The 114799-nt window shown below is 69.0% G+C and carries 105 protein-coding genes (2 of these 105 only partly in view); 79 read left to right on the plus strand and 26 right to left on the minus strand.

Annotation, left to right across the window (positions count from 1 at the left end; all coding sequences use genetic code 11):
- A protein-coding gene (locus AC5Y5V_RS08005; protein ID WP_499932580.1) for a replication-associated recombination protein A crosses the window boundary here: on the plus strand, positions 1-284 show its 3' portion. Its footprint begins 1072 nt before the window's first position; 284 of the gene's 1356 nt are visible here — the last part of the coding sequence; the start codon falls outside the window, past its left edge; its stop codon occupies positions 282-284.
- Positions 285-554: 270 nt separating this feature from the next.
- Here the strand turns inward: AC5Y5V_RS08005 and AC5Y5V_RS08010 are convergent, their stop codons facing one another.
- Positions 555-1181, minus strand: coding sequence for an antibiotic biosynthesis monooxygenase (locus AC5Y5V_RS08010; RefSeq protein WP_499932582.1), 627 nt, complete (start codon positions 1179-1181; stop codon positions 555-557).
- A gap of 126 nt (positions 1182-1307) precedes the next feature.
- On the opposite strand from AC5Y5V_RS08010, the gene AC5Y5V_RS08015 reads away from it, so the two are divergent.
- The 6 genes from AC5Y5V_RS08015 to AC5Y5V_RS08040 all read left to right on the plus strand — a co-directional run bounded on the left by AC5Y5V_RS08015 (position 1308) and on the right by AC5Y5V_RS08040 (position 7522).
- Positions 1308-1697, plus strand: coding sequence for a secondary thiamine-phosphate synthase enzyme YjbQ (locus AC5Y5V_RS08015; protein ID WP_499932946.1), 390 nt, complete (start codon positions 1308-1310; stop codon positions 1695-1697).
- 113 nt (positions 1698-1810) lie between these two features.
- Positions 1811-4516, plus strand: a complete 2706-nt coding sequence (gene alaS, locus AC5Y5V_RS08020; protein ID WP_499932584.1) for an alanine--tRNA ligase — start codon at positions 1811-1813, stop codon at positions 4514-4516.
- Positions 4517-5002 (plus strand): Holliday junction resolvase RuvX, encoded by a 486-nt coding sequence (ruvX, locus tag AC5Y5V_RS08025; RefSeq protein WP_499932586.1) that lies wholly within the window; start codon positions 4517-4519, stop codon positions 5000-5002.
- Positions 4995-6236 carry an endolytic transglycosylase MltG gene (locus AC5Y5V_RS08030; protein ID WP_499932588.1) on the plus strand — a complete coding sequence of 414 codons (1242 nt, stop codon included), beginning with the start codon at positions 4995-4997 and terminating at the stop codon, positions 6234-6236. The genes ruvX and AC5Y5V_RS08030 overlap by 8 nt, the downstream gene beginning before the upstream one ends.
- 51 nt (positions 6237-6287) lie before the next feature.
- Positions 6288-7097, plus strand: coding sequence for a shikimate dehydrogenase (locus AC5Y5V_RS08035; RefSeq protein WP_499932590.1), 810 nt, complete (start codon positions 6288-6290; stop codon positions 7095-7097).
- Positions 7098-7108: 11 nt separating this feature from the next.
- The gene (locus AC5Y5V_RS08040; protein WP_499932592.1) at positions 7109-7522 is read left to right on the plus strand and encodes a prepilin peptidase; all 414 of its coding nucleotides are present in this window, start codon (positions 7109-7111) and stop codon (positions 7520-7522) included.
- A gap of 6 nt (positions 7523-7528) precedes the next feature.
- On the opposite strand, the gene AC5Y5V_RS08045 is transcribed toward AC5Y5V_RS08040, so the two are convergent.
- The gene (locus AC5Y5V_RS08045; RefSeq protein ID WP_499932595.1) at positions 7529-7933 is read right to left on the minus strand and encodes an ASCH domain-containing protein; all 405 of its coding nucleotides are present in this window, start codon (positions 7931-7933) and stop codon (positions 7529-7531) included.
- Positions 7934-8016: 83 nt separating this feature from the next.
- On the opposite strand from AC5Y5V_RS08045, the gene aroC reads away from it, so the two are divergent.
- Genes aroC through aroQ form a run of 4 tightly spaced genes read left to right on the plus strand, consistent with a single transcriptional unit; the run spans position 8017 to position 11278 of the window.
- Positions 8017-9225 carry a chorismate synthase gene (gene aroC / locus AC5Y5V_RS08050; RefSeq protein WP_499932949.1) on the plus strand — a complete coding sequence of 403 codons (1209 nt, stop codon included), beginning with the start codon at positions 8017-8019 and terminating at the stop codon, positions 9223-9225.
- A gap of 6 nt (positions 9226-9231) precedes the next feature.
- The gene (locus AC5Y5V_RS08055; RefSeq protein WP_499932597.1) at positions 9232-9771 is read left to right on the plus strand and encodes a shikimate kinase; all 540 of its coding nucleotides are present in this window, start codon (positions 9232-9234) and stop codon (positions 9769-9771) included.
- Complete coding sequence (aroB, locus tag AC5Y5V_RS08060) at positions 9768-10856, plus strand: 3-dehydroquinate synthase (RefSeq protein ID WP_499932599.1); 1089 nt, start codon at positions 9768-9770, stop codon at positions 10854-10856. Before AC5Y5V_RS08055 ends, aroB begins: the two co-directional genes overlap by 4 nt.
- Positions 10853-11278, plus strand: coding sequence for a type II 3-dehydroquinate dehydratase (gene aroQ, locus AC5Y5V_RS08065; RefSeq protein WP_499932601.1), 426 nt, complete (start codon positions 10853-10855; stop codon positions 11276-11278). The genes aroB and aroQ overlap by 4 nt, the downstream gene beginning before the upstream one ends.
- Before the next feature lie 766 nt (positions 11279-12044).
- Here aroQ and AC5Y5V_RS08070 read toward each other — a convergent pair.
- Positions 12045-12791, minus strand: a complete 747-nt coding sequence (locus AC5Y5V_RS08070; protein WP_499932603.1) for a B-4DMT family transporter — start codon at positions 12789-12791, stop codon at positions 12045-12047.
- A gap of 33 nt (positions 12792-12824) precedes the next feature.
- On the opposite strand from AC5Y5V_RS08070, the gene AC5Y5V_RS08075 reads away from it, so the two are divergent.
- From AC5Y5V_RS08075 to AC5Y5V_RS08120, 10 genes are all read left to right on the plus strand, one after another.
- Positions 12825-13922, plus strand: a complete 1098-nt coding sequence (locus AC5Y5V_RS08075; protein ID WP_499932605.1) for a M24 family metallopeptidase — start codon at positions 12825-12827, stop codon at positions 13920-13922.
- Positions 13923-14132: 210 nt separating this feature from the next.
- A complete protein-coding gene (gene efp / locus AC5Y5V_RS08080) occupies positions 14133-14696 on the plus strand; it encodes an elongation factor P (RefSeq protein WP_499932607.1) in 564 nt (187 codons plus the stop codon).
- Between the two features lie 3 nt (positions 14697-14699).
- Positions 14700-15218, plus strand: coding sequence for a transcription antitermination factor NusB (gene nusB, locus AC5Y5V_RS08085; RefSeq protein ID WP_499932609.1), 519 nt, complete (start codon positions 14700-14702; stop codon positions 15216-15218).
- Complete coding sequence (locus AC5Y5V_RS08090; protein ID WP_499932613.1) at positions 15215-15604, plus strand: antitermination protein NusB; 390 nt, start codon at positions 15215-15217, stop codon at positions 15602-15604. The genes nusB and AC5Y5V_RS08090 overlap by 4 nt, the downstream gene beginning before the upstream one ends.
- A gap of 40 nt (positions 15605-15644) precedes the next feature.
- Entirely contained in the window at positions 15645-17168 is a 1524-nt protein-coding gene (locus AC5Y5V_RS08095) for a PucR family transcriptional regulator (RefSeq protein ID WP_499932617.1), read from the plus strand.
- Positions 17169-17291: 123 nt separating this feature from the next.
- Positions 17292-17843: an Rv1733c family protein gene (locus AC5Y5V_RS08100; RefSeq protein ID WP_499932620.1), complete on the plus strand. Its 552-nt coding sequence runs from the start codon at positions 17292-17294 to the stop codon at positions 17841-17843.
- A 134-nt stretch (positions 17844-17977) separates the two neighbouring features.
- Entirely contained in the window at positions 17978-19252 is a 1275-nt protein-coding gene (locus AC5Y5V_RS08105) for an NAD(P)/FAD-dependent oxidoreductase (RefSeq protein ID WP_499932622.1), read from the plus strand.
- 117 nt (positions 19253-19369) lie between these two features.
- Positions 19370-19675 carry a GreA/GreB family elongation factor gene (locus AC5Y5V_RS08110; protein WP_499932624.1) on the plus strand — a complete coding sequence of 102 codons (306 nt, stop codon included), beginning with the start codon at positions 19370-19372 and terminating at the stop codon, positions 19673-19675.
- A 247-nt stretch (positions 19676-19922) separates the two neighbouring features.
- A complete protein-coding gene (locus tag AC5Y5V_RS08115; protein ID WP_499932626.1) occupies positions 19923-22757 on the plus strand; it encodes an aminotransferase class I/II-fold pyridoxal phosphate-dependent enzyme in 2835 nt (944 codons plus the stop codon).
- Positions 22758-22810: 53 nt separating this feature from the next.
- Positions 22811-23971: an AAA family ATPase gene (locus AC5Y5V_RS08120; RefSeq protein ID WP_499932628.1), complete on the plus strand. Its 1161-nt coding sequence runs from the start codon at positions 22811-22813 to the stop codon at positions 23969-23971.
- 65 nt (positions 23972-24036) lie between these two features.
- Here the strand turns inward: AC5Y5V_RS08120 and AC5Y5V_RS08125 are convergent, their stop codons facing one another.
- Positions 24037-24642, minus strand: coding sequence for a TetR/AcrR family transcriptional regulator (locus AC5Y5V_RS08125; protein ID WP_499932630.1), 606 nt, complete (start codon positions 24640-24642; stop codon positions 24037-24039).
- 83 nt (positions 24643-24725) lie between these two features.
- On the opposite strand from AC5Y5V_RS08125, the gene AC5Y5V_RS08130 reads away from it, so the two are divergent.
- The 7 genes from AC5Y5V_RS08130 to AC5Y5V_RS08160 all read left to right on the plus strand — a co-directional run bounded on the left by AC5Y5V_RS08130 (position 24726) and on the right by AC5Y5V_RS08160 (position 32983).
- Positions 24726-26183, plus strand: coding sequence for an FAD-dependent monooxygenase (locus tag AC5Y5V_RS08130; RefSeq protein WP_499932632.1), 1458 nt, complete (start codon positions 24726-24728; stop codon positions 26181-26183).
- A 233-nt stretch (positions 26184-26416) separates the two neighbouring features.
- Positions 26417-27103: a GntR family transcriptional regulator gene (locus tag AC5Y5V_RS08135; protein WP_499932952.1), complete on the plus strand. Its 687-nt coding sequence runs from the start codon at positions 26417-26419 to the stop codon at positions 27101-27103.
- Positions 27100-27327 carry a 4Fe-4S dicluster domain-containing protein gene (locus AC5Y5V_RS08140; RefSeq protein ID WP_499932634.1) on the plus strand — a complete coding sequence of 76 codons (228 nt, stop codon included), beginning with the start codon at positions 27100-27102 and terminating at the stop codon, positions 27325-27327. The genes AC5Y5V_RS08135 and AC5Y5V_RS08140 overlap by 4 nt, the downstream gene beginning before the upstream one ends.
- Before the next feature lie 10 nt (positions 27328-27337).
- Positions 27338-28702, plus strand: coding sequence for an ABC transporter substrate-binding protein (locus AC5Y5V_RS08145; RefSeq protein WP_499932636.1), 1365 nt, complete (start codon positions 27338-27340; stop codon positions 28700-28702).
- Positions 28699-29556, plus strand: coding sequence for an ABC transporter permease (locus AC5Y5V_RS08150; RefSeq protein ID WP_499932638.1), 858 nt, complete (start codon positions 28699-28701; stop codon positions 29554-29556). The genes AC5Y5V_RS08145 and AC5Y5V_RS08150 overlap by 4 nt, the downstream gene beginning before the upstream one ends.
- Positions 29553-30290, plus strand: a complete 738-nt coding sequence (locus AC5Y5V_RS08155; RefSeq protein ID WP_499932640.1) for an ABC transporter ATP-binding protein — start codon at positions 29553-29555, stop codon at positions 30288-30290. Before AC5Y5V_RS08150 ends, AC5Y5V_RS08155 begins: the two co-directional genes overlap by 4 nt.
- Positions 30290-32983: a fumarate reductase/succinate dehydrogenase flavoprotein subunit gene (locus AC5Y5V_RS08160; RefSeq protein ID WP_499932955.1), complete on the plus strand. Its 2694-nt coding sequence runs from the start codon at positions 30290-30292 to the stop codon at positions 32981-32983. Before AC5Y5V_RS08155 ends, AC5Y5V_RS08160 begins: the two co-directional genes overlap by 1 nt.
- On the opposite strand, the gene AC5Y5V_RS08165 is transcribed toward AC5Y5V_RS08160, so the two are convergent.
- From AC5Y5V_RS08165 to AC5Y5V_RS08175, 3 genes are read right to left on the minus strand one after another with little or no spacing between them, the layout of a single operon-like run.
- Entirely contained in the window at positions 32947-34179 is a 1233-nt protein-coding gene (locus AC5Y5V_RS08165) for an FAD-dependent monooxygenase (protein ID WP_499932642.1), read from the minus strand. The two genes, AC5Y5V_RS08160 and AC5Y5V_RS08165, sit on opposite strands and share 37 nt — an antisense overlap.
- A 45-nt stretch (positions 34180-34224) precedes the next feature.
- Complete coding sequence (locus AC5Y5V_RS08170) at positions 34225-34764, minus strand: GNAT family N-acetyltransferase (protein WP_499932644.1); 540 nt, start codon at positions 34762-34764, stop codon at positions 34225-34227.
- A 10-nt stretch (positions 34765-34774) separates the two neighbouring features.
- On the minus strand, positions 34775-35980 hold the full coding sequence (locus AC5Y5V_RS08175; RefSeq protein WP_499932646.1) for a serine hydrolase domain-containing protein: 1206 nt from the start codon (positions 35978-35980) through the stop codon (positions 34775-34777).
- A 337-nt stretch (positions 35981-36317) separates the two neighbouring features.
- Between AC5Y5V_RS08175 and AC5Y5V_RS08180 the strand changes: the two genes are divergently transcribed.
- From AC5Y5V_RS08180 to AC5Y5V_RS08200, 5 genes are all read left to right on the plus strand, one after another.
- Entirely contained in the window at positions 36318-37154 is an 837-nt protein-coding gene (locus AC5Y5V_RS08180) for an LppX_LprAFG lipoprotein (protein ID WP_499932648.1), read from the plus strand.
- 99 nt (positions 37155-37253) lie between these two features.
- Positions 37254-38738, plus strand: a complete 1485-nt coding sequence (locus tag AC5Y5V_RS08185; protein WP_499932650.1) for a cytochrome b5 domain-containing protein — start codon at positions 37254-37256, stop codon at positions 38736-38738.
- On the plus strand, positions 38735-39928 hold the full coding sequence (locus AC5Y5V_RS08190; protein ID WP_499932652.1) for a type III polyketide synthase: 1194 nt from the start codon (positions 38735-38737) through the stop codon (positions 39926-39928). Before AC5Y5V_RS08185 ends, AC5Y5V_RS08190 begins: the two co-directional genes overlap by 4 nt.
- Positions 39929-39978: 50 nt before the next feature.
- Positions 39979-40872, plus strand: a complete 894-nt coding sequence (locus AC5Y5V_RS08195; RefSeq protein WP_499932654.1) for a sulfotransferase domain-containing protein — start codon at positions 39979-39981, stop codon at positions 40870-40872.
- A complete protein-coding gene (locus tag AC5Y5V_RS08200) occupies positions 40869-41873 on the plus strand; it encodes a sulfotransferase domain-containing protein (protein WP_499932656.1) in 1005 nt (334 codons plus the stop codon). The genes AC5Y5V_RS08195 and AC5Y5V_RS08200 overlap by 4 nt, the downstream gene beginning before the upstream one ends.
- On the opposite strand, the gene AC5Y5V_RS08205 is transcribed toward AC5Y5V_RS08200, so the two are convergent.
- Positions 41870-42493, minus strand: a complete 624-nt coding sequence (locus AC5Y5V_RS08205; RefSeq protein WP_499932958.1) for a class I SAM-dependent methyltransferase — start codon at positions 42491-42493, stop codon at positions 41870-41872. The genes AC5Y5V_RS08200 and AC5Y5V_RS08205 overlap by 4 nt on opposite strands.
- Before the next feature lie 176 nt (positions 42494-42669).
- Between AC5Y5V_RS08205 and AC5Y5V_RS08210 the strand changes: the two genes are divergently transcribed.
- The 8 genes from AC5Y5V_RS08210 (at position 42670) to pyrF (ending at position 51962) form a co-directional block, all read left to right on the plus strand.
- A complete protein-coding gene (locus AC5Y5V_RS08210) occupies positions 42670-43095 on the plus strand; it encodes a cellulose-binding domain-containing protein (RefSeq protein ID WP_499932658.1) in 426 nt (141 codons plus the stop codon).
- 219 nt (positions 43096-43314) lie between these two features.
- Positions 43315-43869 (plus strand): bifunctional pyr operon transcriptional regulator/uracil phosphoribosyltransferase PyrR, encoded by a 555-nt coding sequence (pyrR, locus tag AC5Y5V_RS08215; RefSeq protein WP_499932660.1) that lies wholly within the window; start codon positions 43315-43317, stop codon positions 43867-43869.
- Complete coding sequence (locus AC5Y5V_RS08220; protein ID WP_499932662.1) at positions 43866-44822, plus strand: aspartate carbamoyltransferase catalytic subunit; 957 nt, start codon at positions 43866-43868, stop codon at positions 44820-44822. Before pyrR ends, AC5Y5V_RS08220 begins: the two co-directional genes overlap by 4 nt.
- The gene (locus AC5Y5V_RS08225; protein ID WP_499932665.1) at positions 44819-46123 is read left to right on the plus strand and encodes a dihydroorotase; all 1305 of its coding nucleotides are present in this window, start codon (positions 44819-44821) and stop codon (positions 46121-46123) included. Before AC5Y5V_RS08220 ends, AC5Y5V_RS08225 begins: the two co-directional genes overlap by 4 nt.
- On the plus strand, positions 46120-46629 hold the full coding sequence (locus AC5Y5V_RS08230) for a PH-like domain-containing protein (RefSeq protein ID WP_499932667.1): 510 nt from the start codon (positions 46120-46122) through the stop codon (positions 46627-46629). The genes AC5Y5V_RS08225 and AC5Y5V_RS08230 overlap by 4 nt, the downstream gene beginning before the upstream one ends.
- Complete coding sequence (carA, locus tag AC5Y5V_RS08235; RefSeq protein ID WP_499932669.1) at positions 46626-47744, plus strand: glutamine-hydrolyzing carbamoyl-phosphate synthase small subunit; 1119 nt, start codon at positions 46626-46628, stop codon at positions 47742-47744. Before AC5Y5V_RS08230 ends, carA begins: the two co-directional genes overlap by 4 nt.
- Positions 47745-47790: 46 nt before the next feature.
- The gene (gene carB, locus AC5Y5V_RS08240) at positions 47791-51141 is read left to right on the plus strand and encodes a carbamoyl-phosphate synthase large subunit (RefSeq protein WP_499932672.1); all 3351 of its coding nucleotides are present in this window, start codon (positions 47791-47793) and stop codon (positions 51139-51141) included.
- On the plus strand, positions 51138-51962 hold the full coding sequence (gene pyrF / locus AC5Y5V_RS08245) for an orotidine-5'-phosphate decarboxylase (RefSeq protein ID WP_499932674.1): 825 nt from the start codon (positions 51138-51140) through the stop codon (positions 51960-51962). Before carB ends, pyrF begins: the two co-directional genes overlap by 4 nt.
- A gap of 101 nt (positions 51963-52063) precedes the next feature.
- On the opposite strand, the gene AC5Y5V_RS08250 is transcribed toward pyrF, so the two are convergent.
- Positions 52064-52756 (minus strand): TOBE domain-containing protein, encoded by a 693-nt coding sequence (locus AC5Y5V_RS08250; protein WP_499932676.1) that lies wholly within the window; start codon positions 52754-52756, stop codon positions 52064-52066.
- A gap of 138 nt (positions 52757-52894) precedes the next feature.
- Here AC5Y5V_RS08250 and mihF point away from each other — a divergent pair, with 138 nt between their 5' ends.
- The 5 genes from mihF to metK all read left to right on the plus strand — a co-directional run bounded on the left by mihF (position 52895) and on the right by metK (position 56918).
- Positions 52895-53212, plus strand: a complete 318-nt coding sequence (gene mihF / locus AC5Y5V_RS08255; protein WP_003407240.1) for an integration host factor, actinobacterial type — start codon at positions 52895-52897, stop codon at positions 53210-53212.
- A gap of 150 nt (positions 53213-53362) precedes the next feature.
- Positions 53363-53917, plus strand: a complete 555-nt coding sequence (gene gmk / locus AC5Y5V_RS08260; protein ID WP_499932678.1) for a guanylate kinase — start codon at positions 53363-53365, stop codon at positions 53915-53917.
- Between the two features lie 76 nt (positions 53918-53993).
- Positions 53994-54326 carry a DNA-directed RNA polymerase subunit omega gene (gene rpoZ / locus AC5Y5V_RS08265; protein WP_499932680.1) on the plus strand — a complete coding sequence of 111 codons (333 nt, stop codon included), beginning with the start codon at positions 53994-53996 and terminating at the stop codon, positions 54324-54326.
- 20 nt (positions 54327-54346) lie between these two features.
- On the plus strand, positions 54347-55612 hold the full coding sequence (gene coaBC, locus AC5Y5V_RS08270) for a bifunctional phosphopantothenoylcysteine decarboxylase/phosphopantothenate--cysteine ligase CoaBC (protein ID WP_499932682.1): 1266 nt from the start codon (positions 54347-54349) through the stop codon (positions 55610-55612).
- Between the two features lie 94 nt (positions 55613-55706).
- Positions 55707-56918 (plus strand): methionine adenosyltransferase, encoded by a 1212-nt coding sequence (metK, locus tag AC5Y5V_RS08275; protein ID WP_499932684.1) that lies wholly within the window; start codon positions 55707-55709, stop codon positions 56916-56918.
- Positions 56919-56997: 79 nt separating this feature from the next.
- Here metK and AC5Y5V_RS08280 read toward each other — a convergent pair whose 3' ends face one another.
- Genes AC5Y5V_RS08280 through AC5Y5V_RS08290 form a run of 3 tightly spaced genes read right to left on the minus strand, consistent with a single transcriptional unit; the run spans position 56998 to position 60300 of the window.
- Positions 56998-57552 carry a hypothetical protein gene (locus AC5Y5V_RS08280; RefSeq protein ID WP_499932686.1) on the minus strand — a complete coding sequence of 185 codons (555 nt, stop codon included), beginning with the start codon at positions 57550-57552 and terminating at the stop codon, positions 56998-57000.
- Between the two features lie 14 nt (positions 57553-57566).
- Positions 57567-58151, minus strand: coding sequence for a pyridoxamine 5'-phosphate oxidase family protein (locus tag AC5Y5V_RS08285; RefSeq protein ID WP_499932688.1), 585 nt, complete (start codon positions 58149-58151; stop codon positions 57567-57569).
- A gap of 16 nt (positions 58152-58167) precedes the next feature.
- Entirely contained in the window at positions 58168-60300 is a 2133-nt protein-coding gene (locus AC5Y5V_RS08290; protein WP_499932690.1) for a PPE family protein, read from the minus strand.
- Between the two features lie 185 nt (positions 60301-60485).
- Here AC5Y5V_RS08290 and AC5Y5V_RS08295 point away from each other — a divergent pair, with 185 nt between their 5' ends.
- The gene (locus AC5Y5V_RS08295; RefSeq protein ID WP_499932692.1) at positions 60486-61847 is read left to right on the plus strand and encodes an alpha/beta fold hydrolase; all 1362 of its coding nucleotides are present in this window, start codon (positions 60486-60488) and stop codon (positions 61845-61847) included.
- Here the strand turns inward: AC5Y5V_RS08295 and AC5Y5V_RS08300 are convergent.
- Together AC5Y5V_RS08300 and AC5Y5V_RS08305 are read right to left on the minus strand one after the other, a co-directional pair.
- Positions 61794-63278, minus strand: coding sequence for a flavin-containing monooxygenase (locus AC5Y5V_RS08300; protein ID WP_499932694.1), 1485 nt, complete (start codon positions 63276-63278; stop codon positions 61794-61796). The two genes, AC5Y5V_RS08295 and AC5Y5V_RS08300, sit on opposite strands and share 54 nt — an antisense overlap.
- Positions 63279-64670 carry a cytochrome P450 gene (locus AC5Y5V_RS08305; protein WP_499932697.1) on the minus strand — a complete coding sequence of 464 codons (1392 nt, stop codon included), beginning with the start codon at positions 64668-64670 and terminating at the stop codon, positions 63279-63281.
- Positions 64671-64685: 15 nt separating this feature from the next.
- Between AC5Y5V_RS08305 and AC5Y5V_RS08310 the strand changes: the two genes are divergently transcribed.
- Positions 64686-65783, plus strand: coding sequence for a helix-turn-helix transcriptional regulator (locus AC5Y5V_RS08310; protein ID WP_499932700.1), 1098 nt, complete (start codon positions 64686-64688; stop codon positions 65781-65783).
- On the opposite strand, the gene AC5Y5V_RS08315 is transcribed toward AC5Y5V_RS08310, so the two are convergent.
- Together AC5Y5V_RS08315 and lipI are read right to left on the minus strand one after the other, a co-directional pair.
- Complete coding sequence (locus tag AC5Y5V_RS08315) at positions 65780-66754, minus strand: alpha/beta hydrolase (RefSeq protein WP_499932703.1); 975 nt, start codon at positions 66752-66754, stop codon at positions 65780-65782. The genes AC5Y5V_RS08310 and AC5Y5V_RS08315 overlap by 4 nt on opposite strands.
- 27 nt (positions 66755-66781) lie before the next feature.
- Complete coding sequence (gene lipI / locus AC5Y5V_RS08320; protein ID WP_499932705.1) at positions 66782-67741, minus strand: esterase LipI; 960 nt, start codon at positions 67739-67741, stop codon at positions 66782-66784.
- Between lipI and AC5Y5V_RS08325 the strand changes: the two genes are divergently transcribed.
- Positions 67740-68522 (plus strand): lysoplasmalogenase, encoded by a 783-nt coding sequence (locus AC5Y5V_RS08325; protein WP_499932707.1) that lies wholly within the window; start codon positions 67740-67742, stop codon positions 68520-68522. The genes lipI and AC5Y5V_RS08325 overlap by 2 nt on opposite strands.
- Before the next feature lie 74 nt (positions 68523-68596).
- A complete protein-coding gene (locus AC5Y5V_RS08330; RefSeq protein WP_499932960.1) occupies positions 68597-70537 on the plus strand; it encodes a primosomal protein N' in 1941 nt (646 codons plus the stop codon).
- A gap of 2 nt (positions 70538-70539) precedes the next feature.
- Here the strand turns inward: AC5Y5V_RS08330 and AC5Y5V_RS08335 are convergent, their stop codons facing one another.
- From AC5Y5V_RS08335 to AC5Y5V_RS08345, 3 genes are all read right to left on the minus strand, one after another.
- Positions 70540-72117, minus strand: coding sequence for a PE family protein (locus tag AC5Y5V_RS08335; RefSeq protein ID WP_499932709.1), 1578 nt, complete (start codon positions 72115-72117; stop codon positions 70540-70542).
- 219 nt (positions 72118-72336) lie between these two features.
- Positions 72337-73122, minus strand: coding sequence for a class I SAM-dependent methyltransferase (locus tag AC5Y5V_RS08340; protein ID WP_499932711.1), 786 nt, complete (start codon positions 73120-73122; stop codon positions 72337-72339).
- A 113-nt stretch (positions 73123-73235) separates the two neighbouring features.
- Positions 73236-74060, minus strand: a complete 825-nt coding sequence (locus AC5Y5V_RS08345) for a class I SAM-dependent methyltransferase (protein ID WP_499932713.1) — start codon at positions 74058-74060, stop codon at positions 73236-73238.
- A 183-nt stretch (positions 74061-74243) separates the two neighbouring features.
- Here AC5Y5V_RS08345 and AC5Y5V_RS08350 point away from each other — a divergent pair, with 183 nt between their 5' ends.
- From AC5Y5V_RS08350 to ribD, 5 genes are read left to right on the plus strand one after another with little or no spacing between them, the layout of a single operon-like run.
- Entirely contained in the window at positions 74244-74726 is a 483-nt protein-coding gene (locus AC5Y5V_RS08350; protein ID WP_499932715.1) for a MarR family winged helix-turn-helix transcriptional regulator, read from the plus strand.
- Between the two features lie 37 nt (positions 74727-74763).
- On the plus strand, positions 74764-75693 hold the full coding sequence (gene fmt / locus AC5Y5V_RS08355; protein ID WP_499932717.1) for a methionyl-tRNA formyltransferase: 930 nt from the start codon (positions 74764-74766) through the stop codon (positions 75691-75693).
- Positions 75690-77087, plus strand: a complete 1398-nt coding sequence (locus tag AC5Y5V_RS08360) for an RsmB/NOP family class I SAM-dependent RNA methyltransferase (RefSeq protein WP_499932719.1) — start codon at positions 75690-75692, stop codon at positions 77085-77087. Before fmt ends, AC5Y5V_RS08360 begins: the two co-directional genes overlap by 4 nt.
- A gap of 10 nt (positions 77088-77097) precedes the next feature.
- Positions 77098-77778 (plus strand): ribulose-phosphate 3-epimerase, encoded by a 681-nt coding sequence (gene rpe / locus AC5Y5V_RS08365; RefSeq protein ID WP_499932721.1) that lies wholly within the window; start codon positions 77098-77100, stop codon positions 77776-77778.
- Complete coding sequence (gene ribD / locus AC5Y5V_RS08370; protein WP_499932723.1) at positions 77775-78803, plus strand: bifunctional diaminohydroxyphosphoribosylaminopyrimidine deaminase/5-amino-6-(5-phosphoribosylamino)uracil reductase RibD; 1029 nt, start codon at positions 77775-77777, stop codon at positions 78801-78803. Before rpe ends, ribD begins: the two co-directional genes overlap by 4 nt.
- A 147-nt stretch (positions 78804-78950) precedes the next feature.
- Here ribD and AC5Y5V_RS08375 read toward each other — a convergent pair whose 3' ends face one another.
- Positions 78951-80561 (minus strand): MFS transporter, encoded by a 1611-nt coding sequence (locus AC5Y5V_RS08375; RefSeq protein WP_499932727.1) that lies wholly within the window; start codon positions 80559-80561, stop codon positions 78951-78953.
- Positions 80562-80566: 5 nt separating this feature from the next.
- On the minus strand, positions 80567-81277 hold the full coding sequence (locus AC5Y5V_RS08380) for an LppX_LprAFG lipoprotein (RefSeq protein WP_499932730.1): 711 nt from the start codon (positions 81275-81277) through the stop codon (positions 80567-80569).
- 84 nt (positions 81278-81361) lie between these two features.
- Between AC5Y5V_RS08380 and AC5Y5V_RS08385 the strand changes: the two genes are divergently transcribed.
- From AC5Y5V_RS08385 to AC5Y5V_RS08450, 14 genes are all read left to right on the plus strand, one after another.
- Positions 81362-81976: a riboflavin synthase gene (locus tag AC5Y5V_RS08385; RefSeq protein WP_499932732.1), complete on the plus strand. Its 615-nt coding sequence runs from the start codon at positions 81362-81364 to the stop codon at positions 81974-81976.
- Positions 81973-82236 carry a hypothetical protein gene (locus tag AC5Y5V_RS08390; RefSeq protein WP_499932734.1) on the plus strand — a complete coding sequence of 88 codons (264 nt, stop codon included), beginning with the start codon at positions 81973-81975 and terminating at the stop codon, positions 82234-82236. Before AC5Y5V_RS08385 ends, AC5Y5V_RS08390 begins: the two co-directional genes overlap by 4 nt.
- A gap of 137 nt (positions 82237-82373) precedes the next feature.
- Positions 82374-82907 carry a hypothetical protein gene (locus AC5Y5V_RS08395; RefSeq protein WP_499932737.1) on the plus strand — a complete coding sequence of 178 codons (534 nt, stop codon included), beginning with the start codon at positions 82374-82376 and terminating at the stop codon, positions 82905-82907.
- Between the two features lie 96 nt (positions 82908-83003).
- Positions 83004-84281 carry a bifunctional 3,4-dihydroxy-2-butanone-4-phosphate synthase/GTP cyclohydrolase II gene (locus AC5Y5V_RS08400; protein ID WP_499932741.1) on the plus strand — a complete coding sequence of 426 codons (1278 nt, stop codon included), beginning with the start codon at positions 83004-83006 and terminating at the stop codon, positions 84279-84281.
- A gap of 46 nt (positions 84282-84327) precedes the next feature.
- Entirely contained in the window at positions 84328-84810 is a 483-nt protein-coding gene (gene ribH / locus AC5Y5V_RS08405) for a 6,7-dimethyl-8-ribityllumazine synthase (RefSeq protein WP_499932743.1), read from the plus strand.
- Positions 84807-85265: a PH domain-containing protein gene (locus AC5Y5V_RS08410; RefSeq protein ID WP_499932746.1), complete on the plus strand. Its 459-nt coding sequence runs from the start codon at positions 84807-84809 to the stop codon at positions 85263-85265. Before ribH ends, AC5Y5V_RS08410 begins: the two co-directional genes overlap by 4 nt.
- 139 nt (positions 85266-85404) lie before the next feature.
- Entirely contained in the window at positions 85405-87453 is a 2049-nt protein-coding gene (locus AC5Y5V_RS08415) for a protein phosphatase 2C domain-containing protein (RefSeq protein WP_499932748.1), read from the plus strand.
- Positions 87454-87471: 18 nt separating this feature from the next.
- Positions 87472-88116, plus strand: coding sequence for a hypothetical protein (locus tag AC5Y5V_RS08420; RefSeq protein WP_499932749.1), 645 nt, complete (start codon positions 87472-87474; stop codon positions 88114-88116).
- A gap of 66 nt (positions 88117-88182) precedes the next feature.
- Positions 88183-90039 (plus strand): LppX_LprAFG lipoprotein, encoded by a 1857-nt coding sequence (locus tag AC5Y5V_RS08425; RefSeq protein ID WP_499932751.1) that lies wholly within the window; start codon positions 88183-88185, stop codon positions 90037-90039.
- A gap of 336 nt (positions 90040-90375) precedes the next feature.
- Positions 90376-92343, plus strand: a complete 1968-nt coding sequence (uvrC, locus tag AC5Y5V_RS08430; RefSeq protein WP_499932752.1) for an excinuclease ABC subunit UvrC — start codon at positions 90376-90378, stop codon at positions 92341-92343.
- Entirely contained in the window at positions 92340-93224 is an 885-nt protein-coding gene (rapZ, locus tag AC5Y5V_RS08435; RefSeq protein ID WP_499932754.1) for an RNase adapter RapZ, read from the plus strand. The genes uvrC and rapZ overlap by 4 nt, the downstream gene beginning before the upstream one ends.
- Positions 93221-94321, plus strand: coding sequence for a uridine diphosphate-N-acetylglucosamine-binding protein YvcK (gene yvcK, locus AC5Y5V_RS08440; protein ID WP_499932756.1), 1101 nt, complete (start codon positions 93221-93223; stop codon positions 94319-94321). Before rapZ ends, yvcK begins: the two co-directional genes overlap by 4 nt.
- The gene (gene whiA, locus AC5Y5V_RS08445; RefSeq protein ID WP_499932758.1) at positions 94318-95295 is read left to right on the plus strand and encodes a DNA-binding protein WhiA; all 978 of its coding nucleotides are present in this window, start codon (positions 94318-94320) and stop codon (positions 95293-95295) included. Before yvcK ends, whiA begins: the two co-directional genes overlap by 4 nt.
- 64 nt (positions 95296-95359) lie before the next feature.
- Entirely contained in the window at positions 95360-96760 is a 1401-nt protein-coding gene (locus tag AC5Y5V_RS08450; RefSeq protein WP_499932760.1) for a WS/DGAT/MGAT family O-acyltransferase, read from the plus strand.
- Here the strand turns inward: AC5Y5V_RS08450 and AC5Y5V_RS08455 are convergent.
- Genes AC5Y5V_RS08455 through AC5Y5V_RS08465 form a run of 3 tightly spaced genes read right to left on the minus strand, consistent with a single transcriptional unit; the run spans position 96753 to position 100432 of the window.
- The gene (locus tag AC5Y5V_RS08455) at positions 96753-98066 is read right to left on the minus strand and encodes an alpha/beta hydrolase fold domain-containing protein (RefSeq protein WP_499932762.1); all 1314 of its coding nucleotides are present in this window, start codon (positions 98064-98066) and stop codon (positions 96753-96755) included. The genes AC5Y5V_RS08450 and AC5Y5V_RS08455 overlap by 8 nt on opposite strands.
- A complete protein-coding gene (gene fadD12, locus AC5Y5V_RS08460; RefSeq protein ID WP_499932764.1) occupies positions 98063-99697 on the minus strand; it encodes an acyl-CoA ligase FadD12 in 1635 nt (544 codons plus the stop codon). The genes AC5Y5V_RS08455 and fadD12 overlap by 4 nt, the downstream gene beginning before the upstream one ends.
- Before the next feature lie 3 nt (positions 99698-99700).
- Entirely contained in the window at positions 99701-100432 is a 732-nt protein-coding gene (locus AC5Y5V_RS08465) for a lysophospholipid acyltransferase family protein (protein ID WP_499932962.1), read from the minus strand.
- Positions 100433-100636: 204 nt separating this feature from the next.
- Here AC5Y5V_RS08465 and AC5Y5V_RS08470 point away from each other — a divergent pair, with 204 nt between their 5' ends.
- The 8 genes from AC5Y5V_RS08470 to tpiA all read left to right on the plus strand — a co-directional run bounded on the left by AC5Y5V_RS08470 (position 100637) and on the right by tpiA (position 110079).
- Positions 100637-101899, plus strand: a complete 1263-nt coding sequence (locus tag AC5Y5V_RS08470; protein WP_499932766.1) for a PucR family transcriptional regulator — start codon at positions 100637-100639, stop codon at positions 101897-101899.
- A 120-nt stretch (positions 101900-102019) separates the two neighbouring features.
- Positions 102020-102307: a hypothetical protein gene (locus AC5Y5V_RS08475; protein ID WP_499932768.1), complete on the plus strand. Its 288-nt coding sequence runs from the start codon at positions 102020-102022 to the stop codon at positions 102305-102307.
- A gap of 268 nt (positions 102308-102575) precedes the next feature.
- Entirely contained in the window at positions 102576-103001 is a 426-nt protein-coding gene (locus AC5Y5V_RS08480; RefSeq protein ID WP_499932770.1) for a hypothetical protein, read from the plus strand.
- 181 nt (positions 103002-103182) lie between these two features.
- Complete coding sequence (locus AC5Y5V_RS08485) at positions 103183-104934, plus strand: DUF3556 domain-containing protein (protein WP_499932772.1); 1752 nt, start codon at positions 103183-103185, stop codon at positions 104932-104934.
- 128 nt (positions 104935-105062) lie between these two features.
- The gene (locus tag AC5Y5V_RS08490; RefSeq protein ID WP_499932774.1) at positions 105063-106916 is read left to right on the plus strand and encodes a PE family protein; all 1854 of its coding nucleotides are present in this window, start codon (positions 105063-105065) and stop codon (positions 106914-106916) included.
- Between the two features lie 120 nt (positions 106917-107036).
- Positions 107037-108056 (plus strand): type I glyceraldehyde-3-phosphate dehydrogenase, encoded by a 1020-nt coding sequence (gene gap, locus AC5Y5V_RS08495; RefSeq protein WP_499932777.1) that lies wholly within the window; start codon positions 107037-107039, stop codon positions 108054-108056.
- Between the two features lie 2 nt (positions 108057-108058).
- Positions 108059-109297 (plus strand): phosphoglycerate kinase, encoded by a 1239-nt coding sequence (locus tag AC5Y5V_RS08500; protein ID WP_499932780.1) that lies wholly within the window; start codon positions 108059-108061, stop codon positions 109295-109297.
- Positions 109294-110079: a triose-phosphate isomerase gene (gene tpiA / locus AC5Y5V_RS08505; protein ID WP_499932782.1), complete on the plus strand. Its 786-nt coding sequence runs from the start codon at positions 109294-109296 to the stop codon at positions 110077-110079. Before AC5Y5V_RS08500 ends, tpiA begins: the two co-directional genes overlap by 4 nt.
- A 179-nt stretch (positions 110080-110258) precedes the next feature.
- On the opposite strand, the gene AC5Y5V_RS08510 is transcribed toward tpiA, so the two are convergent.
- Positions 110259-110867, minus strand: coding sequence for a hypothetical protein (locus AC5Y5V_RS08510; protein ID WP_499932784.1), 609 nt, complete (start codon positions 110865-110867; stop codon positions 110259-110261).
- Positions 110868-110876: 9 nt separating this feature from the next.
- Positions 110877-111116 (minus strand): preprotein translocase subunit SecG, encoded by a 240-nt coding sequence (gene secG, locus AC5Y5V_RS08515; RefSeq protein ID WP_499932786.1) that lies wholly within the window; start codon positions 111114-111116, stop codon positions 110877-110879.
- Positions 111117-111337: 221 nt separating this feature from the next.
- On the opposite strand from secG, the gene ppc reads away from it, so the two are divergent.
- Positions 111338-114154, plus strand: a complete 2817-nt coding sequence (ppc, locus tag AC5Y5V_RS08520; RefSeq protein WP_499932788.1) for a phosphoenolpyruvate carboxylase — start codon at positions 111338-111340, stop codon at positions 114152-114154.
- 16 nt (positions 114155-114170) lie between these two features.
- Positions 114171-114799: the 5' portion of a DUF1206 domain-containing protein gene (locus AC5Y5V_RS08525; RefSeq protein WP_499932790.1), read on the plus strand. Its footprint extends 172 nt past the window's final position; 629 of the gene's 801 nt are visible here — the first part of the coding sequence; it begins with the start codon at positions 114171-114173; its stop codon lies beyond the right edge, outside the window.

The following is a 114799-nucleotide window of genomic DNA, read 5'->3' on the forward strand; positions in this document are numbered from 1 at the left end:
TCACCACCGCCCTCGGCGCGGCGATGGCTGACATCAAGGGGGGTCGCGCCGGCCTGGTGCCCGCTCATCTGCGCGACGGCCACTACTCCGGCGCGGCGGCACTGGGCAATGCGCAGGGCTACAAATATTCCCACGACGACCCGGATGGCGTTGTCGCCCAACAATATCCACCCGACGAGCTGGTCGGCGTGGACTACTATCGCCCCACCAACCACGGCGCCGAGCGGGATATCGCGGGCCGAGTCGACCGGCTGCGCGCGATCATTCGTCGCAAGCGCGGTTGACTCTGCGTCTACTGCGCAGGCCGCGGGTAGGGAGCGCGCCCGCCGCCGCGGTTGACTCTGCGTGTACTGCGCAGGCCGCGGGTAGGCCGCGGCCCGCCGCCGCGGTTGATTCTGCGTGTACTGCGCAGAAGTGCGGGTAGGGAGCGCGCTGGGCGCAGAGTCAGCGGCGGTGTGGCGGGTCGCGGCCCGCCGACGCGGTTGATTCTGCGTGTACTGCGCAGAAGTGCGAGTGGGGAGCGCGCTGGGCGCAGAGTCAGCGACGGGAGGCCGTCAGACCAGCTCCGGCACCCGCAGGTGTGCGACGGCGAGCTCGAACTCCTCGACGTCGTATTGGTCCACGCCCAGGTTGCGCAGCTGCGCGGTGCGCAGCGAACGGGACTGCTCCCGGTTGCGGTCCATCGCTTCCATGCTGTCGAAGGTCGTCGACACGACGGCGCGGGCGGATATCGAGTCGATCAGCATGCTGGTGCTGCAGAAGCCTTCGAGCTCCTCGATCTCCGGCACGATCACGAGGCGGTAGTAGTCGATCGCGTGATCGAACTGGTCGGGGCGCACTTTGACCCACGTCGCGCGCACACAGGCGTCGGGGCCCGAGCGGTGGTCGCGGTGCAGCACTGCGATCTCCCACTGGTCGACGGCGGTGCGGCCACCGAACGTCTCCGCAGCTTGCTTACGTACCGGCCACACCCGCTCGGCGCTGTCGCGCATGGCTTCGTGGGAATCCCAGGAGCTGGTCGCTATGCATCTACCGGTGTCCCGGTTGACCAACAGCGACAGGCCCAGACAGCCTTCGATCTCACTGAGGGCCGGCATCACCACGTCGCGCACGTGCGCGATGCCTGCGTCGATGGACCCTGGCTCGGCCTGGATGGTCGTAGAGCGTGCGAACGCGTACACAGTCGGCCCTCTCGGTGTCGGGCAGCGCCCCGACGCGCCACCGGTAAACCAATACGTTCCTCCGACGAATTAGTCATGGCAATAGGTTCCGACCGGGAACGTAGGGTGGAACGGATGAATACCGATGTGCTGGACGTGGACACCGCGCGGCACCGCATCGTCGATCTGACCGACGCGGTGCGCAGGTTCTGTTTCAGCTATGGCGACGGCCTGTGCAACGTGTTCGTCCCGCACGCGACGGCGGGGGTGGCGATCATCGAGACCGGGGCCGGGTCGGACGACGACTTGGTGGACACCCTGGAACGGCTGTTGCCGCGCGACGACCGCTACCGGCACGCACACGGCTCGGCGGGCCACGGCGCCGACCACGTGTTGCCGGCGATCGTCGCGCCGTCGATCTCGATCCCGGTATCCGGCGGCGAGCCGTTGCTGGGCACGTGGCAGAGCATCGTGCTCGTCGACCTCAACCGGGACAATCCGCGGCGTTCCGTGCGATTGAGCTTTCTGGAAGGGTAGGCGTCGGCTCACCGGTACTGTGGGCCATCAAAATGCCTCGTTGGACATTCCTCCAACAAGCCTGGCGAATAGGCTGGCAAGCAACCCCGAGCAGGAATTGAGAGAGAAGAACAGTGCAGACACACGAGATCAGGAAGCGGTTCCTTGATCATTTCGTGAAGGCGGGCCACACCGAGGTGCCGAGCGCATCGGTGATCCTCGACGACCCCAACCTGCTGTTCGTCAACGCCGGCATGGTCCAATTCGTCCCCTTCTTCCTGGGGCAGCGCACCCCGCCGTACGCGACGGCCACGAGCATCCAGAAGTGCATCCGCACGCCGGACATCGACGAGGTGGGCATCACCACCCGGCACAACACCTTCTTCCAGATGGCCGGCAACTTCAGCTTCGGCGACTACTTCAAGCGCGGGGCCATCGCGCTGGCCTGGGACCTGCTGACCAATTCGGTGTCCGAGGGGGGATACGGCCTGGACCCGGAAAAGCTATGGGCCACGGTGTATCTCGACGATGACGAGGCTGCCGGACTGTGGCAGGAGATCGCCGGACTGCCCGCCGAGCGGATCCAGCGCCGCGGCATGGCCGACAACTACTGGTCGATGGGCATCCCCGGACCGTGCGGGCCGTCGTCGGAGATCTACTACGACCGTGGGCCGGAGTTCGGCCCCGAGGGCGGGCCCGTCGTCAACGAGGACCGCTACCTCGAGGTCTGGAACCTCGTGTTCATGCAGAACGAGCGCGGGGAGGGCACCAGCAAGGAGGACTACGAGATCCTCGGGCCGCTGCCGCGCAAGAACATCGACACCGGCATGGGCGTCGAGCGGATCGCGCTGGTCCTGCAGAAAGTGGCCAACGTCTACGAGACCGACTTGCTGCGGCCGGTGATCGACTTGGTGGCCTCTCGGGCGCCGCGCCCCTACGACGTGGGTAATCACCCCGACGACGTGCGCTACCGCATCATCGCCGACCACAGCCGCACCGCCGCGATCCTGATCGGCGACGGCGTCAGCCCCGGCAACGACGGCCGCGGTTACGTCCTAAGGCGCCTGCTACGACGGGTGATCCGCTCCGCCAAGCTACTCGGTATCGACACCCCGATCGTCGGCGACCTGATGGCCACCGTCCGCGACGCGATGGGCCCGTCGTATCCCGAGCTGGTCAGCGACTTCGACCGGATCAACCGCATCGCCGTCGCCGAGGAGACCGCCTTCAACCGGACCCTCGCGTCGGGCTCGAGGCTGTTCGACGACGTCGCGGGCACCGCCAAATCATCCGGCACCACCGTGGTTTCCGGCTCGGACGCCTTCACCCTGCACGACACCCATGGCTTCCCGATCGAGCTCACCCTGGAGATGGCGGCCGAGGCCGGGCTGACAGTCGACGAGGCGGGCTTCCGCGAGCTGATGGCCGAGCAGCGGCAGCGCGCCAAGGCTGACGCCGCCGCCCGCAAGCACGCGCACGCCGACCTGACCGCGTACCGCGAGCTGGTTGACGCGGGCCCGACGGAGTTCACCGGGTTCGACCAGTTATCCTCCGAGGCAACGGTTCTGGGCATCTTCGTGGATGGCAAGCGGGTCCCGGTGGTGTCGCACGCCGACACCCTCGAGGCCGACCGGGTGGAGCTGGTGCTGGACCGCACCCCGCTGTACGCGGAGTCCGGCGGCCAGCTCGCCGACATCGGCGCGATCACCGGAACCGGCTCGGGCGAGAGCGCCCGCGCCGCGGTCACCGACGTGCAGAAGATCGCGAAAACCCTGCACGCGCACCGGGTCAACGTCGAGTCGGGGGAGTTCGTCGAGGGCGACACCGTGGTCGCGGCCGTCGACCCGGGCTGGCGCAAGGGTGCCACGCAGGGGCACTCGGGCACCCACATGGTGCACGCCGCACTGCGACAGGTGCTGGGCCCCAACGCCGTTCAGGCCGGCTCGCTGAACCGGCCGGGGTATCTGCGATTCGACTTCAACTGGCAGGGTCCGCTGAGCGAAGACCAGCGCACCCAGATAGAAGAGGTCACCAACGAGGCCGTCCAGGCCGACTTCGAGGTACACACCTTCACCGAGCAGTTGGAGAAGGCCAAGGCGATGGGCGCGATGGCGCTGTTCGGCGAGGCCTACCCCGACCGGGTGCGGGTGGTCGAGATGGGTGGGCCGTTCTCGCTGGAGCTGTGCGGCGGCACGCACGTGCACAACACCGCGCAGATCGGCCCGGTCACCATCCTGGGCGAATCGTCGATCGGGTCCGGGGTGCGACGGGTCGAGGCCTACGTCGGGCTGGAGTCGTTCCGGCATCTGGCGAAGGAGCGCGCGCTGATGGCCGGGCTGGCGTCGTCGCTGAAGGTGCCGTCCGACGAGGTGCCGGCGCGGGTGGCCAACCTGGTGGAGCGGCTGAAGGCCGCCGAGAAGGAACTCGAACGCGCCCGGCAGGCCGGCGCCAAGGCGGCCGCCACGAATGCGGCCGCGGGCGCCGAGCGCATCGGTAACGTGCGACTGGTGGCGCAGCGGATGTCGGGCGGTATGACGGCGGCCGACCTCCGTTCGCTGGTCGGTGACATCCGCGGCAAGCTCGGCGCCGATCCGGCGGTCGTCGCGCTGATCGCCGAGGGGGAGAGCTCGTCGGTCCCGTACGCGGTGGCGGCCAACCCGGCCGCTCAGGATCTCGGGATCCGCGCCAACGAGCTGGTCAAGCAGCTCGCCGTGGCCGTCGACGGCCGCGGCGGCGGCAAGGCCGACCTGGCGCAGGGCTCGGGCAAGAACCCGGGCGGCATCGACGCGGCGCTGGACGCGGTCCGCTCCGAGATCGCCGTGATAGCGCGGGTCGGCTGAGTGGTCTCGTCACAACACCGGCTGCCGGACCGGCCCGGCGATCTGGACCCGGGTCGGGGCCGCAGGCTCGGGATCGACGTGGGCAGCGTGCGTATCGGCGTGGCGTCCAGCGACCCCGACGGCATCCTGGCCACCCCGGTGGAAACCGTGCGCCGCGACCGCTCCGGCAAACATCTGCGCAGGCTGGCGGCGCTGGTCGCCGAGCTGGAAGCCGTCGAGGTGATCGTCGGGCTGCCGCGCACCCTGGCCGACCGCACGGGTCCGTCGGCGCAGGACGCGATCGAGGTGGCCGACGCCGTCGCGCAGCGGGTCGCCCCGGTGCCGGTGCGCCTCGCCGACGAGCGGCTGACCACGGTCAGCGCCCAGCGGTCGCTGCGCGCGGCGGGCGTGTCGGCGAAAGACCAGCGCGCGGTGATCGACCAGGCCGCCGCGGTGGCGATCCTGCAGTCGTGGCTCGACCAGCGCCGGGATGCCGTCGATGGCTGAGGACCTGGACAGCGAACGGGCCGAGCCCGAGGCCGTGGGTCCGGCCCGGCCGGCGCGGAGCCGCCTGGACCGCATCCAGGCCGAGCGCGGACGTCGGCGCCGACGCTTCACCCACCGGGTGACGCTCGCCGTGCTCATCGTCGTCGTGGTCGCGGCCGGCGTGATCGGCGTGAAGTTCTGGCACACGATGTTCGGCGCCAGCGACGACTACACCGGCAGCGGCAAGCAGGACATCATGATCCAGATCCAGTCCGGCGACTCCACCACCGCGATCGGCGAGACGCTGCTCAGCAAGGGCGTCGTGGCGACGGTCAAGGCCTTCGTCCGGGCCGCGCGGGACAACGCCGCGATTTCGGCGATCCAGCCCGGCTTCTACCGGATGCGGACCGAAATCCCGGCGGCCGCCGCGGTCGCGCGGTTGATCGATCCGAGCAACCGGGTGGGCAAGCTGGTCATCCCCGAGGGACGCCAGCTCGACGACACCACGGACATGAAGACCAACAAGGTCAATCCCGGCATCTTCAGCCTGATCTCGAAGGCCACCTGTGTGGATCTCGACGGCGATCGACACTGCGTCTCGGTCGACGCGCTGCGCAAGGCCGCGGCCGAAAGCCCCCCGGTGGCGCTGGCGGTGCCGCCGTGGGCCATGGATGCGGTGACCGCACTCGGCAGCGACCACCGCCGCATCGAGGGCCTGATCGGGCCGGGGACCTTCAACGTCGACCCGTCGGCCACGCCCCAGAACATCCTGGCGGGCCTGATCACCGGTGGCGCGGCGCTGTACACGCAGTCCGGGCTGACCGACACCGCCGCGCTCGGCCTGACGCCGTACAACGTCCTGGTGGTGGCGTCGCTGGTGGAGCGGGAGGCCAAGCCGCAGGACTTCGCGAAGGTGGCGCAGGTCATCTACAACCGTCTGCACGAGCACCGCACGCTGGAGTTCGACTCCACGGTGAACTATCCGCTCGACCGCCGCGAGGTGGCCACCAGCGACGCGGACCGCGCCCAGCACACACCCTGGAACACCTACATCCTGCAGGGCTTGCCGGCCACCGCGATCGGTTCGCCGGGGATGGACGCGCTGCGCGCCGCCGAGCACCCCGAGCCCGGTGACTGGCTGTACTTCGTCACCATCGACGTCCAGGGGACGACGCTGTTCACCCGGGACTACAAGCAGCATCTGGCGAACATCGAGCTGGCCAAGCACAACGGTGTCCTCGACAGCGCGCGCTAGCCTGGGGCGACAGCGCATTTCGTGCCATAGCCCCCACACCCGGACGAACCGATGACTGGCGACGCTAGGAAAGCGGCGGTGCTTGGCTCGCCGATCGCGCATTCGCGCTCGCCGCAGCTGCACCTGGCCGCCTACCGCGCCCTGGGCCTGCACGACTGGACCTACGACCGCATCGAGTGCGGCGCCGACGAGCTGCCCGGCGTGGTAGGCGGGTTCGGGCCGGAGTGGGTCGGGGTTTCGGTGACGATGCCGGGCAAGTTCGCCGCGCTGCGGTTCGCCGACGAGCACACCCCGCGCGCCGAGCAGGTCGGGTCGGCCAACACCCTGGTCCGCACGGCGCGTGGCTGGCGCGCCGACAACACCGACGTCGACGGCGTCACCGGGGCGCTCGGACAGGTCTCCGGCCGGGCGCTGGTGTGCGGGTCCGGCGGCACCGCGCCCGCGGCCGTCGTCGGGCTGGCGCACCTGGGCGTCAGCGGGATCACCGTGGTGGCGCGCAATCCGGAGAAGGCGGCGCGGCTGGTGGACCTCGGCACGCGGATCGGCGCGCAGGCCCGGTTCTGCGCGCTGGACAGCGACGAGTTACCCGACGAGGTCGCCGCCGCTCAGGTGCTGGTCAGCACCATCCCCGTCGAGGTGGCCGAGCGCTATGCCGGCACCTTCGCCGCCATCCCGGTCCTGCTGGACGCCGTTTACGACCCCTGGCCCACGCCGCTGGCCGCCGCCGTGGCCGCCGCCGGCGGACGGGTGATCAACGGCCTGCAGATGCTGCTGCATCAGGCGTTCGCACAGGTCGAGCAGTTCACCGGGCTGCCCGCGCCGCGGGAAGCGATGACTTGCGCGCTGGAGGAATTGCTCTAGCGTGCAGCTGCATGCGGATCGCTTGCGTCGCCGTGGTGCTGGCGTGGCTAACGACGTTGAGCTGCTACGACTTTCGGCATCGCCGCCTGCCCAACTCGCTGACGCTGCCCGGCGCGGCGGTGATCCTGCTGGGTGGCGCGTTGTTCGGCCGCGGGTTGGCGGCGCTGGCCGGGGCGGCGGCGTTGAGCGGGCTGTATCTGTTGGTGCACCTGGCGGCGCCGGCGGGGATGGGCGCCGGCGACGTCAAGCTGGCGATCGGCGTCGGCGCTTTGACTGGGTACTTCGGCGCCGAGGTGTGGTTTCTGGCGGCGCTGGCCGCGCCGGTGCTGACGGCGCTGTGCGCCCTGGCTGTCCGGGCGCGCGCCGTGCCGCACGGTCCGGCGATGTGTATGGCGACGGCCGCCGCGTGCGGCCTGCTGGGCTGAGCCGGGTCAACGCGCTTCGAGACGGAACCGCAGGCAGGCCATGGGTTCGGCGCCGTGGACGTCGCAGCCGTAGGCGGATTTGAAGTAGCGACGGTGGCGCGTACGCCAGTCCTCGATGTCGGTGAAGCCCTCACCTTCGGCTTGGGCGAACTCCCAGGTGACTTCGTCGAAGGGGATGACCTCGACCCGGGTGACGACGATGACGCCGACGCTGGTGCCGTCCGGCCCCACGACGGCGAGTCGTTCACCGACATGCTCCAGCTCCTCGCCCTCCGCCTCGTACTCGCTCACCAGCCCGGCCGCCGCCGTCTTGGCACCGGACAGCACGAGGTTCACCAGACTGGTCCGCAACGGGGTACCGGCTGTTCCGAATTCGATACCGCGCAGGCCGTCGATTCTGGGGAACGCCATCGGGAAAGACTAAGCGCTGCGCGGATGAGGCGAACCGCACTGGCTGAAGGGGCGCGACGGGACCCCATGGGAAGATGGTTCACGTGTTGCGCTGGATAACTGCCGGGGAGTCGCACGGCCGCGCGTTGGTGGCCGTGGTCGAGGGCATGGTCGCCGGCGTGGAGGTCACCTCCACCGAAATCGCCGACGAACTGGCCCGTCGCCGGCTGGGCTATGGCCGCGGCGCGCGGATGAAGTTCGAGCGCGACGCGGTGACCATGCTGTCCGGCGTGCGGCACGGCATCACCCTCGGCGGGCCCATCGCGATCGAGATCGGCAACACCGAGTGGCCGAAGTGGGAGACCGTGATGGCCGCGGACCCCGTCGACCCGGCTGAGCTGGCGGAACTGGCGCGCAACGAGCCGCTGACCCGGCCGCGCCCGGGCCACGCCGACTACGCGGGCATGCTCAAGTACGGCTTCGACGACGCCCGCCCGGTGCTGGAGCGGGCCAGCGCCCGTGAGACCGCCGCCCGCGTCGCGGCGGGGACCGTCGCGCGCGCGTTCCTGCGTCAGGCGCTCGGGGTCGAGGTGCTCTCGCACGTCATCTCGATCGGCGCGTCGGCGCCGTACGACGGGCCGCCGCCCCGGTCCGACGACCTCGCCGCCATCGACGCCAGCCCGGTCCGGGCGTACGACAAGGCGACCGAGGAAGCCATGATCACCGAGATCGAGGCGGCCAAGAAGGACGGCGACACCCTGGGCGGGGTGGTGGAAGTCGTCGCGCAGGGCCTGCCGGTCGGGCTGGGGTCGTTCACCAGCGGCGACAACCGGCTGGACAGCCAACTGGCCGCCGCCGTGATGGGCATCCAGGCGATCAAGGGCGTGGAGATCGGCGACGGCTTCGAGACCGCACGCCGTCGCGGCAGCCGCGCCCACGACGAGATGTATCCAGGGCCCGACGGCGTCGTCCGCTCCACCAACCGCGCGGGCGGGCTGGAGGGCGGCATGACCAACGGCCAGCCGCTGCGGGTACGCGCCGCGATGAAGCCGATCTCCACGGTCCCCAAGGCGCTGGCCACCGTCGACATGGCGACCGGCGACGAGGCCGTCGCCATCCACCAGCGCTCCGACGTCTGCGCGGTACCGGCCGCCGGGGTCGTCGTGGAGACCATGGTGGCCCTGGTGCTGGCGCGTGCGGCGCTGGAGAAGTTCGGCGGCGATTCACTGACCGAGACGCGCCGCAACATCGAGGCCTACCAGCGCGCGGTCGCCGACCGCGAAGCGCCGGCCGCGCGGGCTTCCGGAGGCTAGCCGGCCATGGCACCCAAGGCGGTACTCGTAGGGCTGCCGGGCTCGGGCAAGTCGACCATTGGCCGGCGGCTGTCCAAGGCGCTCGGCGTCGAAATGATCGACACCGACGCCATGATCGAGCAGCGCACCGGGCGCAGCATCGCCGACATCTTCGCCACCGACGGCGAGCAGGAATTCCGTCGCATCGAGGAGGAAGTGGTGCGCTCGGCGCTGGCCGAACACGACGGCGTGGTGTCCCTCGGCGGCGGCGCGGTCATCAGCCCGGGCGTGTGCGCAGCGCTGGCCGGACACACCGTGATCTACCTGGAAATCAGTGCCGCCGAAGGGGTTCGGCGCACCGGCGGCAACACGGTGCGTCCGCTGCTCGCCGGACCCGACCGCGCCGAGAAGTTTCGCGCCCTGATGGCCCAGCGGATACCGCTGTATCGGCGCGTCGCGACCATCAGGGTCGACACCAATCGCCGCAACCCCGGGGCGGTGGTCCGCTACATCATGTCGCGGCTGCCGAACCGCGAGACCACCACCGAGGTAGAGGCCGCCAAATGACCCATATCCCAGCGCCGGTCACCGTTCAGGTGGCCGTCGACCCCCCGTACCCGGTGGTGATCGGCACCGGCTTGATGAACGAGCTTGAGGACCTGCTTTCCGACCGGCACCGCGTGGCGATCCTGCACCAACCGGTGCTGGCGCAGACTGCGGAGGCGATCCGAAACCATCTGGCGGACAAGGGCGTCGACGCACACCGCATCGAAATCCCGGACGCCGAAGCCGGTAAGGAACTGCCCGTCGTGGGGTTCATCTGGGAAGTGTTGGGCCGCATCGGGATCGGCCGCAAGGATGCGCTGATCAGCCTGGGCGGTGGGGCCGCGACCGACGTGGCCGGATTCGCGGCGGCCACCTGGCTACGGGGCGTGTCGATCGTGCACGTTCCCACCACGCTGCTCGGCATGGTCGACGCGGCCGTCGGCGGCAAGACCGGCATCAACACCGAGGCCGGCAAGAACCTGGTCGGGGCGTTTCATCAGCCGCTCGCCGTGCTCGTCGATATCGCGACGCTGCAAACCTTGCCGCACAACGAGATCGTCGCCGGGATGGCGGAGGTGGTCAAGGCCGGCTTCATCGCCGACCCGGTGATCCTGGACCTCATCGAGGCCGATCCGCAGGCCGCGCTGGACCCGGCGGGTGAGGTGCTGCCGGAGCTGATCCGGCGCGCGATCGCCGTCAAGGCAGAGGTCGTCGCCGCCGACGAGAAGGAGTCCGAGCTCCGCGAAATCCTGAACTACGGCCACACGTTGGCGCATGCTATCGAGCGTCGCGAGCGCTACCGGTGGCGCCACGGCGCCGCCGTCTCGGTGGGGCTGGTGTTCGCCGCGGAGTTGGCCCGGCTGGCTGGGCGCCTCGACGACGCGACCGCCGAGCGGCATCACCGCATCCTGACGTTGCTCGGCCTGCCCACCAGCTATGACGCCGACGCGCTGCCGGAGTTGCTCGAATACATGGCCGGGGACAAGAAGACCCGGGCCGGGGTGCTGCGGTTCGTGGTGCTCGACGGGCTGGGCAAGCCGGGGCGGTTGGTCGGGCCGGACCCGGGGCTGCTGGTGACCGCGTACGCGGGAGTGTGTGCTCCATGACCGTGCACGTCATCAACGGCCCCAACCTGGGCCGGTTGGGCCAGCGCGAGCCCGCCGTCTACGGCAGCACCACTCACGATCAGCTGGTGGCGATGATCGAACGAGAAGCCGCCACGCTAGGGCTCAAAGCTGTTGTACGGCAAAGTGATAGCGAGGCCGAGCTGCTGGATTGGATCCATCAAGCCGCCGATGCCGGTGAGCCGGTGATCCTCAACGCGGGCGGGTTGACCCACACGTCGGTGGCGCTGCGCGACGCGTGCGCCGAACTGCGTGCGCCGCTGATCGAGGTGCACATCTCCAACGTGCATGCCCGCGAGGAGTTTCGGCGCCATTCCTATCTGAGTCCGGTCGCGACCGGCGTGATCGTCGGGCTTGGTATCCAGGGCTACCTGCTCGCCCTGCGGTATCTGGCTTCCGGTTAGGGCGCGGGGCAGTTCGCGTCAGCCAGCCGGCTGAGGGCTAGCTGGACGGTTCGCGGCTGGGAGACATGTGCCGGTTTGCCCGCCTCTGCGCGACACGCTGTCGCTGCGGGCTGGGCAAACAGCTAGATGCCGACTGTCTTGTGGCACGTGGGGCTTGTGAGACCAACGCAGTGTCGCATCGTGAAGTGTGCCGGTGTGTCGCCGTATATCTGCGCACGCTCGCGAGCAAGCGAGGGGACCAGACGCCCGGCCGTTTACACCACATCGCCTGAACCGCCTCTAATGTGCAGCCAGACCGCGTCGGTGGCGTGGGGGCGTGGCGGCGGTGGTGAGGGGCCTCAAATGTGCGGCAAACGCCCTGTCGGCTCTGCATTTTGAGGCCCGTCGCGGCGTGGGGGCGTGGCGGCGGTGGTGAGGGGCCTCAAATGTGCGGCAAACGCCCTGTCGGTCCTGCATTTTGAGGCCCGTCGTGGCGTGGGGGCGTGGCGGCGGTGGTGAGGGGCCTCAAATGTGCGGCAAACGCCCTGTCGGTCCTGCATTTTGAGGCCCGTCGTGGCGTGGGGGCGTGGGCCGTGGTGGTGAGGGGCCTCAAATGTGCGGCAAAACCCCTGTCGGTCCTGCATTTTGAGGCCCGTCGCGGCCAAGCCGTCCGTCGCGGCCAAGCCGCCCGTCGGGGCCAAGGCCAAGCCGCCCGTCGGGGCCAAGGCCAAGCCCGCTAACGCCAAGCCCGCTAACGCCAAGCCCGCCAACGCCAAGCCCGCCAGGTCTAGTCCTTGCGCCGCGTGTCGTGCGGCTTGGTCGCGTCGTCGTTAAGGCGAATGACCTCGGTGGGCGAGTCGCTGGTGTTGATCACCTCGGTGCGCGAATCGTGTGCGACGGTCGGTGCCGCTTCGGTGTGCGCCGCTCGAGTGGGGATCTCCTCGGTGCGGGTGTCGCGCTCGGCGGTGGCCACCGCGGACGTCCGCTCCTCGGTCTGCGCCGACGAGTCGCGCTGCACGGGAATCTCCCCGGTCGGGGAGTCGTCGGCGCGGACGGACGAGAAGACGTCGGCCCCCGCGCGGTCCCGGCTGCCGTCGTGTTTCGGCGCCTCGGGAGCGTTGCGGTCGATCAGCCAGCGGCCCACTGCCACGCCGATGATCGCGGGCACAAAGACGATGAGGGCAGTGAAGGCGGCGAACGTCGTGACCTCGTTGATCAGGCCGCCGGTGTAGAGCCCGCTATAGGCCATGGAGATGAGCCAGGACACCGCGCCGCTGAGGACGCCCGCCAGGATGCCGCCCAGCAGCCAGGTCATCGCCAGGTCCTCGCGGCGGTCCGGGTCAGGCTGCGCCGTGGCGTCGGCGCGACCGTCGATCAGACCCCATGCCACGACGGCGATGACGAAGAGGAGCAGCAACGTCAGACTGATCAACCCGGACATCGTCGGCCAGGCGTTGATCACCGCCCCCTGAATCAAGCGGAGAACGATCATCAACCCGGCGAACACGAGTCCGCGCAGCATCCAGTTCCTCATGGGCAATCAGAGTAGCGAGTACCGTCAAGGGTCGTGACACATTCCCAGCGTCGACACAACCTGAAAACCCAAATTGTTGCCAAAAAGCTCGACGCGATGCTGGTCACAGACCTGGTGAATATCCGCTATTTATCCGGATTCACCGGCTCCAATGGCGCGTTGCTGATCTTCGCCGACGACCGCGAACCGGTCCTGGCCACCGACGGTCGGTATCGCACCCAGGCCGCGACGCAGGCGCCGGGGATCGAGATCGCCATCGAGCGGGCTTGTGGCCGCCACCTGGCCGGCCGGGCCGCCGAGGCCGGAGTCCGCCGGCTGGGCTTCGAGAGCCACGTGATCACGGTCGACGGTCTGGACGCGCTGACGAACGAACTGGACGGCAAGAACGCGGTGCTGGTGCGCGCTTCGGGAATCGTCGAGGCGCTGCGCGAGGTCAAGGACGCCGGCGAGCTGGCGCTGCTGCGCCTGGCCTGCGAGGCGGCCGACGCGGCGCTGGCCGACATCATCGACCGCGGTGGCCTGCGCCCCGGCCGCACCGAGCGGGAGGTGAGCCGCGAGCTGGAGGCACTGATGCTCGACCACGGCGCCGACGCGGTCTCGTTCGAGACGATCGTGGCCACCGGCCCCAACTCGGCGATCCCGCACCACCGGCCCACCGACCGGACGCTGGCCGCCGGCGACTTCCTCAAGATCGACTTCGGCGCACTGGTCGCCGGCTACCACTCCGACATGACCCGCACGTTCGTGTTGGGCAAGGCCGCGGACTGGCAGCTGGAGATCTATCGGCTGGTCGCCGACGCGCAACGGGCCGGCCGGGAGGCCCTGAGCCCGGGCGCGGGCCTGCGCGACGTCGACGGCGCGGCGCGCCAGCTGATCGTCGACGCCGGCTACGGCGAGCAGTTCGGCCACGGCCTGGGACACGGCGTCGGCCTGCAGATCCATGAGGCGCCGGGCATCGGCGCCACCTCCGCCGGCACGCTGCTCGCGGGCTCGGTGGTCACCGTGGAACCCGGCGTCTATCTACCGGGCCGCGGCGGCGTGCGCATCGAGGACACTCTGGTGGTGGCCGGGGGTACGCACAAGCCGGAATTGCTGACCCGGTTCCCCAAAGAACTGGCCATTCTGACCTGACCCGCGTCCGTCGACTTCGATGCGGCGCGCAATTCGCGTATTCTTACCCGCGGGAACCCGACATTGTGGGCCTCGTTGCCGGCGGCCATAAGTTCGGCCGCGCGCTGCCCCGCCTGAGCGCGGGTAATCTCTACCGGGTTGGGCCCCAAGGATTGGGCGTTAGCCCGTTTCCCCATAACTGGCAATTTTGACGTAGGAGATTCACCGATCGTGCCGAGCACTGCTGACTTCAAAAACGGACTTGTCCTGGTTATCGACGGCCAGCTGTGGACGATCACCGAGTTCCAGCACGTCAAACCCGGTAAGGGACCGGCGTTCGTGCGCACCAAGCTGAAGAACGTGCTGTCGGGCAAGGTCGTCGACAAGACGTACAACGCGGGTGTGAAGGTGGACACGGCAACCGTCGACCGGCGCGACACGACCTACCTGTACCGCGATGGCTCGGACTTCGTGTTCATGGACAGCCAGGACTACGAGCAGCACCCGCTGCCCGAGTCGCTGGTCGGGGACGCGTCGCGGTTCCTGCTGGAGGGTCTGCCGGTACAGGTGGCGTTCCACAACGGCGCGCCGCTGTACATCGAGCTGCCCGTGTCCGTCGAACTCCAGGTCACCCACACCGAGCCCGGCCTGCAGGGCGACCGGTCCAGCGCGGGCACCAAGCCCGCCACGGTGGAGACCGGCGCCGAGATTCAGGTGCCGCTGTTCGTCAACACCGGCGACAAGCTGAAGGTGGACACCCGCGACGGCAGCTACCTGGGCCGGGTCAACGCCTGACCTATGGCCGACGGAAAACACGCCAAGCCCGTTAAAGGCCGCCACCAGGCCCGTAAACGTGCGGTGGACCTGCTGTTCGAGGCCGAGGCCCGCGGCCTGAGCCCGGCCGAGATGGTCGAGGTGCGCACCGCGCTGGCCGAGGCCAATCCCGACGTGGCGGCGCTGCACCCGTACACGGTCGCGGCGGCTCAGGGGGTGGGCGAGCACCTGGCCCACATCGACGACCTGATCACCTCGCATCTGCAGGGTTGGACGCTGGACCGGCTGCCCGCGGTGGATCGCTCGATTTTGCGGGTTGCGGTCTGGGAGCTGCTGCACGCCGACGACGTGCCGGAGCCGGTGGCCGTCGACGAGGCGGTCGAGCTGGCCAAGGAGCTGTCCACCGACGATTCGCCGGGCTTCGTCAACGGCGTGCTGGGCCAGGTCATGCTGGTGACCCCGCAGATCCGCGCGGCCGCGGAAGCCGTACAGAAGGCGGTCCGCGCCGGCGCCCCGGGCGCGACGGAGGTCCAGGGCACATGAATCGGTTGGAGCTGCGCGTCGTCGCCGCCAGTTTCCTGGCCGCGTCGGTGGTGCTGGGTGCCGTCATCTGCGCCGCCTTCGGGCAGGCAATCGTGGCGTCGGTGTTGTCGATCTACGGGCTGGCCGTGGGTGCCTGGCTGTACCACTCGGTCGAGCGGCTGATCGTCGCGCGCCGGATCAGCACGGTTCGCCAGGCCGCCAGGCCGCTGCAACCGCTGCTCCCGGTGATGGCCGCCATCATGGGTCTGTCGCAGGCCGTGGTGCGGTCGCTGAGCGACGTCACCGAATTGCCTTCGCGCAGTTTGGAACTGCCCGTCTTCCGGTGGCTGGGAAATAAGAGTGACAGCCCGCGGGTCGTGGAGGGCGACGACGAGCCGAAGCGCTAGCGCGCCGCACTGACGGGCTTTGCGAGACTGGGAGGCGCCCGTGATCACCTTGGACCGCCTGGTGAACGTGTTGGGCGGCTACGGGATTCGCTTGCGCTGGTCGTCCGTGCCGCGGTCGACCGAACTCCGCAGCGTGGTGATCCACGAAAACCGGCCCGCGCAAATCCCCGCGATCGGCGATGTCTTGCTGGCCATCGACGCCGAGTCGCTGAGCGAGGCGCTGCAGTGGGCCGCGTCGGCGCATGCCGTCGTGGTGCTGATGCGCGAGGCCGCGGAGCCGACGGCGTTTGACGAAGGCGCCGGCGCGGTGCTGGTGCTCGACGACGCGGTGTCGTGGAGCGAGGTCGCCGCGGTGGTCTACGGGCTGGTGCTGGAAGGCCGCGAGACGGAATCCGGTCGGGGTCCCACCGATCTGTTCGCACTCGCCGACAGCCTGGCCGACGCGACCGGCGGCGCGGTCACCATCGAGGACCGGATGTCGCGGGTGTTGGCGTATTCGCGGCTGCAGGAACAGGCCGACCCGGCGCGGGTGGCGACCATCCTGGGCCGTCAGACACCGGAGCGGCTGCGTGCGCTGCTCGAGGCGCGGGGCGTACTCGCCGACATCGAGGCCTCCGACGACCCGCTGTTCGTCGGCGCCGACGACGAAAACGGCCTGACCGGGCGCATGGTCGTCGCCGTGCGTTCGGGACGAGAGATCCTCGGGTCGGTATGGGTGGCCTGCGGGGCTGCGCTGAACGGTGCCGAACGCACCGCGCTGGCCGACGGTGCGCACACGGTGGCGCTGCATCTGCTGCGGTCCCGCGCGAGCGCGGACTTGGAGCGCCAGGTCGAATCCGAGCTGGTGATCCGGTTGCTGGAGGGCGCCATCGACGCCGCGACGGTGGCCAGCAGGCTCGGCCTGCCGCACAGCCCGCTGCGGGTGATCGCGCTGCAGGCGTTCGTCGGCGCCGAGCGCGATGCGGTGCTGTTGCTGGCCTTCGACCGCGCGACCACCGGATTCGGCTGGTCGCGGCCGGGCCGCAGCGCCCTGGCGGGCAACACCGTCTACACCCTGCTTCCCGGTGAGGAGCCGGAGGCGGCGCGGCGTTGGGTGAGCGGCCTGCGTGCGGCCCTGCCCGAGCACGTGACGGTCCTGGCGGGGATCAGCGCCGTGGCGGAGGTGGCCGACCTCGCCGCGGCCCGGCAAGAGGCCGACGAGTGTCTGGCGCTGCACGAGGTGTCCCGGGCAGGAGCCGCGCCGCCGGCATACGACGAGTCGTGGGATGCCATCCTGCTGCAGCGGCTGCGCCGTGCGGCGCGATCCGGCCGGACCCCCGATCGCGGACCGGTCGCCGAACTGCGCCGCCACGACGAGGCCAACGCGAGCGACTACCTGACCACGCTGAGGGCCTGGCTACAGGCCCAGGGTGACCCGGTCGCGGCCGGCGAAAGCCTGGGGGTGCATGAGAACACCGTGCGCTATCGGCTGCGCAAGATGGCCGAGATCACCAAGCTGCCCCTGGACGACCCAAGAAAGCGCCTCGCCATGACGATCGAACTGGCCGCCACGGACACCGATTGACGTTTGCGCCTGTCGCGGCGCGACAACGGGCGGCGTCGCGATTGTCGTGCCACGGCAATGCTTGCCGAGGCCGCCGGCAGCAGTATTGGGGTGATTGACCCGGTCGGTTGAATGGAGTGTGCGATGACCACCTCGCGGTGGCTGCGGACGCGCCTGTCGGGCGGTAATCCGTTGGTACGCACCAGTGACCGGCTGGAGGCACTGGTCTTAATCCTTGCCGTCGCGTTGTCGCTGATCGCCGTGCCGCTGTCCACCGCGGCGGGCACCGCTATTCACGATTCCCGCAGCCGCCAGCACGCCGCTCAGGGTCGGGCTCACCACACGGTGACCGCGACGGTCGTCGGGACCGGCGACGCGCGGCGAAACATCGACAGACCGACAATCACGGTGCCGGCAACATGGTTTGCGGCCGGCACCGAGCGCACCGGCGACGTCGCCGCACACCGGACGGCCAAAGTTGGCGACAGGATTTCGATTTGGGTGGACCACGACGGTTCGCCCGTCGGCCAACCGGTGCAAACCGCGCTCGAAGAAGCCGTGGTGTTCGCGTTCGCGCTCTGGTGCGGCGCCACCCTTTCAGCGGCGGCCCTGTTCGCCGGTGTTCGCGCCGCCCTGGACCGCGGCCGCGACATCGGCTGGCAACGGGACTTCGACTCCCTGGTCGGACGTATCTGAGACGGCACCGGCGGATGCGTTGTCGGGCCACGACAAACGACGACGTCCCCGTTGTCCGGTTCCGGCAAGCGCCGCGGTTGCCGGCCCACCAGCATGGGAGGCACGGATCGCGAATTCAATTGCGGAGGTGTGCGATGGGCAGCGACGAGCGTATCGACGGCGGGCCCCGGTCGGTGATCGTCATCGGGGCGGGCATCGTCGGATTGTCGACGGCGTGGTTTCTCCAGGAGCGCGGCGTCGACGTCACGGTGGTGGACCGCACCGGCTTCGCCGCCGGCGCGTCCTGGGGTAACGCCGGGTGGATCGCACCGGAGCTGACGATGCCGCTGAACTCCCCGGCGACGCTGCGCGAGGGTCTGGGTTCCCTGCTCGATTCCGATGCGCCGCTGCAGATCCCGTGGACCGCCGACGCCGGCCTCGCGCTGTTCCTGGCGCGGTTCGCCGCCAACTGCCGACCGTCGTCCTGGCGGCGTGCGGTACGGGCCAATGTGCCGCTCAACGAGGAATGCATCGAAGCCTTCGACGTGCTCGTCGCAAACGGGGTCGACGTTCCGGTGACCGACGCTCCGATCACCGTCCTGTTTCGCACCGCCGACGGCGCGCAGCGCATGCGAACGGCGCTGCGTGAGCTCGAAAACGCGGGTCAGGCAACGAATGTCACGGCCTTGTCGGGCACGGCGTTGCGCGAACACACGCCGCTGGCGTCGCCGCGGGTCACCGCTGCCCTGAACATCAACGGGCAGCGCTTCGTCGACCCACGCCGCTTCGTGCAGGCCCTGGGCCGCGTCGTGGTGGCCCGCGGCGCGACGATGCGTGCGCTGGACGTCGTCAATGTCGGCAATTCCGACGTCGTCGACGATGCCGTCACGGTGTACCCGCGCTGGGGCAGGCCGCTGAAAGCCGAGGCCGTGGTGATTGCCACCGGCGCGCGGCTGCCGCGACTCGCAGGCCGATGGTTGCGGGTGCGGGTGGCGGCCGGCCGCGGCTACTCGTTCACCGTGCCCGTGGACCGGCCGCTGCCGAACCCGATCTACCTGCCGGACGTGCGGGTGGCATGCACGCCGTACAAGGGCCGCATGCGCGTCTCCGGGGTCATGGAATTCGGCCGCTCCCATGAGGGGATCGTGCCCGGACGGCTGCAGGCCATCGCTGCGTCCGCCGGGCCGCTGCTCGCAGGGGTCCGCTGGGCGGAGCGCAGCGACGACTGGGTGGGTGCACGTCCCCTTACCCCCGACGGTCGCCCGCTGATCGGCGAGGTGTCGCCCGGCGTCTACGTGGCCGGTGCTCACGGCATGTGGGGAATGACGCACGGTCCCGTAACCGGTCGGCTCTTGGCCGAGCAGATCACCACCGGCAAGCAACCCCAGGCCCTGGCGGAGTTCGATCCGCTGCGCCGCACGGGCCACTAACACGCCGAGACGTTCCCCCGCAGTGGGCCGCCAGTCGTCAGGGACGGTTGCGTCACCGTCGCCCGTCCCTGACGACAACCGAAAAACCTCGATATCGCACCGGAAGGAAGGCCGAAAATGATCACCCGAGAACGCATCTGGACGACACGCTACGAGCACCCCGAACTGCGGGATGCGCCTGGCCGTGCCCTGCCCGGGATGGTGCTCACCATCCGCTACGACGCCACCGGCGAAACAGAGACGTTCCTGCTGGGCAGGCGCTTCGCCGACCAGTCCGAGATCCCGGCGTACTCGACGCTGTCGCCCCTGGGCCGCGCGATCAGCGGCGCCCGGCTGGGCGAAAAACGCATCTATTCGATTCCGCACGGACCGGAGCTGGGGGTGACGCTGATCGGGGTGGGGCCCTACCGGTCACGCGGATGACGTGAGCGGCGCACGGGCAACGACGAAGGGCTGAGCACATGATGTTCGAGGTGATCGACCCGGTGGCCCTGCTGTTTCTGCTCTTCGCGGTGCTCGGCCTCGTCATGTCGGTCGGTTACGGAAAGGATGATCGCGGCTGAAACCCGCTTTGCGACCTCGCCCAAACCCTCGCGCTTTGTGCGCGATCGCGACAGAATGGCGGGACGGCGGCGGGGCTACCCGCACCGGACGAACAGGTGGGGCGTACATGACTCGAGATGGTGCTCAGCAGCGACGACTTCGCGTTTCTGCGCTAGCGGCGGTGGCGAACCCGTCGTACACGCGAATCGACACCTGGAACCAGCTCGACGACGCGTGCCGCCACCTCGCCGAGGTGGACTTGGCCGGTCTTGACAAGACCCATGACCTGGCCAAGGTGAAGCGGTTGATGGACCGGATCGGTGCTTACGAGCGGTACTGGCTGTACCCCGGCGCGGCGAACTTGGCGACCTTCCGCGCGCACCTGGAGAGCCTGTCCACCGTGCGGCTCACCGAGGAGGTGGCGCTGGCCGTCCGGCTGCTATCCGAATACGGTGACCGCACAGCGCTTTTCGACACCACCGCGCCGCTGGCCGACCAGGAGCTGGTGGCACAGGCCAAACAACAGCAGTTCTACACCGTGCTGCTGGCCGACGACGCGCCGCCCACCGCGCCCGAGAGCCTCGTCGAATGCCTGCGCACGCTGCGTAATCCGGCCGACGACATCCAATTCGAGATCCTGGTCGCCCCCAGCGTCGAGGACGCGATCACCGCCGTGGCGCTCAACGGCGAGATCCAGGCCGCGATCATCCGCCATGACCTGCCGCTGCGTTCGCGCGACCGGGTGCCGTTGATGAACACGCTGCTGGGCGCCAACGACGACATCCCGGTGTCCGACCGGTCCCACGACTGGGTGGAGTGCGGCGAGTGGATCCGCGAGCTGCGGCCCCACATCGACCTGTACCTGCTCACCGACGAGTCGATCGCGGCGGGCAGCGACGACGAGCCCGACGTCTACGACCGCACCTTCTACCGCCTCAACGACGTCACCGACCTGCACAGCACGGTGATCGCCGGCTTGCGAAACCGGTTCTCCACACCGTTTTTCGACGCCTTGCGCGCGTATGCCGCCGCGCCGGTGGGCCAGTTCCACGCGCTTCCCGTCGCGCGCGGCGCCAGCATCTTCAACTCGAAGTCGTTGCAGGACATGGGCGAGTTCTACGGCCGCAACATCTTCATGGCCGAAACATCCACCACCTCAGGTGGATTGGACTCGCTGCTGGATCCGCACGGCAACATCAAGAAGGCGATGGACAAGGCCGCGGTCACCTGGAACTCCAACCACACGTACTTCGTGACCAATGGCACCTCCACCGCCAACAAGATCGTCGTGCAGTCGCTGACCCGGCCCGGCGACATCGTGCTGATCGACCGCAACTGCCACAAGTCGCACCATTACGGGCTGGTGCTGGCCGGGGCCTACCCGCTGTACCTGGAGTCCTACGCACTGCCGCATTTCGCGATCTACGGTGCGGTGCCGCTGAGCACGATCAAAAAGAACCTGCTGGATTTGGAGGCCGCCGGGCAGCTGGACAAGGTGCGCATGCTGCTGCTCACCAACTGCATCTTCGACGGCGTCGTCTACAACCCGCGCCGCGTCATGGAGGAGGTGCTGGCGATCAAGCCGGACATCTGCTTCTTGTGGGACGAGGCGTGGTATGCCTTCGCGACCGCGGTGCCATGGGCCCGGCAGCGCACCGCCATGGTGTCGGCCGATCGTCTCGAGCAGATGCTGGCGTCGCCGAGATACGCCGAGGAATACCGGAATTGGGCCGCGTCGATGGAGGGAGTCCCGCGCTCGGAGTGGGTCAACCACCGGCTGCTGCCGGACCCCGAGCGGGCGCGGGTGCGGGTGTATTCGACGCACTCGACGCATAAGTCGCTGTCGGCGTTCCGGCAGGCGTCGATGATCCACGTGCGCGACCAGGACTTCAACGCGCGGGCCCGCGACGCGTTCGGCGAGGCGTTCTTGACGCACACCTCGACCTCGCCCAACCAGCAGCTGCTGGCGTCTCTCGACCTCGCCCGCCGGCAGGTCGACATCGAGGGATTCCAGCTGGTGCGGCAGGTCTACGACATGGCGCTGGTGTTCCGCCACCGGGTCCGTAAGGACCGGGTGATCAGCAAGTGGTTCCGGATCCTCGACGAGTCGGACCTGGTGCCCGAGGAGTACCGGGCCTCGCACGTCAGCTCGTACCGCGAGGTTCGGCAGGGCGCCCTGGACGAGTGGAACGAGGCCTGGCGGTCCGACCAGTTCGTGCTGGACCCGACGCGGGTCACGCTGTTCCTGGGCAACACCGGAATGAACGGTTACGACTTCCGCGAGAAGATCCTGATGGACCGCTTCGGCATCCAGATCAACAAGACGTCGATCAACAGCGTGCTGCTGATCTTCACCATCGGCGTCACCTGGTCGAGCGTGCACCATCTGCTCGACGTGCTGCGCCGGGTGGCCACCGACTTCGACCGGGAGAAGCAGGCGGCCAGCACCGCGGACTGGGCGCTGCACCAGCGCCGCGTCGAGGAGATCACCCAGGACCTGCCTCATCTGCCGGACTTCAGCCGGTTCGACGACGCTTTCCGTCCCGACGACAACAGCATGTTCGGCGACACCCGCTCGGCGTTCTACGCCGGCTACGAGGAGTCGGACCGCGAGTACGTGCAGATCGGCACGGCCGGGCGGCGGCTCGCGGAGGGCAAGACGCTGGTGTCGACGACGTTCGTGGTGCCGTATCCGCCCGGCTTCCCGGTGCTGGTGCCGGGTCAGGTGGTCTCCAAGGAGATCATCTATTTTCTCGCCCAGCTCGACGTCAAGGAGATCCACGGGTACAACCACGAGCTGGGGCTCTCGGTGTTCACCCAGGCCGCGCTGAAGCGGATGGAGGCGCAACGGAACGCGGCGATGGCGGCGGTGAACGGCGCGGTCCCGACGTTCGAGATCCCGGCGGACGCCTCCGGCCTGAACGGGGACGTTTCACCGCGAGCAGACGCAAAAGCCCCCTGATAAGGCCCAAATAGGGTGCTTTTGCGTCTGCTCGGCACCGTAAAGTCGGGCCCGTGTTGCAGACGGTTGCCATCCGCGGATACCGCTCGCTGCGCGAGGTGATCCTGCCGCTGGGCCGGCTGTCCATCGTCACGGGGGCCAACGGTGCGGGCAAGTCGTCGGTGTACCGGGCGCTGCGGCTACTGGCCGACTGCGGCCGCGGCGAGGTGGTCGGCTCGCTCGCCCGCGAGGGCGGCCTGCAGTCGGTGCTGTGGGCCGGCCCCGAGCAGACGGGTGGGGCGCACCGGACGGGCAGAGCCCAGGGCACCGTCCGCACCCGGCCGGTATCGCTCGAAATGGGCTTTGCAGCAGACGATTTCGGCTATCTCGTGGACCTCGGCATCCCGCAGCTCGCCGGGCCGGACTCGGCCTTCGCCCGCGATCCGGAGATCAAACGGGAAGTGCTGTTCGCCGGCCCGGTGCTGCGCGCCGCGTCGACCCTGGTGCGACGGGTGCGTGCGGTCGCCGAGGTGAGCGCCGCCTCGGGCGGCTTTGACGAGCTGAGCCGCGCGCTGCCCACCTACCGCAGCGTGCTGACCGAATATGCCCATCCGCATGCGCTGCCCGAGCTCGCCGCGGTGCGCGAGCGGCTGCGCGGCTGGCGGTTCTACGACGGATTCCGCGTCGACGCGGGTGCGCCCGTGCGACATCCGCAGGTGGGCACCCGCACCCCGGTGCTCAGCGACGACGGCAGCGACCTGGCCGCCGCGATCCAGACCATCATCGAGGCGGGATTCGACGACCTGAGCCGCGCGGTGGCCGACGCGTTCGACGGCGCCACCCTCGCGGTCGCGGTCAACGAGGGGCTGTTCGACCTGGAGTTTCGCCAGCGCGGCATGCTGCGGCCGTTGCGGACTGCGGAGCTGTCGGACGGAACGCTGCGATTTCTGCTGTGGGCCGCCGCGCTGCTGAGCCCGCAGGCGCCGTCGCTCATGGTGCTCAACGAACCGGAAACCTCCCTGCACCCGAGCCTCGTCGGGCCGCTCGCGTCGCTGATCCGCGCGGCGGCCGCGCAGACCCAGGTCGTGGTGGTCACCCACTCCCGTCAGCTGCTGGATGTCCTGGCCGGCGGCGACGCCGCGGTGGAGATCGAGCTGTACAAGGAGTGGGGCGAGACGCGCGTCAAGGGCCAGGGCCTGCTGACGACGCCGCGCTGGGAATGGGGCAAGCGCTAACTAACGCCGAGCAGACGCAAAGTCCCCGGAAACGGCCGAAAGGCGTTTGTGTCTGCTCGCGCTAACTAACCGCCGTTGAGCGCGCGATAGAGGAAGTCGGTCAGCGCATCGATCGCCTCGTCCTCCTCGACGTGACGGTCGCCGAGCCGGCCGCCCGTCAGCTGCCAGTGCGATCCGAAACCGTCCAGCAGCCCGGCGAACATCGCCAGCACCACGTCGGGCTGCCCCGGCAGCGTCCGGCCCGCCGCCGTGATGGGGTCCAGATGATCGCGAATGTGGCTGATGTCTGCGTTCATCAGCGTCTGCATCTGGGCGCCGAATTCGGCGTTGACCAACGCCGCCTGACGCAGAGCGGCCAGCTCCACGGCGTGGCGGGTGTAGAAGCGCCAGTACGCCGCGACGTGCCAGCGCACCGCGGCGCGGTCGGTGAAATCCGCGCTGTGCCCGGGGTCCAGGGCTTCGCGGTCGCTTTCGGCGAGCATGTCCGCCAGCAGCCCCTTGAGCAGGTCTTCCTTGCTGGTGAAGTGGTTGTAGAACGATCCCGCGGCGCGTCCGGCCTCGGCGGTGACGTCGGTGATCTTGGTGTTCAGGTAGCCCTTTCGTGCGAACACGCGACGGGCGGCGTCCTTGAGCGCGGCCCCGGTGCCGGCGGCCTGTTCGACGCGTTTCACGGTCACCTCCTTGACGCGAAAGCTAGCACCACGCACACTGAATTCCAATTCAGTGAATCAAAATTCAGCGAAAGAAGATAGTCATGGACACGGATGTTCTGATCGTCGGTGCCGGGCCGACGGGCCTGGCGCTGGCCATCGACCTCGCGCGTCGGGGTGTCAGCCTGCGGATTGTCGATAAAGCGGCGGGGCTCGCGGCCGGGTCGCGCGGCGACGGATTGCAGCCGCGAACGCTGGAGGTGTTCGAGGACCTGGGCGTGTTGCCGCAGGTGTTCGACAGCGGCATCAGTGCGCCGGTCATGCGGATCTACGACGGGGCCGCCGTGGTGTGGGAGGGCCGGATGGCCGAGCCGGAGCCGCCCCGCCCCGACGTGCCGCATCCGAACCTCTGGTTCGTGCCGCAGTGGCAGACCGAGGCGATTCTGCGGGCGCGGCTGGCGGATTACGGCGTCGGGGTCCAGCAGTGCGCCGAGGTCGCGGCGATCGAGCAGGACGACGACGCCGTGACGGCGCGGATGTCCGGCGGCGACACCGTGCGGGCCGCATACCTGATCGGCGCCGACGGCGGGCGCAGCAGCGTCCGCAAGCAACTCGGGATCCCTTTCCTGGGTACGACCGACGACGACGTCCAGATGGTGCAGGCCGACGTGCGCGTCGCGGGCCTCGACCACGACTACGGACACGGCTGGATGCTCGACGGCCGCTGCTTTTTCGGATTCACCCCGCTGGCCGGCGCCGACGACACGTTCGTGCTGAACACCACAGCGCGCGGGGTCGAGCCGACCCTGCGCGCGCTGCAGGCCGTCGTCGACGCCGCATCCGGCCGGACCGACATCCGCCTGCGCGGGCTGACCTGGGCCACCGTCTGGCGGTCGAATGTGCGCCTGGCGCAACGTCTTCGACAGGGCCGCGTCTTCCTGGCCGGCGACGCCGCCCACGTGCATCCGCCGACCGGCGGCCAGGGGCTCAACACCGGCGTGCAGGACGCCTACAACCTCGGCTGGAAGCTCAGCGCGGTGCTGGCCGGCGCGCCGGGGAGCCTGCTGGACAGCTACCAGGCGGAGCGGTTGCCGATCGCCCAGCGCGCGCTCGGCATCAGCACCGAGTTGCTGGACAAGACGCTGCGCGGCAGCGACGACGCCCTGCGGCGCGGCGCCGAAACCCACCAACTCGACCTGACCTACCGGGACGGCCCGTCGACGCTCGACGACGGTTCGAGCGCCACGCTGTCCGCCGGGGACCGAGCGCCCGACGCGCCATGCCAGCGCAGGGACGGCCGGCCCGTGCGGCTGTTCACGCTGTTCGCCGGCCCGCACTGGACCCTGCTGCGGTTCGGGCCCGACGCGCCGCACCTGGACCGACGAGGCGTGTGCGCCTACCAGGTCGGCGCCGACGTCATCGACCAAGACCTGCACATCCGCCATGCCTATGGCGTCACCGACGGCGCCGCCGTCCTGGTCCGCCCCGACGGCTATGTCGGCGCCATCACCGGCCGACCCGACGCACTCGCGAACTACGCGGACGGGGTCCTGCCCCGCTGAATTGCGCTCACCGGGATCGAAAATTCGGGGTCGCGGCCCGGGTGGCGCAATGGCCCACCGGGCGACGATTTGGGCTGGTGGCGGCGGAATCACCCCTGGCGCAATACGCTGACCAGCCGATATCGCCGGACGGCAGCGCGCCGCACCGGGGCGCCGGCCTGGCATAGCGTGACGTCGTGGCCGCGCCCCTGACCAGAGCACCCCGGGCAGACCGCGCCCGCCGCGCCGCCGACGTGCTGCGCCAGCAGATCCACGCCGGGGCGTACCCCGACGGGCTGCCCGCCGAAAGCGAACTGGCCGCCGAATTCCTGGTGTCCCGAAACACCATTCGGGAAGCGCTGACGGTGCTGAAGAACGAGGGCCTGATCGACCGCGGACCCAAGGTCGGCACCCACGTCGCGCAGCGCAAGTACGACCACGGGCTCGACGCGCTGCTCGGGCTGAACGAAACCTTCAAGGAGCAGGGCGAGGTCCGCAACGAGGTGCGGGCCGCCGTGGCGGTGGCCCCGCCACCGGCGGTGGCCGGCCGGCTGCGACTGAAACCCGGTGAGCAGGCGGTGTTTATCGAGCGACTGCGCTACCTCGGCGATCTGCCGCTCAGCCTCGACCTGACCTACCTCGCCCCGGACATCGGCACCCGGGTTCTGAATCATCCGCTGGAAAGCCAAGACCTGTTCGCGCTCATCGAACAGGTCAGCGGGCAACGGCTGGGGTCCGCGTCGCTGGCGCTGGAGGCCATCCCCGCCGACGCGCATTCGGCGGCCACGTTGCAGGTTCCCGGCGGGGCGCCGCTCCTCATGCTGGAACGCCTCACCAGCCTCGACGACGGCCGGCCGGTGGATCTGGAGTACATCCGTATGCGGGGCGATCGAATCACCATGCGCGGCAACCTTATCCGAGCGACAGGGAACGAGCGATGACACTGGTCAACAACCGCGCCGACGTGCCGGTCACCATCGACGAGTCGTTGTGCATCGACGGCTGCACCCTCTGCGTCGAGATCTGCCCCCTGGACGCCCTGGCCATCAATCCCGACACCGGCAAGGCCTTCATGCACGTCGACGAATGCTGGTACTGCGGCCCGTGCGCGGCGCGCTGCCCCACCGGTGCCGTCACGGTCAACATGCCCTATCTCCTGCGCTGAAACCGATCCCATGAAAACACCCATCGCGCGTCTGATGGCCGTCGCATTCGCGGTGGCGGTGACCGCCTCCGGTTGCTCGCTGGAATCGCTGTCGCAGTCCTCCGGCGTGGTCAACGTCGTCATCGGCTATCAGTCCAAGACCATCAACACGGTGACGGCGGGCGCGCTGCTGCGAGCCCAGGGCTACCTGGAGCGACGACTGGCCGACATCACCACCCGCACCGGCACCAAATATGCGGTGCGGTGGCAGGATTACGACACCGGCGCGCCGATAACCGCGCAGATGCTGGCCGAGAAGATCGACATCGGCTCGATGGGGGACTACCCCCTGCTGATCAACGGCTCCAAGACGCAGGCCAATCCGTTGGCCCGCACCGAGCTGGTGTCGGTCACCGGATACAACCCCAGGGGCGCGCTGAACATGGTTGTGGTGGCGCCGAATTCGCCCGCCAACGTGCTCGGCGACCTGGCCGGCAAGAAGGTGTCGGCCAGCGTCGGCTCTGCAGGGCACGGCACGCTGGTGCGCGCGCTGGACAAGTCGGGCACAGCCGTCGAGGTGCTCAACCAGCAGCCCCAGATCGGCGCCTCCGCGCTGGAATCCGGCCAGGTGCAGGGTCTTTCGCAATTCGTCGCGTGGCCCGGCCTGCTGGTCTACCAGGGCAAGGCCAAACTGCTCTACGACGGTGCCGAGCTGAACGTGCCCACCCTGCACGGTGTCGTGGTGCGGCGCGCGTACGCGGCCAGGCACCCGGAGGTGCTCGCCGCCTTCCTGCAGGCGCAACTGGACGCGACTGACTTCCTCAACGAAAAGCCGTTGCAGGCGGCCCGGATCGTCGCGCAGGCCAGCGGGCTGCCGCAGGAGGTCGTCTACCTGTACAACGGCCCCGGCGGCACATCGTTCGACCCCACGCTCAAGCCGTCGCTCGTCGAGGCGCTCAACGGCGATGTGCCGTACCTGAAGTCGATCGGCGACTTCGCCGACCTCGACATCCGCGGGTTCGTGCAGGACGAGCCGCTGCGCGCGGTGTTCGGGTCCCGCGGGCGTGACTATGACACCGCCCGCGCCGCCACCCCTAACCCGTCGATCGGCGGCGAACTCTGGCTGGAAGGCGCCGACGCCACCCGCACCGTCGAAGACCCGACGGCCCTACTGCGCGCGATCAGCGACGCCACCGCCCACGGCGCCAAGGTGCGGGCGGCGTACGTACCCGACGCGGAGCTGGGCACCCGCTGGTTCGCCGACAAGGCGGTGTGGGTGCGCGACGGCCAGAGCTATCGCCCGTTCGGCACCCCGGCCGGGGCCCGGCGCTATGCCGCCGCGCATCCGGGCAGCGTCACGATCGATTACCAACAGGCACTGGGAGGTTCGTTATGACGGCCCACGTGGTCAGCGGCCGCGTCCTCGACGCGTTCCCGACGCCCGCGCTGGACCCGCCGCGCCGGGTTACCGCGCCGTGGCGGTCCCGGCTGCTGCGGCTGGCCTCGGTGGCCGTCGCCATCGGGCTGTGGCAGCTGCTCACCGCCGGCAAGGTGCGGTGGTTGCTGCGGTTCGACACGCTGCCCACGGTGACGCAGATCGTGCACGCGCTGTCCCAGCGGCTGGGCAAGTTCGACTACTGGCTGGACCTGGCGCAGTCGCTGCTGCGCATCCTCACCGGCTTCGGGCTGGCCGCCGTGATCGGCGTCGCGACTGGCGTGCTGCTGGGCCGCTCCCGGTTGTTCGCCGACCTGTTCGGTCCGCTGACCGAGCTGGCCAGGCCGGTCCCCGCCATCGCGATGGTGCCGGTGGCGATCCTGCTGTTCCCCACCGACGAGGCCGGCATCGTGTTCATCACCTTCCTGGCGGCCTACTTCCCGATCATGGTCAGCACCCGGCATGCGGTGCGGGCGCTGCCGACGCTGTGGGAGGAGTCCGTGCGCACCCTGGGCGGCGGCCGGTGGGCGGTGCTGAGCCAGGTGGTGCTGCCGGGCATCCTGCCGGGGGTGTTCGGCGGGCTGTCGGTCGGCATGGGCGTGGCCTGGATCTGCGTGATCTCCGCGGAGATGATCTCCGGGCGGCTCGGCGTCGGCTACCGCACCTGGCAGGACTACACCGTCCTGGCCTACCCGCAGGTGTTCGTCGGGATCCTCACCATCGGCGCGCTCGGGTTCGTGACGTCGGCGTCGGTGGAACTGATCGGGCGCCGGGCCACCCGGTGGCTGCCGCGCGCCGAAGAGGGACGCTCATGACCGCGATGAACCTGGAGCTGGACCGGGTCCGGCTGTCCTACAACGGGATTCCGGTGGTCGACGGGCTGAGCCTGACCGTCCGGCCCGAGGAGATCCTGGTGCTCACCGGGCCGTCGGGCTGCGGCAAGTCGACGGTGCTGCGGGCGCTGGCCGGGCTGCTGGCACCCGAGCGGGGCCGGGTGCTGGCCGACGGCGCCGAGGTCACGACGACCTCGGGGGACCGGGGCATGGTGTTTCAGGACAACGCGCTGCTGCCGTGGCGCAGCGTGCGGTCCAACATCGAACTGGCGCTGCGGCTGCGCGGGGAACCCCGCGCCACCCGGCGCGCGCAGGCCGAACGCTGGATCACCGAGGTCGGGCTCACCGGCTTCGCCGACTACCTGCCGAAGAGCCTGTCCGGTGGGATGCGCCAGCGCGTGCAGCTGGCGCGCGGCCTGGCCGGCGCACCGCGCGCGGTGATGATGGACGAACCGTTCGGCGCGCTGGACACCCAGACCCGCGCCGCCATGCAACGCCTGCTGGTGGACACCTGGCGCGCCCACCCGACCACCATCGTCTTTGTCACGCACGACGTCGACGAAGCCCTGCTGCTGGGCGACCGGATCGCCGTCCTGGGCCGGGCCGCTCAGCCGTTGCGCGCGCTGCTCGACGTTCCGGACCCGCGCGGCGGCACGGTGGATCCCGAGCTGCGCGCCCAGATCATCGCCGCGCTCGACCAGGCGGTGGTGGCATGATGCGGATTCCCGAGCAGACACCGACGCGCCTGGACTGCGACGTCCTGGTGATCGGCGGCGGCACCGCGGGCACCATGGCCGCCCTGACCGCCGCCGAGCGCGGCGCGCAGGTGCTGCTGCTGGAGAAGGCCCACGTGCGGCATTCCGGCGCGCTGGCGATGGGCATGGACGGGGTGAACAACGCCGTCATCCCCGGCAAGGCCGAACCGGAGGACTACGTCGCCGAGATAACCCGCGCCAACGACGGAATCGTCAACCAGCGCACTGTGTATCAGACCGCCACCCGCGGATTCGCGATGGTACAGCGGCTGGAGCGCTACGGCGTGAAGTTCGAGAAGGACGAGCACGGCGAGTACGCGGTGCGCCGCGTGCACCGGTCGGGCTCCTACGTGCTGCCCATGCCGGAAGGTAAGGACGTCAAGAAAGCGCTGTACCGGGTGCTGCGGCAGCGCTCGATGCGCGAGAAGATCCGCATCGAGAACCGGCTGATGCCGGTGCGGGTGCTCACCCACGACGGCCGCGCGGTGGGCGCCGCCGCGCTGCACACGCGCACCGGCGAATTCGTCGCCGTCGGCGCCAAGGCGGTGATCCTCGCGACGGGCGCGTGCGGGCGGCTCGGCCTGCCGGCGTCGGGCTACCTGTACGGCACCTACGAGAACCCGACCAACGCCGGAGACGGCTATTCGATGGCCTACCACGCGGGCGCGGAGCTGTCCGGTATCGAGTGCTTCCAGGTAAATCCGTTGATCAAGGATTACAACGGCCCGGCTTGCGCGTACGTCGCCAACCCGTTCGGCGGCTACCAGGTCAACGCGCACGGCGAGCGGTTCGTCGACTCCGACTACTGGTCGGGACAGATGATGGCCGAGGTCAAAAGCGAGATCGACTCCGCCCGCGGGCCCATCTACCTGAAGGTGTCACACCTGCCCGACGAGACGCTGACCGCGCTGGAAAACATCCTGCACACCACCGAGCGGCCCACCCGGGGGACGTTCCACGCCAATCGCGGCCACGACTACCGCACCCACGACATCGAGATGCACATCTCCGAAATCGGCTTGTGCAGCGGCCATTCCGCTTCGGGTGTGTGGGTCGACGAGCATGCCCGCACCACCGTGCCGGGGTTGTACGCCGCGGGTGACCTGGCGTGTGTGCCGCACAACTACATGATCGGGGCGTTCGTCTTCGGCGACCTGGCCGGCGCGCACGCCGCGGCCATCCTGCCCGAAGTGCCGGCGCCGCAACAACTCCCGGAAGATCAGCTGCGCGCGGCCCACGAGCTGATCTACCGCCCGCTGCGCCATCCCGACGGCCCGCCCCAGCCGCAGGTGGAATACAAGCTGCGCCGGTTCGTCAACGACTATGTGGCGCCGCCCAAGTCGGCGGCCAAGCTGTCCATCGCGGTGCGAGCCTTCGACCGGATGCGCGGCGAGATCGACGGGATGGGCGCCCGCACCCCGCATGAGCTGATGCGCGCCGTGGAGGTGTCGTTCATTCGCGACTGCGCCGAGATGGCCGCCCGATCCTCGCTTACCCGGACCGAATCACGCTGGGGCCTCTACCACGACCGCGCCGATCTGCCCGGCCGCGACGACCACCAGTGGGGCTATCACCTGAATTTGCAGAAGGGCCCCGACGGGCGGATGGTGTTCCTGAAACGCCCGGTGGCGCCGTATTTCGTGGCGGTGCCCGAGTTGGACGGCCTGCCGCCGGCGGACCAGACGGCGTACCAGGTGGACCAGCCGCCGCTGGTCGGGGGGCAGGCCCCGGCCACCAGCCGGTCCCGGATCGCTTCCGCCGCAACCGCGTTCGATCCGCCACTGATGGCCGGGCCGCGCATCGCCGCGGTGCTGGCGATCGACGAGCCCGCGGTCGCCGATCTGGCGCCGTATCTGCGCGACCCCGATCCCGCGGTGCGCCGCACCGCGGTGGCCACGCTCACCGAGCACATCCCCGACGGGTATGCGCCCTCGCTGTTCGCCGCGCTGGACGACGCCGACGCCGCGGTTCGCCGCACCGCCGCCGACGGGGTGCGCGAACTGGTCGAGGTGCTGCCGGACCCGGGCGCCGCGCGGGCGGCCCTGCAATCGCGCGACAACGTGGTGCGGGCCGCCGCGGTGTATCTGCTTGCCTCCCGCCGCGCCGGCGCGGCGGGGGAGTACCGGCGCGCGCTGCACGACTCGGATCACCGCGTGCGCATCGAGGCGGTGCGGGCGTTGGTCTCCGTCGACGACGTGGCCGGTGTGGTGGCCGCCGCCGCCGACGACAATCGGGAAGTGCGCATCGCGTCCGCCGCCGGACTGGCCACCCTGCGTGACGGGGCAGCCGCGGTGAGCGCGCTGATTGCCGACCCCGATCCGCTGGTGCGGGCCGCCGCGCTTGCGGCACTGGCCGAGTTGGGTTGCGGCCCAGATGATTTCGTGGCCGCACAGCAGGCGTTGCGGGCCCCCGCCTGGCAGGTGCGGGTCGGCGCGGCGCGCGCACTCTCCGGCGCGCCGGCCGAACTCGCGGTCCCACAGCTGGCCGTGGCGATCGCCGACGCGCACCTCGACGTGCGCAAGGCGGCCGTGCTCAGCCTGACCCGTTGGGCCGGCGAACCCGCCGCGCGCGACGCGCTGAGCATCGCGCTGAAGGACGGCGATGCCGACGTCCGGGCCTACGCCCGCCGGGCCTTGGACCGCGCGGCCGGGTAGTCCGGCAGTTCGACGGCGTCGCCGGTGGTGAACCACTTGCGTTCGGCGAATCGGCGGAACGGCCAGCGCTGCATGTATTTCATCACCAGGGCCGTGAACGCGATGTCCGCGGCCGAATTCGGTGCGTAGCGCTCGACAGTGTTGCCCAGCGTCTGGCACCTGTCGACGAAGGGGCGCAGCACCGCGTGGTAGCGATCCAGCGCTGCCGCCGGGCCGTCCGCGCCGAAATCGGCGGCCGGACCCAGCTCGCCGGCCAGGACATAGGCCCCGACCAGCGCAAGGGTGGTGCCCATGCCGCTCAGCGGGGACGCGCAATAGCCCGCATCGCCGACCAGGGTGACGCGACCACGCGACCACGGGTCCAGGCGGACCTGGTCGAAAGCGTCGAAGTAGAAGTCGGCGGCGTCCCGGGCGGCGGACACCAGCGCGTCGCATTGCCAGCCTGCGCCGGCGAACCGGGCCGCCAGCAGGTCGCGCTGGGCGTCCAGGTCGCGCCGGTCGTACTCGAGGGGCGGGGAGCGAAACGCCAACCCCGCCTTCGCCGTTGCCGGGTCGTGCGACGGTCGCATCGACGCCAGCAGCCCGCCCGCAGCCTGGTAGATCAGGAACCAGCCGTCCAGCCCGGCGGTGTCGGGCGCGGTGAACCAGGCGTGATAGCCGCCGAGCGGCCGGACGAACTGCTCCTCCGGCCCGAAGGCCAGCCGCCGCACCGCGGAATGCGGGCCGTCGGCACCGACCACCAGGTCGGCGTCCAGCGTCGTGCCGTCGGACAGCGTCGCCGCGACGGCGTGATCGGACTGATCCAACTCCGTGATCCGGGTGCCGAAACGGTATTCGGTGTCGGCGGCGGTGGCCCGATACAGCACGTCGGCCAAATCGCCACGCAGGATCTCGAGCTGGCTGACCAGGCCGTTGCCGTGGAACGCGGTGACGGGCATTTCCGCGCGACGCTTCCCGTCGGCCTTCACCCAGGCGACGCCGCGCTGGTCCAGGCTGCGCTCGCGCATCTGGCCCAGCAGACCCATCCGCTCGACCACCGCCCGCCCGGCGCCGCGCAGGTCGACGGTCTGGCCGCCCGGTCTGATGCCGTCGGCCACCTCGACCACCACCACGCGGTAACCCGATCGGGTCAGCCAGTACGCCAGGGACGGCCCGGCGATGCCCGCGCCGCTGATCAAGACCGTCGGCCGTGTCATGCGGCCCAGCCTAAGACGCGGCGGCCCGGCCCAGAACAGCGCGACTCAGCGCAGCGCCTTGGCGTAGAGCAGGCTGTCGCACGGTTCGGGTCCGAGGGTGGGGTAGACGGCGTGCCGGGCCAGCCGGCCCTCCAGCACAAACCCGGCCCGTTCCAACAGGCGCGCCGACCGGTCGTTGTCGACGTTGCAGGTGGCCCAGACGCGGTACACGCTGCGATCGGCCGCCAGCGCGTCCATCAACATGCCGAGCCCCTCAGACATCAGCCCCTTGCCCCACCAGCGTCGGCCCATGCAGTAGCCGATCTCGACGGAATGCGGCGCCTGACGCCGGCAGCTGCACAGGCCGATCACGTCGCCGCTGTGCCTCAGCGTGATGACCCAGGTCCGGTCGTCCGCGGAGGCGTTGAGTTTGTGGGTGATCACCCGCCGTGTCGCCGCCACGTCGGGGTGCGGGCTCCACAGCAGGTACCGGGTCACCTCGGGGTCACGGGCGACCCGCTGATACAGCGGCCCGGCGTCGTCGGGGACGGGCCGGCGTAGCACCAACCGCGGCCCGGCGATGCGGTCTGGGGGATATTCGGCCATCGGCGCGGGCCTACAGGTCCAGGGCCCGGTATGTTTCGCGGACGAATTTGGGCTGCGCGGTGCGCAGCTTCGCCAGCGACGTGTTGCCCGCGACGGCCGCGGCCGCGTCGACGGACATGTCGGGGCAGTTCTGGATCATGTACAGCAGGATCAGGTCCGCGGACGGATCGGCCTGCCACCAGGTCCCGTACGCCCCGGGCCAGCTGAAGGTCCCCAGCCCGCCGGGCCCGAACAGCGGCGCGGACTTCGCCGGGTCGGTCACCAGCGACAGGTTCAGGCCGAACCCGCGGCCCACCCAGTACGGCGCGCCCAGGAAGTTGTGCCGCTTGTGCTCGTCCGTGAGCCGGTCGGTGCGCATGAGGCGCACGGACTCGGGGGAGAGCACCCGCACACCGTCGACCGAGCCGTAGCCCAGCAGCATCCGCACGAATCTCAGGTAGTCCCCGGCGGTCGACCACAACCCGCCGCCGGCGTTGCAGAACCTCGGCGGCTTCACGTGTGGCGGTCCCATCACGTCGTGCCGCAGCCGGCCCTCGTCGTCGATGCGGTACATCGTCGCGGCCCGCCTGCGCGCCTCCATCGATACGAAGAACCCGGTGTCGGTCATGCCCGCCGGGCCCAGGATGCGTTCGTCGAGGACCTGATGTAGGGGCTTGTCGTCGGCACGGGCGACAATGACGCCCAGCACGTCGGTGGCGTGGCTGTAGGTCAACCGCTCACCGGGCTGGTGGACCAGCGGCAGCGCGCCGAGCTCGGCGGCCCAGGTATCCGAACCCTGGTCGAACGGCAGCCGCATGTACGCCTGCGCGAGCGGACCGGACACCGAAAAGGCGTAGGCCAGGCCGCTGGTGTGGGTGAACAGGTCCTCGAGCAGGATCGGCCGCCGCGCCGGATGCGTCCGGTCCAGCGGCCCCCTGGGATCGTCCAGCACCCGTAGGTCGGCGAGTTCGGGGACCCAGCGCGCAACCGGGTCGCGCAGCGCGAGCTTGCCGTCGTCGACCAGGCTCAGTGCCGCCGCGACGGTGACCGGTTTGGTCATCGAAGCGATCCGAAACAGCGTGTCCTGCGCCATCGGCAGGCCCGCATCCACGTCGCGGTAGCCGATCTCGTTGGTCTGTAGCACTTCTCCGCGCCGCCAGACCACCGTCACCGCGCCGGCGAGCAGACCGGCGTCGCAGACCTCGCGGATGGCGGCCTGATTAGCGTCGAGCTTCACTCGGTCGAGGTTAGCCGCCGGGCCAGCAACGCCGCCCCGCAGTGTCGCACCCGGCGCCCCAGATGAGATTTGAGGTTTGCCGAAATCGCTCCTTGCGCAACCGGCCGCATGCTAGTGTCGCTGCTCTCCGGCCGATGCGATCTGGTGAACAGCTGGGAGGGTGGCGCATGCATCGAAAAGTGTTGTCGCTGCTGGTGAGCCAGGGTGCGGGTAAGCAGTCACCGAGACCCGGAACCACCGACGAGAGCTTCGTTCTACGGGCTTCGTCCGGGCCGCAAGCGAGCGCAGCCAACCGCCGCGACGACCCACCGATCAGATAACTCAGCAAAGGCTGGCAATGAATGGCTTGACCGACCAAGCGCAAATCTCGTTCCACCGAGTGACCCATCGACCCTCCCCGCCGAGGGTTTTCGCGATCGTGGCCGCGGCGGCACTGTCCGTGGCGCTGATCGCGGGCTGCGGGGGTAAGTCTTCGACCGCTCAGAGTTCCGGGGCCCAAACCCCCGGTGCGTCTGGGACATCCAGTGCGGCAGCGACGTCCGGGGCCCCGGCGGGGCAGGCCGGCCAACTCGTGCAGGACGCTTCCAAGGCGACCATCGCGCTGCATTCGCTGCACATCATCCTGGCGACGACGAACCTCACGACGCTACCGATGGAGAGCGTGGACGCCGACGTGACCAACCAGCCCAAGGGCAACGGCCAGGCCGTCGGGCACGCCTCGATCCGGCTGGCTCCCCAGGCCCCGCCGGTGGCCAAGGACTTCCTGGTCACCAACAAGACCATGTACACCAAGTCCCCGGACGGCAAGTACACCTCGGTGGGCGAGGCGAAGAAGATCTACGACCCGGGCGTCATCCTGGACCCGGACAAGGGTCTGGGCGCGGCGATCGGGAAGGTCCAGAACCCGCAGGTGGCGGGCAATGAGAACATCAACGGCGTGGCCACCGTCAAGGTGACGGGAACCATCGACTCCGCCGTGATCGACCCGATCATCCCCCAGATCGGCAAGGGTGGCGGCAATCTGCCGATCACGCTGTACATCACCGACGTGAAGGCGACGCCGGGCGGCGCCGCGAATCTGGTGCGGATGGTGGTCGACAAGGACCAGGGCAACGTCAGCATCACCCTGTCGGCGTGGGGACAGCCGGTCAACATCCCCAACCCGACGGGCTAACTGGCGCCACCGGAGTGCGGAACCGGCCTGGACACCGGGCCGGTTCCGATCCCGGGGTTGACGCCAGCGCACCTCGACGTCAGAGCTGGGGGAATCCGAATGACGAACGACCTTCCAGAGATTCAGGAGCGCGACTCGCCGGCAGACGCTGAGGTGGGCGGGGCTCCTCCGCCCGGCGGTCCGAGGCTGTCCGACGTGTGGGTCTACAACGGGCGGGCCTACGACCTGAGCGACTGGATCGCCAAGCATCCCGGCGGCGCCTTCTTCATCGGGCGCACCAAGAACCGCGACATCACTGCCATCGTCGCGTCCTATCATCGCGATCCGGCGAAGGTCGAGCGGATCCTTCAGCGCCGCTACGCCCTGGGCCGTGACGCGACACCGCGCGACATTCACCCCAAGCACAACGCGCCGGCCTTCCTGTTCGACGACGACTTCAACAGCTGGCGCGACACCCCGCAGTACCGATTCGACAACCACGATGACCTGCTGCACCGCGTCAAGGCGCGGCTGAACGAGCCCGCGCTCGCGGCCCGGATCCGGCGCATGGACACGTATTTCAACATCGTGGTGCTCCTGCTGGCCGTCGCGTATATCGGCGTGCAGGCGCTGCGGCTCGGCCAGCCCGGCTGGATGCCGCTGCCGCTCTTCGTATTTGCGATGGTCGTGCTGCGCAGCTCGCTGGCCGGGTTCGGCCACTACGCGCTGCATCGCGCGCAGCGCGGCGTGAACCGCGTGCTCGGCAACGCGTTTGACCTGAACTACGTCGCGCTGGCGCTGGTCACCGCCGACGGGCACACCCTGCTGCACCACCCCTACACCCAAAGCGGGGTCGACATAAAGAAAAACGTATTCACGATGATGATGCGGCTGCCCCGGGTATATCGGGTGCCTCTGCACACCCTCCACAAATTCGGCCACATGCTGACCGGCATGGCCGCCCGGATCGCCGACGTCTGGCGCCTCACCTGGAAGGTCGGCGTCGAGGATTCCTACGGCAGCTGGCGCGGCGCGCTCCCGCACTTCCTCGGGTCCTCCGGCGTGCGCCTGCTGCTCGTCGGCGAACTGGTGGCGTTCGCGCTCGCGGGCGACTTCTGGGCCTGGGCTCTGCAATTCGTCGCGACGCTGTGGGTCAGCACCTTCCTGGTGGTGGCCAGCCATGATTTCGAGAACGACGCCAGCACCGACACCGCCGGGCGTGAACGGGACTGGGGGATAGATCAGCTCGAGCACGCCGACGACCTGAAGGTGGTCGGCAATCGCTACGTCGACTGCTTTCTGTCGGCCGGCCTGAGCTCGCACCGCGTCCATCACGTGCTGCCGTTTCAGCGCAGCGGCTTCGCCAACATCGTCACCGAGGACGTGCTGGCCGACGAGGCGGCGAAATTCGGCATCGCCTGGGTTCCGGCGAAGAGTTTCATCACGGATCGGCTGACCAAGCTGTGCCGCACGTATCTGCTGTCTCCGTCGCGGCAGGCGAAGGAACTGAATTGGGGCTTCGTCCGCGAACATTGCTCCCCGGCGGCGTGGAAAGCCTGCGCCGACTACGTGGTTGCGGGATTCGTCGGGATCGGTTCGGTATGAGCGCCGCGGAGCCCCGGCACCCCGACAGTCACGGGCAGCAAGACCACAGCCTTGACCAGTTGCCGCCGTCGCCGCCCACCACCGTCGCGGTGATCGAGAGCATCGCCACCGGCGCCCCGGCGCGGGTGGTCGACCAGGCCGACGCGGCCGGCCGGGTCGCCGCCTTGTTCACGGATCCACTTCAGCGGGAAAGGATTTCGCGGGTATACGCCAAGACGAAGGTCGCTACCCGCCGGATGGCCGTGGATCCGCTCGAGGTCGAGTTCGAGCCGTTCCGCCGCAACCCGGCGACGATCCGCGACCGGATGGACATGTTCTACCGGCACGCGGTTCCGCTGGCCGTCGAGGTGTGCGGGCGGGCGCTGGCAGGAATTTCTAACCCGGCGGACGACGTGGGGCTGCTGGTGTTCGTGACCAGCACCGGGTTCGTCGCACCGGGCGTGGACGTGGCAATCGTGCGGGAACTCGGCCTGTCCCGGTCGGTTTCGCGGGTCGTGGTGAACTTCATGGGGTGCGCGGCCGCGATGAACGCCGTGCGCATCGCCGCGAGTTACGTGCGCGCCCACCCGGGTCTGAAGGCGATGGTGGTTTGTATCGAATTATGTTCGGTGAACGCCGTTTTCGCTGACGACGCCAACGACGCCAACGACGCCAACGACATCGTGACGCACAGCCTGTTCGGCGACGGCTGCGCGGCGTTGCTGATCGGCGCCAGCCAGGTGCACGAGCGGCTCGAGCCGGGCAGGGTGGTGATCCGCAGCAGCTTCAGCCACCTGCTCGACGGGGCGTCGGACGGCATCGTGCTCGGCGTCAACCACAACGGCATCGCCTGCGAGCTGTCCGAAAACCTGCCCCACTACGTCTACGCCGGGGTGGCGCCGGTGATCGCGGAGGTGTTGTGGGACAACGCCTTACAGCACAGCGACATCGATCTGTGGGCCATCCACCCGGGCGGACCCAGGATCATCGAGGAATCGGCGCGCTCGCTGGGGATACCGCCGGAGCGGGCGGCCCCCAGCTGGGATGTGCTGGCCCGGTTCGGCAACATGCTGAGCGTGTCGCTGATCTTCGTGCTGGAAACGATGGTGCGGCAGGCGGAGTCGGCCAAGGAGATCTCGACGGGCGTGGCGTTCGCGTTCGCGCCGGGGGTCACCGTCGAAGGCATGCTGTTCGACATCATCCGTCGCTGACCGATTCGAACGGGGGAGCAGTGCCCGAAAGGGTGGAGTACCGCTCGTGGATGAGCGACAACTTGCGTTGGGATGCCCTGGAACTGCGTGAAGGCGACATCATCATCACCGCCCCGCCCAAGTGCGGCACCACGTGGACGCAGCGGCTGGTGTCCCTGCTGGTGTTCGACGGGCCGCAGCTGCCCGGGCCGTTGCCGCTGGTGTCGCCCTGGTTCGACCTGACCGTCCAGCCGGTCGACAAGGTGGTCGCCGCCCTGGACGGCCAGGAACACCGACGGTTCATCAAGACCCACACGCCGCTGGACGGCTTCGTGCTCGACGACCGGGTCACCTACCTCGGCGTGGGGCGTGATCCGCGCGACGCCGCGGTGTCGATGCTGATGGACCACGACCGGATGCGCGCCCTGCGCCTGGCCGAGGGGCCGCCCGGCGAGCCGTTCCCACCGATTCGCCGCGACTTCGGCGGCGAGTTCAACCAGCTCGATGTGCTGCGCGCCTGGCTGGAGGAGCCCGTCAGCCCCACCGAAGGGATCGCGTCGCTGGCGACCATCCTGCACCACTTCGGCTCGGTGTGGTCCCGGCGTCGGCTGCCCAACGTCGCGATGTTCCACTACGCCGACTACCGGACGGACCTGGTGGGCGAGCTGGCGCGGCTGGCCGGGGTCCTGGGCGTCGAGCTGAGTCGCGAACGCGCCGAGGAGCTTGCCCGGCACGCCACGCTGGGCGCCATGCGGGCGCGCGACTCGGAGCTGGCCCCCAAGGCCGACGGCGGCGTCTGGGAGCGCAACGAGCCGTTCTTCCGGGCCGGTGGCTGCGGACAGTGGCGGGACATCTTCACCGAGGCCGAGCACCGCCGCTACCCGCAGCGCGCCGCGCAGCTGGCCGAGCCCGACCTGCTGGCCTGGGCGCACCACGGCCGCCGCGGCTGGGATCCCGAGGCATGACCGCCGCCCGCGTCGTCTACCGCTCCTGGATGAGCGACAACCTGCGCTGGGATGCCCTGACGCTGCGCGAGGGCGACATCGTCATCTCGGCGCCGTCGAAGTGCGGCGTGACGTGGACCCAGCGGCTGGTGTCGCTGCTCGTCTTCGACGGCCCGGACCTGCCCGGCCCGTTGTCGACGGTGTCGCCGTGGCTCGACCTGAAGATCCGGCCGATCGACGACGTCGTCGCCGACCTCGACGCCCAGCGGCACCGCCGGTTCATCAAGACGCACACGCCGCTCGACGGCCTGGTGCTCGACGACCGCGTCACCTACCTCGGGGTGGGCCGCGACCCGCGCGACGCCGCGGTGTCGGAGCTGCGCCAATGGGACAACATGAACCTCGCCCGCATGCATGCCCTGCCCGACGCCCCGCCGCTGGGTGTCGGCCGCGATCCCAGCCCGGTCGAGGCGTTCCGGGACTGGATGGAGGGTCCGATCATGCCGCCCGAAGGGATGGCGATGCCGCACAACGGGCCGCGCCAGGGTCTCAGGCCGCCCGAGGGTGCGGGGTTCATGCGGCGGGTGGGGATGAGCAAGCCTCCCGCGAAGGGGATGGGTTCGCTCGCTAACGTCCTGCACCACTTCGCCGCCGGCTGGGACCGGCGCCTTCTGCCCAATGTCGCGCTGTTCCACTACGCCGACTTTCAGCGGGACCTGGTGGGCGAGCTGGTCCGCCTCGGTCAGGCCCTGGGTTACGACGTCGGGCGCGGCCGCGCCGAGGAACTGGCCGCACACGCCACGCTGGACGCCATGCGTGCCCGCGCCGACGACCTCGCCCCCGACGCGACCGAAGGGGTCTGGCACAGCAACGAGCGCTTCTTCCGGTCTGGCGGCCGAGGCGAATGGCGGCAGTTCTTCGACGAGCGCGCGCACCGCCGCTATCAGGCTCGCGCCGCCGAACTCGCGCCGCCGGAGCTGCTGGCCTGGGCGCACGAGGGCCGTCGCGCGCTCGGTGTTTAGCGCCGCTGCGCGTGGACGTACCAGAACGCCATCTCGGTTGTGTTGCCGTCCGTTTCGCGGCGCACGGTGGCGGGTTCGATCGACTGGATGTCCCAGCCCGCGCCGCCCAGCACGTCGCGCAGCGTCTGCTCGCTGACGGCCGGTAGCGGCCGCTCGTCGTCGGCCGGGTTCGCGTCGGAGAAGCAGCTGATCAGCAGGGTGGCGCCGGGCCGGGTGGCCCGGTGTGCCGCGGCGGCGTAGCCGCGCTTCCCGTCGTCGTCGAGGCAGTGGAACATGCCGCTGTCGACCACGGTGTCGAACGCGTCGGTGTAGCCGTCGAGTTTGGTGGAATCGGCCACCGCGAACGTCACGTCGACCCCGGCGTCGCCGGCCCGGCGCTCGGCAGTGATCAGCGCCGTCGGTGAGATGTCCAACCCGGTCACGCGGTAGCCGTTGCGCGCCAGGTAGATCGCGTTGTCGCCCAGCCCGCACCCGATGTCGAGGACGTCACCGTGGACACGTCCGGCGGTATGCCAGCCGATGACATTGTCCTTGGGCGCCTTGGTATCCCACGGCGGCGTGGTCATCGGCGGGATGCCCTCGCCCGGACTCTCGCCCCGGTAGAGGGCGTCGAAGTCCATCAGCAGTCGCGCATCGGAACCGGCGGAGGAATTGGCGTCTGTCATTTCCGCCAGGGTAGCCCGGTTACCTGTTCACGTCGCCAACATCTCACGACGGTCTCGGTTGGGCAAAGGTCGTGCAGCCTACCCCCGCCGCGACGGCCGGCACCGCCCGCTCGGCGTTAGTGTTGGCAGCTATGGCCGGACCGAACACCTACGTGAAGCGCTGGCGCACAGCGCTTCACGTCACCGTGTCGGCGCTCACGGTCGGCATCCTCGGACTCGCCGTCGCCCCCGCGGCTCATGCAGCGGCCACGGCAACGTTGGCGGTGGAGCACACCTGGCAGACCGGCTTCATCGCCAACTTCAGCGTCACCAACGCGAGCATGGTGCCGCTGTCCGATTGGAAGCTCGAATTCGACATGCCGGCGGGACAATCCGTCTCGCACGCGTGGAACAGCACCGTCACCCAATCCGGCACGCACTTTACCGTCACCCCCGCGAACTGGAACCGCACCATTGCACCCGGCGGTTCGGCCACGGGCGGGTTGCGCGGCGTGCTGAGCGGCACCTACACCCCGCCGTCGAATTGCGTGCTCAACGGGCAATATCGCTGCAGCTAGAGCAGTGACATACCGCCACCGCCGGCGCTCGCGACTTCCACAGCCGAACATGCCGCTCCGCGCCGGGGCCAGTGTGGCGGGTGTGACGCCAGTGTCGTGAGCAGGGCGCGACGCGCCCCGCGGTAACGCTCCCGCCGCACGGCAGTGCTACGCTGCCGCGGAAGTCGACATCCTTTAACGATCCGTCCGGAGAGGCGGAGAAGGAGGTCAGGGTCTCGCATGGGTGGCGCAACTGGTCAGCGGGAATTGATGTCCGCGGCCGACGTCGGTCGAACCATTTCCCGGATCGCGCATCAGATCATCGAAAAGACCGCGCTGGACGGCCCTGACGCCCCACGGGTGGTGCTGCTGGGCATCCCGACGCGCGGCGTCATTCTGGCCGACCGCCTGGCCGCCAACATCCGCGAATACAGCGGCGTCGACGTCGGCCACGGCGCACTCGACATCACCCTGTACCGCGACGACCTGATGAGCAAGCCGCCGCGGCCGCTCGAGGTGACGGAAATCCCGGCGGGCGGCGTCGACGACGCGCTGGTCATCTTCGTCGACGACGTGCTGTACTCCGGCCGCTCGGTGCGCTCGGCGCTGGACGCGCTGCGCGACGTGGGGCGGCCGCGGATCGTGCAGTTGGCGGTGCTGGTCGACCGCGGCCACCGCGAATTGCCGGTGCGCGCCGACTATGTCGGCAAGAACGTGCCGACCTCGCGGGCCGAGAGCGTGCACGTCCTGTTCACCGAGCACGACGGCCGCGACGGGGTGGTGATCTCCCGATGACACGCCACCTGCTGGCCGCCGGCGACCTGAGCCGCGACGATGCCACCGCGATCCTCGACGACGCCGACCGATTCGCCGAAGCGCTGGTCGGCCGCGAGGTCAAGAAGCTGCCGACGCTGCGCGGACGCACCGTGGTCACGATGTTCTACGAGAACTCGACCCGCACCCGGGTGTCGTTCGAGGTGGCGGGCAAGTGGATGAGCGCGGACGTGATCAACGTGAGCGCGTCCGGATCTTCGGTGAGTAAGGGCGAGTCGCTGCGCGACACCGCGCTGACCCTGCGCGCGGCCGGCGCCGACGCGCTGATCATCCGGCATCCGGCGTCCGGCGCCGCACACCTGCTGGCCGACTGGACCGCTTCGCCCGACGGCGGTCCCTCGGTGATCAACGCCGGCGACGGCACCCACGAGCACCCGACCCAGGCGCTGCTGGACGCGCTGACCATCCGGCAGCGGCTCGGCGGCATCGAGGGCCGGCGCATCGTGATCGTCGGCGACATTCTGCACAGCCGGGTTGCCCGCTCCAACGTGATGCTGCTGGACACGCTCGGCGCCGAGGTGGTGCTGGTGGCTCCGCCCACCCTGCTGCCCGCCGGGGTGGACGGCTGGCCGGTCACCGTGTCCCACGACTTCGACGCGGAGATCCCCGCGGCCGACGCGGTGCTGATGCTGCGCGTTCAGGCCGAGCGGATGAACGGCGGCTTCTTCCCGTCGGTGCGCGAGTATTCGGTCCGGTACGGGCTGTCCGCCCGGCGCCAGGCGCTGCTGCCCGACCACGCCGTGGTACTGCACCCGGGGCCGATGGTCCGCGGCATGGAGATCTCGTCGTCGGTGGCCGACTCGTCGCAATCGGCGGTGCTGCAACAGGTTTCCAACGGCGTGCATGTGCGCATGGCGGTGCTGTTCCATGTGCTCGTCGGCGCTGAATCGGCCGGAAAAGAGGGCGCAGCATGACGGTGTTGATCCGCGGTGTCCGGTTGTACGGCGAGGGCGAGCGCGTCGACGTGCTGGTGGGCAGCCCCGGTTACGAAGGTCAGATCGCCGAAATCGGCCCGGATTTGGCGATCCCGGACACCGCCGACGTGATCGACGCCACCGGCCATGTGCTGCTGCCAGGCTTCGTCGACCTGCACACCCACCTGCGCGAGCCCGGCCGCGAATACGCCGAGGACATCGAAACGGGTTCGGCGGCAGCGGCGTTGGGTGGCTACACCGCGGTATTCGCGATGGCCAACACCAACCCGGTCGCCGACAGTCCCGTGGTCACCGACCACGTCTGGCACCGCGGCCAGCAGGTCGGCCTGGTGGACGTGCACCCCGTCGGCGCGGTCACCGTCGGGCTCGCCGGCGCCGTGCTCACCGAGATGGGCATGATGGCGTCCGGTGCCGCGCAGGTGCGGATGTTCTCCGATGACGGCATCTGCGTGCAGGATCCGCTGGTGATGCGCCGCGCCCTGGAATACGCCACGGGACTGGGCGTGCTGATCGCCCAGCACGCCGAGGAGCCGCGACTGACCGTCGGCGCCGTCGCGCACGAGGGACCCACCGCGGCGCGGCTGGGACTCGCCGGATGGCCGCGGGCCGCCGAAGAGTCGATCGTCGCCCGCGACGCCATCCTGGCCCGCGACGCGGGTGCCCGGGTGCACATCTGCCACGCCTCCACCGCCGGCACTGTCGAGATCCTGAAATGGGCTAAGAATCAAGGCATTTCGATCACCGCCGAGGTGACGCCACACCACCTCCTGCTGGACGACGGCAGGCTGGTCAGCTACGACGGCGTGAACCGGGTGAATCCGCCGCTGCGCGAGGCCACCGACGCGCTCGCCCTGCGTCAGGCGCTGGCCGACGGCGTGATCGACTGCGTGGCCACCGACCACGCTCCGCACGCCGAACACGAGAAGTGCGTCGAGTTCGCCGCTGCGCGCCCCGGCATGCTGGGGTTGGAGACGGCGCTGTCGGTGGTGGTGCAGACGATGGTGCAACCGGGCCTGATGAACTGGCGCGACGTGGCGCGGGTGATGAGCGAGAACCCCGCGTGCATCGTCGGGTTGCCCGACCACGGCCGACCGCTGGAAGTGGGGGAGCCGGCCAACCTGACGGTGGTGGACCCCGACGCGACCCGGACCATCGCCGGCGCCGACCTGGCCAGCCGCTCGGCCAACACGCCGTACGAGTCGATGACTCTGCCGGCGACCGTGACCGCGACCCTGCTGCGCGGCAAGGTCACCGCGCGGGACGGTAAGAGCCCGGCATGAATTCGGGCACGCTGGTCGGGTCGCTGATCTTCGCCGCCATCCTGGCGGTGCTGATCGCGTTCGCCATACAGCTGATGATGCGCGGCTGGCGCAACCGCGCGCAGCGGCAGGCGGAGCTGATCGGCGCCCTGCCCGAAATCCCCGACGAGGTGGGCTCGGCCACGATCACCAGCCGCGGCCAGTACTGCGGCTGCACGCTGGCGCCAAACTGGAACGATCGGGTCGCGGTCGGCGACCTCGGCTACCGCACCAAGGCGGTGCTGACCCAGCACCCCGAAGGAATTTTGTTGGAACGCATCCGCGCCCGCCCGATCTGGATTCCGCGGGAGTCCATCTCCGCGATCCGCACCGAGCGCGGCATCGCCGGCAAGGTCGGGCCCCGCAACGGGATCCTGGTGATTCGGTGGCGGCTGCCCTCGGAAGTCGAGATCGACACCGGGTTTCGCGCCCGCAACCGCGACGAATATGACGGCTGGCTTCCTGGCCAGCAGGAGGGAGCCGCGTGAGTAAAGCCGTGTTGGTCCTCGAGGACGGCCGCATCTTCACCGGAACGCCGTTCGGGAAGGTCGGCCAGACGCTCGGGGAGGCGGTGTTCAGCACCGGCATGTCCGGCTATCAGGAGACGCTGACCGACCCCAGCTATCACCGCCAGATCGTCGTGGCCACCGCGCCGCAGATCGGCAACACCGGCTGGAACGGTGAGGACGGCGAGAGCCGCGGCGACAAGATCTGGGTCGCCGGATACGCGGTGCGGGACCCGTCGCCGCGCGCGTCCAACTGGCGCGCCACCGGCACGCTGGAGGACGAACTCGTCCGCCAGCACATCGTCGGGATCGCCGGCATCGACACCCGGGCCGTGGTGCGGCACCTGCGCAGCCGCGGCTCGATGAAGGCGGGCGTGTTCTCCGGGCCGGCGTTGGCCGGATCGGAGGAGTTGCTCGAGCGGGTACGCGGCCAGCAGTCGATGCTGGGCGCCGATCTGGCCGGCGAGGTCAGCACTCCCGCGACGTACATCGTGGAACCGGAAGGCCCCCAGCGCTTTACCGTCGCCGCGCTGGATCTGGGGATTAAGACCAACACGCCCCGCAACTTCGCCCGGCGCGGCATCCGCAGCCACGTGCTGCCGTCGTCGATCACGTTCGAGCAGATCGCGGAGCTCAAGCCGGACGGTGTGTTCCTGTCCAACGGACCCGGCGACCCGGCCACCGCGGACCACGTCGTGGACCTCACCCGCGAGGTGCTGGGCGCCGGAATCCCGCTGTTCGGAATCTGTTTCGGCAACCAGATCCTGGGTCGGGCGCTGGGCCTGTCGACCTACAAGATGGTGTTCGGGCATCGCGGCATCAATATCCCGGTCATCGACCACGCCACCAAGCGGGTCGCGGTGACCGCGCAGAACCACGGTTTTGCGCTGGAAGGCGAGGCGGGTCAGTCCTTCGACACGCCGTTCGGCCGGGCCGAAGTCAGCCACACCTGCGCCAACGACGGCGTTGTCGAAGGCGTCAGACTGGTCGACGGGCGGGCGTTTTCGGTGCAGTACCACCCGGAGGCCGCCGCCGGACCGCGCGACGCGGAAGAACTGTTCGACCGGTTCGTCGAGCTCATGGAAGGCGGCCGCTGACAATGAACGTGCCTACCCCCGCGAGCGTGCGCAAAGGAGGCTGCTAGTGCCGCGGCGCAAAGACCTCAACCACGTCCTGGTGATCGGCTCGGGGCCGATCGTCATCGGGCAGGCCTGCGAATTCGACTATTCCGGCACCCAGGCCTGTCGCGTCCTGCGCGCCGAGGGGCTGCAGGTCAGCCTGATCAACTCCAACCCGGCGACGATCATGACCGACCCCGAGTACGCGGACTTCACCTATGTGGAGCCGATCACCGCCGACTTCGTCGAACGGGTGATCGCCCAGCAGGCCGAGCGGGGCAACAAGATCGACGCGCTGCTGGCCACGCTGGGTGGGCAGACCGCGCTGAACACCGCCGTCAAGCTGTACGACGGCGGCGTGCTGGACAAGTACGGGGTCGAGCTGATCGGCGCGGACATGGAGGCGATCCAGCGCGGCGAGGACCGGCAGAAGTTCAAGGACATCGTCGCCAAGGTCGGCGGCGAATCCGCCCGCAGCCGAGTGTGTTTCACCATGGACGAGGTGCGCGAGACGGTCGCCGAGCTGGGACTGCCCGTCGTCGTGCGGCCGTCGTTCACCATGGGCGGGTTGGGTTCGGGCATGGCGCGCTCGGTCGAGGAGGTCGACCGGATGGCCGGCGCGGGACTGGCCGCCAGCCCCACCGCCAACGTGCTGATCGAGGAATCGATCTACGGCTGGAAGGAATTCGAGCTCGAGCTGATGCGCGACGGCCACGACAACGTGGTGGTGGTCTGCTCGATCGAGAACGTCGACCCGATGGGCGTGCACACCGGCGACTCGGTCACCGTCGCGCCGGCGATGACGCTCACCGACCGCGAATACCAGACGATGCGCACACTGGGCATCGACATCCTGCGTGAGGTCGGCGTCGACACCGGCGGCTGCAACATCCAGTTCGCGGTCAACCCGACCGACGGCCGGCTGATCGTCATCGAGATGAACCCGCGCGTCTCGCGGTCGAGCGCGCTGGCGTCCAAGGCCACCGGTTTCCCGATCGCCAAGATCGCGGCCAAGCTGGCCATCGGCTACACCCTGGACGAGATCGTCAACGACATCACCAAGGAAACCCCGGCGTGTTTCGAACCCACGCTGGACTACGTCGTGGTCAAGGCGCCGCGGTTCGCCTTCGAAAAATTCCCCGGCGCCGACCCCACCCTGACCACCACGATGAAGTCCGTCGGCGAGGCGATGTCGTTGGGCCGCAACTTCATCGAAGCCCTCGGCAAGGTGATGCGGTCGCTGGAGACGCCCCGCGCCGGCTTCTGGACGAAGGCCGATCCCGAGGGCGACCTCGACGACGTGCTCACCCGGCTGCAGACGCCCACCGAGGGCCGGCTCTACGACATCGAGCTGGCGTTGCGGCTGGGCGCGTCGGTCGAGCGGGTGGCGCAGGCCTCCGGTGTGGACCCGTGGTTCGTCGCCCAGATCGGCGAGCTGGAGGCGCTGCGCACCGAACTGGTCGATGCCCCGGTGCTCGACGGTGACCTGTTGCGACGCGCCAAGCACAGCGGGCTGTCGGATCACCAGATCGCCTCGCTGCGACCGGAATTGGCTGGAGAAGGCGGCGTGCGGTCGCTGCGCGAACGGCTGGGCATCCACCCGGTCTACAAGACCGTCGACACCTGCGCGGCGGAGTTCGAGGCGAAGACCCCCTACCACTACAGCAGCTACGAGCTCGATCCCGCCGCCGAGACCGAGGTGGCGCCGCAGACCGAGAAGCCCAAGGTGCTCATCCTCGGGTCCGGGCCGAACCGCATAGGCCAGGGCATCGAATTCGACTACAGCTGCGTGCACGCGGCAACCACGTTGAGCGAGGTCGGTTTCGAGACCGTCATGATCAACTGCAACCCGGAGACCGTGTCCACCGACTACGACACCGCCGACCGGCTCTACTTCGAGCCGCTGACGTTCGAGGACGTGCTCGAGGTGTACCGCGCCGAGGCGCAATCCGGTTACGGCGGAAAAGGTGTCGTCGGCGTGATCGTGCAGCTGGGCGGCCAGACCCCACTGGGGCTGGCGCAGCGGCTTGCCGACGCCGGGGTACCGATCGTCGGCACCCCGCCGGAGGCCATCGACCTGGCCGAGGACCGTGGGGAATTCGGCGACGTGCTCAACGCGGCGGGCCTGCCGGCGCCCAAGTACGGCACCGCGACCACCTTCGACCAGGCCCGCCGGATCGCGGCGGACATCGGCTACCCGGTCCTGGTGCGGCCGTCGTACGTGCTGGGCGGGCGCGGCATGGAGATCGTCTACGACGAGGAGACGCTGAGGGGCTACATCACCCGCGCCACCGAGCTGTCGCCCGAACACCCCGTGCTGGTCGACCGCTTCCTCGAGGACGCGGTGGAGATCGACGTCGACGCGCTGTGCGACGGCACCGAGGTCTACATCGGCGGCATCATGGAGCACATCGAGGAAGCCGGCATCCACTCCGGCGATTCGGCCTGCGCGCTGCCGCCGGTGACGTTGGGCCGCAGCGACATCGAGAAGGTGCGTCGCGCCACCGAGGGCATCGCCCACGGCATCGGCGTGGTGGGGCTGATCAACGTGCAGTACGCGCTGAAGGACGACGTGCTCTACGTGCTCGAGGCCAATCCGCGCGCCAGCCGCACCGTCCCCTTTGTCTCGAAGGCCACGGCTATTCCGCTGGCCAAGGCGTGCGCCCGGGTCATGCTGGGCGCCACCATCGCGGAGCTGCGTGCGGAGGGGATGCTGGCCGCCTCCGGGGACGGCGCCAACGCGGCGCAGGACGCGCCGATCGCGGTCAAGGAGGCGGTCCTGCCGTTCCACCGGTTCCGCCGCGCCGACGGGGCGGCCATCGATTCGCTGCTCGGCCCGGAGATGAAATCGACCGGTGAGGTCATGGGAATCGACCGCGACTTCGGCAGCGCGTTCGCCAAGAGCCAGACCGCCGCCTACGGTTCGCTGCCTGCGCGTGGCACCGTGTTCGTGTCGGTTGCCAACCGGGACAAGCGATCCCTGGTATTCCCCGTTAAGCGGTTGGCGGACCTGGGTTTTCGTGTCCTGGCCACCGAAGGCACCGCGGAGATGCTGCGCCGCAACGGCATTCCCTGCGACGAGGTGCGCAAGCACTACGAGGAGCCGCAGCCCGGCCGGCCCGAGGTGTCCGCCGTCGACGCGATCCGCGCCGGTGACGTCGACATGGTGATCAATACCCCCTTCGGCAACTCCGGTCCGCGCATCGACGGCTACGAGATCCGTTCGGTCGCCGTGGCCGTCAACATCCCCTGCGTCACGACCGTGCAGGGCGCGTCCGCGGCCGTGCAGGGCATCGAGGCCGGGATCCGCGGCGACATCGGCGTGCGGTCGCTGCAGGAGTTGCACAGCCGCATGGGCAAGGAGGGCGCCAAGTGACGCGCTTCGGAGCCCGGCTGGCCGCGGCGAAGGCGGAGCGCGGGCCGCTGTGCCTGGGCATCGACCCGCATCCCGAGTTGCTGCGGGCGTGGGACCTGCCGACCAGCGCCGACGGCCTGGCCGCGTTCTGTGACACCTGCGTCGAGGCGTTCGCCGGCTTCGCCGTCGTCAAACCGCAGGTGGCGTTCTTCGAGACCTACGGCGCGGCCGGCTACTCGGTGCTGGAGCGCACCATCGCCGCACTGCGCGAGGCCGGCGTGCTGGTGTTGGCCGACGCCAAGCGCGGGGACATCGGCTCGACCATGGCCGCGTACGCCTCGGCCTGGGCGGGCGACTCGCCCCTGGCCGTCGACGCCGTGACGGCCTCGCCCTACCTGGGGTTCGGCTCGTTGCGGCCGCTGCTGGAGCTCGCCACCGCCAACGACAGGGGCGTGTTCGTCCTGGCGGCGACCTCCAACCCGGAGGGCTCGACCGTGCAGCGTGCCGACGCCGACGGCCGCACGGTGGCTCAGGTGATCGTCGACCGCGTCGCGGCGGCCAACGACGCGCATGCGCCGGAACCGGGCTCCGTCGGCGTCGTCGTCGGTGCGACGGTCCTCAACCCTCCCGATCTGTCCGCTCTCGGCGGACCGGTGCTGGTGCCGGGCGTGGGAGCCCAGGGCGGGCGGGCGGAGGCGCTCGGCGGCCTCGGCGGGGCCCGCGCGGACCAGCTCCTGCCCGCGGTGGCACGCGAGGTGCTGCGGGCCGGCCCGGACGTGACGGAGCTACGGGCGGCCGCCGACCGAATGCTCGACGCCGTCACCTACCTCGCCCAGGGGTAGCCCGGCTCTGGCGAGCCTGCGCTGGTGGTGGCGAGCCTGCGGACACGGCCTACATCGAGCGGAGAATCGCGCCCTCACCGCGGGCTCGACGCGGGGCGCGCTCAATCCAGCGGTTGGTCGCCCGACGTCTCGACGATGACAGCGGTGGCCTTGACGACGGCAACTGCGACGCTGCCGGGGCGCAGCTTCAGCTCCCGGGCCGCCTCGGTGCTCATCAGCGACACCACCGTGTGCGGGCCGCACTGCATCTCGACCTGGCTCATCACCGTGTCGCTGACGACCCTGGTCACCAGGCCGACGAATCGGTTGCGGGCCGAGCTGCCGACGCCGAGCGGGTTGGGCGGCGGCGCCGGCGCGTTGGCGCGGGCAAACTCGGCCAGGGTCTCGCTGGCGATGACCTTGCGGCCGGACGAGTCGAGGCCGACCGCCAGGGTGCCGTTGTTGATCCATCGCCGGACGGTGTCGTCGCTGACCCCCAGCAGCTCCGCAGCCTGACGTATCCGCAGGTTCGGCACCGGTTGATCGTAGCTTCGGGACGCCCGCGCACGCGCCTGACCGGCGCGGCGACACGCGCGACGCGCCGCGGGAATGCGTGATCCTTGGCACCACGACCCGCCATCACCTCGGCGGCGGACCGCGCTCACCGGCGGCCGACGCGCCAACGGCCGGTTCACTGCTCTGAATCCGCTGGTAGACGTGGTTTTCGGGACGGATCGGACTGGACCGACGCCGGGCGCCCGGCGGCGTGTTCGGCGCCTCCTGCAGGTCCCGCGACGGGCGGCGGTCGCCGTCACACGCTGGGCGTTTAGGGCCGTAACCAGGGGGGCGGGTTAGATTTCGTCAGGAAGCGTGAGTACGGTCGTCTGCGCTGGCTGGAGTATCCGGCCTGGACAAATGAGATCGCATAGTTAGTGATGAGAGACGGAGGAATCGTGGCTCTTCCCCAGTTGACCGACGAGCAGCGCGCGGCCGCGTTGGAGAAGGCTGCTGCCGCACGTCGGGCGCGAGCAGAGCTCAAGGATCGGCTGAAGCGCGGCGGCACCAACCTCACGCAGGTGCTCAAGGATGCCGAGAGCGACGAGGTCTTGGGCAAGATGAAGGTGTCTGCGCTGCTCGAGGCGTTGCCGAAGGTGGGCAAGGTCAAGGCGCAGGAAATCATGACCGAGCTGGAGATCGCGCCGACCCGCCGCCTGCGTGGCCTGGGCGACCGTCAGCGCAAGGCGTTGCTGGAAAAGTTCGGCTCCGCCTAACCCGACCGGCCAGGAGCGCCGGTGAGCGCCGGCGGGGGACCGGGCACAGCACGTGGCGATCGGGAGCGCGGCAAAGCCGGGCGAACCGGGTCGCCACCATCAGGACGTGGCGATTGGCGAACCGGGTCGCCACCATCGGGACGCGTCGTCGTGCTGTCCGGTCCCTCCGCGGTCGGTAAGTCGACCGTGGTCAAGTGTCTGCGGGAGCGGATCCCGAACCTGCACTTCAGCGTCTCGGCCACGACGCGGGCGCCGCGGCCGGGCGAGGTCGACGGCGTCGACTATCACTTCGTCACCCCCGCCCGCTTCCAGCAGCTGATCGATCAGGACGCGTTCCTGGAGTGGGCCGACATTCACGGCGGTCTGCAACGCTCGGGCACTCTGGCCCAGCCGGTGCGGGACGCCACCGCGGCCGGCGTCCCGGTGCTCATCGAAGTCGACCTGGCCGGTGCCCGGGCCATCAAGCGGGCGATGCCGGAGGCCATGACCGTCTTCCTGGCTCCGCCCAGCTGGGAGGACTTGGAGTCCAGGCTGGTCGGTCGCGGCACCGAGACTCCGGAGGCGATCCAGCGCCGCCTGGACACCGCGCGCACCGAACTGGCAGCTCAAGGCGACTTCGACGAGGTCGTGGTAAACGGCCGATTGGAGTCTGCGTGCTCGGAATTGGTATCCTTGCTGGTTGGAACTGTGTCCGGCCCGGCGTGAGCCGCCAAACCTGACCGGATCCAGATTTTCCTAGCCGTTAACCCAACGCTCTTACGCTGCCCAGGAGATTGACTTCGTGAGTATTCCCCAGTCCGACTCGTCGCTGGCCGCCATCGGTGCCGTGGATCAATTCGATCCGTCGGCCGGTGGGCAAGGCGCCTACGACACCCCGCTGGGCATCACCAACCCGCCCATCGACGAGCTGCTGGACCGCGTGTCCAGCAAGTACGCGCTGGTGATCTACGCGGCGAAGCGGGCCCGGCAGATCAACGACTACTACAACCAGCTCGGCGAGGGCATCCTCGAATACGTGGGTCCGCTGGTCGAGCCCGGACTGCAGGAAAAGCCGCTCTCGATCGCGATGCGCGAGATCCACGCCGACCTGCTCGAGCACACCGAGGGCGAGTAACAGGCAGGGCCGGGCGCGCTGTGGACGACCGTAATCGGGTCTCAAAACGGGTTGTCGTCGGAGTCTCCGGAGGCATCGCCGCGTACAAGGCGTGCACGGTGGTCCGTCAGCTCGCCGAGGCCGGTCACGAGGTTCGGGTCATCCCCACCGAATCCGCCCTGCGCTTCGTCGGCGCCGCCACCTTCGAGGCGCTCTCCGGTCAGCCGGTGCACACCGGCGTCTTCCAAGACGTTCCCGAGGTACCCCACGTTCGGCTCGGCCAGCAGGCCGACCTCGTCGTGGTGGCGCCGGCCACCGCGGACCTGCTGGCCCGCGCGGTCCACGGGCGCGCCGACGACCTGCTAACCGCCACCCTGCTCACGGCGCGATGCCCGGTGCTGTTCGCGCCGGCGATGCACACCGAGATGTGGTTGCACCCGGCCACCGTCGAGAACGTGGCCACGCTGCGCCGCCGCGGTGCGGTGGTGCTCGAGCCCGCGTCGGGGCGGCTCACCGGCGCCGACAGCGGCGCGGGTCGCCTGCCCGAGGCCGAGGAGATCACCACGCTTGCCCACCTGCTGCTCGAGCGCGGTGACGCCCTGCCCCACGACCTTGCGGGCTGCAAGGTGCTGGTGACCGCCGGCGGCACCCGCGAGGCGATCGATCCGGTGCGCTTCATCGGCAACCGCAGCTCCGGCAAGCAGGGGTACGCGGTGGCGCGGGTGGCCGCGCAGCGCGGCGCCGAGGTGACGCTGGTCGCCGGGCACACCGCGGGCCTGATCGACCCGGCCGGCGTGGAGGTGGTGCACGTCAGCTCGGCGGAGCAACTCGGGAACGCGGTTTCCAAGCACCTGTCGGACGCCGACGTGCTGGTGATGGCCGCCGCGGTCGCCGACTTCCGGCCCGCGCAGGTGTCGGCCGCCAAGATCAAGAAGGGCCCCGACGAGCGCGACGAGCCACCCACGATCGAGTTGCTGCGCAACGACGACGTCCTGGCCGGCGCGGTGCGGGCGCGCGCGCACGGGGAACTGCCCAACATGCGGGCCATCGTGGGGTTTGCCGCCGAGACCGGCGACGCCAACGGCGACGTGCTCTTCCACGCCCGGGCCAAGCTGCGCCGCAAGGGCTGTGACCTGCTGGTGGTCAATGCCGTGGGTGAGGGCAGGGCCTTCGAGGTGGACAGCAACGACGGCTGGTTGCTGGCTGCCGACGGGACCGAGTCGGCGCTGCAACACGGCTCCAAGACGCTGATGGCCAGTCGTATCGTGGATGCGATCGTCACGTTCCTGCACGGCGAAACCGGATAACGGCCTGGTAGGACGCCCGGCTTTGGCCGGTTCAGTCGAGGGCGATTAAGATAATTTGCCTATCTAAGTTTACGAAGGACGGAAGGATGACAGAGTGAGCGAGAAGGGTCGGCTGTTTACCAGTGAGTCGGTGACCGAGGGACATCCCGACAAGATCTGTGACGCGATCAGCGACTCCGTCCTCGACGCGCTTCTGGCGGAGGACCCCCGCTCACGTGTCGCGGTAGAGACGCTGGTCACCACCGGTCAGGTGCATGTGGTCGGGGAGGTGACGACGCTGGCCAAGGAGGCCTTCGCCGACATCACGAACACGGTGCGGGCCCGAATTCTGGACATCGGCTACGACTCGTCGGACAAGGGCTTCGACGGGGCGTCGTGCGGGGTGAACATCGGCATCGGCGCGCAGTCGCCCGACATCGCCCAGGGCGTCGACACCGCGCATGAGGCGCGCGTGGAGGGCGCCGCGGACCCGCTGGACTCGCAGGGCGCCGGCGATCAGGGCCTGATGTTCGGCTACGCGATCGCCGACACCCCGGAACTGATGCCGCTGCCCATCGCGCTGGCGCACCGGCTGTCGCGGCGGCTGACGGAGGTCCGCAAGAACGGCACGCTGCCCTACCTGCGCCCAGACGGCAAGACGCAGGTCACCATCGAGTACGAGGACGACGTCCCGGTCCGCCTCGACACCGTCGTCGTCTCCACCCAGCATGCCGACGGGGTCGACCTCGAGAAGCAGCTGGACCCCGACATCCGTGAGCACGTGCTCAAGACCGTGCTCGCCGATCTGGCCCACGAAACGCTGGATTCGTCGGCAACGCGGGTGCTGGTGAACCCGACCGGCAAGTTCGTGCTCGGCGGCCCGATGGGTGACGCCGGCCTGACGGGCCGCAAGATCATCGTCGACACCTACGGCGGCTGGGCCCGCCATGGCGGCGGCGCCTTCTCCGGCAAGGATCCGTCCAAGGTGGACCGCTCCGCGGCGTACGCGATGCGCTGGGTGGCCAAGAACATCGTCGCCGCGGGTCTGGCGGAGCGGGTCGAGGTGCAGGTGGCCTACGCCATCGGCAAGGCGGCCCCGGTCGGCCTGTTCATCGAGACCTTCGGCACCGCGATCGTGGACCCGGTCAAGATCGAGAAGATCGTGCCGGAGGTTTTCGACCTGCGGCCCGGCGCCATCATCCGCGACCTGGACCTGCTGCGCCCGATCTACGCGCAGACCGCCGCCTACGGGCACTTCGGCCGGACCGACATCGAGCTGCCGTGGGAGCAGCTCAACAAGGTCGACGACCTCAAGCGCGCGATTTAGCTTCCGCGAGCAGACACAAAAGCCCCCATTTCGTGCCGAAATGCGGGGCTTTTGTGTCTGCTCGCGGGACTGCGCCGCATCAAAACGTCCGGCTGCCCTGTGGGGACAGCACGAAGCCGTGCCCTTGGGCCGGAGAGTCTCCGTCCAGGCACGCCGTCATCGTCGATGTCACCGCACACGTCAGGCGCGACGAATCGGTGTAGACGACTTTGCTGTCGGGGGGCAGCAGGTGGTAGGCGGCAGGATCGACGATCCCGCCGTCGTGCACGCCATTCTCGTCGACGGTCTGATATCTCTCCATCGACGCCAGGTCGATGTTGGAGAAAGTGCTCTCGGGCGCTGCCCGCCCCCAATTGCTCACCGCCACATGATTGAACGACGTGCCCGGCAGGTCTCCCCAGCAGCCCAGCATTTTCGCGGCGGCCTTGTGGACGTACTGCATGCGACACCGGTAACCGCCGGGCGTGACGAACTGCACGCCGCTGGTCATATACGAGTGGAAGGTCGTGTAGTCCTTGGCGTTGACGGTCGCAAACGTGCTCAGGTCGGGAAACGGCGGCGGGTCGGCCGACGCCGGCGGGACGGCCGCCGCCGAGGCCGCCAGAAGAACGGCTGCGCCTAACTTCGCTCTCACCGACCCGCCGAGCGTCATACCGGCGTTTGGCCCGTAACCGGCGGCAGCGGGTGGTCGGCGTCGAGCCCGGGCAGGCCGTCGATGCTCTTCTGATTGCGGCCGACGCTGCGCACGTAGGCCTCGGCGGGCTGCTTGCTGTGATAGGCGTCGAGCACCGGGCGGTCCTCGACCAGTTCGTAGTAGGGCACCGCGAAGCCGCAGGCATCGGCGATCCGCTCGACGTCGACGACGATCGCCGCCCGCACACCCGGGTGCAATCGTGCGAAATGCGAGCTGACGCGGTCGAATTCGCCGTCGTCGGGCCGAACCGCGCGCCCGCTGCCGAACAGCCGCAGGATGCGCGAGTTACGCGTGAACGAGCAGAACATGATGGTGATGCGGCCGTTGTCGCGCAGGTGCGCAATGGTTTCGACGCCGCTGCCGAACAGGTCGAGGTAGGCGACGGTGTGGTCGTCCAGCACGGCGAACGTGTCGGCGTAGCCCTTGGGCGAGAGGTTGACCCGGCCGCCCTCGGACGGGGCGGTCGCGACGAAGAACATCGCCTGCTCCGCGATGAACTCCCGCAGCGAGTCGTCGATACGCGAAAACTCCTTCGCCATCGTCCGAGCCTAACGGTCAGTGGAACCAGCCCGACTCTTGGTTCTGCGCGTTCAAAAAGCCCGATACCTGGTTGCCCAGGTTCGCAAAGCCGGAGGTGAAGGTCTGCACGGCTCCGTTCAGCGTCGCGGCGTTGAACAGGCCCGAGAGGTATTGGCCCGAGCTGTTGGCAAAGCCCGACATGTAGGCGGGGCCGGTGTAGGTGGGGCCGGTGTTCCGAAAGCCCGAGCTGTAGGCCCCTGCGGTGAGGAGACCGGAACCGTAGTCGCCGTGGTTTTCGTAGCCGGAGGAGCCGATGGTGCCGTAGAAAGTCTTACCGCCGATGATGCGAATGATGTCGTCGCCGGAATCGATTCCGGAATTGTTGAAACCCTGGTTCGCAAACCCCGACTGGTTGACACCCCCGTTGCCGAAGCCCGCGCCCGAGTTGGAAAAGCCGGAGTTCAACACGTTTTGGTTGTAGGGGCTCATCGGACCGGTATTGAGGCTGCCCCCGTTGAGGAAGCCGGTGTTCACCCCGCCGGCATTGAAATGACCGGTGTTGATGTCGCCGGCGTTGAAGCCGCCAGAGTTGATGCTGCCGCCATTGAAGCTGCCGAAGTTGGTCGAACCCGCGTTGAAGTTGCCCGTGTTGGTGTGCCCGGAGTTGAACAAGCCCGTGTTGGTGTTGCCCGAGTTGAACAACCCGGTGTTGGTGTCGCCCGAGTTGAACAGGCCGGTGTTGGTGTCGCCCGAGTTGAACCAGCCGGTGCTGTAGTTGCCGGAATTGGCAAAACCCGTGTTGAGGTAGCCCGAGCTGCCGATGCCGCTGTTCCAGGTTCCCGACGTGCCGAACTCGAGGCTGAGTGGCCCGACGCCCTGGCCGGAGTTCGCGATACCCCAGTTGCCATCGCCGGAGTTGAAAAAACCGATATTGTTGTCGCCGGAATTGAACAAACCGATATTCCCGCTGCCGGTGTTCAGGCCCTTCAAATTGATGCCGACCTGGTTGTCGCCCGTCAGCCCTATTCCGAAATTGTTGTTTCCGCTGTTGCCCAAGCCGACATTATTGTTTCCGGTATTTCCATAACCGATATTCGCGTTGCCGAGATTGCCGCCGCCGTAATTGCCGGATCCGGTGTTTCCGCTGCCAATGTTCGAGCTGCCGGTGTTCCCGAAGCCGAAGTTGGCGTCGCCGCTGTTCCCGCCACCCACGTTGGTGCCGCCGGTGTTGCCGGAACCGAGGTTTCCCGAACCGGTGTTTCCGCTGCCGAAGTTGGTGTTGCCGATGTTGCCCAGGCCGAAGTTGGTGTCGCCGGTGTTGCCACTGCCCACATTGAAGCTGCCGTGATTGCCGCTGCCCAGGTTGTAGCTGCCGACGTTGCCGCTGCCGGCGTTGAAGTTTCCCGCGATCGGAGTCGTCGATTGGCCTAACCCGGAGCTGCCATTTCCGCTGCCCAGGTTGCCATTTCCGAAGTTGCCGCTGCCGACGTTGTAGTCACCGACGTTGCCGCCGCCCAGGTTCAGGCTGCCGACGTTGCCGAGACCCAGGTTGTGGCCGCCGACATTGCCGAGGGTCAGGTTGATGGTGCCGTCGAGGAAGGGAATGTTGATATAGATGCCGTTGGACGCCGCCGTCACCGCCGCCGAAGCGGCCGGAGTGGCCCGCCAGGGCGTCAACGCTGCGATCGCCGCCGACGCGTCGGCGTAGTAGCTCGACATCGCGGCCACGTCGACGGCCCAGATCTCCTCGTAGACGGACTCGGTGGCGGCGATCGCCGGCGCGTTCTGGCCGAATAGGTTCGAGACGACCAAGGACACCAGCTGAGATCGGTTGGCCGCCACCACTTCCGGGTGTACCGTCGCCGCGCGCACCGCATCGAACACGTCGGCAACCGTCTTGGCTTGACTCGACGTCTGCTCGGCTTGGCTCGCTGCGGCGCTCAACACCGCGGCATATGTCTTCGCCACGCCCGTCATCGCCTGCGCCGCCGGGCCCTGCCACGCGTGACCGGTCACCGTCGCGATTACCGAACCGAAAGACCTTGCAGCGGTGGATAGCTCGTCGGCAAGGCCATCCCATGCCGCGGCCGTTGCCAGCATCGGAGCTGCTCCGGGGCCGGTCCAGATCCGACCTGAATTGATCTCAGGAGCGAGGCTCACAAAATTCATATTCCGGCTGGCCTTTCGCGAGGGATTCCAGGGCAGACTTCAGGCAGGCGATCGTACGAAGGGAATCGCGCCGAAAAATCCGTTTTCCCGAGTTCGCCGCAGAAAATGCGTGAACACGCGCGGCGTAGGTTGCATATCAATCAAAGGGCATGCCGAATGCGGCCATTCGGCAATGATGAGTGGCGATGTCCGGAATTCTCGCGCCGAATGTTTGGACCGCCGAGGTGGTGAGCGTCGCCGATGGCGGGCGGTTCCGCGTTACGCGGGGAGGCGAGCGTGGCGGGATGCCGGTTGTGCTGCTCCCCGGGATGTTCGACAACCGGCGCCTGTATCTGTGGCCGGGCGGCGGCGGGCTGGCGGACACGTTGGCCGGGGCGGGCTTCGAGGTATGGATCGTCGAGCGGCGCGGGGCCGGCGGAGTGCCCCTGACCGCCGGGGTCCGCGCCGGTTGGGAGGAGATGGTCCGGGTCGATCTACCCGCCGTCCAGCAGCTTGTCGCCGCGGAGACCGACGACCCGGCGTTCTGGATGGGCCATTCCTTCGGCGGTGTCGCACTGGCCCGCGCGGCCGCCGCCACCATGCGGCAATCCCTGATCGCGGGGCTGGTGCTCGTCAACTCCGCCACCGAGATTCCGTTGCTGGCAAATCCGATCGTCAACGCGACGCTATGCGCCCGCAGGTGGGGTGAACTGTTCCCGGCGCGGCGGCTGCGGCTCGGCCCGGAAGACGAGCCGGTCGCCGCGCTCGCCGACGCGATCGCCTGGGGCGCCGGGGAGCGGCGCCAACTGCCGGCCGCGCCACGTGTCGTCGGCGTCCCGGTGCTCGCACTGACCGCTCCGCGCGACGTCATCGCCCCCGCCTCGCGGTGCGACCGGTTGGCGCGGCAGTTCGGCGGTGTGGACGCGCGGGTGCAGTCGGCGGCGCGCCGGCAGGGATTCGCCCGCAATCACACACACGAATCGACGCTGCTGCATCCCGCTGCCGGCACGGACGTGTTTCCGTTCCTGCTTGATTGGCTCAACGCCCGGACCGGCAGGACGACCCCGTCCACCGCGGTCGACGTCGTGGGCCGTCATCGGCGCCGGTTCACCGTCGAACTCGACGCGCCGATCGAGCACGTCTTTGCAGCCCTCAGCCATCACTGGTCGGCGTTATGGCCGGTGCGCCAGCGACGAGTGCGCAGCGGGGTGGACCCCGCCGACCCCGATGGCCTGCGCTCGGTGCGGGCGCAGCGCGTGCTGGGGATGTGGCCGATTCAGGAGGAGATCGTCGGCTATCGGCCGCCGCGGCTGATCGAGTACCGCACCGTTCGCGGCCCGATCCGCAACCACCTCGGCCGCATCGAACTCACCCCCGTTGGCGACGGCACCCGACTGGATTACCGCATCGCGTTCGATACCCTCGCCTGGTTTCCCGGCCGCCTGCTGGCAGCTGCGCTCGAGGTGACATGGCGGCGCTTCAGCATCCGCCGGCTGCGGCGCCAGATTGCGGCGCTAGGCCGTGAAACTGTAGTCGTCGAGGTCGAAACGTCTGCTGCGCAAATATGATTCGACCGTTGTCGTGGGGCGCAGTGGGACATCGCCGTTCTTGTCGAAGTAGTAGCTGTTGGCCAGCCGGCAGCTGTCCTGCCAGAACACCTGGCGGTGCCGGCGGCGCATCACCTCGGCGAAGTAGCGGTCGTTGGCCTCCGGGGTCACCTCGATGCGGCCCGCGCCCACGCTGCGGGCCCTTTTCAGGCACCGCAGGATGTGGTGGGTCTGGGTCTCGATCAGCGCGAAGTACGACGAGCCGACGTAGCCGTACGGCCCGAACACGGTGAAGAAGTTCGGGTAGCCGGGGATGCTGACGCCTTCGTAGGCCTGGATTCGGTGCGTGTCCCAGAACCGGCTCAGCGATTGCCCGCCGCTACCGGTCACGGGATAGGTCAGCACCTCGTCGGTGTCGAGGACCTTGAAGCCGGTGGCCAGCAGCAGCACGTCGACGTCGTGGTGGGTGCCGTCCGTGGTGGCCACCGAGGAGGGTGTGATCTTGCCGATCGGGGTGGTCACCAGGTGCACGTTGTCGCGGTTGAACGTGGACAGATAGGTGTTGTGGAACCCCGGCCGCTTGCAGCCGACCGCGTAGCGCGGGGTGAGCTGGTCGCGGACCTCGGGATCCTTGACCTGCTGGCGCAGATACCGCTTGCCCAGCGCCGCCATGTTCTTGGCCAGCGGGAACACGGTGAAGTAGTGCGCGGCGATGGGGAAGGTGGCCTCCACGTAGGCCTGGCTGAGCAGCCGCTGGACGGCCTTGCCGCCGGGAATCCGCATCGCCCACCGCGCGAGCGCGGGCAGTCGGACGTCGAACTTGGGGAAACACCAGATCGGGGTGCGCTGAAACACAGTGAGCTGGTCGACGATTGGCGCGATCTCGGGGATGACCTGCACGGCCGAGGCCCCGGTGCCGATGATGGCGACCCGCTTGCCGGTCAGATCCTGGCCGTGATCCCACCGCGCGGTGTGCATGGTCAGGCCGGCGAAGTCGTCGACACCGTCGATGTCGGGCAGCTTCGGCGTCGTCAGCACGCCGCAGGCGTTGATCACGAACCTCGCGGTGATCTCACCGCCCGGGTCCGTCTGCAACCGCCACAGCTGGTGCTCGTCGTCGAATTCTGCGCTGCAGACCTTGGTGCCGAAGCGGATCCGGGAGGCCAGGCCGTACTTGTCGACGCAGTGTTCGGCGTATGCCTTGAGCTCGCGGCCGGGTGCGTAGGTGCGCGTCCAGTCCGGGCTCTGCTCGAAAGAGAACTGGTAGGAAAACGACGGAATATCAACGGCTATACCGGGATAGGTGTTCCAGTACCAGGTGCCGCCGACCCCGTCGCCGGCCTCGATGATCAAAAAGTCGCTGAATCCCGCCCGGTCGAGCTGGATCGCGGCGCCGATGCCGGAGAACCCCGCCCCGACAATCAGCACCTCGTGATCGGGCTGCACACTCATTCAGCGTCTCCTTCCGACGACATGCACCCCGTGCTTGGGGCGCAGGGTCAGCGTCGCCTCGGGTTCGACGCGATGGCCGGAAGCGAGGTCAAAAGTAAAGCGCTGACTCATGATTGAGGCTATCAAGACCATCTCCATCATTGCGAAACTCTGGCCGATGCAGATGCGACGGCCGCCGCCGAACGGCAGGTAAGCCGATCGCGGACGCGTGCGGTCGCCGTGCAGGAAGCGGTGGGGATCGAACGTTGCCGGGTCGGGCCACCAGCGCGGATCGTGGTGAATGTGGTGGATCGGAATGATCACGGTAGTGCCGCGCCGAATATGGTGACCTCCGACAACGTCGTCTTCGGTCGCCCGCCGCGCGACGATCCACACCGCCGAGTAGTAGCGCAGCGATTCCTGCAGGCACGCGGTGGTCCAGGGCAGTCGGCCCAGGTCGTCGGCGGTGGGACGGCGGGTCCCGAGCACCTCGTCGATCTCGGTGAGCATGCGGTCGCGGGCTCCGGTGTTGCGGGCCATCAGATACCAGAACCAGGACATGGCGTTCGCGGTGGTTTCATGTCCGGCGAGCATGAACGTCAGCGCCTCGTCGCGAACCCGTTGACGCGGCCATGTTCCACCGTCGGCGCTTAGCAGCACGTTGAGCAGGTCGGCGGACTCAGTCGGGTGCGCCAAGCGCTGGTCGATCACCGCGTTCACCGAACGGTCCAGCGTCAACACGATGTCCTGCATCTCGCGCAACGGCGGTGGCAGGTGCACGCCGGAGAAGACGCACCAGTTCAGCGCGTCGTAGACGGGACGCGGCATCAGGCCCCACAAACCGAGTCGCTCCAGCTTCTCGGCGCGCCGCATCCCCCTGGTCGCCAGGTCGTTCATGCTTTGCACCAGCGGCCCGAAATCCTGGCTGAACAGGGCATTGGCGACCACGCGCAAGGTCACCTCGACCATGGTCTCGTGAATATCGAAGTGATCGGCCCCCCGTGCGTCCAGCGCGGCAGTTGTGTCGGCGATCGGTTCGATCATCAAGTCGACGAGCCCGTTGAGGTGGCGACGGGCGAAGGTCGGGTTCAGCACGCCGCGGTGGCTGGCCCACGAATCGCCCTCGTCGGTGAGCAGGTTGACCCCGACGCTTGCGCGGATGGGTTCGTATTCGGCGGACTTGACGTAGCGCAGCCGCGCCTCGTGTAATACGTGGTCGACGTAATCGGGGTGATTCAGCGAAACGAAACGCCTTCCCGCGCAACGAAAGCGCGCGATGTCGCTGCCGCGCAACCGACCCATGAAGCCGTCGCCCACGTCGAATCCGACGGTGATGGCTTCGCGCGTCATCGTCCAGGTGCTCAGGCGTCTGGCCGGTCCGCTTCGCGGCCGCTCGACGGTGAGGGTGGCCATGGGTCCACTGTAGGGATGACACCGTCGGCGGGTAATGAGAATATCGGACACGGAGTTGGCTTTTTAGGACAGGCGGAAGAGGTGAGCGAAGGTTCGCCGAACGAGGTGACCCACCCGGTCTACGCGACTCGGGTGCTGTGCGAGGTGGCGAACGAGCGCGGGGTGCCGACCGGCGACGTGTTGGCCGGCACCGCTATCGAACCGGCCGACCTCGACGACCCGAACGCCATGGTCAGTGCGCTCGACGAGATCACCGCCGTGCGTCGGCTGCTGGCCCGGCTTCCCGCTGAGGCGGGCGTCGGTATCGACGTGGGCAGCCGGTTCACGCTCACCCACTTCGGGCTGTTTGGGTTCGCCGTGATGTCCTGCGGCACCCTGCGGGAACTATTCGACATCACCACACGCTATTTCGCGCTGACGATGATGCACATCGACCTGACGATCTTCGAGACCGCAGACGCCTGCCTAGTGGAGCTGGGCGCCGGCCATCTGCCGGCTGATGTACGTGGGTTCTTCATCGAGCGTGATATCGCTGGAATCATCTCTACAACAGTAAGTTTCGCACTTTCAGTGACCGAGAAATACGCCGACCGGGTGTCAGCGGAAGTCGCGATCGACGAGGAGTTGCTGCGGCCGTTGCTGGAGCTGTTACCGGTCCACGATGTGGCGTTCGGCCGGGCGCACAACAGATTGCATTTCCCGCGCGCCATGTTCGACGAGCCGTTGCCCCAGGCCGACCGGCACACGCTGGAAATGTGCATGGCCCAGTGCGATGTGCTCATGCAGCACAGCGCGCGACGCCAGGGCATCACCGCGTTGGTGCGCACGAAGCTGTTCCGCGACTCCGGTTCTTTCCCAACGCTTCCCGACATCGCCGACGAACTGGACATCCATCCGCGTACGCTGCGTCGCCGCCTCGCCGAGGAGGGGACGTCGTTCCGGGCTCTGTTGAACGAGGCGCGATCCACGGTGGCTGTCGACCTGCTGCGCAACGTCGGCCTGACTGTCGAAGAGGTGTCCAAAAGGCTCGGCTACACGGAGGTTTCGACGTTTTCCCACGCCTTCAAACGTTGGCACGGCGTGGCGCCCAGCGCGTATCCGCGTCGGGGCTAACCCCGCAATGCCTTCTTCAACGCCGCGATGCCTCGATCGGTGGCCGCAGCGGCGGCGGGAATCACCAGAGCGAAGCTGATGTAGCCGTGCACCAGGTCCGGCTCGTTGCACAGCTCCGCGGACACCCCCGCCGCCCTCAACAGCTCGGCGTAGCGTGCGCCGTCGTCGCGCAGCGGGTCGTGTTCGGCGGTGCCGATGAACGCGGGCGGCAGCCCGGAGTGGTCGACGGCGTTCGCGGGGGACAGGGTGGCGGGCAGCGTCGCGTGCTCGGCGATGTCGACGCCGGGGATGTACCACTGCATGAACGCGTCGATCACATCGCGGTCCAGGATCGGCGCGTCGGCGTTCTCGGTGAACGACGGGAGCGACATGTCGGCGGTGGTGGACGGGTACCAGAGCAGCTGGAAGGCCAGCGGCGGGCCACTCCAGTCGGAGCTGTCGCGGGCAAGTTGCGCCATGACCGCTGAGATGTTGCCGCCCGCGGAGTCGCCGGCGACGGCGATGCGGTTGGGGTCGCCGCCCAGCTCGGCGGCGTGCTCGCCGACCCAGCGCAGGGCGGCCCAGCAGTCGTCGATGCCGGCCGGGAACGGGTGCTCGGGGGCCAGCCGGTAGTCGACCGACACCACGATGGCGTCCGCGCCCACCGAGTGCGCGCGGGCGACCGGGTCGTGGGTGTCCAGATCGCCGATGCACCAGCCGCCGCCGTGGTAAAAGACGACGACGGGCAGGGGCGCCTCGGTCGCCGAGGGTGGCCAGTAGATCCGGATCGGAATGTCGGACAGTTCGCCGTAGCCGATCGTGCGCTCCTCGATCCGCAGCTGGGGCAGCATCTCCGCGGGCGCCTGCAGTTGCTTGAGCTTTGCGCGTGCGACCTCGACGCCGTCGTCGACGTTGAACGTCATCGGAACCGCGTCGAGCAGCGCCTTGAAGGTCGGGTCGATAGCGGGTCGGGCAGTGGTCGAATCCGTCATGGGCTCCTACCGTAGCCAATCCTGCCTTTAGGCCTGCAGTGCAGCCCGTAGCGCAGCCAGCCCGCGGTCCATCCCGGCGGTGGCGGCGGGCACAACGCCGGCGTACCCGAGGTAGCCGTGCACCATCGTGTCGGCGTTGTGCACCTCGACGGGAACGCCCGCGGCGGACAGCAGCTCGCCGTACCGGATGCCGTCGTCGCGCAAGGGGTCGTGGCCCGCGACGCCGATGTACGCGGGCGGCAGGCCGGCGAGGTCCCGCGCCCGGCCCGGCGCCATCCCCACCGGCGGGTCCGACAGGTCGAGTTCGCCTGCGTACCAACGGGAGAACGCCGAGATCGCGGCGGTGTCAAGGATCGGTGCGGTGGCGTTCTCGGTGAACGACGGCAGCGAAACATCCCACAGCGTGGAGGGATACCACAGCAACTGGAAGCCCAGTGACGGGCCGTTGCGGTCGCGGGCCTGCTGTGCGATGACGGCGGCGATGTTGCCGCCCGCCGAATCGCCGGCGACCGCCAGACGTGTCGCGTCGGCGCCGAGCTCGGTGCCGTGTTCGGCGGCCCATACCGTTGCGGCCCAAGCGTCTTCGACGGCGGCGGGATAGGGGTGCTCGGGTGCCAGCCGGTACTCGACGGACACCACCACCGCGTCGGCGCCGACGGCATGCTGGCGGCACGTGCCGTCGTGCGTATCCAGATCGCCCATCACGAAGCCGCCGCCGTGAAAGAACACCACCACGGGCGGTTGCACGCCGGAATCATCTGGCGGCCAATAGATCCGGAGTTGCAGGGGACCAGCGGGACCGTCGATGGCGCGGTTCTCCACCCGCAGCTCGGGGTGCAGCGGCCGGCGCGGCAGATCGCGCAATCGTTGCCGGGCGGCATCGATTCCATCGTCAGTCGATAGCCGGAAAGGAACCGCATCCAGTACCTTCAGCAGGATGGGGTCGATAGCGGGTTTCTCGTCGGCAGTTTTGTCCAAACTGGGCATGGAGGTACCGTACGCACCTCGTCTGGTGGCCGGTGGCTGGGTGGCGGCGGGATGGGCCGGCATCGCCTACGGCGTGTTCCTGACCGTGGTCGCGCTGCGCTCGCCGCCGGGCGTCGACCTGACCGGGCACTGGATCCTGCAACCGCCGTTCAAGGCCTCGATGGCGGTGCTGCTCACGATCGCCGCGGCGGCGCACCCCAACGTGCGCGAGCGGCGCTGGCTGATGCCCGCTCTGCTGTTCTCGGCGGCCGGCGACTGGCTGTTGGCGATCCCGTGGTGGGCGCAGTCGTTCGTCTTCGGGTTGGGCGCATTCCTGTTGGCGCACTTGTGTTTCGTGGGCGCGATGCTGCCATTGGCGCGCGGGCCCGAGGGCTCGCGGCCGTCGCCCGGGCGCCTCGCGGCCGTTGGCGTGGTCGTCGTGGCGTTCGTCGCGATGCTGACGTGGTTCTGGCCCCACCTGGGCGCGGAAAAGCTGACCATTCCGGTGACCGTCTACATCACGGTCCTGTGCGTCATGGTCTGCACGGCACTGCTGGCGAAGCTGCCGACGATGTGGACCGCCGTGGGTGCGGTCTGCTTCGCGCTGTCCGACGGGATGATCGCCATCAGCAAGTTCATTCTCGGCAACGAGGTGCTGGCGGTGCCGATCTGGTGGTCCTACGCGGCGGCCGAGATCCTGATCACCGCCGGCTTCTTCTTCGGCCGTGAGGCGGTCGAAGAAGAAGCCGGCGACGAGATCGCTCCCGAAACCGACGAGGCCACGGCGGCCGCCGACGACTGATTGTCGGTGGTAGCCGGTAATACAGAACGGTGTTCACGCCCGTCGAGGTCGAGCCCATCGCGCGGGTGCTGCCGATGCTGTCGGTGCCGCACCTGGATCGCGAGTTCGACTATCTGGTGGCCGCCGAGCAGTCCGACGACGCCCAGCCCGGCGTGCGGGTGCGGGTGCGGTTTCACGGCCGGCTGGTCGACGCGTTCGTGCTGGAGCGGCGCAACGACACCGACCACGCCGGCAAGCTGGGCTGGCTGGACCGCGTCGTCTCGCCCGAACCGGTGCTCACCCCGGAAATCCGGCGCCTGGTCGACGCGGTCGCCGCCCGCTACGCGGGGACCCGCCCCGACGTGCTGCGCCTGGCGATACCTGCCCGGCACGCGCGGGTGGAGCGCGAACCCATGGCGATTCCCGCCCATCCGCAGATCGCGCCGGTCGACCCGTCGGCGTGGGAGGTTTACGGCCGCGGCGGGCAGTTCCTGACCGCCCTGTCCGAGTCGCGCGCGGCCCGCGCGGTCTGGCAAGCGTTGCCAGGGGAATCGTGGACGGACCGCTTCGCCGAGGCCGCCGTCCAAACGGTGCGGGCTGGCCGCTCGGTGCTGGCGGTCGTGCCCGACCAGCGCGACCTGGACGCACTGTTGCTCGCCACCACGGGCCGCATCGAGGAGCGCAGCGTGGTGGCGTTGTCGGCGGGTCTGGGTCCCGCGGCGCGGTACCGGCGCTGGCTGGCCGCGTTGCGGGGCGCCGCGAGGCTGGTGATCGGCACCCGCAGCGCCGTGTTCGCGCCGCTGAGCGACCTGGGACTGGTCATGGTGTGGGCCGACGCTGACGACACGCTGGCCGAGCCGCGGACGCCCTACCCGCACGCCCGGGAGGTGGCGATGCTGCGGGCACACCAGGCCCGTTGCGCGGCGCTGATCGGCGGCTACGCCCGCACCGCCGAAGCCCACGCGCTGGTGCGCAGCGGTTGGGCGCACGACATCGTCGCTCCGCGGACGGTGGTGCGGGCCCGCACGCCGCGGGTCGTCGCCCTGGACGACAGCGGCTACGCCGACGAGCGCGACCCCGCGGCCCGTACCGCGCGGCTGCCGTCCATCGCGCTGCGCTCCGCGCGCTCGGCGCTGCAGGATGGGGCGCCCGTGTTGGTCCAGGTGCCGCGGCGCGGGTATGTGCCGTCGCTGGCCTGCGGGAGGTGCCGCGCGATCGCGCGGTGCCGGCACTGCACCGGCCCGCTGTCGCTGCTGGACCGGGAGGGCGCGGTGTGCCGCTGGTGCGGCCGCATGGACCCGACGCTGAAGTGCGCGCGCTGCGGGTCGGAGTCGGTGCGTGCCGTCGTCGTGGGGGCCCGGCGGACGGCCGAGGAGCTCGGCCGGGCATTCCCGGGCACGCCCATCGTCACCTCTGCGGGGGAGGCCGTCGTGGCGGAGGTCGCCGAGGGGCCGGCGGTCGTCGTCGCAACCCCGGGCGCCGAACCCCGGGCCGCGGGCGGCTACGGGGCGGCGCTGCTGCTGGACACCTGGGCGCTGCTGGGCCGGCAGGATCTGCGGGCTGCCGAGGACGCCTTGTGGCGGTGGATGACGGCGGCCGCGCTGGTACGAGCCCGCGGCGACGGGGGCGTGGTGACCGTCGTGGCCGACGCCGCCATCCCGACGGTGCAGTCGCTGATCCGGTGGGACCCGGTGGGCCACGCGGAGGCGGAACTGGCTGCGCGAACCGAGGTGGGCCTGCCGCCGAGTGTGCACATGGCCGCCCTCGACGGCTCGAGCGAGGCGGTGGCGGCCCTACTGGAGCAGGCGCGGTTGCCCGACGACGCCGATCTGCTCGGCCCGGTAGATCTGCCGCCCGGGTCACGCCGGCCGGCGGGCACCCCCGCGGGCGTCGCGGTGACGCGAATGCTGGTGCGGGTCCCGCGCGAGCACGGACTGCAGCTGGCGGCGGCGCTGCGCCGCGCCGTCGGCGTCCTTAGCGCGCGGCAAACCCACGACCCAGTCCGGGTGCAGATGGACCCGCTGCAGATCGGCTAGCGCTAGTGGGTGCCCGGTTGCCCGTCTTGACCGGACACCGTCCCGCCCGTGCCGCCGCTACCGGGCGTTCCGGCGGAGTTGCCGCCGTTGCCGCCGTTGCCGACGTACTGGGCGTTGCCGCCGTTGCCGCCCGTGCTGTTGCCGCCGGCCTTTGTCGAGCCGCCGGCACCGCCGTTACCGACGAAACCGCCGTTACCGCCCTTGCCGCCGTGCGAGCCGCCGCCGCCGAAGTTGATCTGGGACCCACCGGCGCCGCCGTCGCCCCACAGCGTCCCGCCGTTCCCGCCGCCACCGCCCGTTCCCTGGGTTCCGGCGGCGTTGCCTCCTGCGCCGCCGGTGCCGAACCAACCGGCGTTGCCGCCGGAGCCGCCGACGGGTTGGCTGGCGAGGACGCTGCTGGGGCCGGCGTTTCCACCCGCGTCGCCCGCACCCCACAGGAAGCCGCCGGCGCCACCTGCGCCGCCGTGCGGCGCGCTGTTGGCAAAGGCATCGCCGCCGACGCCGCCGGTACCGAACAAGCCTGCGTTGCCGCCTTTTCCGCCCGTCGCGCCGGCGTTTCCCGTGCCGGTGTCCCCACCGTCGCCGGCCAGGCCGGTCAGCAGCCCGGCGTTGCCGCCGCTGCCGCCACCGCCGGCCGTCGTGTCGGCGTTGCCGCCAAGACCGCCGGCCCCACCATTGCCGGACAGCAGGCCGCCATGACCGCCGGTGCCGCCCGTGCCACCGTTACCGCCGCTGCTTGCCACGGTGTGGCTGAGGCCGCCGGCCCCGCCCGCCCCGCCGGCCCCTGCCAGTCCGGCGTGGCCGCCCGCCCCGCCATTACCGGCTTGAACGGTGGCGCTCATGGTGTTGCCGCCGGTGGCGTCGCCGCCCATGCCGCCGGCCCCCGCGGAGCCGAACAACCCCGCGTTGCCGCCGGATCCGCCATTGCCGGCATTGAGGCCGGGGGCTTCGGTGGCGCCGCCGGCCCCGCCGGCTCCTGCGGTCCCGAACAGCCACCCACCGCGGCCGCCGTTGCCTCCGCCGGTGCCGGCCGCGGTGGTCCCGCCGTCGGCGCCCGCCCCGCCGGCCCCGCCGTTGCCGATCACACCGGCGGATCCACCGTTACCGGAGACGTCTCCGGGGTTGGCGGCCGACCACCCCTTGCCGCCGTTGCCGGCCAGGAAGCCGCCGTCGTAGCCGTTCGGGTGCGCCGCCGTCCCATCGAGGCCGTTGCCGATCAGCCCGCGCCCGAACACCGCCTCCGTGGGCGCGTTGATCACGCCAAGCAGGTCCTGGCCGATGGACTGCAGCGGCGCGGCGCCGGAGGCCTCGGCACCGGCGTACTGTGCCGCGCCGTCCAGCAAAGCTGCCACGAACTGCTTGTGAAAGTTCGCGGCCTGCGCGCTCACTGCCTGATAGGTCTGACCGTGCGTGGCGAACAGCGCCGCGACGGCAGCCGAGACTTCGTCGGCCCCGGCGGCGGCGAAACGGGTCGTGTGGGCCGCCGCGGCCGCGCTCGCGTCGCTGATCGTCGAACCAATGCCGGACAGATCGCCGGCCGCCGCCTGGAATGCCTCGGGCGCCGCAACTAGAAACGACATCGCTATCGTCCTCCCGGCCCCCGAATACCGGACGGGCGTGCAACCCACGCACCGAGAGTGGATGTTAGCGCGAGCGGGCAGGGCGAGTTCACATTTAGCTCAGATCCGCCATATGTGCTGCGCCTATCCCGCACGGTCCAGACTGCGGTGGGGGCGTGGGTCAGGGGCACTGTGACCCTGGGCGCAGGCTCGGCGCCGTCAGCGCCGGCTCATTACCCGTCAGGCCTTGCGGCCGACCATGATCAGGTACTCCCACTCCATCACGTCGTCGTCGAGGTACTCGTCGCAGAGTGCGAGGAGCTCGTCGTCCAAAGCGGCGACCTTCCCGGTGTCGTCGGCGATGTTGCGGTAGGCGTTGATCATCGGGCCGTAGTGGTTCTTGAAGTAGTCCAGGCACGCCTCGGGGGAACCGAACTGGTGGACCTTCAAAGTGCTTCGGCGCGTGCGCATTTGGTTGATGTGGTCGCGAAACAGGTAGCCCAGGTAGTCCTCGTTGCCCCACCACACCTCGTAGGGCGCGCCGGTCGGCAGGTCGGGCCGGTGCGGCCTGATCGCGGAGAGCATCCGGCCGTAGAAGCCGTCGGGCGTCCAGCTGATCACGCCGAGCGTTCCGCGCCGCCGGCAGACCCGGGCCAGCTCGTCGGCGGTGCGCTGGTGCCGCGGGGCGAACATCGCCCCGATGGCGGAGAGCACCGTGTCGAACTCGTTGGTGCCGAACGGTAGCGCCTCGGCGCTGGCCTCCCGCCAGCCCAGTTCGAGGCCTTCGGCGGCCGCCCGCGCCTGGGCGCGGCGCAGCAACTCCGGGGTGAGGTCGCTGGCCACCACATGCGCACCCACCAACGCCGCGTGCAGCGAGACGTTGCCGGAGCCGGCGGCCACATCCAGCACGCGGTAGCCCGGGCGGACCCCGCTGGCGGACACCAGGACCGGGCCCAGCGGGGCCAGGACCTCGTCGGTGATGGTCGTGAAGTCGCTCGACTCACGGATGCGCATGTCGATGGTCATCGGATCTCCTGAGGGGAAAGGCGGGCCACCGGATAGCAACCGCTAGCGATAGTATACGTATGAAACTATCGCTCTAGCGGCGCTATTCTTGTGAGCAGCGTCTCCTTATCGGCTCAGCGCTTCGTGGCGGTCACCAGCAGGTACTCCCAGTCCATGGCGCCGTCGACCAGGTACTCCTGCGCGAGCTCGATGAGCTGCGCGTCGAGCGCCGCCGCCAGCACCGAGTTCTCGCCGATGTTCGCGAAGGCTTCGATCGTGGGGCCGTAGTGGTTCTTGAAGTAGTGGTGGACGGCCTCGGCGGTCTCGAAGCGATTGACGGGCAGCATCGCCCGGCGCGTGGTGACGTCGGTGACGCGATCGCCGAGCAGCCCCAGGGCGTAGTCCTCGCGGCCCCACAGCGCCGCCGGCGGCATGGCCGCGGTCAGGCCGGGCCGATACGGCCTGATGACCGCCAGCAGCCGGCCGAAGAATCCCGTCGGCGTCCAGCTGATCACGCCGATCGTCCCGCCGGGCCGGCAGACCCGGACCAGCTCGTCGGCCGCGCACTGCTGGTCCGGCGCGAACATCACGCCGATCGCCGAGATGACGGTGTCGAACTCGCCTTCCTCGAACGGCAGGGCGTGCGCGTTGGCCTGTTGCCAGTGCAGCCGCAGGCCCAGTTCGCCGGCCCGGATTCGGGACCGATGCAACAGCTCCGGGGTGAGGTCAGTGGAGACGACGGTGGCGCCCGCCTGGGCGGCGGGCAGTGAGATGTTGCCGGAGCCGGCGGCGACGTCGAGCACCCGACGGCCGGGCCCAATGCCGGTCGCGGCGACCAGGATCGGGCCGAGGGGGGCCATCACTTCCTCGGCCATCAGGGCGTAGTCGCCCGAGGCCCACACCGCACGATGCGTGGCGGCAAGCTTCTGGTCTTCGCGGACAGGCGTGGTGATCGTCATCTGAACTCCTGGGATGGTAATGAGAGAACCGAGTGGCCTCGACGCCGTCGTCGCTACCGAGATGATGTGTAACAGCAATAGTATACCGATACTACATTTGGGGTCTGCTAGACTCACCTAGCCATATTTTTTAGGTTATGGTGCGGTGACGGAAATCACGGCTCGGGAAAAGGGGACCCCACGATGCCGGCGGAAAACGCCCTATCGGTCGAAGATTCACTGGACGCGATCACGGATTCACTGCTGACCGCGTCCCGTCTGCTGGTGGGCATCTCCGCCCACTCCATCGCAATGGTGGACGAGACCATCACGATTCCACAGTTCAGGACGCTGGTGATCCTGTCCAACCAGGGCCCGATCAACCTGGCCACGCTGGCCGGCCTGCTCGGCGTCAAGCCGTCGGCCACCGGCCGGATGGTGGATCGGCTGGTCAGCGCCGGCCTGATCGACCGGATGCCGCACCCGACATCGCGTCGTGAGCTGCTCGCGGCCCTCACCCCGCACGGGCGCAAGATAGTGCGGCAGGTGACGGCCAACCGGCGCAGCGAGATTGCGCGCATCGTGGAGCAGATGCCGGCCGACGATCGTCGTGGATTGGTGCGTGCACTCACGGCTTTTACGACCGCCGGCGGTGAGCCGCCGGCGTACCTCGACGACGAAATCTAGACGCAGCCCCCCGAGTCCCGTTTCCTAGACTGTCCGGGTGCGTCTCGTCTTCGCCGGCACTCCGGACACCGCTCTGCCCGCGCTGCGTCGGCTCATCGACTCACCGCGACACGATGTGGCCGCCGTGCTGACCCGGCCCGATGCCGCGTCCGGACGGCGGGGTAGGCCGGAGCCCTCGGCGGTGGGCAGGGAGGCGCTGGACCGTGGCATCCCCTTGCTGCGGCCGGCGCGGCCCAACTCGGCCGAGTTCGTCGGCGAGCTCTCCGAGCTGGCACCCGAGTGCTGCGCGGTGGTGGCCTACGGTGCGCTGCTCGGCGACGCGCTGCTGGCGGTGCCCCCACGGGGCTGGGTCAACCTGCACTTTTCGCTGCTGCCGGCCTGGCGCGGCGCCGCGCCGGTGCAGGCCGCGATCGCCGCGGGGGACACGATTACCGGAGCGACGACGTTTCAGATCGAGCGCAGCCTGGACTCAGGACCCGTCTACGGCGTGGTCACCGAGACGATCCAGCCCACCGACACCGCGGGCGAACTGCTTGAGCGGCTGGCGATATCGGGCGCTGGGCTGCTGTCGACAACACTGGACGGCATCGCCGACGACGCGCTGGTGCCGCGTCCGCAACCCGCCGACGGGGTCAGCATGGCGCCGAAAATCACCGTGGAGCAGGCCCGGGTGCGGTGGGATCTGCCTGCGCCGGTCGTCGAGCGCCGGATTCGCGCCGTGACCCCCAACCCCGGCGCCTGGACGCTGATCGGTGACCTGCGCGTCAAACTCGGTCCCGTGGATCTGGGGGCGGCGCCAGAACCCCTGCCGCCCGGGGGTATTCGCGTCGAACGCAAGGGCGTCTGGGTCGGCACCGGCTCGGATCCGGTGCGCCTGGGCCAGATCCAGCCGCCCGGAAAGAAAGTCATGAACGCCGTCGACTGGGTCCGCGGCGCCCGCCTTGGCCCCACCGTCCGGGCGTCATGACCCCTCGCCCCCGCCAGTCTCGGCCCGCGAAGCCGCGCCGCCGGCCGCTGGACCCCGCCCGTCGCGCGGCGTTCGACGTGCTGCGGGCGGTCAACGAACGCAGCGCATATGCGAATCTCGCCCTGCCCGCGCTGCTCCGACAACGCGGCATCAGCGGACGCGACGCCGCGTTCGCCACCGAGTTGACCTACGGCACCTGCCGCACCCAGGGCCTGCTGGACGCGGTCATCGGTGCGGCCGCCGGTCGCCCCCCGCAGGCAATCAACCCGGTGCTACTCGACCTGCTCCGGCTGGGCACCTACCAGCTGCTGCGCACCCGCGTGGAAGCGCACGCCGCGGTGTCCACCACCGTGGAGCAGGCCGGGATCGAATTCGACACGGCGCGAGCGGGTTTCGTCAACGGTGTGTTGCGCACCATCGCCGCGCGGGACGAACGGTCCTGGGTCGACGAGCTGGCTCCCGACCGCTCGCGCGACCCGGTCGGCCACGCCGCCTTCGTGCACGCCCACCCGCGCTGGATCGCCCAGGCCTTCGCCGACGCACTGGGCGCCGCGGCCGGCGAGTTGGAGGCGGTGCTGGCCGCCGACGACGAGCGGCCCCAGGTGCACCTGGCGGCCCGACCCGGGGTGCTGAGTGCCGCCGAGCTCGCGAGCGAGGTGCACGGCAGCGTCGGACGCTATTCGCCGTTCGCGGTCTACCTGCCGGGTGGCGACCCCGGACAGCTGGAACCGGTGCGCGACGGTAAGGCGCTGGTCCAGGACGAGGGCAGCCAGTTGGTGGCCCGCGCCCTGACGCTGGCGCCGCTCGACGGCGAGGACGGCGGGCGGTGGCTGGACCTGTGCGCGGGGCCGGGCGGCAAGACCGCATTGCTCGCCGCTCTCGGCGTCGACGCGGGCGCCCGGGTCACCGCCGTCGAACCGGCACCGCGGCGCGCGGACCTGGTGGTCGAGAACACCCGCGGGCTGCCGGTCGACGTGGTGCGGGTGGACGGCCGCGAGAGTGGCCTCGAACCCGGATTCGACCGCGTGCTCGTCGACGTGCCCTGCACCGGGCTGGGCGCGCTGCGCCGTCGGCCCGAGGCCCGCTGGCGTCGGCAGCCCGCCGACGTGCCCGCGCTGGCCAAGCTGCAGCGTGAGCTGCTGGCCGCCGCGATCGCGCTGACGCGGCCCGGCGGCGTGGTGCTGTATGCGACCTGCTCGCCGCACCTGGCCGAAACCGCGGGCGTGGTCGCCGACGCGCTGCGCCGTCATCCGGTGTGCGCCTTGGACACCCGGCCGCTGTTCGAGCCGATCGACGACGGGCATGGGCAGGGCCCCCTGGAGAGCTCCGTGCAGCTCTGGCCGCACCGACACGGCACCGACGCCATGTACGCGGCCGCCCTGCGCCGCCAGTAATGTTGCGGGCATGCCCGGACCGCTGATAGCGCCGTCGATCCTGGCCGCCGATTTCGCCCGGCTTGCCGACGAGGCCGCCGCCGTGACCGGCGCCGACTGGTTGCACGTCGACGTGATGGACGGCCATTTCGTGCCCAACCTGACGATCGGGCTGCCGGTCGTGGAGAGCCTGTTGGCCGCCACCAGCATTCCGATGGACTGCCACCTGATGATCGACAACCCGGATCGGTGGGCGCCGCCGTACGCCGAGGCGGGCGCCTACAACGTGACCTTTCACGCCGAGGCGACCGACAATCCGGTCGGCGTGGCCCGCGATATCCGGGCCGCCGGCGCCAAAGCCGGCATCAGCGTGAAGCCAGGGACCCCGCTCGAGCCCTACCTGGAGATCCTTCCGCACTTCGACACGCTGCTGATCATGTCGGTGGAGCCCGGCTTCGGCGGCCAGAGCTTCATCCCCGAGGTGCTGGGCAAGGTGCGCACCGTGCGCAAGATGGTCGACGCGGGGGAGCTGACGATCCTGATCGAGATCGACGGCGGCATCAACGACGAGACCATCGAGCAGGCGGCCGAAGCCGGCGTCGACTGCTTTGTCGCCGGGTCGGCGGTCTACGGCGCGGCCGACCCGGAGGCCGCGGTCGAGGCGCTGCGGCGCCAGGCCGGCGCCGTCTCGCCGCACCTGGGTCGCCGATGAGCAGCGTCGAGCAGGTCAAGAGCATCGACGAGGCGATGCGCCTCGCCATCGAGCACTCCTACCAGGTCAAGGGCACGACGTACCCGAACCCGCCGGTCGGGGCGGTGATCGTGGACCAGGAAGGCCGCGTGGTCGGCGTCGGCGCCACCCAGCCGGCCGGCGGCGAACACGCCGAGGTCATCGCGCTGCGGCGGGCCGGGGGTCTGGCCGCCGGCGGCATCGCGGTGGTCACACTCGAGCCCTGCAACCACTACGGCAAGACCCCGCCGTGCGTGAACGCCCTGATCGAGGCCCGCGTCAGCGCGGTGATCTACGCCGTGCCCGACCCGAACGGGATCGCGGGCGGCGGTGCGGGACGATTGTCGGCCGCCGGCGTGCAGGCCCGTTCCGGGGTGCTGGCCGATCAGGTGGCGGCCGGCCCGCTGCGCGAGTGGCTGCACAAGCAGCGGACCGGGTTGCCCCACATCACCTGGAAGTACGCCACCAGCATCGACGGCCGCAGCGCCGCCGCCGACGGATCCAGCCAGTGGATTTCCAGCGAGGCCGCGCGCGCGGACCTGCATCGGCGGCGCGCCACCGCCGACGCGATCGTGGTCGGCACCGGCACCGTGCTGGCCGACGATCCGGCCTTGACCGCCCGGCTGCCCGACGGCTCGCTGGCCGAGCGGCAGCCCCTGCGCGTGGTGGTCGGTATGCGCGAAATACCGCCGGAGGCAAAGGTTCTCAACGACGACTCCCGAACCATGGTGATCCGCACGCATGATCCGCTCGAGGTGCTCAGGGCGCTGTCCGACCGCACCGACGTGCTGCTCGAAGGCGGTCCCACCCTCGCCGGCGCTTTCCTGCGGGCCGGAGCGATCAACCGCATCCTGGCCTACGTCGCGCCGATCCTGCTCGGCGGTCCCGTCACCGCTGTCGACGACGTCGGGGTGCCCAGCATCGCGCGGGCGTTGCGCTGGCAGTTCGACGGCGTCGACCGGGCCGGCCCGGACCTGGTCCTCAGCCTGGTGGCGCGGGGCGGCTAGCGCCCCGACGGCCGTCGTCGACTCTGGCGCTTCTTTTGCTGCGCGCGGTGCGTTGGGCGCCACGATCGCGACACTTAACCTATTGCGACGACACGCCGACGACGCTCGCAGAGGATTAAGTTTCGATGGTCGTAACGCGCCGCGCGCTCATGCCGTCGGTGGCTGCACCGAATCGTCGACCAACGGGGGTGCTGGCGTCGACACCGCGGCGGCCGAGTGCGCCGAAGGCTCCGCGACCGCGACTTCCAACTCGTCCGCGTGCTCGTTGCGGCCCGCGATCAGAAGTCCCAGCAGCGCCCCGACGATACAGATCAGCGCGGTGGCGGTGAAGATGTTGCCGTACATCTCGGCAAAGGAATCAATCTTGAGGTGGCCCTGGACCATCAGTTTCCCCAGGCCCTTGCTGGCGTCGGGCGGCAGATGGGCCAGCTTGTCGGTGTAAATCTGTTCGACGCGGTAAAAGCCCCAAGCGCTGAGCGCTGCGACACCGATCAACATGCCGGTCATCCGTGCCACCACCACCGCCGCCGAGGCGATGCCGTGTTCTCGTGCCGGAACAACCCGCAGCGTGGCCGAGGACAGCGGCCCGATCACCAAGCCCAGCCCCAGACCGGCGACCAGCAGATCGGAATGCACCCACGGCACGCTGAACAAACCGAAGATGCTGTGCTGGCGGTCCAACAGGTCGGTCCGCCAGTAGTGAATAAGCCAGTAGCCAAAGGCGGCGATCAGCAACCCGACAAAGGTCACGGTGCGGTCGCCGACCCGGGTCGCGATCCACCCGCCCGCCAGCGCCCCGATCGGCAGCGCGATCAGGAACCACAGCAGCATGCCCGCCGCGTCGGTCTGGCTCTTGAACAGCACGCCCTGCGCGAATAGTTCCACGTCGACCAGCGTCACCATCAGCGCCGCACCCGCGCAGACGGACGCACCCAAAGCGGCCAGGAACGGTAGGAAGCGCACGCCGACGGGATCGATCAGCTTCGTGCGTGCGAATCCCTCCCACACGAAGAACAGCACCGCGGTGACCACCGCCCCGATCACCAGCGGTATCCCGTTGGGCGGCAGCACTTCTTTGCCGTCCGGATTGGGGTTATACAACCCGAAGACGGCGAAACCCAACGTCAGGGCCAGCAGCAGACCCCCGACGAGATCAATCTTCTCGGGCTTGTCGCTGCGGTCGTGTGACGGCAGGCTGAGCTGGATCAACGCCATGCAGATCAGCGTCAGCGGCACGTTGATCCAGAACACGTAGCGCCAGTCGTGAAACAGCCAGACGATGAAGATCCCGTACAACGGGCCCAGCACGCTGCCCAGTTCCTGGGCGGCGCCAATACCGCCCAGCACTCCGGCTCGATTGCGCTGTGCCCACAGGTCGGCGCCGAGCGCCAACGTGACCGGCAACAACGCGCCGCTGGCCACACCCTGGACCGCGCGGCCGACCACCAGCATGTTGAAGTTGCCAAAGTCACCGGCCAGGGCGGTCACCACCGAGCCGACCAGGAACATGGCCAGGCTGACCTGCAGCAGCAGTTTGCGACCGAACCGGTCAGACGCGCGGCCCAGCAGTGGCATCGCGGCGATGTAGCCCAACAGGTACCACGTGATGATCGGGGTGATCCGCTGCAGCTTGTTAACCGGAATCCCGACGTCGGTGATGATGTCGCGCATGATCGTCACGACGACGTAGGTGTCCAGGGCGCCCAGCAGTACCGCTAGGCTGCCCGCGCTGATCGCGACTCGGCGTCCGGCCCGCATGGTGATCAGGACGTCCCGGGCTTGGTGACCTGCACCGGCTTGTTCCAGTCCGACAACGTCATCTGGACGGAATTGCCTGAGCCCTTGTCGATCTTGACCTGCGCCAGCTGGTGTTCGCCGGTCTCCTGAATCCAGACCGTGGTGTCCAGCGGATCGGTCGCCTTCAGCGGTGACGCGAGCTTGTTGATGGCGTCCGCGCTGGCCTTGCCGGTGATGCGGATGGTCGCCTGCCCGTTGATCGTGTCGCGGCCCACCGCCTTGGTGTCGGTCAGGTTGGCCAGCAGGTTGGCCAGGCCGGTGTCGGGGTTCAGGATCGACGACGGGTCGTAATGCACGAGGTCTTCGGCCTTACCCATGTCGTCCCACTTGCTCGCGTTGAGGGCGTTGCTGTAGAGCTCGCCGTCCAGGATCACGAAGTCGGCGTCGATCTCGTTGCCGCCGAACAGGATCTTGGCGTTGCCCTTCCCGGCGGTGGTCGGGACGGTGGTCAGGTCGCCGGTCAGCGTCTTGAGGGGGAGCCCGGCAATCTTGCCGGCCACCGACAGGTCGAGGTGCGAGCTCTTGACCGTCTTGGTGACCGCGGCGGACTGCGAGACCAACGTCTTCGCGTCGGGGAGCGGTGCACCGCTGTCCTTGGAGCCACAGCCGACCATCAGGGCGGCGGCTGCGCTCAGGGCGGCCAGAACGGCGAAGAGACGGCGACGTCGGGTCTGCATAGTCTGCATCGTAGAGGGTGCCGCTGTCGCAACCTGTGAACCAGTGGGGTGCGGTCGCGTCGCAATAGTCATTAACCTGGTGCGATGTTCACCGGAATTGTCGAGGAACTCGGAGAGGTGACGGGCCGCGAAGCGCTCGCAGACGCCGCGCGGTTGGTCGTTCGCGGTCCCGTCGTCACCGCCGACGCCGGCCACGGGGATTCGATCGCCGTCAACGGTGTCTGCCTGACCGTCGTCGAAGTGCTGCCGGACGGGAGTTTCACCGCCGACGTGATGGCCGAGACCCTGAGCCGGTCCAACCTGGGCGAGCTGCAAGCCGGTAGCCGGGTCAACCTGGAGCGCGCCGCGGCCGTCAACAGCCGACTCGGCGGGCACATCGTGCAGGGGCATGTCGACGGTACCGGGGTCGTGGTGGCCCGCACGCCGTCCGAGCACTGGGAAGTGGTGCGGGTCGAGATGCCCGCCGCGGTGGCCCGCTACGTCGTCGAGAAGGGCTCGATCACCGTCGACGGGATTTCGCTCACCGTGTCCGGATTGGGCGCCGAGCCCACGGACTGGTTCGAGGTGTCGCTGATCCCGACCACCCGCGAACTGACCACCCTGGGCAGCGCACCCGTGGGCACCACCGTGAACCTCGAGGTCGACGTCATCGCCAAATATGTGGAACGGCTGCTGCAAGCGAGCAACGGCATTCGATGAGCGGGCGCGGAATCGTGCGAAGAGCCGCGGTTTTCTGTGCGGCCGCCGGATTCGGGATGATTTTCGTCGGCACGAGGGCGCTGCTGACGCCGGCGATCGGCCGGCACACCAACGGAGCCGCCTACCTCACCGCCGGCTTAGTGGTCGCGGTCATCAGCCTCGTCGGTTTCTGGTACCTGGCCCGGACGGGGCGGCGTCCACCTGGTCCCGACGGCGGGGACCGGGGCTACTGGGACGGCGGCACTCGCGAAAATCGTTGAGGATTTGCTGGACGGAAGCAGCGGAAACACTGCGAAAATGACGGAAGCTACCTAGTCCCGACGGCGGCGACCCGCTTCGCCCGGCCACGCCGCGCTCACGATCGCCGTTTAGTCACCGACCTGATCAGGAGAACGCCGTGGGCATCCTTCGTTACTCACCGCACCGGTTGCTGTCGCTGGACGCCTCGACGTTCCTGATGTCCACGACGCCGCCGCCGCTTACCGACGTCTACCTGCTGAAGCGTCGCCCCATGCTGAGCGTGCTGTGGGGTTTGCCCTACTCCGGCCTGCTGCGTCGGGGATCGCCGCCGATCGCGCGGTTGGAACTCACCGAACAGACCGTGCGCTGCACCGTCGTCGACACCAGCGGCTACGCCGGATGGCTGGAGAAGCGGCTGCGGGTGCCCGACCTCAAGAAACGCCTGAAAAGCGGCGAGCAGGTGACGGTGTTCGAATTCCCGCGCGACGGCTACGAGATCACCTGGCCCGACACCAGCCTCGGCGCGGTGTGCGAACTCCGCCGGGGCGCGGCCGACGGCTGGGTGGTGTCCTTCATGCTGCCCGCGGACTACGAGGACTTCGACGCGATCCGCTACTTTCATGCGTTCCGGGCCTTCCAGACGCGTGGGGTCCGCCAACAGTGGCGCAACGCGCTGGAACCTTCCCGCTGAATAAGCCACTGCAATAACGCGGGCGCCGCGGTGGTTCATACTGAAGGCGACACTTGGGCACCTCCCGTGAGCCCTTCCGACAGCAAGGTAGCGACGATGACGAGGCTGGACTCCGTCGAACGGGCGGTTGCCGACATTGCGGCCGGCAAAGCCGTCGTCGTCATCGATGACGAGGATCGCGAGAACGAGGGCGATCTGATCTTCGCCGCGGAAAAGGCCACCCCGGAGATGGTGGCCTTCATGGTCCGCTACACCTCGGGATACCTGTGCGTGCCGCTGGACGGTGCCATCTGCGACCGGCTGGGCCTGTTGCCGATGTACGCGGTGAACCAGGACAAGCACGGCACGGCCTACACCGTTACCGTCGACGCCAGACTTGGTGTGGGCACCGGCATTTCGGCTTCCGACCGGGCCACCACGATGCGGCTGCTGGCCAATCCGACCAGCATCGCCGAGGATTTCACCCGGCCCGGTCACGTGGTTCCGCTGCGCGCAAAGGACGGCGGCGTGCTGCGTCGCCCCGGCCACACGGAGGCCGCGGTCGACTTGGCGCGGATGGCCGGTCTGCAACCCGCGGGCGCGATCTGCGAGATCGTCAGCCAAAAGGACGAGGGCTCGATGGCCCAGACCGACGAGTTGCGGGTGTTCGCCGACGAGCATGACCTGGCGCTGATCACCATCGCCGACATCATCGAATGGCGCCGCAAGCACGAGAAGCACATCGAGCGCATCGCCGAGGCTCGCATCCCGACGCGGCACGGGCAGTTTCGCGCCATCGGTTACAGCAGCATCTACGAGGACGTCGAACACGTCGCTTTGGTCCGCGGCGACATCTCCGGGCCCACCGACGACGGCGACGATGTGCTGGTCCGGGTGCACTCCGAATGTTTGACGGGCGACGTGTTCGGTTCGCGCCGCTGTGACTGCGGGCCGCAGCTGGATGCGGCGATGGCGATGGTGGCACGCGAGGGACGCGGCGTGGTGCTTTACATGCGCGGCCACGAGGGCCGCGGCATCGGCCTGATGCACAAACTGCAGGCCTATCAGCTGCAGGACGCCGGCGAAGACACCGTGGAGGCCAACCTCAAGCTCGGGTTACCGGCCGACGCAAGAGATTACGGGATCGGCGCGCAGATCCTGGTCGACCTCGGCGTGCGCTCTATGCGGCTACTGACCAACAATCCCGCCAAGCGGGTCGGACTGGACGGATACGGGTTGCACATCATCGAGCGGGTGCCGCTGCCGGTCCGCGCCAACGCGGAGAACATCCGCTACCTGATGACCAAGCGCGACAAGATGGGCCACGATCTGGACGGGCTGGACGACTTCCACGAATCCGTGCATCTGCCCGGTGAATTCGGCGGTGCTCTGTGAGCGCCGGCGACTATGCAGAGCGAAGCGACGAGGAGGAGCGGCGACAGTGAGTGGTGGCGCCGGCGTCCCGGACGTGCCAACGCTCGACGCTGCGGATGTACGGCTGGCCATCGTCGCGAGCACCTGGCATGGCCAAATCTGCGACGCGCTGCTGGCCGGCGCCCGCAAAGTGGCCGCCGACTCGGGCATCGACGAACCCAAGGTGGTGCGCGTACTGGGGGCTATCGAGATCCCGGTGGTCGCCCAGGAACTCGCCCGCAGCTACGACGCCGTCGTCGCGCTGGGGGTCGTAATACGCGGTCAAACACCGCATTTCGACTATGTCTGCGACGCCGTGACGCAGGGCCTCACGCGGGTCTCGCTGGACGCCTCGACGCCGGTCGCCAACGGCGTGTTGACCACCAACACCGAGGAGCAGGCGCTGGATCGGGCTGGTCTGCCGGGTTCGGCGGAGGACAAGGGAGCCCAGGCCACCGCGGCGGCATTGACCACCGCGCTGACCTTGCGCGACCTGCGCGCCGCCCCGTGAGCCCGGGTCCGGCCTGGGACGCTGAGCTGCGTCCCCATCTGACGCCGATATTCGCCTATGTCGCCGCAGTTCTGATCGCCGCGTCGCACATCGCGGTGGGGCTGCTGCTGAAGATCAAGTCCAGCGGCGTGATCTTTCAGACCGCCGACCAGGTCGCGATGGCGGTACTCGGGCTGGTCCTGGCCGGTGCGGTCCTGCTCTTCGCCCGGCCGCGGCTGCGGATCGGACGTAGCGGCTTATCGGTACGTAATGTGCTGGGCGACAGGCTGGTCGACTGGGCCGACGTGGTCGACGTGTCATTTCCCGCGGGAAGCCGCTGGGCGCGCATCGATTTGCCCGACGACGAGTACATCCCGGTGATGGCGATCCAGGCCGTCGACAAGGAGCGCGCGGTCGAGGCCATGGACACCGTCCGGTCGCTGCTCGCCCAGTACCGGCCGGACCTGCGCGGCTAACGATTGAGTTAATTGTCGTGCCTATGGTGATTGTGGCGACTGCCGGCAGTAGGCTCGACTGGCCAAACCTCTTGGAGCTGCGGATGTCGGACGTTATGAGCGTGAACTTCTGCGAAGAACTGCGCGACGGAGTGTCGCCATGCCCGCCGGCGGGCCCGGTGGTGATGTAGCCGTGGTCACCACAACCTTTGCCGGTCTCAGCGATCTGGGGCGTCAACGCTCCCGCAACGACGACCGATGGGGAGCCGACCCTGCCCAAGGGCTCTACATCGTCGCCGACGGGGTGGGCAGCACCAAGCACGGCGACGTGGCCGCGCAGCTGGTCGTCGAGACGCTGCCGACCTACGTGAGTCGCCACCTCGCGGGGGTAGACCTCCGCGACGGGCAGGCGGCCGCACGGTTCGGCACCGCGGTGGTGGAAATGTGCACCGACCTGCACACCCGCAGCCAGACCGACGAGCAGCTCAGCGGCGCCGGCACCACCCTGGTGACCGCGCTGATCAGCGACTCGCGGGCGCTGATCGCGCATCTGGGTGACAGCCGCGCCTACCTGTTCCGCGAGGGTCAGGTGCAGCGGCTGACCAGCGACCACACCATCGTGCAGGCGGTGATGGACGCTGGCGGACTGAGCGAGGAGGAGGCCAAGAACCACCCCAACCGCTCGATTGTCGTCCGCCACGTGCTGATGACCCCGCCGGCCAAGCCCGACGTGAACGGGGTGGATCTGCAGCCGGGCGACCGCATCCTGATGTGCAGCGACGGCCTGTCCGGAGTGGTCGATGACGCGACGCTGCTCGCCATCGTCGCCGCCAACCCGGACCTCACGGCCGCGTGCCAGGCGTTGATCGAGGCAGCCAACCAGGGCGGGGGACCGGACAACATCACCGCCGTCCTGGTCGCCGCCGACGGTGCGGCCGGATCCGCGCCTCCGCCCACCTCGCAGCCGACGGTGGCCAGCCCGGTACCGCCGCCCGTCGCGGCGACGGTGCCGAATCTGGTGCCGCCCCCGGGCCCTGCCGTCGACGCCACGATGGCCGCCCCGGTGCCGCCGGTGCCCCCGCCTCCGCCAGGGCCGCCGGGGCCTGTGCCGCCCGGGCCGCCTGCCGGCCCGCCGCAGCCCGGTCCTCCCGCGCCACCTGCCGGTGCCGCGCCCCCTCGGGCCGTCGTCCCTCCACCGCAGCCGTCGTCGTCCGGCGGTAAGCGCGGATTGAAATGGGTCCTCGTCGGGTTGGTCGTCGTATTGTTGGCGGCCGCCGGCGCCGGCTACCTGCTGTGGCCGCGCCACACGGCGACGCAAACCCCGGCCTCGCCGAGTAGCAAGCCATCCGCACAGGCGCCGACGCCGTCGGCGCAAACCGTGCAGCCGAACCTGCCGTTGGGTCCGCCGACCCCGTTGCCCTTCACCGGTTTCAAACAGATCAAGGGTGTGGCGGTGGACGCCGCGGGCAATGTCTACATCCTCGCGGTCAAGGATGGCGAGCTGGGCGTGTTCAAGTTGTCGAAGGGGCAATCCGAGTCCGTCAGGCTGCCGTTCAACGGACTCAAGGACGCCGCAGGTATCGCGGTGGACAGGTCCGGAGCAGCCATCTATGTGACCGACCATGCCCGCGACGGTCGATTGATGAAGTGGACCGAAGGGGATACCGAGGCGGCCGAACTGGGCAACTGGAAGTCGCCTGACGACAAGCTCAAGAAGCCATACGGTGTCGCGGTGGACCAAGGCGGTGCTGTCTACGTCGCCGACACCGACCACGACCGGGTGATGAGATTTCCGCCGGACTCCACCAGAGAATCCGCGCACCCGACCGTGCTGCAACTCGGTAGCCTCCATGAGCCCACCGGTGTGGCGGTAAACGGCAATGGAGATGTCTACGTCCTCGACCATGGCAAGGCGGACAAGGCCAAGTACCGACTGTTGAAGTTGCTGGTGGGGCAGGCCACGCCGCAGGTGGTGCCGCTGCCCGACGTCGAGGACCCCAAGGGCGTGGCGGTCGACAGCGCTGGCGACGTGTACATCACCGACCGAGGGGCGCATCAGGTGGTGCGGCTGTCGGCCGGATCCGTCAGTTCGACCTCGTTGCGACCCGACGGGCTCAGCAAACCGACCGCGGTGGCGGTGGACACCGAGGGCAACGTCTACGTGACCGACGATGAAGATGCTGAGGTCCTGAGACTGCCGCATGCGTGACGGGGCGCAGTGATCCCGATGCGCCGAATCCGAAGCCTGGTAGCGATCGCGGCGGCCGTCGCCGTCATGCCGCTGGGCGGATGCGCCAGGGCGGTGACCGGCCATGCGGAGCGGGCCCGCGGGCAATCGGCGATCACGGCGCGCGATCTGCTGCTGCAGGACGGGACCACCACCCCGCTCGGGCCGGCGTCCTCGGCCGCGGTGGGTGACAACTACTTCACCAGCGCCCGCCCACCCGAATGCGCTGCGGCGATGCTGTTCAAGGGGTCGCCGCTGCCGCCTGCCGGGCCCAAGGACCACGCCGAGTCGGCGTACGAATTCACCAGCAAGGCGCTATACGCCGAATCGATCGATGTCTACGACCACGACATGAACGCCCACGACGTGGTCTGGAACGGCTTCAGGGCGGTGTCGGACTGCCACGGTGACGCCACCGGCGTATCCCCCTCCGGAGATTTCGGGCCGATGCGGCTCAGCTTCTTCGCCACGCCGTCCGACGGCGTCCTGGTGTGGACGATGACCCGTCCCGACTGGACGTGTGACTACGGACTGGCCGTGGTCCCGCGGGTAGCCCTGCTGATCGCGGTGTGTGACTCCCAGCCCGGCTTCCCCATGGCGGACTGGGCGGCGAAAAGAAGGGCGCAGCTGGCCAGCCGGGCCTGATTTGTTGGGGCGGAGCCGCCGTCATGCCTATCGTGTTGCTGGACGCTGTTATTTGGGAGGCTGACGTTGGAGGGGACGCCGTTCGGTCGATACCGGCTGATCGAGATGTTCGGCCGTGGCGGCATGGGCGAAATATGGCGGGCCCACGACACCGTTACCGACCGCACGGTTGCTATCAAACTGCTGCCCGCGCACTTCTCCGACGACGAGAACTTCCAGCGACGATTCCGGCGAGAGGCCCAGGCCGCGGCGCGGTTGAACACGCCACACGTCGTCCCGATCCACGACTACGGCGAGATCGACGGCCGCCTGTACGTGAACATGCGGCTGATCGAGGGCCGGGACCTGGCGACCGTACTTGCCGACGGGCCGATCGAGCCGGACCGGGCGGTGCGCATCATCGATGGCGTCGCCAAGGCGCTGCACGAGGCTCACCAGGCCGGCCTGCTGCACCGCGACGTCAAGCCCTCCAACATCCTGCTCGATCGCGACGACTTTCCCTACCTCATCGATTTCGGCATCGCCCGCGCCCTGGGTGAGACACGAATGACCAAGACCGGCAAGACGATTGGCACATTCCAATACATTGCGCCGGAACGTTTGGGCACCCGTGAGGAGGATGCCCGCGCCGACATCTATTCGCTGACGTGCGTCCTCTACGAATGCGTCACCGGCGGCCCGCCGTTCGGGCAAGTCACGATGGCGGAGCTGGTCGTCGCGCACTTGAACAGGACGCCGCCCCCGCCCTCGAGGACGCTGCCGGACTTGCCCGAGCAACTTGACCGGGTGATCGCCAGCGGCATGGCCAAAGACCCCGAACAGCGGTATGCCACCACCCTCGAGTTGGCGGCCGCCGCCCGAGAGGCCATCACCGCACCGCCCTCGTCGTCGCAGCCAATTCCGCTGCCCGACATCGCCTCGATGCCGACGACGGCCGCCCCGATCTCGCCGACGGTTCCGGCTCAGCGCAGGCCGCTGCCGAACGACATTCACGCGCCGAGGTCGGGCCCGCAGCGGCGCATCATGGACGCGTCGACGCGCCGGGCACCCGCGGAGGTTCCGAAGCCGCGGCAGTTCGCCGAGACCCCGAAGCCGCGCCCACCCGCCGAGGCCCCGAAGCCGCGGCCACCCGTCGAGACCCCGAAGCGGCCATTCGTGGACGTCCCGAAGCCGCCGGACACGCCCGCCGCATCGACGACGGCTGCGCCGCCGCCCTGGCGCCGCAAGGCCGTCCTTATCCCGGCCGCTCTGGCGGTCGTCATCGTTGCGGCGGTCATTGGTCTCACGAGCGTCAGGACAGGTTCGTCCGGCGTCGGGTCCGACCATCCCAGCGCCGTCACGCTGCTGTCGCAGTCCGCCCAGAACACGCGAGCGGTCACGAGCGCCCATCTCGTTCAGACCGTCAGCGGCAAGATCCAGGGACTGTCGGTCAAGACGCTGACCGCCGATCTGACCACGATTCCCGGCGCCGCGGCATCGGGACGCGAGACCTACACAATCTTCGGATCGGAAGTCAGCGCCGACTTGGTGATCGTGGACGGGGATGCTTACACCAGGTTGGACAAAACGTGGCGCAAGTACGGCAAGGCCGCCGATTCGTATGACCCGACCGCGATCCTGAACCCGGACACCGGCCTGGCCAACATCCTGTCGAACTTCAGCGGTCCCACGTCCGGTGGGTCGGAAACGATCAACGGCGCGCGCACGGTCAAGGTCAGTGGCCAGGTCAGCGCCACCGCTGTCCGCAATATCCTGCCGAAGACGTCGCTGAGCGGGCCCGTCCCGGCTGTCGCCTGGATCGGCGAGGTCGGCAGCCACCCACTGATTCAGCTGTCGCTGGAACCCACCTCCGGCAACACCCTCCAGATGCGGCTGTCCAACTGGAATTCACCGGTCAGCGTCAGTAAGCCGCCCGGCGTCTAGCGGCGCATGCTTGGCCGGCGTTGATTCTGCGTTGGCTGCGGTCGCTACTCGAACTTTTGCGCGGTGGGCGCAGAGTCAACGCGATCAGGGGTTGGCGCCGCGGCTGGCCGGCGTTGATTCTGCGTTGGCTGCGGTCGCTACTCGCACTCTTGCGCGGTGGGCGCAGAGTCAACGCGATCAGGGGTTGGCGGCCGCGGCTGCCGGCGTTGATTCTGCGTTGGCTGCGGTCGCTACTCGCACTCTTGCGCGGTGGGCGCAGAGTCAACGCTGCAAGGCGCAGAGTCGACGCCAGACTCAACGGGCTAGGCGCATCGGCCCGCCACTAGCCTGGGATGCGTGCCAGATCCCGCGACGTACCGCCCCCCGCCCGGGTCCATCCCGGTCGAACCGGGCGTATACCGATTCCGGGACCCGCACGGGCGCGTCATCTACGTCGGTAAGGCGAAGAGCCTGCGCAGCCGGCTCACGTCGTACTTCGCCGACATCGCCAGCCTGCAGCCGCGGACCCGGCAGATGGTCACCACCGCGGCCAAGGTCGAGTGGACGGTGGTCAACACCGAAGTCGAGGCGCTGCAGCTGGAATACAACTGGATCAAGGAGTTCGATCCACGCTTCAACGTCCGCTACCGCGACGACAAGACCTATCCCGTCCTGGCCGTCACCCTCAACGAGGAGTTTCCCCGGCTGATGGTCTATCGCGGCCCGCGCCGCAAGGGCGTGCGCTACTTCGGGCCGTACTCGCACGCCTGGGCCATCCGCGAAACGCTGGACCTGCTCACGCGGGTGTTTCCGGCGCGCACCTGTTCGGCCGGAGTATTCAAGCGGCACAAGCAGATCGACCGCCCATGCCTGCTCGGCTACATCGACAAATGCTCCGCGCCGTGCGTCGGTCGGGTCAGCGCCGAACAGCACCGCCAGATCGTCGTCGACTTCTGCGATTTCCTGTCGGGCAAGACCGACCGGTTCGCCCGCGACCTGGAACAGCAGATGAACGCCGCGGCCGAGCGGCTCGATTTCGAGCGGGCCGCCCGCCTGCGCGACGATCTCGGAGCGTTGAAGCGGGCCATGGAGAAGCAGGCCGTGGTGTTCGGCGACGGCACCGACGCCGACGTGGTGGCCTTCGCCGACGACGATCTGGAGGCGGCGGTGCAGGTGTTCCACGTCCGCGGCGGCCGGGTTCGCGGGCAGCGTGGCTGGATCGTCGAAAAGCCTGGGGATCCAGGCAATTCGGGCGAAGAGCAGTTGGTGGAGCAGTTCCTGACGCAGTTCTACGGCGACCAGGCGGAACTCGGGGACGCCGCCGACGAATCCACCAACCCGGTGCCCCGCGAGGTGCTGGTGCCGTGCTTGCCGGATAACCACGACGAACTCGCGAGCTGGCTGTCCGGCCTGCGCGGCGCCAGGGTCGTCCTGCGGGTGCCCCGCCGCGGTGACAAGCGCGCCCTCGCCGAAACCGTGCAGCGCAACGCGAAAGAGGCGCTGCAGCAACACAAGCTGAAGCGGGCCGGCGACTTCAACGCCAGATCCGCCGCGCTGCAGAACATTCAGGAAGCCCTAGGGCTGGCCGACGCGCCCCTGCGCATCGAGTGCATCGACGTCAGCCACGTGCAGGGCACCGACGTGGTGGGCTCGCTGGTGGTGTTCGAGGACGGCCTGCCACGCAAATCGGACTACCGCCACTTCGGCATCCGGGAAGCCGCGGGGCAGGGCCGCTCCGACGACGTCGCCTCCATCGCCGAGGTGACCCGACGCCGTTTCTTGCGGCACCTGAGCGACCAGAGCGACCCCAATATGCTTTCCCCGGAAGGAAAATCGCGCCGCTTCGCCTACCCGCCGAACCTGTTCGTCGTCGACGGCGGCGCACCGCAGGTCAACGCGGCCAGCGCGGTGCTCGACGAGCTCGGCATCACCGATGTCGCGGTGATCGGCCTGGCTAAGCGGCTCGAAGAGGTCTGGGTGCCCGCGGAGCCGGACCCGATCGTCATGCCCCGCAACAGCGAGGGACTGTACCTCCTGCAACGGATCCGCGACGAGGCCCACCGGTTCGCCATTAACTACCATCGCAGCAAACGATCCAAGCGAATGACGGCATCGGTGCTGGACTCGGTGCCAGGTTTGGGAGAGCATCGTCGCAAAGCGCTGGTCACCCACTTCGGATCCATAGCCCGCCTCAAGGAGGCCACCGTCGATCAGATCACTGCCGTTCCGGGTATCGGCGTGGCCACCGCCGCGGCCGTGCTCGAGGCACTGCGGCCCGACCCGGCTCCCGCCTCGACCCCTGATTCGACCGGGGCCTCCGGATGACCGACCACACTGGATCCGCCGGCATCGACGTCGTCCTGGTGACCGGCCTGTCCGGGGCCGGGCGGGGCACCGCGGCCAAGGTGCTCGAGGACCTCGGCTGGTATGTCGCGGACAACCTGCCGCCGCAGCTGATCACCCGGATGGTGGATTTCGGGCTGGCCGCCGGCTCCCGGATCACCCAGCTCGCGGTGGTGATGGACGTGCGGTCGCGCGGTTTCACCGGCGACCTGGATTCGGTACGCAACGAACTGGCTACCCGTGGCATCACCCCCAGAGTGGTGTTCATGGAGGCATCCGACGACATGCTGGTCCGCCGGTACGAACAGAATCGCCGCAGCCACCCGCTGCAGGGTCAACAGACCCTGGCCGAGGGCATCGCCGCCGAACGCCGGATGCTGGCACCGGTCCGAGCCACCGCGGACCTGATCATCGACACGTCGACGCTGTCCGTGCGGGGACTGCGGGAAAGCATCGAACGCGCCTTCGGCGGCGACGCCGGGGCGACCACCAGCGTCACCGTGGAGTCGTTCGGGTTCAAGTACGGGCTGCCGATGGACGCCGACATGGTGATGGACGTGCGGTTTCTGCCGAACCCGCACTGGGTCGACGAGCTGCGCCCGCTCACCGGCCAGCATCCGGCGGTGCGTGACTACGTGATGGGTCAGCCCGGCGCGGCCGGATTCCTCGGCGCTTACCATCAGTTGCTGACCGTGGTCGTCGAGGGCTACCGCCGGGAGGGGAAGCGATACATGACGGTCGCCATCGGCTGCACCGGCGGTAAGCATCGCAGCGTGGCGATCGCGGAGGCGTTGATGGGCCTGCTGAGCGCGGATCCGCAGCTGACGGTGAGGGTGCTGCACCGGGATCTGGGCCGCGAATGACCGGCCCGATCGGCTTGCCGGCCAACCCTCCGTCCAACCAGAGCATCGTCGCGTTGGGCGGTGGCCACGGCCTGTATGCGACGCTCTCGGCCGCGCGCCGGCTGACCCCCTACGTCACCGCCGTCGTGACCGTCGCCGACGACGGCGGCTCCTCCGGCCGGCTGCGCAGCGAACTCGATGTGGTGCCGCCGGGGGATCTGCGAATGGCCTTGGCGGCGTTGGCATCCGACAGCCCGTACGGCCGGCTGTGGGCGACCATCCTGCAGCACCGGTTCGGCGGCAGCGGCGCGCTGGCCGGGCACCCGATAGGCAACCTGCTGCTGGCGGGCCTGTCCGAGGTGTTGGCCGACCCGGTCGCCGCGCTCGACGAGCTGGGCCGCATCCTGGGCGTCAAGGGCCGGGTGCTGCCGATGTGCCCGATCGCGCTGCAGATCGAGGCCGACGTGTCCGGCCTGGAAACCGATCCGCGCATGTTCCGGGTGATACGCGGCCAGGTGGGCATCGCGACCACGCCGGGCAAGGTCCGACGGGTCAGGCTGCTACCCGCCGATCCGCCGGCCACCCGGCAGGCCGTCGACGCCATCATGGCCGCCGACCTGGTGGTCCTGGGGCCGGGGTCGTGGTTCACCAGCGTGATCCCGCACGTGCTGGTGCCCGGCCTGGCCGCGGCGCTGCGGGCCACCACGGCGCGACGAGCGCTGGTGCTCAACCTTGTCGCCGAACCGGGGGAGACGGCCGGCTTCTCGGTGGAACGCCACCTGCACGTATTGGCCCAGCATGCGCCCGGATTCAGCGTCCACGACATCATCATCGACGCGGATCGGGTGCCGAGCGAGCGGGAGCGTGATCAGCTGCGCCGCACGGCAACCCTGCTGCAAGCCGAGGTCCACTTCGCCGACGTGTCCCGACCTGGTACACCTTTACATGACCCGGGCAAGCTGGCGGCGGCTCTTGATGGGGTGCGGGTTCGCGAACAGAGCCCGGCGGGACCTGCGGTGACGGCCACCGATCAGATCCCGATCGACGGTGAACGTTCGCAAACTGGCGTGCAGGGACCGGGCCGCAACGGACCGAGGGGTGACGACGCGTGGCGATGACGACCGAAGTCAAGGAAGAGCTCAGCCGCCTGGTAGTGAAATCTGTCAGCGCGCGGCGGGCGGAGGTTACTTCCCTGCTGAGGTTCGCCGGCGGACTGCACATCGTCGCCGGCCGCGTCGTCGTCGAGGCCGAGGTGGATCTGGGCGGCATCGCGCGCCGACTGCGCAAGGACATCTTCGACCTGTACGGCTACAACGCCGTCGTGCATGTGTTGTCGGCCAGCGGCATTCGCAAGAGCACCCGCTACGTGCTGCGGGTCGCCAACGACGGCGAGGCGCTGGCCCGGCAGACCGGGCTGCTGGACATGCGTGGGCGCCCCGTGCGCGGCCTGCCGGCCCAGGTCGTCGGCGGCAGCGTAGGGGACGCCGAAGCGGCCTGGCGGGGAGCCTTTCTGGCTCACGGATCGCTGACCGAGCCGGGGCGTTCGTCGGCGCTGGAAGTCAGCTGTCCCGGTCCCGAGGCCGCTCTGGCGCTGGTCGGCGCGGCGCGGCGGCTCGGGGTCAGCGCCAAGGCCCGCGAGGTGCGCGGCGCCGACCGGGTGGTGGTGCGCGACGGCGAGGCGATCGGCATGCTGCTGACCCGGATGGGCGCCGAGGACACTCGGACGATCTGGGAGGAGCGGCGGCTGCGCCGCGAGGTCCGCGCGACGGCCAACCGGCTCGCCAACTTCGACGACGCCAACCTGCGCCGCTCGGCGCGGGCCGCGGTCGCGGCGGCCGCCCGGGTGGAGCGGGCGCTGGAGATACTCGGCGAGGGCGTGCCCGATCATCTCGCCTCGGCCGGCAAGCTGCGCGTCGAGCACCGGCAGGCCTCGCTCGAGGAGCTGGGCCGGCTCGCCGACCCGCCGATGACGAAAGACGCTGTGGCCGGCCGTATTCGGCGGCTGTTGTCGATGGCGGACCGCAAGGCGAAGGTCGACGGCATCCCCGACACCGAATCGGCCGTGACGCCAGACCTGCTCGAGGACGCCTAACCGCGCCCTGTGAGATTGTTCAAGATTCTTCTCGGGGCGGGCGGGCGAAGGCTAGGTTCATGGGATGAAGCGGCTTTCGAGTGTTGATGCGGCGTTCTGGTCGGCGGAAACTGCGGGCTGGCACATGCACGTGGGTGCGCTGGCGATCTGCGATCCACGGAAGGCGCCGGACTACAGCTTTCAGCGCCTGCGCGAGCTGCTGATCGAGCGGTTGGCCGAGTTGCCGCAGCTGCGGTGGCGCGTCACCGGCGCCCCGCTGGGCCTGGACCGGCCCTGGTTCGTCGAGGACGAAGAGCTCGACATCGATTTTCATGTCCGTCGCATCGGCGTCCCGGCCCCCGGTGGGCGCCGCGAGGTCGACGAACTCGTCGGCCGGCTGATGTCCTACAAGCTGGACCGCTCCCGGCCGCTGTGGGAGCTGTGGGTGATCGAGGGCGTCAAGGGCGGCCGGATCGCGACGCTGACCAAGATGCATCACGCCATCGTCGACGGGGTATCCGGTGCCGGCCTGGGCGAAATCCTGCTGGATGTCACGCCCGAACCGCGTCCGGCGCAAAAGGAGACGGTGGGCTCGCTGGTGGGATTCCAGATCCCCGGCATCGAACGGCGCACCCTGGGTGCGCTCTACAACGTGGTGGTCAAGACGCCGTTCCGCATCACGCGGCTGCTGGAGCAGACCGTCCGTCAGCAGATCGCCGCGCTGGGCGTCAGCACCAAGCCGCCCGGCTACTTCGAGGCCCCCAAGACCCGCTTCAACGCGTCGGTGTCACCGCACCGGCGGATCACCGGCTGCCGCGTCGAGCTGTCGCGTGCCAAGGCCGTCAAGGACGCCTTCGGCGTCAAGCTCAACGACGTCGTGCTGGCGCTGGTCGCCGGCGCCGCCCGCGAATACCTGCAGAAGCGGGACGAGCTGCCGGCCAAGCCGTTGATCGCGCAGATACCCGTGTCCACCCGCACCGACGAGACGGCGAGCGACGTGGGCAATCAGATCAGCTCGATGACCGCCTCGCTGGCCACCGACATCGAGGACGCCGGCGAGCGGCTGAAGGCCATCCACGAGAGCACCCAGAGCGCCAAACTAATGGCCAAGGCGCTGTCGGCGCATCAGATCATGGGGCTCACCGAGACGACGCCCCCCGGGCTGCTGCAGCTGGCCGCCCGCGCGTACACCGCCAGCGGGCTGTCGCACAACCTGGCGCCGCTGAATCTCGTCGTCTCCAACGTCCCCGGTCCGCCGATGCCGCTGTACATGGCCGGCGCCAAGCTGGAATCGCTGGTCCCGCTGGGGCCCCCGGTGATGGACATCGCCCTGAACATCACCTGCTTCTCCTACATGGAGTACCTGGACTTCGGCTTCGTCACCACGCCCGAAGTGGCCAACGACATCGACGAGATGGCCGACGCGATCGAACCCGCGCTGGCCGAACTCGAACGCGCCGCCGAGCAGTTGCAGGCCGCTAAGTAGTAGCAGGCCCGTTCGAGGCCGGCGGATTCGTCACGTACACCCAGGACAGGAACCGGGCGACGGCGTCGGCCGATTTGTGTGCCCGCGGGGACGCGAAGATGTCGAACGCGTGCTGGGCGTAAGGCAACTCGGCGTAGGCGACAGGGGCCTTGGACACTTCCCGCATGGCCTCGACGAATTCCCTGGCCTCGCCGACGGGGATCAGTGAGTCGTCGGTGCCGTGCAGCACGAAGAACGGCGGCGCGTCGGCCCGCACGTAGCTGATGGGGGAGGCGTCGACGTAAATGTCGCGGTGGGTGCTGAGTTTCTTCTTGACCACGAGCCGGGCGAGGATTTCGAGGAATTCCGGCCGGCCGGGCTCGTCGATGGAAAACCAGTCGTAGCGACCGTAGAACGGGACGGCCGCCACCACCGACGTGTCGGCCTCTTCGAAGCCGGGCTGAAACTTCGGGTCGTTGGGCGTCAGAGCCGCCAGCGACGACAGATGTCCGCCGGCCGAACCGCCGCTGATCGCAACGAAATTCGGGTCCCCTCCGTAGTCGGCGATGTTCTCCTTGACCCACGCCAGCGCGCGCTTGACGTCGACGATGTGGTCCGGCCAGGTGTGCAGCGGCGAGACGCGGTAGTTCATCGACACGCACACCCAGCCGCGCGAAACCAGGTGTTCCATCAACGGATACGCCTGCGGACGCCGCCAGCCGATCATCCAGGCGCCGCCGGGTACCTGCAGCAGCACCGGCGCCTTGCCGTCCCGCGGCAGGTCGCGGCGACGCCAGATGTCGGCCAGGTTGGCGCGCCCGTGGGGCCCGTAGCGCACGATGTTCTCTTTGTCGACGTAGCGTCGGCGGGCCACCGTGGAGCGCAGCGGCGGGTTGCGCCGGCCCCGGCTGGTCGGCTCGGTCGGCAGGGCCTGGAGATCGTCGGCGTAGTCGGGGCCGAGGCCCTCGGTCAACCCCGCTTCCAGCACCGGGCCCGGCGTCGTCACACCGCGGTAGCCGATCACTCCCAGGATTCCCCACGACGCGACGGTAAGAGCAAGCGCCGCTTTGCCTTTCACACCGGCGAAAGCACCGCGGCGACCGCGGCGCACCGCGTCCAGCACGGACGCGCCGGCGTAAACGTACGGGACCTCCGAGGTGGGCCAGCCGAACCAGAACACCGTCGGCGAGGCGTACGGGTTGCGGGTGAGCGGATGCAGGCCGTTGGCCGCGTTGATCAACTCCACCGCCGCGCGTGTCAGCGGCCGCGGCTTGGCCGCCCACCGCAGTGCGCGTAATAACCGTTCGCGTCGCTGCTCGTGTTTCATAAGCCCCCCACCCGGGATTTCAGTTCGTTGCGCAGGATCTTGCCGGTGCTGCCGCGGGGAAGTTCCTGCAGGATCGCTATCTCGCGGGGCACTTTGTAGTTGGCCAGGTTGTCGCGGACGTGTTGCTTGAGCGTGTCCACCGTCGCGTTCCCGGCGGATTGAGCCCCGGGTTCGAGCACCACGAACGCCGCCAGCCGTTGCCCGTATTGCTCGTCGTCCACGCCGATCACCGCGGCCTCCGCCACGTCGGGATGCGCCGCCAGCGTCTTCTCCACCTCGATCGGGTAGACGTTCTCGCCGCCGGAGACGATCATCTCGTCGTCGCGGCCGACGACGAACAGCCGGCCGTTCTCGTCGAGGTAGCCCACGTCGCCCGAGGACATGAAATCCGCATGGAAGTCTTTGGTAGCGCCGGACGTGTAGCCGTCGAACTGGGTATCGTTGCGGACGTAGATGGTGCCGACCTCACCGGTCGGCAACTCGTTGAAATCCGAGTCCAGTATTCGGATTTCGGTGCCGCCGGCGGGCCGGCCGGCGGTGTCGGGTGCCGCCCGCAAATCCTGCGGGGTCGCGGTGGCGATCATGCCGGCCTCGGTGGCGTTGTAGTTGTTGTAAATCACGTCGCCGAACTGGTCCATGAAGGAGATGACGACGTCGGGTCGCATCCGCGAACCGGACGCCGCGGCGAAGCGCAGCGAGCGACCGCTGTAGCGGTTACGCACCTCGTCGGGCAGGTCCATGATGCGGTCGAACATCACCGGCACCACCGCGAGGCCGGTCGCCTTGTGCCGGTCGATCAGGTCCAGCGTGGCCTCCGGGTCGAACTTGCGCCGCGTGACGATCGTGCAGGCCATCGACGCGGCGAAGATCAACTGGGAAAAGCCCCACGCGTGGAACATCGGCGCCACGATGACGATGGTCTCCTCCGCGCGCCACGGCGTGCGGTCCAGGATGGCCTTGAGCGTGCCGATTCCCGCGCCGCCGCCAGACTGCTTGGCGCCCTTGGGTGTTCCGGTGGTACCGGAGGTCAGCAGGATCATCTTGCCTTTATTACCGGTGCGCTCGGGCTGCTCGCCGAGGTGACGGGCGATCAGCTTCTCGACCGTCAACTCGTGCTCGGTGTCGGTCCAGGCCACGATGCGGGTGGCGTCCGGCTTGTCGGCCAGCGCCCGGTCCACCGTCTCGGTGAACTCGTCGTCGTAGATGACGGCGTCGAGGCCCTCGCGGTTGACCACATCGGCCATCGCCGGGCCGGCGAACGAGGTGTTGAGCAGCAGGACGTCGGAGCCGATCCGGTTGGTCGCGACCAGCGCCTCGACGAAGCCGCGGTGGTTGCGGCACATCACCCCAACGACTTTGGGCTGCCCGGACGGTAGCGCCTGCATGGCTGCGCCCAGCGCGTTGATCCGTTCGTCGAGCTGCCGCCAGGTCAGCGTGCCCAGCTCGTCGACCAGGGCGGGGCGGTCCGGGCAGCGCTGCGCCGCTCCGGCGAACCCCACCGTCATGCTCATGCCCTCGCGGCGCATCGCGGCCGCCATCTTCAGGTAGCGGTCGGGCCGCATCGGCGCGATCATCCCGGCGCGCCGCAGCGTGCTGATGATGCCGGTGACTTGTTCGATGCGAGATGCCATGACTCAGCCCAGAATTGGGAAGCGGCGCTTGGCGGCGAGGTCGTCGAGGCCTTCCTGCATCACCGACCGGACGTGCTCGTCGACCTCGTCGACGTCGGGGTCCGCGCCGAACTCGGCGGCGATGTCGATCGGCTCCAGCACCTGCGTCACGATCTTGGAGGGCAGCGGCAGGTTCGGCGGGATCGGGATGGTCAACCCGAACGGAAAGCCGAACGACAGCGGCAGAATGTCGCTGCGCATCAACCGCTTCAGCTGCAGTGTGCGGGCCAGCCAGGTGCCCCGGGTCAGGTAGAACTGGGTTTCCTGCCCGCCGATGGACACCATCGGCACGATCGGCACTCCGGCCTCGATCGCCGTGCTGACATACCCTTTGCGACCGTTGAAGTCGATGACGTTCTCCGACAGCGTCGGCCGGTATGCGTCGTAGTCGCCGCCGGGAAAGACCACCACAATGCCACCGGTCCGCAGCGCCTTGGCCGCGTTTTCCCGGTTGGCCCGGATATAGCCGGTTCGCCGGAAGAAGTCGGCGGTGGGGCCCATGAAAAGGACGTCGTGGCTGAGCGTGTAGACCGGACGGTCGTAGCCGAACTTGTCGTAGAAATCGACCGACAGGATCGGGATGTCCATCGGGAACTGGCCGCCGGAGTGGTTGGCGACGACGAGCGCGCCGCCCGGCGGAAAGTTGTCCAGGCCGTGCACCTCGGAGCGGAAGTAGGTCTTCAACACCGGCCGCATCACGCCGATCACCCGTTTGGTCAGGCCGGGGTCCCATTTGCCGTGGTCGTGGTCCTCCGGGCCATCGGGGATGTCGGGGCTGTCTGTGCTCACGTTCCTCCTTCGAGGCTTCTTCGCCGTCGAGTGCTCTGATGGTAGCGATGGCGCTCGCGCACGGTGTCAAATGGTGCTCACGGGGATGCGCCGCGCAGAAGGGACGCAAAGGTGGCCGAGGTCGACGGCGAGCCCCTTTCGGTGATCGTCCGCCGCATGGACAAGATTCGTGACGACTTCATCGCCGAGCTGTTCGAAACGATGCGGACCGAGATCCAGGGACTTGACTACGACGCCCGCATGATCGACTTGTGGCGCGCAAGCCTCACCGAGAACTTCGTGGCAGCGGTTCATTACCTGGATAGGGATGAGACATCGCTGATCGAGGCGCCGGCCGCCGCGCTGGCCTATGCTCGTGCGGCCGCGCAGCGCGATATTCCGTTGGCGCCGTTGGTTCGCGCGCATCGGCTGGGGCACGCGCATTTCGTCGAGGTGGCGATGGGGTACGTGTCGGCATTGCGGCCGGAGCAGCAGGTGCCGACGCTCGTCGAGTTGGTGACCCGCTCGGCCCGCCTCATCGACATGGTGGGCGACCAGTTGATCTTGGCCTACGAAGAAGAGCACGATCGCTGGCTGAGTCGCCGCAGCGGCCTGCAACAGCAGTGGATCAGCGAGGTGCTCGCCGGCACCGCGATTGACCTCCCGCGGGCCGAACGCGCGTTGCGCTATCCGCTGAATGGTTGTCATATCGCCGCGGTGGGTTGGGTCGATGCCGCGGTGCCCACGGCCGAGGTATTGACGCTCGTCGACCAGGTGCGCTCCCTGTTGGCTGCTGAGCTGGGCCCGGTGGGAAGCTCGCTGCTGGTGCCGACCGACGAGCGCGAGGCTCGGCTGTGGTTTTCGCTGACGCGCGCCCCCGACGATCGGATGCCCGACCCGTCGCGGCTGCGTGCGGCGTTCGAGTCGGCAGGGCTGCGGGCCCGCCTGGCCTTCGGTCGTGTCGAGGACGGCCTGCGCGGGTTCCGCGCCTCACTCAAGCAGGCCGAGCGCGCCAAGGCGGTGGCGCTCGCAGGGGAGGGGCGCCGCCGGGACCGGGTGGTTTTCTACGGCGATGTCGCGCCGATAGCCCTGATGGCCGGCGACGTCCAAGAGTTGGGCCGCTTCGTTGCCGACGTGCTGGGCGACCTCAGTGCCGACGACGAGCGCAGCGAGTGGTTGCGCGAAACCTTGCGGGAGTTTCTGGCGCGCAACCGCAGCTACGTTGCGACGGCCGAGGCGATGATCTTGCACCGCAACACTATTCAGTACCGGGTGACCCAGGCGATGCAGCTGTGTCGACAGCGTTTCGACGACCCCGATGCCGTGTTCCGCGTGCAGATTGCGTTGGAGATCTGCCGGTGGATGGCACCGGGTGTGTTGCGCGACGTCCAATAACACATTGGTGCTGTCCGCACAAAATCGATCTCGCGGTTCAGGACCGGCGCCCATGGCATCCCACGGCGTCGGGCGTTAGCGTTTGCCCAGGTCAAACGCCCCACCCGGAGAGAGGGAAAAATGAAACGGCATCCAGCCGCCGCCAACGGCGTGAGCAGCAGAGCCGCCGCGACGGCGGATGCCCAGGCCGACCGCCTGTTGCGGGTGCTCTCCCAGATCTGCCGGCGCACCAACCTTCGGATCGATATGTACGAGCGCGGCATGACCGTCGCGGAGGCTCGTGGTGACGCCGGGTATGCCTGTGCCTTCCGGCATTTGACGCATATCGAAAAGCACGACCGGCAGCTTCTCGAGGGGCTGATCGATCGTCTCCAGCGGCGGGTTCCTGCCCGACCCGTGCCCCGCTAGGCTGCCGCAGAGTCGCCTGACATCACACCCGCAAACCGCCCGTGCGTCATGAGGGGTCGCGCGGACGGCTCAACTCGGTGGGTGATCTTTGGCGACGAGCGGCGCCGAGCGGGTGTACGCGACCGTCAATGTCTCGTCGCGTACCGAGACATTCGTGCTGCGAGCACGAATGCGCGGGTGAAGTTCATTGCGGCCGCACATAGGGCACCGGCCCGGTTGCGATATATTGTTGCGCTCACTAACTTCCCAACCCCGTCGAGAGGGCCGAATGGACCTCGTTGCGATGCCCGAAAGGCATGCCGCTCTCCAACCGCACGCCGCGATGCGTGCAACTTCTGCGCGGACGGGTTCCGTCCACGTCCGGCACGCGAAACCCCTCCCGTCGGCGATCACGAGCGCGCCCGCATCCGGCGCAACGGCGGATCAGCGCCAGGCCGACTACTACTTGCGCATGCTCCTCGATAGCTGCCGGCTGATCGAGCAGCGCATGGACGAATTGCAGAACGACATCGCCTCCGCTAGGGCCGGCGGTAACGCCGCCCTCGTCCATAGCTGCCGGCGCGAGTTGCGCAACGAAGAGCGGGAGCACCGCGCCCTCACACGACTCATCTTCAATCTGCAACGGCGGTTCTACAGTGCATCCGGGGAGCGGGTTTCGCCGACACCTCAGCGGACGCGGCTGGTGGCCCGCTAACGACGGGGCAGCCGGTCGCACGAGGCCTGAATTTCGTTCTTCCGCAGAGCGTTTGCCTGTACCTGACAGCCTTTGACGCACCTCGACCAGCGTGCCTGGCTGTTGTGGTTCCTCGTGACCCGCATTCCTTATAGGTTGTACTGGCCAACCGGTTTGTACATCGCGAGGAACGAGGGCCGCCATGGGATTCATGTCTCCGGAGCTTCCCGACGTCGACCACGAGGCCTGGCCGACTCTGCCGCGTGCGACCCGACTGCAGATCGTCACCCGGCACTGGGCGGAGCACGGGTTCGGCACCCCCTACGCGGTGTACCTGCTGTACCTGATGAAGATCGGCCTGTACGTCGCGGCGCCCGCCGCGATCATCTCACTGACCCCGGGCCTGGGCGGGCTGGGCCACATCGCCGACTGGTGGACGCAGCCGATCGTGTACCAGAAGGTCGTCGTCTTCACGTTGCTGTTCGAGGTGATGGGCTTCGGCTGCGGATCCGGCCCGTTGACCGGGCGGTTCATGCCGCCGATCGGCGGGTTCCTTTATTGGTTGCGGCCGAACACCATTCGGCTGCCTGCGTGGCCGGGCAAGGTGCCGCTCACCGGCGGGGACAACCGCACCGCCGTCGACGTCGCGTTGTACGCCGTGGTCCTGGGCGGCGCGGTATGGGCCCTGCTGTCACCCGGACACGGCGGCCCGGTGCCCGGCATCGGTGGCGTCGGCCTGATCGATCCGGTCCTGGTGATCCCCACCATCGTCGCCCTCGCGCTCCTGGGTTTACGCGACAAGACGATCTTTCTGGCCGCCCGCGGCGAGCACTACTGGCTGAAGCTGATCGTGTTCTTCTTCCCCTTCGCCGATCAGGTCTCGGCGTTCAAGATCATCATGCTGTGCCTGTGGTGGGGCGCGGCGACGTCGAAGCTCAACCACCACTTCCCCTACGTCGTGGCCGTGATGACAAGCAACAACGCTTTGCTGCGCCCCAGGCTGTTCAACCCGCTCAAACACCTGCTCTACCGCGACCACGTCGACGATCTGCGCCCCACCTGGCTGCCGAAGCTGATGGCCCACGTCGGCGGCACCACAGCGGAATTCATCGTTCCGACGGTGCTGGTGTTCGTCGCCGGCGACCAACCGTGGCGGTGGTTCCTGATCGGGTTCATGGTGATCTTCCACCTCAACATTTTGTCCAACCTCCCGATGGGAGTTCCGTTGGAGTGGAACGTGTTCTTCATCTTCTCGCTGTTCTACTTGTTCGGGCACTACGGCGCCATCCGCGCCATCGACCTGCACTCGCCGCTGCTGCTGGCCATCATCGCGGTCGTGGTGGCGGTGGTGATCGCGGGAAACCTGCTCCCCGAGAAGATTTCGTTCCTGCCCGCCATGCGCTACTACGCCGGCAACTGGGCCACCAGCTTGTGGTGCTTCCGCGCCGGCGCGGAGGACAAGATCGAGGCCGACGTGGTGAAAAGCTCTGCGCTGGTGGTCAATCAACTCGCCAAGCTCTACGGGCCGGCGACCGCGGAGGTCATGTCGGACAAGGTCGCCGCGTTCCGTGCGATGCACACGCACGGCCGGGCGCTCAACGGTCTGCTGCCGCGGGCGTTGGGGGCCGACGAGGCCGACTACAAGGTGCGCGAAGGGGAAGTCGTCGCCGGTCCGCTGGTCGGCTGGAACTTCGGTGAGGGCCACCTGCACAACGAGCAGCTGGTCGAGGCGGTCCAGCGGCGCTGCAACTTCGAGGACGGGGACCTGCGCGTCATCATCCTGGAGGGCCAGCCGATCCACACGCAAAAGCAGTGGTACCGGATCGTCGACGCGAAGACGGGGCTGATCGAAGCGGGCTACGTCGAGGTCGCCGACATGCTGACCCGGCAGCCGTGGCCCGAGCCCGGCGACGAGTTCCCGGTGCATGTGGAGACCCAACGCGCCACCCGCTAACCCGCGCTTCCACGCGAAACCGGGACGTGGGATATGTGCGGCGTTACGATTCGGCCATCGGGCGGTGCGCAGCGAATCTAGCCAGAGGTTCGGGCTTTTCCATTGTTGCGAAAGGTTGGGTGCTACGCATGTCCTATGTGATCGCAATGCCAGAAGCCGTCAGCGCCGCGGCGGCCGACGCCGCGGGTATCGGCGAGGCGATCAGCTCCGCCAACCACGCGGCCAGCGCCGCCACGACGCGGCTGCTGGCCGCGGCCGAAGATGAAGTGTCCGTGGCGATTGCGTCGCTGTTCGGCGCGCACGGTCAGCAGTATCAGGCGCTCGGCGCGCAGGCATCGGCGTTTCACACCCGGTTCATCCAGGCGATGAGCGGTGCCGGGGGTGCGTACGCGACCGCCGAGGCGGCCAACGCGCAGTGGTTTTCGCCCTGGCAGATGCTGACCGGGCGCCCGCTGGTCGGTAACGGCGCCGACCGCGCGGTCGGTAGCGGGCTCGCCGGCGGCGACGGCGGGTGGATCGTCGGCAACGGTGGCAACGGCGGCTCGGGGACGACGGGCCAGGCCGGCGGCAGAGGCGGGAACGCCGGGCTGTTCGGCACCGGCGGTAAGGGCGGCGACGGTGGGGTCGGTACGCAGGGGTCGACGGGTGGCACCGGCGCCCTCGGTGTCATCGGCGAGAAGGGCGGCGATGGCGGTACCGGCGGCGCGGGTGGGGCCGGCGGTCGCGGCGGTTTGGTCTACGGCAACGGCGGCGCCGGCGGCATCGGCGGCACGGGCGGTGCAGGGGGCACCGGCGGCACGGGTGGCGATGGCACACCCGGGCAGGCCAGCACGCTCTTGGGGGCCGGAGGTGGAGCCGGAGACGGGGGTAGCGGCGGCTCGGGTGGTACCGGCGGGGCGGGCGGTGCCGGCGGCGCTGCCGGCCTGCTCGGCGGGCACGCCGGCGCCAGCGGCAACGGCGGCGACGGCGGTCGGGGCGGCGACGCCGGTGCCGGCGGAACCGGCGGCGACGGCGCCGCAGGCACCTTCACTCAGCTACGCGGAGGAAACGGGGGTACCGGTGGCAACCCGGGCGCCGTCGGTGCCTTCGGTTTCGGCGGCGCGGCCGGTGGCGTCGGGGCAAGCGCGGGGAACCTGGGTGCGTTCGGGGCCGAAGCCACCACCGGCGGCGACGGCGGCCATGGCGGGGCGGGCTATAACGACACCGCCGGCGGACTTGGCGGCAACGGCGGGACCGGTGGCAATAGCGGAGGGATCGGCAATGGAGGCGCTGGCGGCAACGGCGGCAGCGCCGCCGCCGGTGGGATCGCCGGGGACGGCGGGAACGGTGGCCGCGGATTCAACTACGGAGTCGCGGCCGACGTGAAGGGTGGCGCCGGCGGGGCCGGCGGTGACGCCCCCAACGGCGTTGCCGGCAACGGCGGCAGCGGCGGCGATGCCTACAACTACGGGACCGGCGCCGCGACCGGCGGGGCGGGCGGAGGTGGTGGGGACGGCAAGACCGCGATTGGCCCCAATCTGAATATCAACGGCTACGGTGGCCAGGGCGGTGCGGCATACAACTACGGAACCGGCGATGCGACCGGCGGCGCCGGCGGCGCGGGCGGTAAGAACGTGAACGGAATTGGCGGCTATGGCGGGGCCGGCGGCGCGGCATATGTCTACGACGACTATTCGCCGGGGTCTGGTACCGCCACCGGCGGCGCGGGTGGCGACGGCGGATACGGCACCACGGGCGGCGGCTTCGGTGACGTCGGCGGTACGGCGTACAACTACGGGACGGGACTCGCCCACGGCGGCGCCGGTGGTGACGGCGGCAACAGCGCGCAGATCAACACGGGTGGCGGCGCCGGCAACGGCGGCGATGCCTACGCGACGGATCTGGCCAGGGCCACGGGCGGAGGCCCCGGCACCCCAGGAACGGACCCGTTGCTCACTCCCGGCCTGGCCGGCACGCACGGCAGCACCGGGTTGTTGCCCTGACGAGTCACTCCAACCACATCGGCCACAGCCCTATAACCGGCCCCGCGCCAGTCGCCTGCCACTGATCTAGGCTGACCAGGAGCGGTTCATCAGCGGCCACAGGAAGACAGGGAGAGACACGTGACGGTCCGAGTAGGCATCAACGGCTTCGGGCGAATCGGACGAAACTTCTATCGGGCCTTATTGGCTCAGCAGGAGGCGGGTGGCGCCGATATCGAGGTGATCGCCGTCAACGACATCACCGACAACAACACGCTGGCACACCTGCTGAAGTTCGACTCCATCCTGGGCCGACTGCCCTATGACGTCACGCTCGAGGGTGAGGACACCATCGTGGTGGGCCCGGCGAAGATCAAGGCGCTTGAGGTGCGTGAAGGGCCGGCCGCGCTGCCCTGGGGCGACCTCGGCGTCGACGTCGTCGTCGAATCGACTGGCCTGTTCACCAGCGCCGCGAAGGCCAAGGGCCATCTGGATGCCGGGGCCAAGAAGGTGATCATCTCCGCACCGGCCACCGGCGAGGACATCACCATCGTGCTGGGGGTCAACGACGACAAGTACGACGGCAGCCAGAACATCATCTCCAACGCCTCGTGCACCACGAACTGCCTGGGCCCGATCGCCAAGGTCCTCAACGACGAGTTCGGCATCGTCAGGGGCCTGATGACCACGATCCACGCCTACACCCAGGACCAGAACCTGCAGGACGGCCCGCACAAGGACCTGCGCCGCGCGCGGGCGGCGGCGCTGAACATCGTGCCGACCTCGACGGGGGCGGCCAAGGCGATCGGACTGGTGCTGCCGGAGCTCAAGGGCAAGCTGGACGGCTACGCGTTGCGGGTGCCGATCCCCACCGGGTCGGCGACCGACCTGACCGTCGAACTGGGCAAGGCCGCCAGCGCCGACGAGATCAACGCCGCGATGAAGGCCGCCGCCGACGGCCCGATGAAGGGCATCCTGAAGTACTACGACGCCCCGATCGTCTCGTCCGACATCGTCACCGACCCGCACAGCTCGATCTTCGACTCCGGGCTGACCAAGGTCATCGACAACCAAGCCAAAGTCGTGTCCTGGTACGACAACGAATGGGGCTACTCCAACCGCCTTATCGACCTGGTCGCACTGGTCGGCAAGTCGCTCTAGCCGTGGCCATACCGACTCTCAAAGACCTGCTCGCCGAAGGTGTTTCGGGTCGCGGCGTGCTAGTGCGCTCCGACCTGAACGTCCCGCTGGACGACGAGGGCAACATCACCGATCCTGGCCGCATCACCGCGTCGGTGCCGACGCTGAAGGCGCTGATCGACGCCGGCGCCAAGGTGGTGGTGACCGCCCACCTCGGCCGGCCCAAGGACGGCCCGGACCCGAAATATTCGCTGGCGCCGGTGGCCGCCGCGCTCGGGGAGCAACTGGGCCAACACGTGCAGCTGGCCGGTGATGTCGTCGGCGGCGACGCCCTGGCCCGCGCCGAGGGCCTGACCGACGGCGACGTGCTGTTGCTGGAAAACATCCGTTTCGACAAGCGGGAGACCAGCAAGGACGACAACGAGCGCCTGGCTCTGGCCCGGCAGCTCGCCGAATTGGTCAGCCCGGGAGGCGCTTTCGTCTCCGACGGCTTCGGTGTGGTGCACCGCAAGCAGGCCTCGGTCTATGACGTCGCCACCCTGCTGCCGCACTACGCGGGCACGCTGGTCGCCGACGAGATCAAGGTGCTGGAGCAGCTGACCAGTTCCACCGAGCGGCCGTACGCGGTGGTGCTCGGCGGGTCGAAAGTGTCGGACAAGCTCGGTGTCATCGAGTCGTTGGCCACCAAGGCCGACAGCATCGTCATCGGCGGTGGCATGTGCTTCACCTTCCTCGCGGCACAGGGATATTCGGTCGGCAAGTCGCTGTTGGAAGAAGACATGGTCGAGACCTGCCGCAACCTGCTGGACACCTACGCCGACGTGCTGCGCCTGCCCGGCGACATCGTGGTGACCGAGAAGTTCGCCGCCGACTCGCCACCACAGTTCGTGGACGCCAACGCGATTCCCGAAGACCTGATCGGCCTGGACATCGGGCCCGGTTCGATCAAGCGGTTCGCCACGCTGCTGTCCAACGCCAAGACGATCTTCTGGAACGGGCCGATGGGCGTGTTCGAGTTTCCGGCGTACGCGGCCGGCACCAGGGGAGTGGCCGAGGCGATCGCCGCGGCGACCAAGAAGGGCGCGTTCAGCGTGGTCGGCGGCGGCGACTCCGCCGCGGCGGTGCGCGCGCTGAAAATCCCCGAGGGCGACTTCTCGCACATCTCGACCGGCGGCGGCGCATCGCTGGAATACCTTGAGGGCAAGACGCTTCCCGGTATCGAGGTCCTGGGCCGTGAGCAACCAACTGGAGGGGACGCGTGAGCCGCAAGCCACTGATCGCCGGCAACTGGAAGATGAACCTCAATCACTTCGAGGCGATCGCGCTGGTCCAGAAGATCGCGTTCGCGCTGCCGGACAAGTACTACGACAAGGTCGACGTCACGGTGCTGCCGCCGTTCACGAACCTGCGCAGCGTGCAGACCCTCGTCGACGGTGACAAGCTCCGGTTGACCTACGGCGCCCAGGACCTCTCGCAGCACGACTCCGGCGCCTACACCGGCGACATCAGCGGAACTTTTCTGGCCAAGCTGGGCTGCAGCTTCGTCGTCGTCGGGCACTCCGAGCGGCGCACCTACCACGACGAGGATGACGCGCTGGTGGCCGCCAAAGCCGCCGCCGCCCTCAAGAACGGGCTCACCCCGATCGTGTGCATCGGCGAGCACCTCGACGTACGGGAGGCCGGAAACCACGTGTCGCACAACGTCGAACAGTTGCGCGGCTCGCTGGCCGGACTGTCGGCCGACCAGATCGGCCAGGTCGTGATCGCCTACGAGCCGGTGTGGGCGATCGGAACCGGACGGGTCGCCAGCGCGTCTGATGCTCAAGAGGTGTGCGCGGCGATCCGCAAGGAACTGGCCTCGCTGGCCACCCCCGCGATCGCCGACAGCGTTCGGGTGCTCTACGGCGGTTCGGTGAACGCGAAGAACGTCGGGGACATCGTCGCTCAGGAGGACGTCGACGGAGGCCTGGTCGGCGGCGCGTCGTTGGAAGGCGAGCAATTCGCGACGCTGGCGGCCATCGCCGCCGGTGGACCCCTTCCGTAGTCAGCGACTGAGCAGCCCCAGTATCGGCGGTAGCACTCGAGTTCAACCGCCTGGTGGATAGTTCACCGGCGGTGGCCGTCAGCCGACTCTCGGCGGCAGTGGCGGTGGGACGGCACCGGCCCCTGCGGAGGTCATCGACGCGCACGCGAGGGCGAGCGCACCCGCTGTGACGACGGTCGTTAGCCCCCCCGGGCGGCGGTCAGCGCCCCGATCAGGGCGAACAGTATCGCCAAGACAACGGGTACCACCGTGAAGGCGATCATGATTCCGACGCCCTTGTAGCTTTGCGGTGCGGGGCCCAGCGAACCCCCGCTGAACGCCCAGATCGGTGCCTTGTATTCGAGTTCAGTCAGCCTGCCTGGGTAAACGTCCACCATGCTGTCCGCCGGCCCGCACTTAGGCGGTAAGAAATAGGGGACGTGTACGTGCACGTGGTGGGGGCCCGGCCGTGCCGGCATCACCGTGCGCCCCCAACCCACTGCCGGCGCCTGATAACCGTCGACAAAGACCTTTGGCTTGAACATCGGCATCCACGACAGCGGGAAGCACTGGGTGTTGACGGCTACACCTTCGGCCGGCTGCCCGTACCCTTGCGGCGCGCCGTATGGCTGCACCTGCGATGGTGCCTGCGGATAGGGGGGCTGCGCCTGGGGATAAGGCTGATACGGCCCTGGCGGCTGTCCGTACTGGGGCTGTCCGTACTGCGGCTGTCCGTATCGGGGCTGTCCGTACTGCGGCTGTCCGTGTCCGTGCTGGGGATATGGCCCGGGGCCCTGCGGATAGTTCATCGGCGCAGGTCAGTGCACGTGGTACTTGATAGCCAGCGCGACGCCGACGATCGATACGAACCAGATACCGGTGATGAACAGCGTCAACCGGTCCAGGTTCTTCTCCACGACCGTCGACCCGGACAGGCTGGACTGCACCCCGCCGCCGAACAGCGTCGACAGGCCGCCACCCTTCGCACGGTGCAGTAGCACCAGCAACACCACGAGCACACTGGTGACCACCAGCGTGATCTTCAGGGCCAACATCATGAGGGGCAGCCTACCGAACGCCGGTTGAACGGGCCAAAGCCGTCGAGCCTGCCGCCACGGCGAGTCCGCGGCCCGATGGCACGGTGACTTTGCGGCTACCGCGCAAAAGCGCGAGTGCGGGCCGCAGTGAGCGCAGACTCAGTGAGGGAACGGCGCAGTGCGCACCGACGCGGCCGCCCCACGGGAGGCGGTGGCGGGGAATCGCAACGATACTGGGAACCATGGCCGAACCCACCGATGCCACCCCAGAAGCGCTGGAACCGATCGGTGCCGTGCACCGGACGCGGGTCGGCCGCGAAGCGACCGAACCGATGCGCGCCGACATCCGATTGCTGGGCGCCATCCTCGGCGACACCGTCCGCGAGCAGAACGGTGACGAGGTGTTCGAGCTCGTCGAGCGCGCCCGGGTGGAGGCGTTCCGGGTGCGTCGCTCCGAGATCGACCGGGCCGAGATGTCGAGCATGTTCGACGGCATCGACATCCACCAGGCGATCCCGATCATCCGCGCGTTCAGCCACTTCGCGCTGCTGGCCAACGTCGCCGAAGACATCCACCGGGAGCGCCGCCGCAGCGTTCACGTCGGCGCCGGCGAACCGCCGCAGGACAGCAGCCTGGCGGCTACCTACGCAAAACTCGACCGCGCCGAGCTGGATTCGGAAACCGTCGCCGACGCCCTGCGCGGCGCGCTGGTGGCTCCGGTGATCACCGCCCACCCCACCGAAACCCGTCGGCGCAGTGTCTTCGCCACGCAGCACCGGATCACCGAGCTGATGCGGTTGCACGCCGAAGGACACACCGAGACCGACGACGAGCGCGACATCGAGGACGAGCTGCGCCGGCAGATCCTCACGCTGTGGCAGACCGCGCTGATCCGGCTGTCGCGGCTGCAGATCAGCGACGAGATCGCCGTCGGGCTGCGGTATTACGCGTCGGCGTTCTTCAAGGTGATCCCCAAGGTCAACGCCGAGGTCCGAGACGCGTTGCGGGCCCGCTGGCCCGACGCCGACCTGCTCGCGCAGCCGATACTGCAGCCCGGCTCCTGGATCGGCGGTGACCGCGACGGCAACCCGAACGTGACCGCCGAGATCGTGCGGCTGGCCACCGGCAGCGCCGCGCACACCGCGCTGGCCCACTACCTGGTCGAACTCGACCATCTCGAGCAGGAGCTGTCGATGTCGTCCCGGCTGCTCAAGGTCAGCCCCGAGCTGGCCGAGCTGGCCGACGGCTGCCAGGACAAAGCCCGCGACGACGAGCCGTACCGTCGGGCGGTGCGGGTGATCCGCGCCCGGCTCACCGCGACGGCCGCCGAAATCCTCGACCGGCAACCGCAGCACCTGCTCGACCTGGGGCTGGCGGCCTATGCCACGCCGGGGGAGCTGCGCGCCGACCTGGACACGATCGACGCGTCGCTGCGCACGCACGGCAGCGCGTTGCTGGCCGAAGACCGGCTGGCCCTGCTGCGGGAAAGCGTGGGAGTCTTCGGTTTTCACCTGTGCGGCCTGGACATGCGGCAGAACTCCGACGTGCACGAGGAGGTGGTCGCCGAGCTGCTGGCCTGGGCGGGGGTGCACGACGACTACGCCTCGCTGCCCGAGGAGGAGCGGGTCGAGCTGCTGGCCGGCGAACTCAGCACCCGGCGCCCGCTACTCGGTGAGCGTGCGCAACTGTCCGACCTGGCGCGCGGCGAGCTGGGTGTCGTCGAAGCGGCGGCCCGCGCGGTCGAGATCTATGGCCCGGCCGCGGTGCCCAACTACGTCATCTCTATGTGCAAATCGGTGTCGGACGTCCTCGAGGCCGCGATCCTGCTCAAGGAGGCCGGTCTGCTCGACGTGTCCGGGCCGGAGCCGTACTGTCCGGTGGGCATCTCGCCGCTCTTCGAGACGATCGACGATCTGCACAACGGCGCGTCGATCCTGCACGCCATGCTGGAACTGCCGCTGTATCGGGCGATGGTCGCCGCGCGGGGCGAATCACAGGAAGTCATGCTCGGCTACTCCGACTCCAATAAGGACGGCGGGTATCTGGCGGCCAACTGGGCGGTCTACCGCGCCGAGCTGGCCCTGGTCGAGGTCGCGCGCAAGACCGGAATCCGGCTGCGGCTCTTCCACGGCCGCGGCGGCACCGTCGGCCGCGGCGGCGGCCCCAGCTATCAGGCCATTCTGGCCCAGCCGCCGGGGGCGGTGAACGGCTCGCTGCGGCTGACCGAACAGGGCGAGGTGATCGCCGCGAAGTACGCCGAACCTCGCATGGCGCGGCGCAATCTGGAAAGCCTGCTGGCCGCCACGCTGGAGTCCACCCTGCTCGACGTCGAGGGCCTTGGCGACGCCGCGGAACCGGCCTACGCCGTGCTCGACGAGGTGGCCGGCCTGGCCCAGCGGGCGTACGCCGAATTGGTGCACGACACACCGGGTTTCGTCGAGTATTTCAAGGCCTCCACGCCGGTCAGCGAGATCGGGTCGCTGAACATCGGGAGCCGGCCGACGTCGCGCAAGCCCACCGAGTCGATCGCCGACCTGCGCGCCATTCCGTGGGTGCTGGCCTGGAGCCAGTCGCGGGTGATGCTGCCCGGCTGGTACGGCACCGGATCGGCGTTCGAGCAGTGGATCGCCGCCGATGGTCCCGAAGCGTCGGACGACAGGGTGCAGGTCCTGCGCGACCTGTACGAGCGGTGGCCGTTCTTCCGCAGCGTGCTGTCCAACCTGGCGCAGGTGCTGGCCAAGAGCGACCTGGGCCTGGCCGCCCGCTACGCGGAGTTGGTGGCGGATGAATCGTTGCGGCACAGGGTGTTCGACAAGATCGCCGACGAACACCAGCGCACCATCGCGATGCACAAGCTCATCACCGGCCACGATCTGCTGGCCGACAACGTGGCGCTGGCGCGTTCGGTGTTCAACCGCTTCCCGTACCTGGAGCCGCTGAATCACCTGCAGGTGGAGTTGTTGCGCCGCTACCGATCGGGCGACGACGACGAGTTGGTGCAGCGCGGCATCCTGCTGACAATGAACGGGCTGTCCAGCGCGTTACGAAACAGCGGATAACGGGCATTAGGCGGGAGTGCCCGACAACGCGTCGCCCGTCACCCCGGTCGAACTGGCCCAGAACGGGGTCTTCGAGCGATTCGCCCGGGCCGGGTTCGTCGTCAGCGGCATCCTGCACCTGATCGTCGGCTACCTGGCGATGCGGATCGCCTTCGGCGACGGGGGCACCGCCGACCAGTCCGGCGCCCTGGCGACGTTGGCGGCCCAACCCGGCGGATCGATCGCGGTGTGGATCGCCGCCGTCGCGCTGCTGGCGATGGGGTTGTGGCGGCTCGTCGAAACCGTCCTCGGTCGGGCGAGCGACCGGCAACCCTCGCCGGTGCTGGACCGGGCCAAGGCCCTCGGTCTGGCGATCGTGTATCTGGCCTTCGCCTACTCGGCGTTCGGATTCGCCTGTGGGGCGGGGCAGTCCGCCGGCGAGCAGAATTCGACCATCAGCGCGCGGCTGATGCAGACCACCGCCGGAACGCTGGCGTTGATCGCCTGTGGCCTGATCATCGTCGGGGTGGGCGTCTACCACGTCCACAAGGGCGCCAGCCGCAACTTCGTCGGCGACCTCAAGGGCAGGTCGGGCAACCTGGTCCGCCGGTTGGGCATGGTCGGCTATATCGGCAAGGGCGTGGTCATCGCCGGGGCGGGGGCGCT

Source organism: Mycobacterium sp. NGS68, assembly GCF_059812195.1.

Coding starts and splice junctions, on each gene's coding strand:
- AC5Y5V_RS08030 (WP_499932588.1), top strand. CDS start 4,995: ATGGCTGAGGACCTGGACAGCGAACGGGCCGAGCCCGAGGCCGTGGGT.
- AC5Y5V_RS08035 (WP_499932590.1), top strand. CDS start 6,288: ATGACTGGCGACGCTAGGAAAGCGGCGGTGCTTGGCTCGCCGATCGCG.
- AC5Y5V_RS08040 (WP_499932592.1), top strand. CDS start 7,109: ATGCGGATCGCTTGCGTCGCCGTGGTGCTGGCGTGGCTAACGACGTTG.
- AC5Y5V_RS08045 (WP_499932595.1), bottom strand. CDS start 7,933: ATGGCGTTCCCCAGAATCGACGGCCTGCGCGGTATCGAATTCGGAACA.
- AC5Y5V_RS08055 (WP_499932597.1), top strand. CDS start 9,232: ATGGCACCCAAGGCGGTACTCGTAGGGCTGCCGGGCTCGGGCAAGTCG.
- aroB (WP_499932599.1), top strand. CDS start 9,768: ATGACCCATATCCCAGCGCCGGTCACCGTTCAGGTGGCCGTCGACCCC.
- aroQ (WP_499932601.1), top strand. CDS start 10,853: ATGACCGTGCACGTCATCAACGGCCCCAACCTGGGCCGGTTGGGCCAG.
- AC5Y5V_RS08070 (WP_499932603.1), bottom strand. CDS start 12,791: ATGAGGAACTGGATGCTGCGCGGACTCGTGTTCGCCGGGTTGATGATC.
- nusB (WP_499932609.1), top strand. CDS start 14,700: ATGGCCGACGGAAAACACGCCAAGCCCGTTAAAGGCCGCCACCAGGCC.
- AC5Y5V_RS08090 (WP_499932613.1), top strand. CDS start 15,215: ATGAATCGGTTGGAGCTGCGCGTCGTCGCCGCCAGTTTCCTGGCCGCG.
- AC5Y5V_RS08100 (WP_499932620.1), top strand. CDS start 17,292: ATGACCACCTCGCGGTGGCTGCGGACGCGCCTGTCGGGCGGTAATCCG.
- AC5Y5V_RS08105 (WP_499932622.1), top strand. CDS start 17,978: ATGGGCAGCGACGAGCGTATCGACGGCGGGCCCCGGTCGGTGATCGTC.
- AC5Y5V_RS08110 (WP_499932624.1), top strand. CDS start 19,370: ATGATCACCCGAGAACGCATCTGGACGACACGCTACGAGCACCCCGAA.
- AC5Y5V_RS08115 (WP_499932626.1), top strand. CDS start 19,923: ATGACTCGAGATGGTGCTCAGCAGCGACGACTTCGCGTTTCTGCGCTA.
- AC5Y5V_RS08130 (WP_499932632.1), top strand. CDS start 24,726: ATGGACACGGATGTTCTGATCGTCGGTGCCGGGCCGACGGGCCTGGCG.
- AC5Y5V_RS08140 (WP_499932634.1), top strand. CDS start 27,100: ATGACACTGGTCAACAACCGCGCCGACGTGCCGGTCACCATCGACGAG.
- AC5Y5V_RS08145 (WP_499932636.1), top strand. CDS start 27,338: ATGAAAACACCCATCGCGCGTCTGATGGCCGTCGCATTCGCGGTGGCG.
- AC5Y5V_RS08150 (WP_499932638.1), top strand. CDS start 28,699: ATGACGGCCCACGTGGTCAGCGGCCGCGTCCTCGACGCGTTCCCGACG.
- AC5Y5V_RS08155 (WP_499932640.1), top strand. CDS start 29,553: ATGACCGCGATGAACCTGGAGCTGGACCGGGTCCGGCTGTCCTACAAC.
- AC5Y5V_RS08160 (WP_499932955.1), top strand. CDS start 30,290: ATGCGGATTCCCGAGCAGACACCGACGCGCCTGGACTGCGACGTCCTG.
- AC5Y5V_RS08165 (WP_499932642.1), bottom strand. CDS start 34,179: ATGACACGGCCGACGGTCTTGATCAGCGGCGCGGGCATCGCCGGGCCG.
- AC5Y5V_RS08170 (WP_499932644.1), bottom strand. CDS start 34,764: ATGGCCGAATATCCCCCAGACCGCATCGCCGGGCCGCGGTTGGTGCTA.
- AC5Y5V_RS08180 (WP_499932648.1), top strand. CDS start 36,318: ATGAATGGCTTGACCGACCAAGCGCAAATCTCGTTCCACCGAGTGACC.
- AC5Y5V_RS08185 (WP_499932650.1), top strand. CDS start 37,254: ATGACGAACGACCTTCCAGAGATTCAGGAGCGCGACTCGCCGGCAGAC.
- AC5Y5V_RS08190 (WP_499932652.1), top strand. CDS start 38,735: ATGAGCGCCGCGGAGCCCCGGCACCCCGACAGTCACGGGCAGCAAGAC.
- AC5Y5V_RS08195 (WP_499932654.1), top strand. CDS start 39,979: ATGAGCGACAACTTGCGTTGGGATGCCCTGGAACTGCGTGAAGGCGAC.
- AC5Y5V_RS08200 (WP_499932656.1), top strand. CDS start 40,869: ATGACCGCCGCCCGCGTCGTCTACCGCTCCTGGATGAGCGACAACCTG.
- AC5Y5V_RS08205 (WP_499932958.1), bottom strand. CDS start 42,493: ATGGACTTCGACGCCCTCTACCGGGGCGAGAGTCCGGGCGAGGGCATC.
- AC5Y5V_RS08210 (WP_499932658.1), top strand. CDS start 42,670: ATGGCCGGACCGAACACCTACGTGAAGCGCTGGCGCACAGCGCTTCAC.
- pyrR (WP_499932660.1), top strand. CDS start 43,315: ATGGGTGGCGCAACTGGTCAGCGGGAATTGATGTCCGCGGCCGACGTC.
- AC5Y5V_RS08220 (WP_499932662.1), top strand. CDS start 43,866: ATGACACGCCACCTGCTGGCCGCCGGCGACCTGAGCCGCGACGATGCC.
- AC5Y5V_RS08225 (WP_499932665.1), top strand. CDS start 44,819: ATGACGGTGTTGATCCGCGGTGTCCGGTTGTACGGCGAGGGCGAGCGC.
- AC5Y5V_RS08230 (WP_499932667.1), top strand. CDS start 46,120: ATGAATTCGGGCACGCTGGTCGGGTCGCTGATCTTCGCCGCCATCCTG.
- AC5Y5V_RS08285 (WP_499932688.1), bottom strand. CDS start 58,151: ATGGCGAAGGAGTTTTCGCGTATCGACGACTCGCTGCGGGAGTTCATC.
- AC5Y5V_RS08290 (WP_499932690.1), bottom strand. CDS start 60,300: ATGAATTTTGTGAGCCTCGCTCCTGAGATCAATTCAGGTCGGATCTGG.
- AC5Y5V_RS08295 (WP_499932692.1), top strand. CDS start 60,486: ATGTCCGGAATTCTCGCGCCGAATGTTTGGACCGCCGAGGTGGTGAGC.
- AC5Y5V_RS08300 (WP_499932694.1), bottom strand. CDS start 63,278: ATGAGTGTGCAGCCCGATCACGAGGTGCTGATTGTCGGGGCGGGGTTC.
- AC5Y5V_RS08305 (WP_499932697.1), bottom strand. CDS start 64,670: ATGGCCACCCTCACCGTCGAGCGGCCGCGAAGCGGACCGGCCAGACGC.
- AC5Y5V_RS08310 (WP_499932700.1), top strand. CDS start 64,686: ATGACACCGTCGGCGGGTAATGAGAATATCGGACACGGAGTTGGCTTT.
- AC5Y5V_RS08315 (WP_499932703.1), bottom strand. CDS start 66,754: ATGACGGATTCGACCACTGCCCGACCCGCTATCGACCCGACCTTCAAG.
- AC5Y5V_RS08325 (WP_499932707.1), top strand. CDS start 67,740: ATGGAGGTACCGTACGCACCTCGTCTGGTGGCCGGTGGCTGGGTGGCG.
- lipI (WP_499932705.1), bottom strand. CDS start 67,741: ATGCCCAGTTTGGACAAAACTGCCGACGAGAAACCCGCTATCGACCCC.
- AC5Y5V_RS08330 (WP_499932960.1), top strand. CDS start 68,597: ATGCTGTCGGTGCCGCACCTGGATCGCGAGTTCGACTATCTGGTGGCC.
- AC5Y5V_RS08335 (WP_499932709.1), bottom strand. CDS start 72,117: ATGTCGTTTCTAGTTGCGGCGCCCGAGGCATTCCAGGCGGCGGCCGGC.
- AC5Y5V_RS08340 (WP_499932711.1), bottom strand. CDS start 73,122: ATGACCATCGACATGCGCATCCGTGAGTCGAGCGACTTCACGACCATC.
- AC5Y5V_RS08345 (WP_499932713.1), bottom strand. CDS start 74,060: ATGACGATCACCACGCCTGTCCGCGAAGACCAGAAGCTTGCCGCCACG.
- AC5Y5V_RS08350 (WP_499932715.1), top strand. CDS start 74,244: ATGCCGGCGGAAAACGCCCTATCGGTCGAAGATTCACTGGACGCGATC.
- AC5Y5V_RS08360 (WP_499932719.1), top strand. CDS start 75,690: ATGACCCCTCGCCCCCGCCAGTCTCGGCCCGCGAAGCCGCGCCGCCGG.
- rpe (WP_499932721.1), top strand. CDS start 77,098: ATGCCCGGACCGCTGATAGCGCCGTCGATCCTGGCCGCCGATTTCGCC.
- ribD (WP_499932723.1), top strand. CDS start 77,775: ATGAGCAGCGTCGAGCAGGTCAAGAGCATCGACGAGGCGATGCGCCTC.
- AC5Y5V_RS08375 (WP_499932727.1), bottom strand. CDS start 80,561: ATGCGGGCCGGACGCCGAGTCGCGATCAGCGCGGGCAGCCTAGCGGTA.
- AC5Y5V_RS08380 (WP_499932730.1), bottom strand. CDS start 81,277: ATGCAGACCCGACGTCGCCGTCTCTTCGCCGTTCTGGCCGCCCTGAGC.
- AC5Y5V_RS08385 (WP_499932732.1), top strand. CDS start 81,362: ATGTTCACCGGAATTGTCGAGGAACTCGGAGAGGTGACGGGCCGCGAA.
- AC5Y5V_RS08390 (WP_499932734.1), top strand. CDS start 81,973: ATGAGCGGGCGCGGAATCGTGCGAAGAGCCGCGGTTTTCTGTGCGGCC.
- AC5Y5V_RS08400 (WP_499932741.1), top strand. CDS start 83,004: ATGACGAGGCTGGACTCCGTCGAACGGGCGGTTGCCGACATTGCGGCC.
- AC5Y5V_RS08415 (WP_499932748.1), top strand. CDS start 85,405: ATGCCCGCCGGCGGGCCCGGTGGTGATGTAGCCGTGGTCACCACAACC.
- AC5Y5V_RS08420 (WP_499932749.1), top strand. CDS start 87,472: ATGCGCCGAATCCGAAGCCTGGTAGCGATCGCGGCGGCCGTCGCCGTC.
- rapZ (WP_499932754.1), top strand. CDS start 92,340: ATGACCGACCACACTGGATCCGCCGGCATCGACGTCGTCCTGGTGACC.
- yvcK (WP_499932756.1), top strand. CDS start 93,221: ATGACCGGCCCGATCGGCTTGCCGGCCAACCCTCCGTCCAACCAGAGC.
- whiA (WP_499932758.1), top strand. CDS start 94,318: ATGACGACCGAAGTCAAGGAAGAGCTCAGCCGCCTGGTAGTGAAATCT.
- AC5Y5V_RS08450 (WP_499932760.1), top strand. CDS start 95,360: ATGAAGCGGCTTTCGAGTGTTGATGCGGCGTTCTGGTCGGCGGAAACT.
- AC5Y5V_RS08455 (WP_499932762.1), bottom strand. CDS start 98,066: ATGAAACACGAGCAGCGACGCGAACGGTTATTACGCGCACTGCGGTGG.
- fadD12 (WP_499932764.1), bottom strand. CDS start 99,697: ATGGCATCTCGCATCGAACAAGTCACCGGCATCATCAGCACGCTGCGG.
- AC5Y5V_RS08465 (WP_499932962.1), bottom strand. CDS start 100,432: ATGCGGCCGGTGTTGAAGACCTACTTCCGCTCCGAGGTGCACGGCCTG.
- AC5Y5V_RS08475 (WP_499932768.1), top strand. CDS start 102,020: ATGAAACGGCATCCAGCCGCCGCCAACGGCGTGAGCAGCAGAGCCGCC.
- AC5Y5V_RS08480 (WP_499932770.1), top strand. CDS start 102,576: ATGGACCTCGTTGCGATGCCCGAAAGGCATGCCGCTCTCCAACCGCAC.
- AC5Y5V_RS08485 (WP_499932772.1), top strand. CDS start 103,183: ATGGGATTCATGTCTCCGGAGCTTCCCGACGTCGACCACGAGGCCTGG.
- AC5Y5V_RS08490 (WP_499932774.1), top strand. CDS start 105,063: ATGTCCTATGTGATCGCAATGCCAGAAGCCGTCAGCGCCGCGGCGGCC.
- AC5Y5V_RS08510 (WP_499932784.1), bottom strand. CDS start 110,867: ATGAACTATCCGCAGGGCCCCGGGCCATATCCCCAGCACGGACACGGA.
- secG (WP_499932786.1), bottom strand. CDS start 111,116: ATGATGTTGGCCCTGAAGATCACGCTGGTGGTCACCAGTGTGCTCGTG.
- ppc (WP_499932788.1), top strand. CDS start 111,338: ATGGCCGAACCCACCGATGCCACCCCAGAAGCGCTGGAACCGATCGGT.